Below are 105,683 nucleotides of genomic sequence, written 5' to 3'. Positions count from 1 at the left end.
CTGAGGGTTCGAAGCCCCCGCGTATCAACCCAGGTGCATTCGTCCTCTGTAGCCGCTGCCGCAGGCTGCGATAGGCCCGCAGGGCCTCGGCAATCTAGCTGGCAAATCAGCTTTCGGCCTTTTTCGCCCCAGGCCAGCCCGCCACCAACAGCAGCAACAGCGCGGCAATCAGGTAGGGCAGGCGCGGTTCGAGGGCGTAGATCAGCGAGCCGGCCAACGGGCCGATCACCACGCCAAAGCCCTGGGCCGCGCCAATGGAGCCGGCGGTGGCGCCTTGTTCGGAGGCGTCCACGGCGTTGGCCGCCAGGGCGGAGAAGGAGGGGAAGATCGCGCCCATGCCCGCCGCCGAGACAAAAAAGCCCAGCCACAGCCCCCAGGCATTCTCCACCAGCATGCAGCCGGCAAAACCGCTGGCGGCCAGCAGCGCGCCGGCGCGGATCATCCGCAGCGGCGGCCATTCGAGTTTGCGTACTACCAGTTGCGAGCAGATCAGCGCCACGCCGACCATGGCCAGGGCGATGCCGGCGGCCTGGGCGGCGTCGGCCGTGTTCAGGCCCAGGCGGTCGAGGGCATAGAAACTCACGGTGATCTGCGCGATGGACACGCAGAGCATGGCGACGAAGGCCACCGCCATGGGCCGGCGCAGCCGTGGGTCGCTCAGGCGTACCGAGCGTGGTGCCTGCTTGAGGTGCAGCTCCTGGCGCGGCAGCTTGTACAGCAGCACCAGGAACGCCGCCAGCGGCAGCACGGCCATGGCGTACAGCGGCAGGCTCAGGCTGACGCGGGCGAGCAGCGCGGCCACGGCCGGGCCCAGCACCAGGCCGACGGCGTTGGCGGCACCGAGGGTGGCCATGGCGCGGGCCCGATGCTCGGGCTCGACGTTGTCGGCGATCAGGGCAAAGCCGCCCACCGGAATGGCCGCGTAAAACACCCCGATCAGGCCGCGCCCGAGCATCAGGCCGATAAAGGCCAGCCACATGCCCGGCAGCAGGTGCAGCGAGACATCGATAAACAGGCACAGCGCCCAGTAGGAGAGGGTGAAGCCGGCCGTGCCGAGCAACAGTACCCGACGGCGCCCGAAGCGGTCGCTGGCCTGGCCCCAGGGGCGCGCCAGGAGCATCCAGATCACCCCGGACACGGTCACCGCCGCGCCAGCCTGCCAGGTGGCCAGGCCGAGCACACGGACGATCGGGCCGATCAGCGAGACGAAGGCCATCATCGACATGGTGCAGGCCATGTAGGCGACCATCAGCGGCAAGAGTTTGAACGGGGCGGCGGTCTGCGGCGGTTGGGCCGTTGGGGTGGACATGCAGAATCTTCCATGAAAGTCAGGAGTGCGCGGGACGTTATAGATAAAACGCGCCGCCGCCCAGGGTTATCGGCGCAAGTGAGGGTAGATCAGTAGCCTGGGTGATGGGGCGAATCATCGGCACACCGACCGGACGCTTGTCTGTAGGAGCGAAGCTTGCTCGCGATAGCCGCGCAGCGGCGGTATTCAAATTTCACCGCGTTGTCCTCTCGAACTTATCGCGAGCAAGCTTCGCTCCTACAGAATCGGCCCGGATCCCCGGAGCTCAGTTCAGGCCCAGCTTGCCGCGCAGGGTCGAGAGGTCTTCGGCCAGGGTGTTGACCGGGCCCACCAACGCCTTGCGGTCGTTGTCCTTGACCTTGTCGTAGGTCTCGAAGCCGCCGTCGGCGGTTTTGTACCTGGCGAGGATCTTGTTCACCGTGGCGAAGTTCTTGTCGACCTTGGCGACGAAGGCCGGGTCCTGCTGCTCGATCTGCGGGCGGAACAGGTCGACGATTTTCTTCGCCCCGTCGATGTTGCCCTGGAAGTCGTAGAGGTCGGTGTGGCTGTAGCGGTCTTCTTCGCCGGAAACCTTGGTCGCGGCCACTTCCTCCAGCAGGGCGGCGGCGCCACCGACGACTTTTTCCGGCGGGAAAGTCAGGCCGGCGACGCGGGCCTGCAGGTCCTTGACGTCCTTGTTCAGGCGGTCGGCCAGCGCATCCAGGCCCTGGGTGGAGTTCTGGGCGAACAGCGAGTACTCGATGCGGTGGAAGCCGGTGAAGTCCTCGGCCTCGACGCCTTGTTCGTGGTCGTCGACCCGCGAGTCGATGGCCGCGTCGAGGTCGCTGAACAGCTCGGCGATCGGCTCGATCGACTCGTAGTACACCCGAGTCGGGGCGTAGAGCTTCCTGGCGGTGGCCAGGTCACCTTTCTTTACCGCGTCGGTGAAGGCCTGGGTATGGCTGGCCAGCTCGTCGAGCTGTTCGGTGACGTAGATCTTGTAGTCGGAAATCGGCCCCACCAGCTCCAGCGGCGATGTGGCGGCAACCGCCGACAGCGGAACATGGAGCAAGCCAAGGGTCAGCAACACAGCGAGAGGCGACTTTTTCATGGGGCGTTTCCGTGGGGGTGATGTGGGTGGTGGTCAGGCGCTGGTTTTCGGTTGGATGGCCTCGAGCAGCGTGCGGCCGATGAAGTCGCGGTCGCTAGTGACGCCGGGCAGGGTGAAGAAATAACCGCCGCCGACCGGCTTGAGGTATTCCTCCAGGGGTTCGCCGTTGAGGCGGGTCTGGACTGAGATGAAGCCTTGCTCCAGGTCGGCCTGGTAACAGATGAACAACAGGCCCATGTCCAGCTGGCCGTTCTTGTTCACGCCGTTGGAGTAGTTGAACGGCCGGCGCAGGATCAGGTTGCGCTGGGTCTCGGCGGTGCGCGGGTTGGCCAGGCGGATGTGGGCATCGAGCTTGGTCAGCTGGCCGTGGGGATCCTTGCGGTAGTCCGGTACCTGCTGTTCCTGCTGGCCATCCATGGGCGCGCCCGAGGCCTTGACCCGGCCGATGATGCTTTCTTGTTCCTGCAAGGGCGTGCGGTCCCAGCGCTCGACGAAGTTGCGGATGATGCGCACCGCCTGATAGCTGCCATGGGCGGCCCAGGCCGGTTCGTCGCTGCCGGGCTGGACCCAGACGATCTGCTCCATGGCCTTGCGGTCGTTGGAGTCGGGGTTGGCCGAGCCGTCGCGAAAACCCAGGAAGTTGCGCGCGCTCTGCGCCGGCTCGCCAGGGCGCGCCGGGGCCTGGGGCGGCACGCTGCCTTCCTGCTTCCAGCGCACCAGCAGCAGGTCCGGGAGGTTTTTCACGATGTCGCGCAGGGCGTGGATATTGGTGTCGGCGGTGTTGGAGCAGAACTGCAGGCTCAGGTCGCCGTGGCAGCAGTCGGGCTCCAGCGCATCGTTGGGGAAGCCGACCATGCGTATCAGGCGCTTGGGTTTGGCCGCGGCCAGGCCGAAGCGCTCATCGAACAGCGAAGCGCCCACCGAGACGGTGATGGTCAGGTTGTCCGGGGTCACCACCGGGCCGAGGATGCCCGAGTCCAGCGGCGGCAGTTTGGGGTCGACCTGGGGGACCGGGCCGCCGGTCATGAGGAACTTGATGCGCTGGTCGAGGGTGCGCAGCAGTCGCTCCAGGTCTTCGCGATCGCTGGCCAGCACGTCGAACGACACCAGCATGCCGGCCGCCGGGCGCGGGGTGACGATGCCGCTTTGATGCTGGCCGTGGAAATCGTGGCGGTCCTGGGTCTTGTCGCTGCTCGGTGCTTGTGTGACCTGGGCGGCGGCTTTCCCGGTCTGGGCTGCCATTGCCGGGCAGCTCAGGCTGCCGCCGGCCAGGGCGACACCGGCGGCGCCCATGCCCAGCAGTACACGGCGGCGTTGGGCGGAGAAATCTGGATTGGAAGAGTCTGAATCGTTCATCGGGCGGGCGTCTCTGCTTACAGGCCCCAAAGGCCAAGGGCGGGATCGATTCCATCGAGTGCATCGGCCAGAACCTTGGCCTGGTCGGCGATCCGCTTGCGCTGATCGGCGCCGACACTGTCGTAGGAGGCATAGCCCCCGGCGCTGCGCAAGGCGCCGTACTGGCTGTCGAGGGCGCCGAGGGCGCTGTCGATCTGCGCCAGCAACGGTGCGGCGGGCTTGGCCAGCAAGGGCCGCAGCAGGTCGACGACCTTGCGGGTGGTCTCCAGGTTGGCGGCAAAGCCGTTGAGGTCGCTGTGGCTGTAGCGCTCTTCCTCGCCGCTGCTGGCGCGCACCTCGGCGATGCTGCGTTGGGCGCGCGCGACCAGGCTGACCAGTTGCTCCGGTGGCAGCGACTGGGCCAGCAGTTGTTGCTTGAGCCTGGTGACATCGCTGAGCAGGCGCTGGGCGATCGGCGCCAGGCCGCTCAGGTCGCGTTGCTGGAACAGCGCGTATTCGAGGCGGTGGAAGCCGACGAAGCCAGGGTCCTGCTCGCGTTTTTCGAAATAGTCGGCGCGCGCGTTGATGCTGTTGTCCAGCTCGCCCAGGCGCTGGGCGGCCGGGGCAAGGCGCTGGTAGGCTGCGCGTGCCGGCAGGTACAAGGCCTGGGCCTGGGCCAGGTCGCCGGCCTGGATGGCTTGCTCCAGGGCGCTCACGGCCTTGATCAGGGCTGTGCCCTGGCTGCTCAGGTAGACCCGGAATTCCGACAGCGGTCCGACAAAGGCGACCATCGACGGCCGGGCCTTGGCCTGGGCGTCGGACTCGGCGGTGGGGGTCACATGCAGGGTGCCGCGCGGGTTGCTCAGCAGGCCGCAGGTGATGGCGTAGTCGCCGGGCTGCAACCTGGCGTTGATCACCTGGCTCAGGCCCGGCGCGATGTTTTCCCGTTCTTCGACCACCAGCACGCCGTCGAGGATCTCCCATTCCACGGCGCGGTCCGAGCGGTTGACGATGCGGAAGCTGGCCGGCCCGGCCGGTACGCTCAGGGCGTTCGGCTCGCAGCTGTGGGGGTGGATGGTCACGGTGATTTCGTCCTTGTGCGCCTGGCGCTTGCTGGCGGCCAGCTGCGAGGCGTAATAGAACAGCCCGCCGGCGGCGATCATCACCATCACGGAACCCGCGAGCGCCCAGCGCAGGGCGCTCGGTGCCGGGGGCTGTGGGGAGGCTTGCTGGGTCATGGAAAGGCCTTACTGGCTGGAAACGGAAGACGATGGGCTGGCGGCGGGTGCCGCGCCGGGCAGGAAAAACAGCACCAGGGTCGCCAGCAGGTAGATCAGGTAGGCGCCCAGGGTGCTGACGGTGGGGGCGTCCTGGTAACCGAACATGCCGGCCAGCACCGAGCCCAGCGGGCCGTCCATCGGCAGGCTGGCGCTGAAGTCGAACAGCACGCTCTGCAGGTGGTTCCAGACCCCGGCCTCATGCAGGGCCTGCACCGAGTTGGCGAGGATGCCGGCGGCCACCACCAGGATGAACAGGCCGGTCCAGCGAAAGAACGCGCTGAGGTTCAGGCGCATGCTGCCGGTATAGATCAGCCAGCCGACAATTATTGCCAGTACCAGGCCGAGCAGGGCGCCGATCGGTGCGGCCGGGCCTTGGCTCTGCTGGAACACCGCGAGGAGGAAGAACACCGTCTCCAGGCCTTCGCGGGCCACGGCGAAGAACACCATGGCGATCAGCGCGGTGACCTGGTGCCGGGAGCCGGTCAGCGCCTGGTCCAGCGAGGTGTGCAGGGAATGCTTGATCGAGCGCGCCACCTTGCGCATCCAGAACACCATGGAGCTGAGGATGCCCACGGCCACCAGGCCGACGATGCCTTCGAAGAGTTCCTGCTGCTTTTGCGGAAACTCGGCGCTCATCAGCTCCAGGCCGCCGCCCACCAGCAGGGCCAGGGCCGCGGCGAGAAACACGCCGATCCACACGGCCGGCATCCACTGGCCGCGCCCGGTCTGTTGCAGGTAACTGGCGATGATGCCAACGATGAGCGCGGCTTCGATCCCTTCGCGCAGCATGATCAGAAATGGGACGAGCATTCAGCACCGGCGGGCAGATAGATAGGGAGCTAAGTTGTAACATGATGATACGTATTCGCAAATGACTATGGTTGCCATTTGCTGAACGCGAGCTGAACGGAGCGCGTTTCACGGGGCGCGTGTTTGTGTCTGTAGGAGCGAGCGGGCGGCGATCCGACTTGCCCGCGATAGCCACGCCGCACAATGCCTGACAAACCGCGGTGCCTGCATCGCAGGCAAGCCTCGCTCCTACAAGGGGGCGGCGGTGTTTGTGGGGTCAGGCCAGGTTCTGTTCGGTCAGGCGCTGCACGGCCAGGCGTCGGTAGTGGGAAGGGGTCATGCCCTTGAGTTGCTGGAAGCGGCGGTTGAAGTTGGAGATGTTGTTGAAGCCGGACTCGAAGCACACGTCGGTCACCGGCTTGTCGCCGTCGGCCAGCAGTTCGCAGGATTTGCTGATACGCAGGCGGTTGACGAACTCGACGAAGCAGCGGCCGGTGGCCTGCTTGAACACCCGGGAGAAGTAGGTGGGTTTCATGCCCAGGTAGTCGGCGACTTCCTCCAGCGGCAGTTCGCGGGCGTAGTGGGCGAAGATGTAGTCCACCGCGCGGTTGGTGCGGTCGACGTTGTGCTCGTCCGCCAGTTGCACGTTGGTGGCGCCGGACAGCAATTGGTAGTCGTCACAGGCGGCCAGCAGCTCCAGCAGGATGAAGAAGTGCCCGAGGCGGGTGATGCCGCTGGAGTCGGCGATGCGCTGCATCAGGTCCATGGCCTGGGCGATGGTGCGCTTGCAGCGAAACTCGATGCCGTACTGCGCGCGTTCCAGCAGCGGGGTCAGGCTCTTGAGTTCGGCGAACACCTGATAGCCGCTTTCGAACAGCTCGTCGGTGAAGTTCACCAGCATGTCGCGCTTGGCCACCACTTCGTCCTCGGCCACCTGGCTGATCCAGTTATGGGGCAGGTTGGGGCCGGTGAGGAACAGCGATTCAGGATAGAAGTTGCCGATGTAGTCGCCGATGAACACCTTGCCGGAACTGGCGACGATCAGGTGCAGCTCGTACTCCTTGTGGAAGTGCCAGCGCACCAGGGGGCAGGGAAAGCCGTGCTGGCGATAGATGATCGACAGGCCATTGTGGTCGTCCATCAATTCGTAGGAAGGGTCGGTGACTCTCGCTGATCGGCTCATGGCGCTGCGCTTTTTATCCTTGTTGCGCCAGATCATGCCTCCTTCAAACCCTCAGCACCAGTGCCGGAGCACATCCCTGTAGCCGCTGCCGAAGGCTGCGAACGACCCAAAGGGGCGCTGCTCTTGAGGCCTGCGGCAGCGGTTACAGGAGCGTTTCAGGCCAGGCGGTTTTTCGCCTCGATCCACTGCGCCATGTACTGGGTGCTCTTGTGGTGATGGTGACGCAGCATGCCGCCGGTGAAGTTGTCGCGGCGCAGTTGCGCCAGGTTCGCCCGGCAGTGCTGCAGGCGCTCGATCAGGGCCGGGCCGTGGACCTGTTGCCGATAGCGTGCAAGCAACAGTTGGCGACCCTGTTCCTGGGCCTGGCTCCACAGCGCCTGGTCCTGGTACAGGCGTACCGCCGCCGCGGCGATGGCGCTGGCCGACTCGGCCACCGCTCCCGGCCAGGGTGCGTCGCCGTGCATGGCTTCGGCGCCGACCGGGGTGGTGACGCTCGGCGTGCCACAGAGCATGGCATCCAGCAGCTTGCCCTTGATGCCCGCGCCGAAACGCAGCGGGGCCAGGCAGATCCGCGCGGCGGACATGACTGCCAATGCATCCTCGGCCCAGTTCATCACCTGGAAGCCCTGGGCCGGGTTGTGCAGGGCCGCGGCCTTGGGCGGGGTGTAGGCGCCATAGATATGCAGCTGCGCGCCCGGCAACTGCTGGCGGATCAGCGGCCACACGGCGTTTTTCATCCACAGCACCGCGTCCCAGTTCGGCGCGTGGCGGAAGTTGCCGATGCTCAGGAAGTGCACCCGTTCGGAGAAGGGCACATAACTGTGCGGCATGTGTTCGGGCATCAGCGGGCACCAGTGCAGCAAGGCCGGCGGCAGGCCGAATTGCTTGACCAGCAGCTCGATCTCGAACTCGGAGATCATCAGGCTCAGGTCGCAGCGGTACAGCGCCGCGATCTCGCGCCGGGCCTGGTCGGTGTCGGCCATGCCGGCGAACTCCTGCTCGGCGGCGGGGGCGAACAGGGCGCTGAAGTCATCGTTGTCGTCGCTGGCTTTCAGGCGCTCCTTGAGGCGCTGATGGCGAGCGTGGCGCAGGCTCTGCAGGTCGGAAGTCTCCAGCACGCGCAGGGCGCCGGGGCACTGTTGCTCGACGCGCCAGCCGAACTGCTCCTCCATCATGAACTGGTCGAACAGCACGATATCCGGCGCCAGTTCGGCGATGAAGCGGTCGAAGCTGCTGTTGTTCAGCTCGATCGGGCACTCGCGGATGCCCAGGACGCTCAGGTCTTCCTTGTGCTCGCCGGGGTTGGCCGGGCTGCTGAAGGTGATGTCCCAGCCTTGCCCGAGGAAGACCTGGAGGATCTGCATCAGGTGCCCGCTGGCCGCCGAGGAGCGGGGTTCGGGCCAGACGTAACCAATGACCAGGACTTTGGTGGCGGCGGTCGGACTCATGGAGGGTATTCCTGAAAAACGCGGGGGTGTCTGCGGGGGCGCCATTAAACCACAGCAGGGCGCTGGCGCGGCCGCCCTGACGCCCAGGGCCCAGGCGCTCGTCGGGTCAGCACGGGTTATCGAGGATTCAGCCGAGGAGGGTGCGGACCTTGTCGCGCAACTGGTCGATGGAGAAGGGCTTGCCGATCACCGCCATGCCGGCGGGCACCTCGATGTTTTCCGCGTAGCCGCTGGCGAACAGCACCGGCAGCTCCGGGCGCAAGGTGCGGGCGCGGGCCGCCAGTTCCTTGCCGTCCATGCCGGGCAGGCCGACGTCGGTCATCATCAGGTCGATCCGCAGGGCGCTGTCCTGCAACCGGGTCAGGGCTTCCTCGCTGCCCGCGGCTTCCAGCACCTTGAATTCCAGCTCCTCCAGCACATCGACAATCAGCATGCGCACGATGGTGTCGTCTTCGACGACCAGGATGGTGGAATCGGTGGTGGGCATAGAAAGTCTCTCGAAAAAAGGGAGGGGGCGGCAGCGGTAAAAAATCGCCTCTTGCAGCAATAAATAACGCGCAATGACAAGCCACTGAAGCTGTACAAAAAAATAATTCTGTACAAGCTGTGCCAGAATAACCTGTCTGATCGAGAGCTGGCAGTGCCGGATGGCAATTTGTGCCTAGAGTTGCCAGAAGAATAGATACGCTGCCCGTCTTTGGGGCAAACTCCATGGTTTTTGACACTTCACCAAGGCCTTTCAATGATCTCTTCGTCTTCGGTTGATGAACAGAGCTTTCGCAAGCTGCTAAGTCGCAACATCGCGCTTCCCCTGGGCGTGGGCGTGCTCAGCGCGGTGGTCTTCGTGTCCCTGATCAGCTATCTGCTGTCGGTGACCCAGTGGGTCCAGCACAGCGATCGGGTGATCAACAGCATCAACCAGGCCGCCAAGCTGACGGTCGACCTGGAAACCGGCATGCGCGGCTTCCTGATCACCGGCGACGAGCATTTCCTCGACCCTTATGAAGTGGCCAAGCCGCAGATCTTCAGCGAGTTGCGCGGGCTGCGCGAGCTGGTGGCGGACAATCCGCAGCAGGTCGATCGCTTCAAGCGCCTGGAAGCCTTGCAGGACGAGTGGAATCTCTACGCCAAAGGCATGATCGAGATGCGCCGCCAGGAGGGCGACTATCGCCGCTCGGTGCAGTCCGGCCGGGGCAAGCGCCTGACCGACCAGATGCGCAAGGAATACGACGAAGCGGTGGCGATGGAGCAGCAACTGCGGGTCGATCGCAACGAGAACGTCACCCGCACCACGGTCCGCAGCGTGGCCCTGTACCTGCTGTTCGTGGTGCTGATCAGCGGCCTGCTGGCCTATATCGGGCGTCGCGACCTGCTCAACCTGTCGAAGAACTACGGCGCCAACCTCGCCGCCCAGCAGAAAAGCGCCCGTGCCCTGGAGCAGCAGGCCTGGCTGCGCAGTGGCCAGACCGAACTGGCCGAGCAGTTGCTGGGGCAACTGACGCTGAACCTGTTGGGGCGCAATATCCTGCAGTTCTGTGCGCAGTACCTGGGCAGCGCTGTGGCGGCGATGTATGTGCGTGAGGAGCACGGCGGCCTCAAGCGCGTGGCTGCCTATGGCTTCTCCCGCGAGCAGGAAGAACGCGAACAGTCGATTTTCATCGGTGAAGGCATGGTCGGCCAGGCGGCCCAGCAGGACCGGCTGATCCGTCTGGACGAGGTGCCCGCCGATTACTTCAAGGTCAGCTCCGGCCTCGGTGAAGGCGTGCCGCGCAGTGTGCTGGTGGTGCCGACCAGCGACGACGACCGGGTCAACGGGGTGATCGAACTGGGCTTCCTGCGCGCCCTCAGCGAGCGCGATGTCGAGCTGCTGGAGCTGATCGCCGGCAATATCGGCACCGCCATCGAAGCCGCGCGTTATCGCCAGCGCCTGCAGGAAGTGCTGGCCGAGACCCAGCAACTCAACGAAGAGCTGCAGGTGCAGCAGGAAGAACTGAAGACCGCCAACGAAGAGCTCGAGGAACAGTCGCGGGTGCTCAAGGAATCCCAGGTGCACCTGGAATCCCAGCAGGTGGAGCTGGAGCAGACCAACGAGCAACTGGCCGAGCAGGCCCAGGCGCTGGCGCAGCAGCGCGACGCCATGGACCGCAAGAACGGCGAGCTGAACCAGGCCCAGGTGCAGTTGCAAGAGCGTGCCGAGGAGCTGCAGCGTTCGAGCAAGTACAAGTCGGAATTCCTCGCCAATATGTCCCACGAGCTGCGCACACCGCTGAACAGCTCGCTGATCCTGGCCAAGCTGCTGGCGGAAAACCCCCAGGAAAACCTCAGCGCCGAACAGGTGCAGTTCGCCGAGTCGATCTATTCGGCGGGCAACGATCTGCTCAACCTGATCAACGACATTCTCGATATTTCCAAGGTCGAAGCCGGCAAGCTCGAAGTGCGTCCGGAAAACACCAGCGTCGCGCGCCTGGTGGAGAGCCTGCGCGGGCTGTTCCAGCCGCTGACGGCGGACAAGGGCCTGGAATTCCATGTCGAGTTGCAGCCCGGTGTGCCGCAGAGGCTGTTCACCGACCGCCAGCGGGTCGAGCAGATTCTCAAGAACCTGCTGTCCAACGCGGTGAAGTTCACCGAGAAGGGCCAGGTCAGCCTGAGCGTGTCGCGTGAGCCCGAGGCGGGCATTGCCTTTGCCGTGCGCGATTCGGGCATCGGGATCGCCCCGGAGCAGCAGGAAAGCATTTTCGAAGCCTTCCGCCAGGCCGACGGCACCACCAATCGCCGTTACGGCGGCACGGGCCTGGGCTTGTCGATTTCCCGCGACCTGGCGGCATTGCTCGGCGGTTCGATCACGGTCGCCAGCGAGCCGGGGCAAGGCAGTGTCTTCACCCTGGTGTTGCCGGAGCACTACGTCGAGCGCGTGGCAGAGGAGCAGGGCGAACTCAAGCCGGTCGCTGCGCCGGTGGCCCAGGCGCCGAGCAAACCGGCGCCGGCACCCCTGGTGCCCGAGGTGGAGATTCCGCGTTTCGCCGACGATCGCGACAAGGCGCCGTTCACCACCCGCTGCATCCTGGTGGTGGAGGACGAAGCGAACTTTGCCCACATTCTGTATGACCTGGCCCACGAGCTGGGTTACCAATGCCTGGTGGCCCATGGTGCTGACGAGGGTTACAGCCTGGCCGAACAGTTCGTGCCGGACGCGATCCTGCTGGACATGCGCCTGCCGGACCATTCCGGGCTGACGGTGTTGCAGCGCCTCAAGGCGCACGCCACCACCCGGCATATCCCGGTGCATGTGATTTCCGTGGAAGACCGGGTCGAGGCCGCCATGCACATGGGCGCCATCGGCTACGCGGTCAAGCCCACCACCCGCGAAGAGCTCAAGGACGTGTTCGCCCGCCTGGAAGCCAAGCTCACCCAGAAGGTCAAGCGCGTGCTGCTGGTGGAGGACGACGACCTGCAGCGCGACAGCATCGCCCGGCTGATCGGCGACGACGACATCGAGATCACCGCCGTCGGCCTGGCCCAGGAGGCCCTTGAACTGCTGCGCGACAACCTCTACGACTGCATGGTCATCGACCTGAAACTGCCGGACATGCTCGGCAACGACCTGCTCAAGCGCATGTCCACCGAGGACATCTGCTCCTTCCCGCCGGTGATCGTCTACACCGGGCGCAACCTGACCCGCGACGAAGAGGCGGAGCTGCGCAAGTATTCGCGCTCGATCATCATCAAGGGCGCGCGTTCGCCCGAACGCCTGCTGGACGAAGTGACGCTGTTTTTGCACAAAGTCGAATCCCAGCTGTCCCATGAGCGGCAGAAGATGCTCAAGGCCGCCCGCAGCCGCGACAAGGTGTTCGAGGGGCGCAAGGTGCTGCTGGTGGACGACGATGTGCGCAATATCTTCGCCCTCACCAGCGCCCTGGAGCAGAAGGGCGCGATCGTGGTCATCGGCCGTAATGGCCATGAGGCAATCGCCAAGCTCAATGAAGTCGAGGACATCGACCTGGTGCTGATGGACGTGATGATGCCCGAGATGGATGGTTACGAGGCCACCCTGGAAATTCGCAAGGAGCCACGCTGGCGCAAGCTGCCGATCATCGCGGTGACCGCCAAGGCCATGAAGGACGATCAGGAGCGCTGCCTGCAGGCCGGCGCCAACGATTACCTGGCCAAGCCGATCGACCTCGACCGGCTGTTTTCCCTTATTCGAGTCTGGTTACCCAAGATGGAAAGAATCTAGTGGAGCGCAATACCGAGATCGAACTGCGTCTGTTGATCGAAGCTATCTACCTCAAGTACAGCTACGACTTCCGCGATTACTCCGGCGCTTCGATCAAGCGTCGGATCAACCATGCGCTGCGCCAGTTCGAATGCAAGACCATTTCCGCCTTGCAGGAACGGGTGCTGCACGATCCGGGCGCGTTCATGCAGCTGCTGCAGTTCCTGACAATCCCGGTCAGCGAGATGTTTCGCGACCCGTCACACTTCCTGGCGATTCGCCAGGAAGTGGTGCCGCTGCTCAAGACCTACCCCTCGATCAAGATCTGGATCGCCGGCTGCAGCACGGGCGAGGAGGTCTATTCCATGGCCATCCTGTTGCGCGAGGAAGGGCTGCTGGAGCGCACCATCATCTATGCCACCGACATCAACCCCAGCTCCCTGGAGAAGGCCAAGCAGGGCATCTTTTCCCTGGAGAACATCCGCGCCTACACCCAGAACTACCAGCAGGCCGGCGGTTTGCGCTCCTTTGCCGACTACTACACGGCGGCCTACGACTACGCGATCTTCGACAAGACCCTGCGTGAGAACGTGACTTTCGCCGACCACAGCCTGGCGACCGACAGCGTGTTCTCCGAAACCCAGCTGATTTCCTGTCGCAATGTGCTGATCTATTTCAACAAGAAGTTGCAGGACCGGGCCTTCGGCCTGTTCCACGAGTCGCTCTGCCACCGCGGTTTCCTGGTGCTGGGCAGCAAGGAAACCCTGGACTTCTCGGCCTACGGCGAGCATTTCGAGCCGCTGGTCAAACAAGAACGGGTCTACCGCAAATCATGAACGACGACGCCATCGGGCAATCCGCCTTGCCGCGGATCGAGGCCATAGTGATAGGCGCGTCGGCCGGCGGCGTCGAGGCGCTGCTGAAAATTTTCACGGCGTTTCCCGAGGGTTTCAGCCTGCCGATCGTGGTGGTGCTGCACCTGCCCGAGGAGCATCGCAGCCAGTTGGCCGAGGTGTTCGCCCAGCGCCTGGCGCTGCCGGTGCAAGAGGCCCGCGACAAGCAGAGCATCGACCGCGGCACCCTGTATTTCGCCGTGCCCGGTTATCACTTGTCGGTGGAGCAGGACCGCAGCCTGTCCCTGAGCCAGGAGGAACGCGTGCACCATTCGCGTCCCGCTATCGATTACCTGTTCGACTCCGCCGCCGATGCCTATGGCCCGCGCCTGGCCGCGGTGCTGCTGACCGGGGCCAACCAGGACGGCGCCCATGGCCTGGCCCAGGTCAAGCGGCGCGGCGGCCTGAGCATCGTCCAGGACCCGGCCGAGGCCCAGGTGGCGACCATGCCCGAGGCGGCCATCGCGCTGCAGCGGCCGGATTACATTCTCCCTTTGCACGGCATCAGCCGTCTGCTTGTCGAGCTGGAACGAATCGCATGTTAAGTAATATCCAAGCCAAGCTGCTGATCGTCGACGATCTGCCAGAGAACCTGTTGGCCCTCGAAGCGCTGATCAAGCGCGAGGATCGCCAGGTGTACAAGGCGCTGTCGGCGGACGAGGCATTGTCGCTGTTGCTCGAGCATGAGTTCGCCATGGCCATCCTCGATGTGCAGATGCCCGGCATGAACGGCTTCGAGCTGGCCGAGCTGATGCGCGGCACCGAGAAGACCAAGAACATCCCCATCGTGTTCGTCAGCGCCGCCGGGCGTGAACTCGACTATGCCTTCAAGGGCTATGAAAGCGGCGCGGTGGACTTCCTGCACAAGCCGCTGGATACCCATGCGGTGAAGAGCAAGGTCAATGTGTTCGTCGATCTGTACCGGCAGAGCAAGGCCATGAAGCAGCAGGTCGAAGCCCTGGAACAGAGCCGGCGCGAGCAGGAGGCGCTGCTCAAGCAGTTGCAGGCGACCCAGAACGAACTGGAGCAGGCGGTGCGCATGCGTGACGATTTCATGTCGATCGTCGCCCACGAGGTACGCACGCCGTTGAACGGCCTGATCCTGGAAACCCAGCTGCGCAAGATGCACCTGGCCCGCGACAACGCCGCCGCCTTCACCCTGGACAAGATGCACGCCATGGTCGACCGCGACGAGCGCCAGATCAAAAGCCTGATCCGCCTGATCGAGGACATGCTGGACATCTCGCGGATCCGTACCGGCAAGCTGTCGATCCGCCCGAGCCGGGTCGACCTGGTGCAGCTGGTACGCGGCCTGCTGGAGAATTTCGCGCCCCAGGTCGAGGCCGCCGAATCCTCGATCGCCCTGACTGCCGAAGACTCGCTGCTCGGCCAGTGGGACGAGTTCCGTATCGAACAGGTGATCTCCAACCTGCTGACCAATGCCTTGCGTTATGGCGCCAAGAGCCCGATCGAAGTGCGGGTGTACAGAGCGGACGGGCAGGCGCGGGTCGAAGTGCGCGATCACGGGATCGGCATCAGCGAGGAAAACCAGGCGCGTATCTTCCAGCAGTTCGAGCGCGTCTCTATCAATCATGCGGTGGCCGGGCTCGGGCTCGGGCTGTTCATTTCCGAGCAGATCGTCACCGCCCATGGCGGCACCATTGAAGTCGACAGCAGGATCGGCGAAGGTGCCCTGTTTCGCGTTTGTCTGCCGCTGTAGGAAAACACCGGCACCCACGCAACCTTCTGGATGACCGGATGGTCGTATCAGCAGCTATTGACCGAACAAAGGCTTCTCATGAGTGAAGATGCACAAGACGTCGTACTGATCGTCGAAGATGAACCGGTGATTTTGATGTTGCTCGCCGACTATCTGTCGGGCCTGGGCTACCGGGTGCTGCAGGCGGAAAACGGCGAGCAGGCGTTCGAGATCCTCGCCAGCAAACCGCACCTGGATGTGATGATCACCGACTACCGGCTGCCGGGCGGGATTACCGGGGTGATGATCGCCGAACCCGCGGTGAAGCTGCGTCCGGACCTCAAGGTGATTTTCATCAGCGGTTATCCCACCGAGATTCTCGAGTCCGGCAGCCCGATCGCGAGAAGCGCGCCGATCCTGGCCAAGCCCTTCGACCTCAACAGCCTGCAGGAACAGATCCAGCGCCTGCTGGCGTGATTCTCCGGGCAGGCCGATGGGCTTGCCGCTCCCTTTGGCCGTAGCTTGTAGCCGCAGCCGTCACAGGCCTTGCTGCAAGGCCGGGTCGTCAGGGTTCTGCTGTTCCAGCTGGGCCAGGAGGATCTGCACGTTCTGCAGCTGGCCGCTTTCCTTCCAGTACTTGATCAGCAGCACCCGCGCCTTGCGGTTGGCGGGTTGGCGCTGGACGATTTCCTCAAGCTGTTTCTGCGCCGCCTCCAGCTCTTCTTCGCTGTGCAGGGTGGTGGCCAGGTCGTAGCGGTAGCCGGCGTTGTTCGGCTCCAGCTCCACGGCGCGGGACAGGCCGAGCAGGGCGAACTCGCTCTGGTCGTGGTGCAGCAGCCACATGCCCAGGGCGTGTTGCAGGTAGGCGGAATCCTGTTGCGCCTGCAGTTGTTTGGCCAGCAACTGGCGGGCGGCTTCGCTCTGGCCCTGGCGGTCCAGTACTTCCAGTTGCAGGATCACCGCTTGCAGGTTATCCGGTTGCAGGCTCAAGGCGTGCTCCAGCGTCTGCTGGGCCTGGGCCAGGTTGGCGTTGTGCAGGTACAGGCGCGCCAGCTGGTATTGCGCCTCGACATTCTCCGGCTGGGCCTTGAGCACCTGGGTGTACTCATCGATCACTTGCTGCAGCGGCCCGAAATACAGGCCCTGTTCATCCGGCGACAGGCCGAGCAGGGCGGTGACGGCGGCAAAACGCACGCTTTGCACTTCATCGTCCAGCAGCGGGCCGATCAGCAGGCTGCGCTGGCGCGCCGGGACCAGGCCGAGCACCGCCGCAATGGCGGCCTCGCGGACCTCGGGTTCGGCGTGGTGCAGGCCGGCGTCGGCCAGTTTCAGCGCTTGCGGGCTGGGGTAGTTGTGCAGCTCGGCGAGCAGGCGGATGCGCCGGCTGTCCGACAGGTCGGGACGCCCCAACTGCTGATACAGCACCCGCGCCGCGCCGGGCTGGCCATTGCGCGCCTGTTCCAGGGCCTTGCCATAACCGTGCTTGATCGCATCCGGCACCACTGGCGGCGTGGTGCGCAGGAACAGCCACGCCAGGCCCAGGGCCAGGACGACGAGGAGGCTGATCAGCAGGGTGCGGCGGGGCTTGGTCATGCAGGCATCCATGGCAGGGGCGGCTTTACGAAGGCGCAAGCTTCGGTCAGGTTCCCCTCGGAGTCAAACCCGGTTGAGGGGCGACGGGTACGACTCAGGTTTTCACGGTGGGGGCAGGCTGGAAGAACGGCCCCGGCTTGTCTCATCACTCTGTGTGACGAAGGGATTGGCGCGAAGGATCAAAAGTTCGGGAAAAATTGCCTTCCTGCCGGGAAGGCCGGGACGATAAGCTTTCCCGACCGCCGATTGACTAGGCTAGCCGCAGGTGCCCTTTGCCCAGAACCCACTCATGCAGCCACTGATCAACTACTTCAAGGTCGTGATCCACCCCGGGGGCGCGGTGCTGCGCTTCGCCTTGCGCACCATTGCCGCGGGCCTCTTGACCCTGTACCTGGCCTTCATCTTCGATCTCGACCAGCCCAAGTGGTCGCTGATGGCGGTGATCATCGTCAGCCAGCCCCTGGCCGGCATGGCCCTGGCCCGCAGCTTCGGCCAGGTGATCGGCACCACCCTGGGGGCCGCGGTGGCGGTGCTGATCATGGCGATCTTCCCCCAGGCGCCGCTGCCGTTCCTGGTCACCCTCGGCCTGTGGCTGGCGTTGTGCACCGCCGGCGGCACCTTGCTGCGCTACACCAGTTCCCAGGCGTTCGTGCTCAGTGGCTACACCGCGGTGGTGGTGGCGATGCTGGCGATCCCCGAGCAGGGCAACACCCTGATGCTGGCCATTACCCGGGTTACCGAGACCCTGCTGGCAGTGGCCTGCGTCTGCGTGGTCAGCCTGCTGACGGCGCGCCCGGAGGCGGTCGCCCACGGCTACTTCGCCAAGATCGACCAGGTGCTCAAGCTGCTGGCGACCCACGCCGCGGCGGCGATTCGCACCGACGAAAGCGAGGCCGACTTCCACAAGCGGCAGATGCAACTGCTGGGCGAGATCAGCGCATTGGAGGGTTTGCGCCGCCACCTGTATTTCGACGCGCCGCGCCTGCGCAGCGCCGACGGCCTGGTGCAATTGCTGGGCAACCAGTTGGTGCTGCTGACCTCGCGCCTCACCGTGCTGCGTCACCAGCGCGAATTGCTGCGGGCGCGCTGGGTCGGCGAGTTGCCGGAGGCGATCCAGCAACTGCGCGCCGACGAGCTGGCGTTTCTCGATGAACTGGCGCAGCACGGCCGCGCCTTGCCCGCGGCCTCGCGGCAGCAGTTCGGGCAATTGCAGCAGCGCTTCGATGAACAAGCGCGGCGCGCCGAGCGCGAGGCCGATGCCTTGCCCGCCACACTGCGTTCCCTGGCCTGGGCCCTGCGCTGGGAACAGGCACGGATGCTCAAGCAACTCGAAGACATTCTCGAATTCAGCGATGCCATCCAGGATGGGCGCCAGGCCAGTTGCCTGTACCGCCAGGGCCGGGCCAATCCGCTGCACCTGGACTGGCCCCTGGCGGCGATGAATGCGCTGCGGGCCTTTACCGCGCTGCTGGTCGCCGGGTTGATCTGGATCGAAACCGCCTGGGACGGCGCGCGTTCGAGCATGGTCCTGGTGGGCATTCTCTGTTCGCTGATGGCGACCTTTCCCCGGCCCCTGGCGGCGGCGCAAAGCTACATGCGCGGCCAGGCCCTGGCGCTGGTGATATCGGCGGTCTACGTCTTCGCCCTGGTGCCCTTGATCGGCGATTTCGAGTGGCTGGCGCTGCTGCTGGTGCCGCTGCTGTATACGGTCGCGGTGGGCCTGGCCAGCCCGATGACCGCCGGCATCGGCATGGGCCTGGGGCTGTCGAGCCTGCTGATGATCGGCCCGCAGAACATCGGCGCCTGGCAGAACAGCGCCATCCAGTGGTTCGAGTTCGCCGGGGCCTATGTCAGCGGCGGGGTGCTGTCGTTGCTGGTGTACGCCTTCATCTTTCCCTTCAACCCGGTGCTGCGCATTCGCCGCTTGTTCCGCGACACCCGCGAGCAGGTGTACGCCTTGCAGAAAACCACGGCCAGCGACGAGGAGCAGTTTGTTTTCGAGAGCCGCATGGTCGACCGCCTGACCCAGATGCTCGGGCTGTTGCCCGCCGCCGGCGACCGGGCTTCCGCCGAGCGTTTCGAAACCAGCCTGGCCTGCATGACCCTGGGCGTGGCGATGAACCAGCTCAAGCAGCAGAGCCTGGACAACCCCTGGCTGAGCGGCGCGGCCAACGCCGACCTGCAGCAGTTGCTGCGGCGGATCGGGCGTTATGTGGCCGGGCGCTCGGGGCTGGATGTGGACGAGCTGCTGGCGCGGCTGCGGGAGTTGGGCGATTACCTCGACCAGCTGCACACCGACGACCGGCCCCAGGCCCACGAACAGCTGTGGTCGGTGTTCCGCATGCGTGTCTCGCTGCTGATCGTCGGCGCCTTCCTGGAACGCTACCGCCCCATGCTGCAACCCACGGAAACAGGAGAGCCGGCCCTTGCCCATTGATTTCGAGTTCGGCGGCGTCTACCTGCCGCCCATCGCCCAGGCCCTGTTGCTGGCCTTGCCGATTTTCCTGCTGCTCGACTGGGGGCTACGGCGCCTCGGTGTGTTGCGCTTCGTCTGGCACGAAGCCTTGTTCGAAGGGGCGCTGTATGCCTGCGTCTGCGCCATTGTCATTCTGCTGATGGGAAGCCTATGAATCTGAAAAACACCCTGGCCCGTTCGATCACCCTGGTGGCGGTAGTGCTGGCGCTGGTGCTGGGCTGGTTCGCCTGGGAGCATTACACCCGCGCGCCCTGGACCCGCGATGCGCGGGTGCGGGCCGATGTGGTGACGCTGTCGGCGGATGTCGCCGGGCGCATCGTCAGCCTGCAGGTGCAGGACAACCAGCACGTGGACAAGGGCCAGCTGCTGCTGGAGATCGACCCGGCGCAATATGCCCTGGCCGTGGAGCATGCCAAGCGTTCGGTGGAAGTGGCGGTCGCCACCCTCGGCCAGTCCGAAGCGGCGATTGCCGCCAGCGCCGCGCAGCTCAAGCAGCGGCAAAGCGAAGAGCGCCGGCGCCGGAGCCTGAAGCAGGGCTTCGCGATTTCCGGCGAGGAGTGGGAGAAGTCCAATACCGATGTGGCGGTGGCCCAGGCCGACCTGTTGCGTGACCAGGCTAATCTCGGCCTGGCCCAGGCCAACGTGCACCTGGCCCAGGCGGCGCTGAAACAGGCCGAGCTGGACCTGCGGCGCACCCGGGTCGAAGCCCCAGTCAGCGGCTACGTGACCAACCTGCAGACCCGCCAGGGCGACTACGCCAGTGCCGGCACGGCCTTGCTGGCCCTGGTGGACAGCGACTCCTTTTATGTCAGCGGCTACTTCGAGGAGACCAAGCTGCCGCGGATCGAGGAGGGCAGCGCGGTGCGCATCCAGCTGATGAGCGGCGAGACCTTCGGCGGCAAGGTGCAGAGCATCGCCTTCGCCATTACCGACCGCGAGAACTCCCAGGGCAGCCGCCTGCTGGCCAACATCAACCCCAGCTACACCTGGGTCAAGCTGGCGCAGCGGGTGCCGGTGCGAATCGCCATCGACCCCGATTACCCGGGCAGGGACAAATTGCGCGCCGGCACCACGGCGACGGTGACGGTGACGGTGTTGGAGTAGGCACAGAGTGGGGTGTCTGAACGATCTCTATCGCGGGCAAGCCTCGCTCCTACGGGACCGCATTGATCTGTAGGAGCGAGCGGGCGGCGATCCGACTTGCCCGCGATGCTTTTTACCAGGCAAAAAAAAGCCCCGCGACCGAATGAGAACACGGGGCAAAAATTTGGTTGGTTGCGGCCAACCAAAGGAGCTCGGTTGAAGCCTTACTTGCTGGCGACCGTCTCTGGCTGCCAGCCGCCACCCAGGGCCTTGTAGATGGCGACGATGCCACGGTACAGGTCGACCTCGGCCTGGGCCTGGGAGTCTTCGGCGGCCAGGCGTTCGCGCTGGGCGTCGAGCAGCACCAGGAAGTCGACGGTGCCTTCGCGGTAGCGGATTTCCGCCAGGTCCGCCGCGGCGCGGCTCGACTCGCTCTGGCGAATCAGCGAGATCAGCCGTTGCTGGCGCTTGCCGTAATCGCTGAAAGCGTTTTCCGACTCTTCCAGGGCCAGCAGCACTTGCTGCTCGTAGGTCGCCAGGGCGCCATCGGCGTCGGCGTTGGCGCCACGCAGGCGGGCGCGCACGCTACCCAGGTCGAAGGCGGCCCAGGTAATGCTCGGGCCCAGGGCCCAGGCATTGGCGGCCGAGGAACCGATCTGCGAACCACGGCCGGCGGTGAAGCCGAGGAAGCCGCTGAGGCTGACCCGGGGGAACAGGTCGGCCTTGGCCACGCCGATCCGCGCGGTGGCGGCGGCCAACTGGCGTTCGGCGCTGAGAATGTCCGGACGGCGTTGCAGCAGTTCGCCCGGGTCGCCGATCGGCAAGGCCTTGGCAATCGCTGGCAGCTGCGCGGGCTTGAGGTCGACACTGAGCTTGTCCGGACGCTCGCCCAGCAGGGTGGCGATACGGTTGCGCTGGCGCACCTGTTCGGCCTGCAGTTGCGGCACGCTGGCTTCTACCGCGGCCAGGCGCGCATCGGCGCGGACCACGTCGAGCTGGTCGCCGACGCCGGCGTCGCGCAGGCTTTCGGTGATCTTGCGCGACTCCTGCTGGTTGGTCAGGTTGGCCAGGGCGATCTTCTCCCGCAGCTGGGCGCCGCGCAGTTGGCCGTAGGCATCCACCAGCTCGGCAATCATGGTGACTTGCAGCTGGTAGAGGTCGGCCTCGGCGGCCTGCTGGTCGGCTTCGCTGGCTTCCAGGTTGCGCTGGATGCGGCCGAACAGGTCCAGTTCCCAGGCCATGTCCAGGCCCAGGTCGTAGCGTTCGCTGTTGACCCGGCTGGTGGTCTGGCCGGGGATCTGACCCTTGGCCAGGTCACTGCTGGCGCGGCTGGTGATGGTCGGCATCGCATCGTTGCTGGCGTCGTCGCGAATCGCCCGGGCGGCCCGCAGGCGGGCGAAGGCCACGCGCAACTCACGGTTGCCCTGCAGGGACTGGGTCACCAGCTGGTTGAGCACCGGGTCGTCGAACTGCTGCCACCAGATACCTTCGAAACGCGCGCGGTCGAAATTCTTCTGGCCCGCGGCGCCGTCGGTGGCGGCCGTGATGTTGGCCGCCTCGGTAGTCGGGGTCTGGTAGTCCGGGCCGACGGCACAGGCACTCAGGGCCAGTACCAGCAAGCTCGGCAGGAAGACTTTCAAACTCATTGTTGCGCCTCCAGTTTCAGGGCTCGGGTCGCTTTGCGGGCTTCGCTGCGCTCCACATAGTTGCGGATCAGGACGTAGAACACCGGGGTCAGCAGCAGGCCGAAGAAGGTCACCCCGAGCATCCCGGAGAACACCGCGACACCCATGGCATGACGCATTTCCGCACCCGCGCCGCTGGAGAACACCAGGGGCACCACACCCATGATGAAGGCGAACGAGGTCATCAGGATCGGCCGCAGACGCAGGCGGCAGGCTTCCAGTACCGCGGCCAGCGGGTCGAGGCCTTCTTCCTGTTTGTCCTTGGCGAACTCGACGATCAGGATCGCGTTCTTACATGCCAGGCCCACCAGTACGATCAGGCCGATCTGGGTAAAGATGTTGTTGTCGCCACCGGACAGGATCACCCCGGTGATGGCCGACAGCAGGGTCATGGGCACGATCAGGATCACCGCCAGCGGCAGGCTCCAGCTCTCGTATTGCGCCGCCAGTACCAGGAACGCCAGCAGCACGCAGAGCGGGAAGACGAACAGCGCGGTGTTACCGGCAAGGATCTGCTGGTAGGTCAGCTCGGTCCATTCGTAGGTCATGCCGTTGGGCAGTTCTTCCTTGAGCAGTTTCTCGATCGCCGCTTCCGCCTGGCCGGAGCTGTAGCCCGGTGCGGCCGCGCCGTTGATTTCCGCGGTGACGAAGCCGTTGTAGTGCATCACGCGGTCGGGGCCCGAGGTATCGCTGACCTTGATGAAGGTCGCCAGCGGGATCATCTCGCCCTTGTTGTTGCGTACTTTCAGCTGGCCGATCTGCTCGGCTTCGAGACGGAACTGCTGTTCGGCCTGGACGTTGACCTGGTAGGTACGGCCAAAACGGTTGAAGTCGTTGGCGTACAGCGAGCCCAGGTAGACCTGCAGAGTGTCGAAGATATCGCTGATGGCCACGCCGTGGGTCTTGGCCTTTTCCCGGTCGATAGCCGCATCGACCTGAGGCACGTTGACCTGATAGCTGGTGAACAGCCCGGCCAGTTCCGGCACGCTGCGACTCTTGGTGATGACGTTCTGCACTTCCTTATACAGCTCTTCGTAGCCCATGCCGCTGCGGTCCTCGACCTGCAGGCGGAAGCCGCCAATGGTCCCCAGGCCCTGTACCGGCGGCGGTGGGAAGATCGCCATGTAGGCTTCCTGGATATCGGCGTACTTGCCGTTCAGGGCGCCGGCGATGGCTCCGGCGGACATGCTCGGGTCCTTGCGCTCGTCGAAAGGCTTGAGGGTCACGAACACGATGCCGTTGTTCGGGCTGTTGGTGAAACCGTTGATCGACAGGCCCGGGAAGGCTACCGCGCTTTCCACGCCCGGTTGCTTCAGGGCGATGTCGGACATGCGCTTGATCACGTCCTCGGTGCGGTCCAGGCTCGCGGCGTCCGGCAGTTGGGCGAAGGCCACCAGGTATTGCTTGTCCTGGGCCGGGACGAAGCCCATTGGCGTGTGGGCGAAGCCGAACCAGGTCAGTACCATCAGGCCCGCGTAGAGGAACAGGGCGATGCCGCTGCCACGAATCACCCGGCGCACGGTGCCGACGTAGCCATTACTTGCCCGGTCGAAGAAACGGTTGAAGGGTTTGAACAGCCAGCCACCCAGCAGCTTTTCGAGGAGCCGGGAGAAGCGGTCCTTCGGTGCGTGGTGTTCCTTGAGCAAGACCGCGGCCAGGGCCGGCGACAGGGTCAGGGAGTTGAAGGCCGAGATCACCGTGGAGATCGCGATGGTCAGGGCGAACTGCTTGTAGAACTGCCCGGTCAGGCCGCTGATGAAGGCCGCCGGCACGAACACCGCGCAGAGCACCAGGGCGGTGGCGATGATCGGCCCGGTCACTTCGCGCATGGCACGCTTGGTGGCTTCCACCGGGTTCAGGCCGAGGCCGATATTGCGCTCGACGTTTTCCACCACGACGATGGCATCGTCCACCACGATACCGATGGCCAGCACCAGCCCGAACAGCGACAGGGCGTTGAGCGAGAAGCCAAATAGATGCATCACGGCAAAGGTACCGATCAGCGAGACCGGCACCGCCACCAGCGGGATGATCGAGGCGCGCCAGGTCTGCAGGAACAGGATCACCACCAGCACCACCAGGATCAGCGCTTCGAACAGGGTATGCACCACTGCCTCGATGGAGCCACGCACGAAGATGGTTGGGTCGTAGACGATGCTGAAGTCCATGCCTTGCGGGAAGCTCTGCTTCAGCTCCGTCATCTTGGCCCGCACTTCGTTGGAGATCTGGATGGCGTTGGAGCCAGGGCGCTGGAAGATCGGGATCGCCACCGCCGGCTGGTTGTTCAGCAGCGAACGCAGGGCGTACTGGTTGGAACCCAGCTCGACCCGGGCGATGTCTTTCAGGCGAGTGATCTCGCCGTTGTCGCCGGAGCGAATGATGATGTTCTCGAACTCTTCCTCGGTCACCAGGCGACCCTGGGTGTTGACCGACAGCTGGAAGCTGGTGGCGCTCGGCGCGGGCGGGGCGCCCAGGGTACCGGCGGCGACCTGGCGGTTCTGCTCGCGAATGGCGGTGACCACGTCGGTGGCGGTCAGGTTGCGCGAAGCGGTCTTGTTCGGATCGAGCCAGACCCGCAGCGAGTAGTCGCCCATGCCGAACAGCTGCACGTCGCCGACGCCGCCCAGCCGCGCCAGCTCATCCTTGATGTTGAGGATGGCGTAGTTGGACAGGTAGAGCATGTCGTAGCGTTTGTCCGGCGAGGTCAAGTGCACGACCATGGTCAGGTCGGGCGATGCCTTGTCCACGGTGATACCGATGCGCGTCACCTCTTCAGGCAGCTTGGGCTCGGTCCGGGTCACGCGGTTCTGCACCTGCACCTGGGCGTTGTCCAGGTCGGTACCCAGGGCGAAGGTGATGGTCAGGGTGATCTTGCCGTCGGCGGTGGACTGCGAGGACATGTAGAGCATGTTCTCGACGCCGGTGATGGCCTGCTCCAGGGGCGCGGCCACGGTTTCGCCGATGACTTTCGGGTTGGCGCCCGGGAAGTTGGCGCGCACCACCACGGTCGGCGGTACCACTTCCGGGTATTCGCTGATGGGCAGCTGGAACAGCGAGATGGAGCCGGCGATCAGGATCATCAGCGACAGCACCGCTGCGAAGATCGGCCGTGAAATGAAGAATTGGGAGAAATTCATCTTGAGTCTTTTCCCTTAACCGCGTGGAGTCGCAGCGCTGGCCAGTTTCGCAGCCGCTTCAGGCGCGCCCTTGGCGGGGGCGACTTGAGGCAGGTTGCTGGCTTCCAGGGCTTGTCGTTGTTGCGCCAGGGCGGCGAGGGTTTCCTTGCTGGCCATCGGCACCACTTCAGGGCTGACCGGCGCGCCCGGACGGGCTCGCTGCAGACCCTTGACGATGATGGTGTCGTCCTTGTTCAGGCCGTTGCGCACAATGCGCAGGCCTTCGATCTTCGGCCCCAGCTCGACGGCGCGGTACGCCGGCTTGTTGTCGGCGTCCATCACCAGCACGAACTTCTTGCCCAGGTCGGTACCCACCGCTTCGTCGCTGATCAGCATGGCGGAGTAGGTGCCGCTGCCCACCAGTTTCAGGCGCGCATAGAGGCCCGGGGTGTAGCTGCCGTCGCTGTTGTCGAACACCGCGCGACCGCGGATGGTGCCGGTCTGCGGGTTGACCTGGTTGTCGACGAAGTTCATCTGGCCCAGGTGCGGGTGGCCATCTTCATTGGACAGGCCGAGGTAGACCGGAGTGGTCTGGCCACGTTGGCCCTGGCGGGCGAGCTGGGTGTACTTGAGGTACACACGCTCGTCGGCGTCGAAGTAGGCGTAGACCTTGTCGGTGGAGACCACGCTGGTCAGCGGGGTGACGTCGGCGGTCACCAGGTTGCCGGCGGTGATTTCCGCGCGGCTGACGCGACCGCTGATGGGCGCGCTGACCCGGGTGAAGCTCAGGTTGAGCTTGGCCACGTCCAGTTGCGCCTGGATCGCGTCGACCCCGGCGCGGGCTTCCTGGGCGGCGCTGGTGCGGGTGTCGGCCAGTTCGGCGGAAATCGCGTTGCTGGTCAGCAGGCGCTGGCCGCGCTGGGCTTCATTGGCACTGCGGGTGGCGGTGGCCCGGGCTTGTTGCAACTGGGCTTCCAGGCGGCGCACTTCGGCCTGGAACGGCCGTGGGTCGATCTGGAACAGCAGGTCGCCTTTTTTCACCAGGGCGCCTTCGGTGAAGGCCACCTGATCGATCTGGCCGGAAACCCGTGGGCGGATCTGCACGGTTTCGGGCGCCTCGAGGCGACCGGTGAACTCGTCCCATTCGTTGACCGGTTGCTCCAGCACCTTGGCCACGCTGACTTTGGCGGCGGGCATATTGGCGGCCGTCTCCGGTGCCTTGCCACAGGCGCTCATCACCAGCACAGCCAATAATGCGAGAGGGAAGCGTAAGTGTTTGAGTGACTGTTCCATGGATCATCCGCCAATGTATTTGAGATGGGCGGATGATGCTCGGCAGGGGTTGTATCGCACGAATCGAATGAGCCGAAGGTAACTATCATTCGGAATGATATAAGCGCGATGAAAGCCCTCTAGCATGCACCTTTCGTTAGGGTGCTATCAATTCCTTAAACGGAATTTCATTGTTTCCGGGATTGCAAGGGTGGCAGGCGGAGCGCGGGGAGGGGACTCATCCTGGCGCGAGCCGTCGTGGGCCGACCCACGGCTTTTGCACCCGACTGAAAAGCAGCATTTGCCCCGCTGGAGCGAGCCGGCTCGCGGTACGCCTGGGTTGCGAGGGAGAGGGCTTCGGCAGGTGCGTTACGCCAGGCTTGTCTTTAAATGCAAATTTTGCATATTAAGTTATTCCTAAAATGACTTTTACAACGCTCCTCGGTGTCGTTAGCTTATAGGCTGTGGTTTTTAAGGTTTCTTCTTATATAACCAAATAAATGACAGCCCCGACTTTCGACTTCCTGGAGATTGCCTTGCGTACACTTCTGCAACTGGCCGCCGCCGCGCTGGCCGCGTCCATCAGCCTCGGTGCCTCGGCGCTCACCCTCACCGTCGGCGACCAAAGCTACAACACCCGCGCGGTGATGGATGCCGCCGGCGTGCTCGACAACCTGCCTTATACCCTGGAGTGGAAGCAGTTCACCGCCGGCTCGCCGGTGGCCGAAGCGCTGAACTCCGGCAGCCTCGACCTCGGGTTGCTGGGGGATGCGCCACCGCTGTTCCTCGGTGCCCTGGGGGCGCCGATCAAGGTGATCGCGGTCACCCAGCAGAATCTTTCCGGGGTGGCCATCGTGGTCAACCAGGATTCGCCGATCAAGACCGTCGCCGACATCCGCGGCAAACGCGTGGCGATCTGGAAGGGTTCCTGGAGCCAGCAACTGCTGTTCAGCGCGCTGGACAAGGCCGGCGTGCCCCGTGACGCAGTGGACATCCGCTACCTCAGCGCCCTCGATGCCTTCCATGCGCTGGAAGGCGGCTCGGTGGATGTGATTGCCACCTGGGAACCCTACGTGACGCAACAGGAGCGGCGCGGCGGCCGGGTGATCGCCACGGCGCAAGGGCTGATCCCGGCGCAGAGTTTCGTGGTTGGCAACAACCGTTCCCTGGAAGAAAAACGCGCGGCCATCGGCGACTTCCTGCAACGACTGAAAAAAGCCCGGGCCTGGAGCATCAACGATCCCGCCCATAGCGAGGCCTATGCCGATGCCTGGGCCGAGCGCACCCGCGCCGATCGCGAGATCGCCCGCGCCTGGTTCCGTCGGGCGAAAACCGACGTGGGGCCGATCCGCCCGCAGAACATCGCCGACGCCCAGAAGACCGTGGATTTCTTCAGTGGCATTGGCCTGATCAAGTCCTACCCGGCCGCCAGCCTGTTCGACACTTCCTTTAATGCCGCCTTGCAGAATCCTTCTGTGACGCTTCAGGCCGCGCCGTAACCACCAAGGACCTTCCATGAGCACACGACAACTGAAACTGGGCGCCCTGACCATGGGCGTCGGTGGCCCCGGCCGGCACAACCTGTGGCTGGACCCCGAATTGCCGGCCGACGCCAGCGTCAATATCGACTGGTACATCGACATTGCGCGCCAGGCCGAGGCGGCGTTGTTCGACCTGATCTTCATCGTCGACAGCCAGTTCATCACCCCGGGTTCGCCGCCCCATTACCTGAATCGCCTGGAACCGCTGACGCTGCTCTCGGCCCTGGCGGTGAGCACGCGGCATATCGGCCTGGTGGGCACGCTCACCACTTCCTATAACGAACCGTTCAACGTCGCCCGCCGCCTGGCCTCGCTGGACCTGATCAGCAAAGGCCGCGCTGGCTGGAACGTGGTCACCAGCGGCGACGCCGGCACCGCCGGCAACTACGGGCGTGACGAGCACTACGACTACGACACCCGCTATGGCCGGGCCCGGGAGCATGTGCAGGTGGTGCAGGGCTTGTGGCAGTCCTGGGAGGACGATGCTTTCGTCCGGGATCGTGCCAGCGGGCGTTATTTCGACCCGGCCAAGCTGCATGCGCTGAATCACAAGGGCGAGCATTTTTCCGTGGTCGGGCCGCTCAACCTGCAACGCTCGCCGCAAGGCCAGCCGGTGATCTTCCAGGCGGGTGACTCCGAACAGGGGCGTGAGCTGGGCGCGGCGATTGCCGACGTGGTCTTCACCCATGCCCCGAGCCTGGAGCAGGGCCAGGCGTTCTATCGGGAAATCAAGGAGCGCGCGCTGCGCCAGGGCCGCGATCCCGAGCAGGTGCTGGTGCTGCCGGGGGCCGAGGTGTTCGTTGGCGATAGCGACGAGCAGGCGCGAGAGCTCGAACGCCATTATCACGCGGCCGATCACAGCTTCGAGCAGGCCCTGCTGGAGTTCGGCCGTTCCTTTGGCTGGCACGACTTCAGCCAGTACGAACTGGATGCACCTTTCCCGGCCCAGGCCCTGGAGTTCGCCCGCAGCAGCTTTTTCACGGTGGCCAAGCGCATCACCGAGCGCGCGGTCAGCGAAGGGCTCAGCCTGCGCCAGGCGGTGCAGGCCTCCCGGCAATTGCGCCCTGGTGCCTTTGTCGGCAGCGCCGAAACCGTCGCGGCGAAGATGAGTGAGTGGTTCGAGGCGCGGGCCGTGGACGGTTTCAACATCTATATCGGCCACCCGGGGCAATTTCGCCGGTTCACCGAGGAAGTGGTGCCCTTGCTCCAGGCGCGTGGGGTGTACCGCCGCGAATACCCGGGCAGCACCTTGCGCGAAAACCTCGGGCTGAGGATTCCGCGCAATCTGCGCTGATGCACAGAAACCCCAAATAGCCAGAGAGTTTTTTGCTCTCTAGCAACCACAAAAATCATAATTTCGGCATTTCCCGCCTTCTCCCAGAATGCGTCCTACACCTCCCACGGCTGCCTACGTGGGATCACTCAGTAGGGCGCAGACATGACAACCCATAAAACAACAATCGATACGCTTGTAGTGGGCGCCGGCCAAGCCGGCGTGGCCATGAGCGAACACCTGAGCCGCCTGGGCGTGCCGCACCTGGTGCTGGAACGCAACCGCATCGCCGAAGCCTGGCGCACCGGCCGCTGGGATTCGCTGGTGGCCAACGGCCCGGCCTGGCACGACCGCTTTCCTGGCCTGGAATTCGCAGGCCTGGACCCCGATGCCTTTGCCGGCAAGGACCAGGTGGCCGACTACTTCGAAACCTACGCGCGCAAATTCAACGCACCGATCCGTACCGGCGTCGAAGTCAGGAAGGTGGTGCGTAACGCCGCCCGACCGGGCTTCACCGTGGACACCAGTGAGGGTGTGATCGAAGCCCGGCAAGTGGTGGTGGCCACCGGTCCGTTCCAGTGCCCGGTGATCCCGCCGATCGCCCCGCAAGATCAGCGCGTGCTGCAGATGCATTCGGCCGCTTACCGCAATCCGCAACAGCTGCCCGAAGGCGCGGTGCTGGTGGTGGGCGCAGGCTCCTCGGGGGTGCAGATCGCCGATGAGCTGCAACGCGCCGGCAAGCAGGTCTACCTCTCGGTCGGGGCCCATGACCGTCCGCCGCGGGCCTACCGCAACCGTGATTTCTGCTGGTGGCTGGGGGTGCTCGGCGAGTGGGATGCCGAGACCATGCAGCCGGGCAAGGAGCACGTAACCATCGCCGTCAGCGGCGCCCGTGGCGGGCACACCGTGGACTTCCGTCGGCTGGCCCACCAGGGCATGACCCTGGTCGGCCTGACCAAGGCCTTCGATAACGGGGTGGTCAGCTTCGAGGCCAACCTGGCGGAGAACATTGCCCGCGGCGACGAAAACTACCTGGCGCTGCTCGACGCCGCCGATGCCTACATCGCCCGCAACGGTTTGGACCTGCCGGAGGAGCCCGAAGCCCGGGTGATGCTGCCGGACCCGCCGTGCCTGACCCAGCCGCTCCTCGAACTCGACCTGGCCAAGGCCGGCGTCGGCACCATCATCTGGGCCACAGGTTATTCGGTGGACTACAGCTGGCTGCAGGTCGATGCCTTCAAGGACAACGGCAAGCCCCGCCACCAGCGCGGCGTGTCCAGCGAGCCCGGGGTCTATTTCGTCGGCCTGCCGTGGCTGTCGCGCCGCGGCTCGGCGTTTATCTGGGGGGTGTGGCACGACGCCCGGCACATCGCCGAGCACATCGTCAAACAGCGGCTGTATTTCGATTACCGCGACGCCGCGCAGCGTCAAGCCGACCGCGAATCCTCCATTGAATCCACCAGCCTCATGGGAGCCCGCTGATGCCTACTCATACCCGCATCCGCATGTTCAACACCAAAGACACCTACCCGAACCAGAGCCTGGACAACGACCTGTGCCAGGCCGTGCGCGCCGGCAACACCGTGTATGTGCGCGGCCAGGTCGGCACCGATTTCAATGGCCAACTGGTCGGCCTCGGCGATCCGCGGGCCCAGGCCGAACAGGCCATGCGCAACGTCAAGCAACTGTTGGAGGAGGCCGGCAGCGACCTGAGCCATATCGTCAAGACCACCACCTACCTGATCGACCCGCGTTACCGCGAGCCGGTCTACCAGGAGGTCGGCAAGTGGCTCAAGGGCGTGTTTCCGATCTCCACCGGGCTGGTGGTCAGCGCCCTGGGTCAGCCGCAGTGGCTGATGGAAATCGACGTGATCGCGGTTATCCCCGAATAAGGAGTTCGCCATGACTTTCTCCATCGTTGGCCGCTGCGCCGAAACCGGCCAGCTGGGCATTGCCATCAGCTCGTCGAGCATCGCTGTAGGCGCCCGCTGCCCCTGGCTGCGCAGCGGCGTGGGCGCGGTGTCGAGCCAGAACATCACCTTGCCGGCCCTCGGCCCCCAGGTGCTCGACGGCCTGGGCGAAGGCCTGGCACCCGCGCAGGCCCTGGACCAGGCACTGACCCGCAACGGCTACAGCCAGTACCGCCAGGTGGCGGTGGTGGATGCCCAGGGGCGCACGGCTGTGTTCAGCGGCAATCATGCACTGGGCATTAACAATGCCGTGGCCGGTGAGCAGTGCGTGGCGGCCGGCAACCTGCTGGCCAACAGCACAGTGATCGAGCGCATGGTCGAGGCCTTCGAAAGCAGCGAAGGCTGCCTGGCGGCGCGGCTGCTCAGCGCGCTGCAGGCCGGGCAGGACGCCGGGGGCGAGGCGGGTGCGGTGCATTCGGCGGCGCTGTCGGTGGTCGGCGAGCTGGTCTGGCCGATCGTCGACCTGCGGGTGGACTGGGCCGAGGCCAACCCCATCGGCGAACTGCAGAAACTCTGGAACGCCTACGAGCCGCAACTGCAGGACTACCTGACCCGCGCCCTCAATCCGACCCTGGCGCCGAGCTACGGAGTGCCGGGCGATGAGTGAGCTGCGCAGCCGCACCTTGCTGGCCAGGCTGGTGGGCTTTGCCACGGTCAGCCGCGATTCGAACCTGGCCTTGATCGAGTTCGTCCGCGACTACCTGCAGGGCCTGGGCGTGAGCTGCGAGCTGATCTACAACGCCGAGCGGACCAAGGCCAACCTGCTGGCCAGCATCGGCCCGGCGGTGGAGGGCGGCGTGGTGCTGTCGGGCCACACCGATGTGGTGCCGGTGGATGGCCAGCCGTGGACGGTGGAGCCCTTCAGCCTGACCGAGCACGACGGCAAGCTCTACGGGCGTGGCACCGCCGACATGAAAGGCTACCTGGCCTCGGTGCTGGCCGCGGTGCCGCTGTTTCTCGACAGCCCACTGCGCCGGCCGGTGCACCTGGCGTTCTCCTATGACGAGGAGGTCGGTTGCCTCGGCGTGCGCAGCCTGCTGGAAGTGCTGCCACAGCGCATTCCCCAGCCGGCGCTGTGCCTGATCGGCGAGCCCACCGAGCTCAAACCGGTGCTCGGCCACAAGGGCAAGCTGGCCATGCGTTGCCATGTGCACGGCGCGCCGTGCCATTCGGCCTATGCGCCTTACGGGGTCAACGCCATCGAGCAGGCAGCGCGGCTGATCGGCCGGCTGGGGGAGATCGGCCAGCGCCTGGCGGCCCCCGAACATCACGACGTCCGCTTCGACCCGGCGTTCTCCACCGTGCAGGTCGGGGTGATCCAGGGCGGCACGGCGCTGAATATCGTTCCGGCCGACTGCCGCTTCGACTTCGAGGTGCGTGCCTTGCCGGCCTTCGAGCCCCAGGCGGTGGTGGACGAACTGCAAGGTTATGCCGAACAGGAGCTGTTGCCGGCGATGCAGGCAATCAAGGCCGACACGGCGATCCGCTTCGAAGCGATCTCGGCTTACCCAGGTTTGGCCACCGCACCTGAAAGCGCCGCCGCGCAGTTGGTGGCGCAACTCTGTGGCAGCGCGGCCTTCAGCACCGTGGCCTTTGGCACCGAAGGCGGGCTGTTCCATCAGGCCGGCATTGCGGCGGTGGTCTGCGGCCCCGGCAGCATGGACCAGGGCCACAAGCCGGACGAATTCGTCAGCGTCGAGCAGATGGCGGCCTGTGACCGGCTGATGGACCGCCTGGCCGAATACCTCTGCAACCCTTCATGACAACTCATAAGAACAAGGAATCCGCGGTGAAAGATTTCAACGAGTGGAAAGCCCTGGCGCAACGGCAACGCCTGATCGACAGCGCCTTTATCGAAGGCCAGGCGTGCCAGGCCGAGAGCGGCGCGCGTTTCGATGTGGTCAACCCGGCCACCGAGAAACTCCTGGCCCAGGTGGCCGCCTGCGGTGAGGTCGAGGTCGACCGGGCGGTGCGCAGCGCCCGTCGTGCGTTCGAGCAGGGCCCCTGGGCCAGGATGGCGCCGGGCGAGCGCAAGGCGATCCTGCTGCGCCTGTCGCGGCTGATGCTGGAGCACCGTGACGAACTGGCCTTGCTCGACTCCCTGAGCATGGGCAAGCCGGTGATGGATGCCTGGAACATCGACGTGCCGGGCGCCGCCCAGGTGTTCGCCTGGTACGGCGAAAGCCTCGACAAGCTCTATGACCAGGTGGCGCCGAGCGCCAGCAATGTCCTGGCGACCATCACCCGGGTGCCGCTGGGGGTGATCGGCGCGGTGGTGCCGTGGAACTTCCCGCTGGACATGGCCGCCTGGAAGCTGGCCCCGGCCCTGGCCGCCGGCAACAGCGTGGTGCTCAAGCCGGCCGAGCAGTCGCCGTTCTCGGCCCTGCGCCTGGCGGAGCTGGCCATCGAAGCCGGCATTCCCAAGGGTGTGCTCAACGTGGTGCCGGGCCTGGGCGAGGAGGCCGGTCGTGCCCTGGGCCTGCATATGGACGTGGATGCCCTGGTGTTCACCGGTTCCACCGAGGTGGGCAAGTACTTCATGCAATACGCCGCGCAATCGAACCTCAAACAGGTCTGGCTGGAGTGCGGCGGCAAGAGCCCGAACCTGGTGTTCGCCGATTGCCAGGACCTGGACCTGGCGGCCGAAAAAGCCGCATTCGGCATCTTCTTCAACCAGGGCGAAGTCTGCTCGGCCAACTCGCGCCTGCTGGTACAGCGCTCGATCGCCGACGCGTTCATCGAGCGCCTGGTGGCCAAGGCGCGCCAGTGGCAGCCGGGCAATCCGCTTGACCCGGCGAGCCGGGCAGGGGCCATCGTCGATGCGCGGCAGGCGCAGCGCATCAAGCGGTACATCGAGCAGGCCCAGGCCGAGGGCGCGCAACTGGTGTGCGGCGGTCGGCAACTGAGCTTCGACGGCTCGAGCAACTTCATCGAACCGACCATCTTCACTGGCGTGACCGCCGACATGACCCTGGCCCGCGAAGAAGTGTTCGGCCCGGTTCTGGCGGTCACGCTGTTCGATGACGAAGACCAGGCGGTGGCCCTGGCCAACGAGCACATCTATGGCCTGGCCGCGTCGCTGTGGACCGACGATCTGAACCGCGCGCATCGAGTGTCACGGCGGCTGAATGCCGGGACGGTGTCGGTGAATACCGTCGATGCGCTGGATGTGACGGTGCCCTTTGGCGGCGGCAAGCAGTCGGGTTTTGGCCGCGACCTGTCGCTGCATTCGTTCGACAAGTACACCCAGCTGAAAACCACCTGGATTCAACTGCGGGGCTGAGGGCCACAAGGCCGTCCCGAGAGCAGCACCGATCTTCAAAAAAATAGAACAACAAGACGGAGCAACCGATGAACAGCAATGCAAGCGTGCAAACCGGCGCCATGGCGCCGCCCGCGAGTCGCAACAAACTCGGCCTCACCGCGCTGTTGGCGGTGGCCATCGGCCTGGTGGTTTCACAAGGCGTGATGGTGCTGATGTTGCAAGGCGTCGGTATCGCCGGCCTGGGCTTTATCGTGCCCCTGGGCCTGGCCTACCTGCTGGCCCTGAGCTACGCCTGTTCGTTCTCCGAGCTGGCGCTGATGATCCCCCGTGCCGGTAGCCTGAGTACCTACACCGAGGTCGCCATCGGCCAGTTCCCGGCGATCCTGGCGACCTTTTCCGGCTACGTGGTGGTGGCGATGTTCGCCCTGTCGGCCGAGCTGTTGCTGATGGAGTTCATCATCGACAAGGTCTACCCGCACTCGATGCCGCCGCTGACCGTGGCCCTGGGGGTACTGGCGCTGTTCACTGTGCTCAACCTGTTCAACATCGACATCTTCGCCCGCCTGCAGACGGTGCTGGCGGTGGTGATGACCGTGGTCTTGCTGGTGATGGGCCTGAGCGCGATGAACAGCGACATAGTCGCGCCCAACCCGACGCTGTTCGACAGCGCGCATTGGAATCCCCTGGGCCTGGGAGTGATCGCCCTGACGGCGATGGCGGTCTGGGGTTTTGTCGGCGCCGAGTTCGTCTGCCCGCTGGTGGAAGAAACCCGGCGCCCGGAGCGCAATATCCCCGGCTCGATGATGCTCGGCCTGACCATCATCTTCGTGATCATCAGCCTGTACGCCCTGGGTGCCTTGCTCACCGTGCCCCAGGCGGAACTGGCCAGCAACGGCCTGCCGCATTACCTGTTCGCCACCACGGTGTTCGGCGAGGCGGGCAAGGTGTTCCTGGTGACCGCGGCGATCACCGCCACCTGCAGCACCCTCAACAGTTCGCTGGCGGCGATCCCGCGCATGCTGTTCGGCATGGCCCGCAATGGCCAGGCGTTCGGCGTGTTCAAGCGCCAGGGCAAACGCACCGGCGCGCCCTGGGTGGCGGTGCTGTTCATTGCCGCGGTCACCGGCCTGCCGTTGCTGTTGATGCACGACCATGCCGACGCGATCAACCAGCTGCTGCTCTCGGCGGCCCTGGCCTGGCTGCTGGCCTACATCATCACCCACGTCAACGTCATCGCCCTGCGCCGGCGCTACCCGCAGGTGGCGCGGCCGTTCCGCACGCCGTTCTACCCCTTGCCGCAGCTGTTCGGTATCGCCGGCATGCTGTTTGCGATCTGGAATGTGTCGCCCAGCCCGGAGATGACCTTTTCGATTTTTGCCTATGCCGGCCTGGTGCTGCTGATCGTCTCGATCATCGCCGTGCTGTGGATCAAGGGCGTGATGGGCAAGCCGCTGTTCAAGCCGGAGCCGCTGGCCAGCGTGCTCGGCACCCTCGATAAAAAACCGCAAGGAGACTCGCAATGACCGTTCAAGTGAAACCCGTCCGCAGCACCGGCGACTACCAGGCCGCGGATGCCGCGCACCACATTCATGCGTTCCTCGACCAGAAGGCGCTGAACGCCGAAGGGCCGCGGGTGATAGTGCGCGGTGAGGGCCTGGCGCTCTGGGACAACGACGGCAAGCGCTACCTGGACGGCATGTCGGGCCTGTGGTGCACCAACCTCGGCTACGGCCGCAAGGACCTCGCCGCCGCCGCCAGCCAGCAGCTCGAACAGTTGCCGTACTACAACATGTTCTTCCACACCACCCACCCGGCGGTGGTCGAGCTGTCGGAACTGCTGTTCAGCCTGCTGCCCCAGCACTACAGCCACGCGATCTACACCAACTCCGGCTCCGAGGCCAACGAGGTGCTGATCCGTACCGTGCGCCGCTACTGGCAGATCCTCGGCAAGCCGCAGAAGAAGATCATGATCGGCCGCTGGAACGGCTACCACGGCTCGACCCTCGGCGCCACGGCGCTGGGCGGGATGAAGTTCATGCACGACATGGGCGGGGTGATCCCGGACGTGGCGCACATCGACGAGCCGTACTGGTTCGCCCACGAAGGCGACCTGAGCCCGGCCGAATTCGGCCTGCGCGCGGCGCGGCAGCTGGAAGAGAAGATCCTCGAACTGGGTGCCGACAACGTTGCTGCCTTCGTTGCCGAACCCTTCCAGGGCGCCGGGGGCATGATCTTCCCGCCGGAGAGCTACTGGCCGGAGATCCAGCGCATCTGCCGCCAGTACGACGTGCTGCTGTGCGCCGATGAAGTGATCGGCGGTTTCGGCCGCACCGGCGAGTGGTTCGCCCACCAGCATTTCGGTTTCGAGCCCGACACCCTGTCGATCGCCAAGGGCCTGACCAGCGGCTACATCCCCATGGGCGGGCTGATCCTGTCCAGGCGCATGGCCGAGGTGCTGGTGGAGCAGGGCGGGGTGTTCGCCCACGGCCTGACCTATTCCGGCCACCCGGTGGCGGCGGCGGTGGCCATCGCCAACCTCAAGGCCCTGCGCGACGAAGGCATTGTCAGCCGGGTCAAGCAGGAGACCGGGCCTTACCTGCAGCGCTGCCTGCGCGAAGTCTTCGACAACCACCCGTTGATTGGCGAAGTGCAGGGCGCCGGGTTGGTGGCGGCTTTGCAGTTCGCCGAAGACAAGGCCAGCCGCAAGCGCTTCGCCAATGAGAACGACATGGCCTGGCGTTGCCGCACCATCGGCTTCGAAGAGGGCCTGATCATCCGCTCGACCCTGGGCCGGATGATCATGGCCCCGGCCCTGGTGGCCAGCCACGCCGACATCGATGAACTGGTCGACAAGACCCGTACCGCCGTAGACAGGACCGCCCGCGAATACGGTCGCCTGTAAGCCCAAAAGCGGCCGGCGTGCGCGGGCGCGTCGGCCTATTAGAGGAACCGCTTCATGTCCAGATCCTTGCGTTGCTGTGTTCCCTTTGCCCTGGCCCTGTTGTGCACCGCTGTTGCGGCCGCACCGCAGAGCCTCACCGTCATCTCCTTTGGCGGTGCCACCAAGCAGGCCCAGGACAAGGCCTACTTCCAACCTTTCACCGCCAGCGGCGCAGGACGCGTGGTCGCCGGCGAATACAACGGGGAGCTGTCGAAAATCAAGGCCATGGTCGATGTCGGCCATACCAGTTGGGACGTGGTCGAAGTCGAAAGCCCGGAGCTGCTGCGCGGCTGTGACGAAGGCTTGTTCGAACGCCTCGACCCGGCGCGCTTCGGCGACCCGGCGCAGTTCGTGCCGGGGACCCTGAGCGAATGCGGGGTGGCCACCTATGTCTGGTCGATGGTCATGGCCTACGACCAGGACAAGCTGGCCAAGGCGCCGACCTCCTGGGCGGATTTCTGGAACGTCGCCGACTTCCCCGGTAAGCGCGGCTTGCGCAAGGGCGCCAAGTACACCCTGGAAATCGCCTTGCTCGCCGACGGGGTCAAGCCGGACCAGCTGTACCAGGTGCTGGGCACTCCCGAGGGCGTGACTCGGGCGTTCGCCAAGCTCGACCAGATCAAGGGCAATATCCAGTGGTGGGAGGCGGGCGCGCAGCCGCCGCAATGGCTGATCGCCGGCGATGTGGTGATGAGCGCGGCCTACAACGGCCGGATCGCCTCGGCGCAGAAGGAAGGCATGAAACTGAGCATCGTCTGGCCGCAGAGCCTGTACGACCCGGAGTACTGGGCGGTGGTCAAGGGCACGCCGAACAAGGCGCTGGCCGAAGACTTCATCGCCTTCGCCAGCCAGCCGCAGACCCAGAAGGTGTTCTCCGAAGAGATCCCCTACGGGCCGGTGCACCGTGACGCGCTGGGGCTGCTGCCGACGGCGGTGCAACAGCAGTTGCCTACCGCCGAGGCCAACCTGGCCGGGGCGCGGGCCGTGGACGCGGAGTTCTGGGTGGACCACGGCGAGGAACTGGAGCAGCGCTTCAACGCCTGGGCGGCGCGCTGAAACAGACTGACTGGGAGCGGTTGAATCCGCTCCTGGTAAGTTCGCCCCTCAGGCCAGCCAGGCCTTGAACTGTTCCTTGCAGTAATCGACGAACAATTGCGCAGGCTTGGTCAGCTGCGCTCGTTTCAGCCAGCCGGCCACCAGCGCGGAACCGGTGACATCCTCGGCAATTTCCACACAGACCACTTCCTGGCCGTCGTAGGTGCTGTTGCCATGGGGCCTGGTCACCAGCAAGGCAAAGCCGAACCCCTGGCCGACCATGCCGCGGACCATCTCGATCGACGGCGAGCCGAAGACGATATTCGGCGTCAGCTGCAACTCCTCGAAGATACTCACGAAGTAGGTGCGGCTGGGCTGCACATCCAGCAGGATCATCGGCTCCAGGACCAGGTCGCGCAGTGACACCTGGGCCTGCCCGGCAAAACGGTGCCCGGCCGGCACCAGGGCATAAGGCCGTTGCGGCGCCATCAGCGCCTCGGTCTCGATGGTGCTGTCCAGGTCGTGTTCGTAGAAGATCGCCAGGTCGAAGCGCCCGCCGGTCAAACCCTGCACCAGCTCCTGCTGCTCGCCGTCCTGCAGGCGGATCTCCACTCCGGGAAAGCGCTCGCGAAAACCGGCGATCAGCCGTGGCAGGTAGAGCGGGGCGACCGTCTCGAAGCAACCGATATCGATCTGCCCGCACACCACATCATTGTCGGCCAGGGCGTTCTGCTCGAACTCATGGGCCATGCGCAGCAGTTCCTGGGCCTTGCGGTAGAAACGCGCGCCGCCGGGCGTCAGGGACACGCCCTGGGCGTGATGACGGATCAGCAACTGCACGCCAAAGCTGTCTTCCAGCCCCTTGACCGCCGTGGAAATCGACGGCTGGGCGATATACAGCTTGCGCGACGCCTCGGCGACGCTGCCACATTCGACGGTGGTGACGAAGTACTTCAATTGACGCAAGGAATAGGACGCCACAGTGCACCTCTGGCTGATTGTTTGGCTCCACGATACCCGCTCCGCAGGCCGGCGCTGCAGCAGATTTTGCTGGGTAGTGGGCATATTTTCGCTGGGTACTACCAGTGGTTTTCAGTGTGCCGGTGCCGTTGGCGGCATGGGGTGGCTTGTGCTTTACCCATGACACTGGCAAGCGCCGCCTGAACGTGTAGGACTTTTACTTCAAGGTGGGTAGGAGAACTACGGGTATACTGGTTATATATCCAGTATTTTCGGGCGATTCCTTTGCCAGCGCGATGCAGAACGAAAAATGGGTGCGTGGACAGAAAATCCAGCTCGGTTAATTTGAAGACCTCTCCTTTGGAAAGGGAGAGTTTCTTAAATCAATGGAGCAATAAACATGAACAAACCACAAACCCAATCGCCGCTTCGCCACGGTCGCGTCACGTCCCCAGCCTCCCGCGGCGCAGTCGCCATCGACCTGGGCCTGCTGGGCGGCTGGCAGGTCAATGAAATGGAAGGCGGCAAGAACTTCCCGGCCCTGGCTGCAGGTCCGTTCCCTGCACCGTTCGAGACGGACAACCCAAGCGTCGCGCCGCCGGCCGATGGCTTCATCCTCAGCGGTGGCAAGGCCGATGCCCGGGACTGCGTCAACTTCACCGATGAGGAAATGAGCAAGAAGCTCAACCGCGCCTTCACCTGGCCGATGCTCAACGTCGACCCAGGCCAGATCTTCAAGGTGACCTGGCAGTACACCGCGCCGCATACCACCCGTGGCTATCGCTGGCTGATCACCAAGGACGGCTGGGATCCGAAACAGCGCATCAGCCGCGCCCAACTGGAGGCCAAACCTTTCGCCGAGGACTTCTATCCGCAGGTGCCTTACTACAGCCACGCCGGCGAATTGAAGGCCAAGGTCGATCACGAAGTGAAACTGCCTGCCAATAAAAAGGGCCGTCACGTGATTGTCCTGATGTGGATCGTGGCCAATACCGGCAACGCCTTCTATCAGGCCTTCGACGTCGACTTCAAATAAGTCTGCGGATCGTCCAAACGTTCTGAAGGATTAGAACATGTCAAAGATTGACTTTACCCAACTGAAAACGACGCAGGATGATGCCGCGTCGCGGATGCCGAGCCTGGATGGCAAGAAAATCCTCATGGGCTACTGGCACAACTGGCCGGCCGGCCCCTCGGACGGCTACCAGCGCGGGCAGTTTGCCAATATGAACCTGGAAGATGTGCCCCGGGACTACAACGTGGTGGCCGTGGCGTTCATGAAAGGCAGCGGCATTCCGACGTTCAAGCCGTACAACCTGTCCGATGCCGAGTTTCGTCGCCAGGTAGGCGTGCTGAACAGCCAGGGCAGGGCGGTGCTGATGTCCCTGGGGGGCGCTGACGCTCATATCGCATTGAACCCGGGCCACGAACAGCCACTGGCCAATGAAATCATCCGTCTGGTGGAAACCTACGGCTTTGATGGGCTGGACATCGATCTTGAACAGAGCGCGATTGATTTCGCCAGCAACAAGACCGTCCTGCCTGCCGCGCTGAAGCTGGTCAGGGCCCACTATGCTGCCGAGGGCAAGCATTTCATCATCAGCATGGCACCGGAGTTCCCCTATCTGACCACTGCCGGTCGATACGTCGACTACCTCAAGGCGCTGGAGGGCTACTACGACTTCATCGCGCCGCAGTTCTACAATCAGGGCGGCGATGGCCTCTGGGTTCAGGAGGCCAACAACGGCAAGGGGGCCTGGATTGCCCAGAACAACGATGCCATGAAAGAGGACTTCCTCTATTACCTGACCGAAAGCCTGGTGAGTGGCACCCGCGGTTTCACCAAGATTGCGGCTGACAAATTCGTCATTGGCCTGCCCGCCAACGTCGATGCCGCTGCCACCGGATACGTGATCAACCCGACGACCGTTTCCAATGCGTTCAAACGCCTTTATGCCAAAGGGTTGTCGATCAAGGGCCTGATGACCTGGTCGGTCAACTGGGACAGCGGGGTCAACAAGGACCACGTGCCCTACAACCAGGAATTCAGCCGGCGCTACGGGCCGTTGATCAACGGTGGCAAGCTGTCCCCCTCGACGCAGGAGGAGTCCCACCCGCAGAGCACCCACTAGCGCAGGATCAAGGAGACATCCGGCAGACGTGCCTGATGCTCGACAGTCAAGCCGATCGACTTGATCGCTGAGGGCAAGCAATGAAAATCCGGTGCCGGAAGGCATCGGATTTTTTTTGCAGATGAGGCCTTCAGAGGCTATCCGGATCCCCTGATCCTGGCGGCGGGCGGCAGCGTGGAGGGCCCGAATATCGGGCCATTGCAGCCGCTGCGCAGCAGTGCCGGCGACCTGCTTGCGCAGGCGTTCAACTGATGAAGATGATCTTCGACACCAACTCTGCGCTGTTCTTGGCCTGAAGCTTCTTCATCAACCGGGCGCGGTGGACTTCCACGGTGCGGTGGGAAATGCCCAGCTTGCGCGCCACTTCCTTGCAGGTCAGGCCATTGACGATATGCAGCGAGATCTCCCGTTCGCGCGGGGTCAACTGGATCATCGGCGCCGGTTGGCGGTCCAGGCGCTCGAAATGCCAGACCATCAGCTTGAACGGATCCTCGACAGTCAGGGAAAAACCGTGGGCGCGGGCCCAGAACACCTCGCCGTTGCGATGCTGCATGAAGCGCTCGTCGGAGTAGAAGGCGCCGGGCCCGTTGCGCAGCCAGTGCTCGCTGCGTTCGCCGATGCTCTGGTAGTCGGCCTGGGAGGGGTACAACAGCAGGGTCAGATGGCCTTGCAAGTGTTCGCGTTCGTAGCCGAACAGGCGAACGAAGGCCTGGTTGCAGTCGAGCATCCGGCGATGCCCGGTGATCATCTGTGGTGCGGGGGAAACCTGGAAGGCCAGGCGCTCGAGGTCCTGGAATTGCTGGGCGTATGGGGTCATCAGGCATCCTGCCTCGGGTTTATCGGTGCGTCCCTTTTTTTGGGGGGGGGAGGGTACTACTTACTGCCGTACGTAGTTGCCCCAACTAGCGTGTGATTCGGGTGCTGAATCATTGTATGGAATACCCGCTTCAAGGACAGAAGAAAATCACCATGACCCACGATTCCGTATCCATCGTCGCTGCCGCCCATAGTCCTTTCGGTCGTCTGGACGGCCTGAACCTCGAGGACCTGATCGTCCAGGTTACCCGCGAGGCCCTGGCAGACGCTGAGATCGACGCCGCAGAAATCGATGCGCTGTTTCTCGGGCACTTCAACTCCGGCCTGGTAGCGGATGGTTTCCCCGCCTCGCTGATGCTCCAGGCCGACCCGCAACTGCGCTTCAAGCCGGCCACTCGCTGCGAGAATGCCTGCGCCTCCGGCTCGGCGGCGATCCAGGCCGGGATCAACGCGATCCGCAGCGGCGCCGCCGAACTGGTACTGGTGGTCGGTGCGGAGAAAATGACCGGCAACAGCACCGTCGAAGTCACCCGGGCCCTGGCTGGCGCCGGCTACCAGAACGCCCTCCAGGAGGCCGGCCTGAGCTTCGCCCAGCTTTTTGGCCAGGTGGCGCAGCAGTATGCCGAGCGCTACCACAGCCCATTGTCCTCGATGGCCATGATCGCGGTGAAGAACCACGCCAATGCCATGGCCAACCCCCTGGCGCAGATGCACCGAGTGATGGATTTCGAACACTGCAACAACGTTTCCCAGGGCAACCCGCTGATTGCACCGCCACTGCGCCTGACCGACTGTTCGCTGATCAGTGACGGTGCGGCGGCGATCATCCTGGCCTCGCCGCGGCGCGCCCGTTCGATGCGACGCCAGGTGGCGATCCGCGCCATGACCCAGGTGAACGACTTCCTGCCCTTGTCGCGCCGCGACGTGCTGGCCTTCGAGGGGCCGAAACGGGCGATCCACGGGGCCTTGCGCCAGGCCGGCGTGACCCTTGGCGACCTGAGTTTCGCTGAGGTACACGACTGCTTCACCATCGCCGAACTGCTGATCTACGAAGCCATGGGCCTGGCGCCCAGGGGCGAGGGGCACCGGGCCCTAGACGACGGCACCGTGCGCCAGGGCGGACGCCTGCCGGTGAACCTGTCCGGCGGGCTCAAGGCCAAGGGGCATCCGGTGGGGGCCACCGGGGTCTCGATGCATGCCCTGGGCTTTGCCCAACTGATCGGCAAACCCATCGGCCTGGGTGTGCCCGGTGCCGAGTTCGGCTTGCTGTTCAACATGGGCGGCATGGCGGTGGCCAACTACGCCAGCGTCCTGCAAGCGGTCAAGGCCTGAGGATGAACATCGCCCACTGGCTGCGCGATGCGGCCCAGCGCTGGCCTCGGCGGGCTGCTTTGTCCGAGGGACGCCGCCAGGTCGCCGACTACCAGGCGTTTGCCGCGCAGGCCCGGGCCCGCGCCCTGCAACTGCGCCACGCGTACGGCGTTGCCCCTGGCGACCGGGTGGCGCTGCTGATGAAGAACAGCTGCGGTTATCTCGAACTCTTGTATGCCATCTGGTGGAGCGGGGCGGTGGCGGTTCCGATCAACAACAAGCTGCACGCCCTGGAAGCCGCCTGGATCGCCGGCAATGCCGGGGCCCGGCTGATCTACACCGATGAGGGCCAGAGCTTCGACGCCGCGGCCCTGCCGGCCGGCTGCCGCGAATTGGCCGCGCCCGGGCTGGCCGTGCAAGACCGGGTGCCGGGCGATGAACTGGTGGAGCCGCACCTGCGGGAGGACGCCGACCTGGCCTGGCTGTTCTACACCTCCGGCACCACCGGGCGCCCCAAGGGCGTGATGCTGTCCCATGGCAACCTGATCGCCATGTCCTTGTGCTATCCGCTGGACGTGGATCCGGTGGCCGCTGATGACGCGGTGGTCTATGCCGCGCCGATGTCTCACGGCGCCGGCCTCTACAATTTCATCCATGTGCGATGTGGCGCCCGGCACGTGGTGCCGGCGTCCCAGGGGTTCCAGGCGGCGGAGTTGTTCGAGCTGGCGCAGGAGCTGGGCCAGGTCAGCCTGTTTGCCGCGCCGACCATGGTCAAGCGCATGGTGGAGCAGGCCCGGCAGCAGGGCTATTGCGGCGAAGGGATCAAGACCATCGTCTACGGCGGCGGCCCGATGTACCTGGCGGACCTTGCCCAGGCCCTGGACACCTTCGGCCCGCGCCTGGTGCAGATCTACGGCCAGGGCGAATGCCCGATGACCATCAGCGCCCTGTCCCGGGAGGCCATCGCCGACCGCGGGCATGCCGACTGGCCGGCCATTGCCGCCTCGGTCGGGCGCGCCCACGCCTGCGTCGAGGTGCGCGTGGTGAATGCCGCAGGCCAACCCCTGGCCTCTGGCGAACCTGGGGTGATCGCCGTGCGCGGGGCTGCGGTGATGCAGGGTTACTGGGACAATCCGCAAGCTACCCAGGAGGCCCTGGTGGACGGCTGGCTGCTCACCGGCGACATCGGTTTCCTGAATGAGCGCGGCTACCTGACCCTGACCGATCGCAGCAAGGATGTGATCATCTCCGGCGGCAGCAATATCTACCCGCGGGAAGTCGAGGAAGTGCTGATCCGGCACCCCGAAGTGTTCGAAGTATGCGTGGTGGGGGAGGCCGACCCGCATTGGGGCGAGTCGGTGGTGGCCTTCGTGGTCCTGCGCTCGCCCGGCAGCCTCGATGCGCAAGCGCTCGAGCGCTGGTTCCTGGCGCGCATGGCCTCGTTCAAGAAACCGAAGAAGTACCTGTTTTGCGCCGAGCTGCCGAAAAACAGCTATGGCAAGATTCTCAAGACCCGGTTGCGCCAGTGGTTGCAGGACCCCACGGGGCCCTTGAACGACCTCTGAAGCGCTGCATTTCATGGATAACACGACGACAGGAGTCCCCGACATGGATGTGTCACCTTCAAACTTCCAGCGCCAGCGGCGCCGAGCCTTCATCGGCGCCACTTCCGGCCACTTGATCGAGTGGTACGACTATGGCGTCTACGGCTTCCTGGCCCTGTACATCGGCAAGGCCTTCTTCGTCTCTGACGATCCCACCAGCAGCCTTCTGGCGAGCTTCGCGGCCTTTGCCCTGAGCTTCTTCATCCGGCCCCTGGGCGGCCTGTTCTTCGGCCCCCTGGCCGACAAGATCGGCCGACGCAAGACCCTGATCACGGTGCTGGTGATGATGGCCGGCTCCACCTGCCTGCTGGGCCTGTTGCCGACCTACGCCAGCATCGGCATCGCTGCGCCGGTAATCCTGGTGCTGATCCGCTGTGTGCAGGGTTTCTCCGCCGGGGGCGAGATCGGCACCATCACCAGCTTCATTTCCGAATACGCCGGCCCCGGGCGCCGGGGTTTCGCCACCTGCTGGCTGATGGTCACCGCCGTGCTCGGCCTGCTCCTGGGCGGCGCCGTGGCCAACGGCATGACCTGGGTTCTTGGCGCCGAGCTGATGCAGGAGTGGGGCTGGCGGATCCCGTTCCTGATCGCAGGTCCCCTGGGCTTCATCTCGCTGTATATCCGCTTGAAGCTGGAGGACAGCCCGGAGTTCCTGGCCCTGGTGCAGGCCGGGCAGACCTCCAAGGCACCGCTGCGCGAGGTCTGGCAGTGGAAACGCTCGATCGCCCTGGTGTTCTTCATCATCACCCTGCACAGCTCGATCTTCTACCTGGTGCTGACCTTCGCCTCGACCTACATGTCCAACACCCTCAAGTTCGACAGCGGCACCACCTTGCTCTATGTGTTCGTCGCCAGCCTCTCGGCGGCGGTAGTCATGCCGTTCGGCGGCGCCTTCACCGATCGCTACGGGCGCAAGCCGTTCCTGATGGTGATCGGTACCCTGGCGACCCTGGCCATGTACTGGTTCTTCAAGGCAGCGCCCAACGCCACCCCGGCCACCTTGTTCTGGCCGCTGATGGCCGTGGCGATCCTGTTCGGGCTCTATGCGTCCTCGACCTACGCCCTGATGAGCGAGCTGTTGCCGACCCGCATCCGCTCCACCGGCATCGCCGTGGCCTACAACATCCCGGTGGCGGTGTTCGGTGGCAGCGCGCCGCTGATTTCCACCTGGCTGATCAAGCTCACTGGCGACATCACCGCGCCCTGGTACTTCTATGTGGCGACCGGGGTCGCGTCGCTGCTGGCCTTGGTAGTGCTGCGCAGGGAGGACTTCGTCGCCTGTACCCACGGCGCCCGGCACCAGGGCAGCGGGGCTGCGCAACTCCTGGTCAATCCGCAACCTTGAGCCTGTCTGTCGGCGCCGGCCCTGGCTGGTGCCGATAGGCCACGCGCTGCAGCCTATCGGCAAGGACATCGGTAGTGGTTAATGGTGGGCAGCAGTGCCGGGCGGGTCGAGCAAGCCCATAGCTGCAACGCACGGTGTCAGCCCGGAAACAGTAAAGTCCCGCGAGCGGCCAGTCAGGACTGGCCGCTTTTGCCTATGGCAGAGGATCCGGTTTCTGGATCAAAGGCTGTCCGGGTCGCCGAAGAACATCTGAATCCGCGAGCGCAACCAGCGTTCGCCCGGGTCGTTGTCCTGGGAGCCGCGCCAGGCCATGTGCAGTTCGAAGGTGCGTACCGGCAGGGGCGGGTCTTCGGCGCGCACGCCGCCGGCGGCGGTCAGGGCTTCGGCGGTGTAGTCCGGCACGGTGGCGACTATGTCGGTGCCGGTGAGCAGGGTGCTCAGGCCGTTGAACTGCGGCACCGCGAGCACTACGTGACGCTTGCGTCCGAGTTTTTCCAGCTCTTCATCGATAAACCCACTGAGGTCGCCGGCGAACGACACCAGGGCGTGGGGGCGGGCGCAGAAGTCGTCGAGGCTCAGGGAACCGGGCATGCTGTCAGCCCGCAGCAGCTTGGGCAGGCTGCGGCGCAGCACCTTGCGCTTGGCGTTGGCCGGCAGGTCCTGGGTGTAGCTGACGCCGATGGAAATCTCGCCGGAGGCCAGCAGGGCGGGCATCAGCAGGTAGTTGGCGCGGCGCACCACCAGCACGATCCCCGGCGCTTCGGCGCGCAGGCGTTTGAGCAGCATCGGCAGCAGGGCGAATTCGACGTCGTCGGACAGGCCGATACGGAACACCGCGGTGCTGGTCGCCGGGTCGAATTCGGCGGCGCGGCTGACCGCGGTGGAGATCGAGTCGAGGGCGGGCGAGAGCAGGGCGAAGATTTCCACCGCCCGGGCCGAGGGCTCCATGCTGCGCCCGGTGCGCACGAACAGCGGGTCGTCGAACAGGCTGCGCAGGCGCGACAGCGCCGCACTGATGGCCGGCTGGCCGAGGAAGAGTTTCTCCGCCGCCCGGGTCACACTGCGTTCATGCATTAATGTTTCGAACACGATCAACAGGTTCAGGTCGACACGACGCAGGTCATTACGATTCATCTTGAGTCCTGGCAGAGTCAGCAAACTTGACGAGAGCGACCATATGAGAACAATGGCCGGCATGAATCTTACGGGGAAAGGCTGCTACTCTGCACCGGCTAATTGTTTTTTCCTGTAAGGAAGCCTGCGCTCTGGCACGCTGTTTATCGTTATTGCAGATGCCGCGGAATCAATGACAGGCATGTCGACTATTAATAGCCACTGATGGTCTTGGCCAGAAAGCCCAGATAGAGTTCAGGGCATTAGAGGTTACTTTGACGAGGTTTGCGATGTCCCGCACGATCCGTTTTCACAAGTTTGGTCCGGCCGAGGTGCTTAAGTGCGAAGAGCATGCGGCCGCTCTGCCTGCGCCAGGCGAAGTGCAGGTGCGTGTCGAAGCGATCGGCATCAGTTGGTACGACGTACTCTGGCGCCAGAACCTGGCGTCCTCCCATGCCCGCCTGCCTTCCGGCCTTGGCCATGAGATGGCCGGCGTGGTGACTGCGGTCGGCGAAGGCGTCGACGACCTGGCCGTTGGCGACAAGGTGGCCAGCTTCCCGGCCGAAAGCCCGAACGATTATCCGGTCTACGGCGAGCTGATTGTCCTGCCACGCTCGGCGCTGACCCGCTATCCCGATGTGCTCAGCCCGATCGAAGCGGCGGTGCATTACACGCCGCTGCTGGTGGCCTACTTTGCCTATGTCGACCTGGCGCGGGTCAAGCCCGGGCAGTTCGCCCTGGTCACCGATGCCAGCCACTGCGCCGGCCCGTCCTTTGTCCAGCTGGGCAAGGCGCTCGGGGTACGGGTGATCGCCGCGACCAAGACCGCTGAGGAGCGTGAGTACCTGCTGTCCCTGGGTGCCGAGAAGGTCATCGTCACCGAAGAGCAGGACCTGCTCATGCAGATCAACAAGTACACCGACAACCGTGGCGTCGACGTGGTGTTCGATGGTCTCGGCGGTCCGCAGATGTCGATGCTCGGCGACGTCCTGGCGCCACGCGGCAGCCTGGTGCTGTACGGCCTGCAAGGCGGTAACCAGACGCCGTTCCCGGCCTGCGCGGCGTTCCAGAAGAACATCCAGTTCTTCGTGCACTGCATCGGCAACTTCACCGGCAAGCCCGAACTGGGCATCATCCAGGACCAGGTGGCCTTGCAGCGCGCCTTGCGCGACATCAACCAGCTGACGGCGGATCGTGTGCTGTTGCCGCTGAAGACCCGGGTCTTCCCGTTCAACGAGTTCGTCGAAGCCCACCGCTACATGGACGAGTGTCCTTGTCGCGAACGGGTCGCACTGCAGGTCGAACCGGCCTGATCCTGACGCCAGGGTTCGCCATCGCGCACTCTGGCGTTTCTGTCTTCGCGGTCACTCCTTTCCTTGTTCCTGCCTCGATCCCGAGAGGCCTGCGCGCAGCTGCCGGCAATGGCCTATGTTGCGCCTGCTCATTGTGCAAACCTGCACGGATAGATCCCGTCGCGTTGCGGTCAAACTGCCAGTAAACTGCGCAGCACTCACCGAACCATCCATTTCCCGAGGTTTTGCATGACACTCAGTCCTTTTGCGGGCAAACCGGCACCGACAGAATTGCTGGTCGATCTTCCGCGACTGGTAACGGCCTACTACACCGGCCAGCCCGATGCCGCCATCTCTACCCAGCGGGTCGCCTTCGGCACCTCGGGGCATCGTGGCAGCTCGTTCGATCTGAGTTTCAACGAATGGCACGTCCTGGCCATCAGCCAGGCGATCTGCCTGTATCGCCAGTCCCAGGGCATCGATGGCCCGCTGTTTGTCGGCATCGATACCCATGCGCTGTCCACCCCGGCCGGCGCCAGCGCCCTGGAAGTGCTGGCCGCCAACGGCGTGACCGTGATGATCGCCGCGGGCGATGAGTACACCCCGACGCCGGCGGTGTCCCATGCGATTCTCTGCTACAACCGCGGCCGTACCAGCGGCCTGGCCGACGGCATCGTGATCACCCCGTCGCACAACCCGCCACAAAGCGGCGGCTACAAGTACAACCCCACCAACGGCGGCCCGGCCGACACCCACATCACCAAGTGGATCGAAGCCAAGGCCAACGAGCTGCTGGCCAACAAGCTGGCCGGTGTGAAACGCATCAGCTACGAGCAGGCGCTGAAAGCCGATACCACCCATCGTCATGACTACGTCAACAGCTACGTCGCCGACCTGATCAACGTCATCGACCTGGACGCCATCCGCAACGCCAAGCTGCGCCTGGGCGTCGATCCGCTGGGCGGAGCAGGGGTGCGCTACTGGTCGGCGATTGCCGAGCACTATCGCCTGGACCTGGAAGTGGTCAACAAGGAAGTCGATGCGACTTTCCGTTTCATGTCCGTCGACTGGGATGGCCAGATCCGCATGGACCCGTCGTCCAGCTATGCGATGCAGGGCCTGATCGGCCTGAAGAATCGTTTCGACGTGGCCTTTGGCTGCGACCCGGACCACGACCGCCACGGTATCGTGACCCCGACTGGCGGCCTGCTGGCGCCGAACAATTACCTGGCGGTGTCCATCGACTACCTGTTCCAGAACCGCCCGCACTGGCGTGCCGACGCGGCCGTGGGCAAGACCGTGGTCAGCAGTGGCCTGATCGACCGCGTGGCCGCGCGCCTGGGCCGTCGCCTGTACGAAGTGCCAGTGGGCTTCAAATGGTTCGCTGACGGTCTGTTCGATGGCTCTCTCGGTTTTGGCGGCGAAGAGAGCGCTGGCGCCTCGTTCCTGCGCAAGGACGGCGGCGTCTGGAGCACCGACAAAGACGGCCTGATTCCGGCCTTGCTGGCCGCGGAAATGACCGCCCGTACTGGTCGCGACCCGAGCCAGGCCTACCGCGCCTTGTGCGACGACCTGGGCGAGCCGTTCTCGGTGCGTGTCGATGCCAAGGCCAACCCGCAGCAGAAGGCACTGTTGAGCAAGCTGTCGCCGGAGCAGGTGACCTCGACCCAACTGGCCGGCGAAAGCATCCAGCAGATCCTCAGCCATGCACCGGGCAACGATCAGGCGATCGGCGGCCTCAAGGTCATGACCGAGAACGGCTGGTTCGCGGCGCGTCCATCGGGCACCGAAGACATCTACAAGATCTACGCCGAGAGCTTTATCGGTGACGATCACCTGAAGCAGCTGGTGCAGGAAGCGCAGACTCTGGTGGACGGCGCGATCAGCGGCTGATCCAGTGGCGTTTCGCGGCAGACAAAAAAGGGGCGACCAAGCGGTCGCCCCTTTTTATTGCTGCTGTGTCTTGTAGGAGCGAGGCTTGCCCGCGATGGCTTCCGTTTGGGCGACAACTATCTTCAGCTAGAACGTAAAGGGCTGCTTTGCAGCCCATCGCGAGCAAGCTTCGCTCCTACAGAAGCTGATTCTCAAGCCAGGTCCACCAGGACGATTTCGCTGTCCTCGAGGGCGGTGACCCGCAGCAGGCGTTCATCCTCGACCGCGACACCGTCTCGAGCTTCGGCGCGCAAGCCGTTGACTTCAATCACCCCGGTAGCCGGCACCAGGTAAGCCCGGCGCCCGTTGTCCAGCGAGTACTCGGCGGACTCGCCGGCCTTCAGGTTGGCCGCCACCAGCCGCGCGTCGGCGCGGATCCGCAGGCTCTGGTCATCGCCTTGCTTGCCGCTGGCCAGGGTCACGAAACCCTCGCGCTGGCCTTTGGGGAACGGCTTGGCGCCCCAGGACGGCGCGGAGCCGGCCTCGTTGGGGATGATCCAGATCTGGAAGATCTTGGTTGCGCCGGCTTCCAGGTTGTATTCGCTGTGGGCGATCCCGGTACCTGCGCTCATCACCTGCACGTCGCCAGCCTCGGTGCGGCCCTTGTTGCCCAGGTTGTCCTGGTGGGTGATCGCGCCTTCACGAACGTAGGTGATGATCTCCATGTCCCGGTGCGGGTGCTGCGGGAAACCGGTGCCGGGGGCGATCACGTCGTCGTTCCACACGCGCAGGTTGCCCCAGTTCATGCGTTTGGGGTCGTGGTACTCGGCGAACGAAAAGTGGTGGTGGGCATCCAACCAGCCGTGATGGGCGCCGCCCAGGGATTTGAAGGGTCTGAGTTCAAGCATGATCCTCTCCTGTCAGGGTTCGTCATGGGCGCCTTGGTTGAGCCATAGAACGAGACCGGTGGGTTGATGGTGCTCATCATCCATCAGCCAAACATCGATAAAAAGCGCAAAAAATGCCGCGATCCGATCTAATAAGTAGATATATTTTGTAGCCTTTCTTCTACTTTCAAACATTCAATTCATGACTTAAGTGAATGAGCTGTAAGCATTTCACTAGAAGTCAGCGGCGAATGAGGCGACCATAGGCGCCTTTGTTCCCATGCCGTCCATACCGCCTCATACCTGGAGTCAGCGTGCCGCAACACAGCCCCGATCTTCCTCCCGAACTCTTGCCCCTGGCCGAAATGCCGCTGCTCAAGCGCTTGGCGGCCAGGTTCTTCGGTCACGGCCTCAGTCGCCTGCGCGCCCAGCATCGCGCGTCCTGGTTGCACGGCCAGGCGGACGGCTTTCGCAGCGGGCACACCGCCGGGGTGGAGTACGGTTACCAGGAGGGCAAGGCCGAAGGCCTGGAGCAGGGCCGCCAGGTACTGCTGATTCGCGACAGCCGCTCCACCGAGCATCCGGCCCCCGGGGTAGACGACTATCTGTTCGATGACTGGCGCCTGCCGCTGAGCGCCGAGCTGAAGAAGCGCATCAAGGCCGACGTTGGCCGCCTGCTGCCGGCCCATGCCCAGCCCAGCAGCGCGCAATGGAAGATGATCTTCAGCGAAACCCCGTCGACCTCGGTGATTGCCGGCGCTGGGGCGGGCAAGTCGACCTCCCTGGTCCTGCGCATCCTGCTGCTCAATCATTACCTGGGCTTCGAACTCGACTCGATGACCGTGGTGACCTTCACCCGCGAGTCGCGCAAGGACTTCATCAACAAACTGATGGAGGTGTTCGCGCTCTGGGGCCGGCCCCTTGGCCTCAAGGAGGCGCGGGAACTAGTGCGCACCTTCCACTCGCGCATCCTGCCGATGGTTCGCAGCCTGCCGGGCTTCGAGCGCCTGCAGGCGTTCGAGAACCTCAGCGATCGCCCGGCGGCGGGGGATCTGGAGGTCGACAGCAATCCCTTCGACCTGCGGATCAACGACGCCCAGCGCAAGCACCTGAATGCCTGTTACCACGCCTTGCACCGGCGTGACGGGCGTTTCCGCGAGGCGATCAAGCCGCTGTTGCGTCACGCCCTGCAACTCAAGGAGCTGGAGCGCGATCACCCGGACGTGCAGAAGCGCATGGCCGTGACCGAACTGGCCGCCAAGCGCGACGAAGAGCTGTGCGACACCCTGGAAGACCTGTGGTTTCGCGCCGGGGCCTGGCCGATCAAGGGCATCGAGCCGAACCGGCAGACGGTGGAGATCAACGGTTCGCAGTTCCATTGCCATGGCTATGTCGCCGAGCTGGATGCCTGGGTGGTGCTGGGGTTCGACCCTCGGGAAAACCCGCAGCTGAGTCGTCCCGGGTCGAAGCTTTCGGTGCGTGCCGAATGGGCAGTAAAGCGCACCCTGTTTCAAGCTTTCTGCCGTAAGCCAGTGATTTGGCTGGATAGTTACGAGTCGGCAAAGCGCGTCCTGTCGTCCCTGGCCGGGGATGCCAGCGCTGGGCCGGGCTTCGATTACAAGGTCAAGGGCGAGCTGGCGTCGGCGCCGCTGCTGGACTGTTTTGTCGCCGCGGCCGGGTTTATCGAGAACCTCGGACTGGATGTGTCGGTGGCCGTGGGCCAGATGGTGTTTGCCCGGGACGACCCGGATCGCTTTTTCTTCGAGGCCCTGAGCCTGTTCTGGCGGGCGCTGGACGACCATCTGCTCGACCAGTCGCCGCCGATCATGAGCTACAACCGCATGTTCTCGCTGTTCGGCGAGAACACCCCGGAGAACTTCAAGCTGCTCAGCGATGAGCGGTTGCGGCCGATGTCGCACCTGATGATCGACGAATTCCAGGACGTCTCGCCGCAGATCGTCTCGTGGATTCGCGCCAGCCTGCGCGAGATCCGCAGTCGCGGGCCGGCGATGCATGTCGGCCGTGGGGCGCAGCGCTCGTCGTTGCTCTGCGTGGGGGACGACTGGCAGTCGATCTACGGCTGGCGCGGCAGTTCGCCGAAGTACTTCATGGAGTTCAACAAGGAATTCCCATCGCCGGCCACCAGCCGGGTGATGCTCAGCGAGAACTATCGCAGCCATCAGCACATCATCGACGCGGCGGAACATATCGTCCGCGCGGCACCGGCGATAGCCGGGAAGAAGGCCAAGGCCAGCGGCGAACCCAAGGAAGTGCTGCCGGTGAATGTGCTGGACCGCGACGACCAGGGGCTGGCGGCGCGGCTGGCGGAGCACTATCGCAACGGCGATTCTATCTTGATGTTGTTTCGAAAAAGTAGCGATAAATTATTGATTGAAGAGCATATTTTACCAATAGTTAATGTTGATTCTAGGTTGCCAGTCGAGGAGCGCCGCCTCAAGCAACTGACCTACCACAGCTCCAAGGGCTTGCAGGCGGATGCAGTGTTCCTGCTCGGCGATTGCCAACACTTGACCAGTTCGCCCTACAAGAACCAGGTCTATCGCATGGCCGGGCTGGGCAAGGATGGCGACAGCGAGCCCTACGACAATGCGCAGAAGGACGAGACCCTGCGCCTGGCCTATGTCGGCATCACTCGGGCGGTGAAACATTGCTACTGGTATGTGGACAGCCCGGACACTCAGGCGGCCAATGCGCCCAAGGCGTCGGACCGGATTCCCCAGGGCAAGCCGTTCTTCGCCGACCTGCGGGCATGAAAAAGCCCGCGCAACGGCGGGCTTGAGAACAACCTGGGGCGGGTCAAGAAAAGAGAGCAGCCCTAGGCTTTCAGGGCGAGTGGCGGCATGAAGGCCTCCAGCTCGTCTTCCACCGCCTCGATTATTCGTTCGACATCGGCGGCGTTCATCACGGTGGCGCAGGGGATGCCGGCAATGGCGATCATGGTCTCGCCGCTGGCACGATCGAAGAGCCGGGCGATCATGCTGCCGGGTGCATCCATGCTGGCCTCGAAGCCCATGGGGTGAAAATGCCAGCGCATCAGCTGGCAGGCGTTGGGAAAGGTGACTTTGCTGGCGGAGACACTATTCATGAATTGCCCACCTTGTTCATTGAGCGCTTCCTTGTGCTCGCGGTAGGTACGGAAGGGCCGTCACTGGACCAACCTGTGGAACTTTTAAAAATAGCACCGGGTCATGACATTCAAGGTTTTTTTTCAGGCCGTTTGGCGATTGCCCTGCACTTTTTTGATGCAGGTCATTTCCGCTAGCGGTTTTGGCAAAACGCCAGTATCCAGGGGCCATGCATTGGCCATTGAAGCGCCGGACGAACTTCGGCAAGCTGCGCCTTTCCGTCCCCCTGAGCCCTTATATCTGCCCCTTATGTCTGCCCCTGATGATGGCCCGGCGCAAACCCAGGCCACCGGCGAGACCGTGCTGCGCTATCACCTGTGCTGGAAGCACCGCGACCTCGATGGCGTCATGGCGCTGTATCACCCGGAAATCCAGTACAACGACTTTTTCCAGAACCGCACCCTGGGCCTGGACGAGCTGCGCGAGTACGTGCGCAACAGCATGCCGCGCGCGCCCGACGAAGCGCTGGAGCACAGCGACCGCATCCGCCTGGATGGCAATACCGCGTTCATTCAATACCAGGTGACCCTGCGCGGCGGACAGGGCCTGGTGTCGTTTCGCGCCAGCGAGGCGATCACGGTGCGCGACGGCCTGATCTGGCGTGTCAACGAATACGCCTCGCTGGTGCGCGAGGCGGCGCCGAGCCAGGCCGGTGGCGGCGCGCGGCCGGCGGTCAGCCGCCTGGGCCTGTCGCCGCGCCAACTGAGCTTCATGGCCGAGGATCTGCAACACTACTTCGAGCGCCAGCAGCCGTACCTCGACCCGGAGCTGGATTTGCAGCGAGTGGCGAAGGAGTGCGGCTACAGCCGCAACCAGATCTCCTACCTGCTCAACCAGGTGCTGGGGCAGAGTTTCTACCGCTATGTGAACCAGGCGCGCCTGCAGCATCTGCTGGCGGCGCTGGACAGGGCCGCGCCGCCAGTGCGCATCGACGAGCTGGCGTTCGCCGCCGGCTTCAACTCGCTGTCGGCGTTCTACAGCTGTTTTCGCCAGCACACCGGCCTGTCGCCCAAGGCTTATGCCAAGCAAATTTCTTTGCGTGCACGCGCGCAAGACAGCCCCTGAGCCGAGGCACTAGGATCGCCGCATTCGAAGTTCGGGTGGCGGAGTCCGTATATGCCAGCGTGGCGCAACATCAGTTTGTGGATGGATCAGCTCGACGAGCCGCTGCTGGCCCGGCCGTCGCTGGAGCAGGACCTGGATGTCGACGTGGCGATCATCGGCGCCGGTTATACCGGTCTGTGGACCGCCTATTACCTCAAGCGCCTGGCGCCGACCCTGAACATCGCCATCGTCGAGGCGCAGACCGCCGGCTTCGGCGCTTCCGGGCGCAACGGCGGCTGGCTGATGGGCAACCTGCTGGGGGAGGACCGGCTGCTGGCCGGGCTCAGCGCGCAGCAGCGCCGCGCCTCCTTCGACCTGCTGCACGGCATTCCCGATGAAGTGGCCAGCGTCCTTGAACGTGAAGGCATCGACTGCGATTACCGCAAGGGCGGGGTGCTGTACTGCGCCGCGCGTTACCCCGAGCAGGAAATCACCCAGCGCCGCTACCTGGACAAGCTCTACCGCCAGGGCCTCGACGAGCGCGACTACCGCTGGCTGAGCCCCGAGCAACTGGCCCGGCAGATCCGCGTGGCCAAGGCCTACGGCGGCATCTACGCGCCCCATTGCGCGACTATCCAGCCGGCGAAGCTGGTGCGTGGCCTGGCGCGCGCCGTGGAGCGCCTGGGCGTGCGCATCTACGAAAACAGCCCGGTCAGCCACTGGCAGTCCGGCAGCCTGCAAACCGCCAGGGCCAGCGTGCGTTGCCGCTGGATAGTGCCGGCGGTGGAGGGCTATTCGGTGACCTTGCCGCCCCTGGGCCGTTACCAGCTGCCGGTGCAAAGCCTGCTGGTGGCCACCGAGCCCTTGCCGGCCGCGACCTGGGACGAGATCGGCCTGAGCCAGGGCCAGGCGTTCAGCGAAAGCAGCCGCCAGGTCACCTACGGCCAGCGTACCGCGGATAACCGCCTGGTGTTCGGCGCCCGCGGCGGCTACCAGTTCGCGGGCAAGCTGCGTCACGACTTCGACCTGACCCGCAGTGAAGTCGAGCTGCGGCGCTACCTGTTCAGCGAACTTTTCCCGCAGCTGAAAAATGTGCGAATCACTCACTCCTGGGGCGGCAACCTGGGCATGTCCCGGCACTTCCGGCCGCACATGCTTTGCGACCCTCGGCACGGTATCGCCTTGTCCGGCGGCTACGGCGGCGAAGGCGTGGGCGCCAGCAACCTGGGCGGGCGGACCCTGGCCGATCTGATCCTCGAGCGCGACAGCGAGCTGACCCGCCAGCCCTGGGTGATCCCCGAGGGCGGCCTCGACGCCTTGCGCGCCTGGGAGCCGGAGCCGTGCCGCTGGCTGGGTTACAACGCGATCATTCGCAGCTTCGTCCATGAAGACCAGACCCTGGCCAACCCGGCCACGCCGCCCTGGCGCCGCCGGCTGGCCAGCCGGGTGGCGGGGTTCATGGAAGGCCTGATGCATTGAGGCTGTTTTTTCACAGCGGTTTTCACAGCGGATTTTCCATCGACAGGTAGCGCCATGAGCATCACTCAGTTCAAGAACACCGCCCACGTCACCCTGGAGCAATCGGCCCCGGTGGCCGTACCCCTGGGCAACCCGGTCGCCGTGACTTCGGTGACCTGCGTCGAGCGCAACGACGGCGTCGAAACCGGCATCTGGGAGTGCACGCCCGGGCGCTGGCGGCGGCAGATCGTCGCCCAGGAGTTCTGCCATTTCATCCAGGGGCGTTGCACCTTCACCCCGGACAATGGCGAACCCCTGCTGATAGAAGCCGGCGATGCACTGATGTTGCCGGCCAACAGCACCGGGACCTGGGACATCCAGGAAACCGTGCGCAAGACCTATGTGTTGATTTTCTGATCCTTTGATTGCCTGCCAATAAAAACAACCCACACAGGAATCGCCCCATGATCCGTAGAAACCCGGCTTTATCGCTGTGCGCGCCGTTGCTGCTGGTGGCTTCATTCAGCCAGGCGGCCGAGACCGTGAAGATCTACAACTGGTCGAGCTACATCGCCCCGGACACCCTGAAGAACTTCCAGAAGGAAACCGGCATCGGCTTCAGCTACGACGTCTACGACAGCAACGAGACCCTGGACGGCAAGCTGATGACCGGCCGCTCCGGTTATGACGTGGTGTTTCCCTCCAACCACTTCATGGCCCGGCAGATCGAGGGCGGGGCGCTGAAGAAACTCGACAAGAGCCAGTTGCCGAACTGGAAGAACCTCAATCCGGTGCTGCTCAAGGCCTTGCAGACCAACGACCCGGGCAACGAGCACGGCTTCCCGTACCTGTGGGGCAGCACCGGGATCGGCTACAACGTCGCCAAGGTCAAGGCGGTGCTGGGAGACAATGCGCCGGTGGACTCCTGGGACCTGATCTTCAAGCCCGAATACATGCAGAAGCTGCAGAAGTGCGGGGTGGCGATCCTCGACAACGGCCCCGAGCTGCTGCCGGCGGCGCTGAATTACCTGGGCCTGCCGCACCACAGCAAGAACCCCGAGGACTACAAGAAGGCCGAAGCGCTGCTGCTGAAGATCCGGCCTTACGTCAGCTACTTCCATTCCTCCAAGTACACCGGCGACCTGGCCAACGGCGATATCTGCGTGGCGGTGGGTTTCTCCGGCGACGTCCTGCAAGCGGAAAGCCGGGCCAAGGAAGCCAAGAACGACGTGGAAATCGGCTACGCGATTCCCAAGGAAGGCGCGCCGATCTGGTTCGACATGGTGGCCATGCCCAACGACGCGCCGGACGAAAAGGCCGGGTACGCCTACATGAACTACCTGCTGCGCCCGGAGGTGATGGCCGAGATCACCAACCATGTGCACTACGCCAACGGCAACGAGCAGGCCGACAGCCTGGTCGACCCGGCCATCAAGAGCGACACCAAGGTCTACCCGAGCCCGGACATGATGGGCAAGCTGTTCGCCCTGGAAGCCATGCCGCTGAATATTGACCGGATCCGCACCCGGGTGTGGAACAAGATCCGCACCGGCAGCTGAGGCATTGCCGCCGCTCCCCGCTCTGGCGACCGCCGGCGGGGAGCGCGGCCTTCACTGGTTTATCTTCAGCCGTACCGCCAGCACCATCCCCAGAACCTCACGCCCATGGTCGGTAAGAAAAGCGCCGCCCGCGCCGATCAGGTGCGTCATCCCGGGGCGTTCGTCGCATCGACCTTTCTGTCAATTGTCCGCGGACAATGGCGGGGTGCGAGGCGGGATCATGCGCTTCGTACCCGTCGACTCAAACGCTGAAGCCAAACGCAGCAGCGTCGAATCGTCATAGGCACGACCGGCAAAGGTCAGTCCAACCGGCATGCCTATGTCCGGCATGACGCCCATCGGTACGGTGACGGTGGGCACGCCCAGGTGGCGGATCGCGAGGTTGCCGTTGGCGACCCAGATGCCATTGCTCCAGGCGATGTCCGCTGACTGCGGATCGACGTCGGCATTTGCCGGGCCAACGTCGGCAACTGTCGGGAATAGCACGGCATCGAGCCCAAGCCGATCCATCCAGTCTTCAAGGTCGATCCGACGCGTTTGTTCAAGCCCTCGAAGTCCGCCAGCAAGAGTGGTGATCTGGTCCCAAGGGGTAATGCCACGCTCGGCCATCTGCACGTACTCGCTCATGTCAATGGCAAAGGCACCCTGCTGACAGGGCAGAGTGCCTGGATCGTGTGGAAAAATCTGCTGCCCGTCGACGTCGACCAGACGGTGCAATTTCGGATCGTTGTTGGCCCGTAGAAAGTCATCGAATGCCCAGGCCGAAAGATCCCACAATTCATGGTGCTGGAACTCTTCAGGCACTAGTCCGCGATTGAACACCTTTGACGCGCCAGGGCGATCACCCTCGTAGTTGGAGACTAGAGGAAAGTCGACATCAAGCACTTCGGCACCTGCGGCTTCGAGTGCCTGGCGAGCTTGTTCCCAAAGGCCGATCACCGAAGGATGAGTGTTGATGCGCTGACCGGTTGGCCCACCAATACCCGGCGCCTCGGAGGTGCCGGCTTGCGGATCGGCGTTAATGTACATGCACGGAACGCCGAAGCGCTTTCCAACGAGTGCTCCACTGTTCGCCGCCAGCGACACATAGGAGGCTGGACGCACCGAAGCCACGCTCGGGATCGGTACCCAGGGCTGCATCCGCCAAAGATCGCCGCGTGTGTCGGGGTCTTCGGCCACCACCACGTCGAGCACCTCAAGGAGGTCCCCCATGGTTCTGGCATAGGGTACGACAACGTCCATCGTCGGTACCAATGGCCAGTTGCCTCGCACCGAAATCACCCCGCGCGAAGGGGTGTAGGCACACAAGCCATTGTTCGAGGCCGGGCCGCGGCCACTCGACCAGGTTTCTTCCGCCAGGCCGAAGGCGGCGAAGCTGGCGGCGGTGGCGGTACCCGCGCCGTTGGACGAACCCGAGGCGAAGGGCGCGGTGAGGTAATTGGCGTTGTACGGGCTTTCCGCACGGCCATAGACCCCGCGCTGCATGCCGCCGTTGGCCATCGGCGGCATATTGGTCTTGCCCAGGCAGATCGCCCCGGCGGCGCGCAGCCGTTCGATGGTGAAGGCATCGCGATAGGCGATCAGGTTGGCGAAGGCGGGGCTGCCGGAAGCCGCGGTGAGGCCCTTGACCAGATAGCTGTCCTTGGCGGTGTAGGGAATGCCATCGAGCGGACCCAGGGTTTCGCCCTTGGCCCGGCGGGCGTCGGAGGCCAGGGCCTCCTTGAGCGCGTCGGGGTTGCGCACCACTACCGCGTTAAGGGCGGTGGGGGTGTCGGGGCCATCGTAGGCATCGATCCTGGCGAGATAGGCCTGGACCAGTTCAACGGCCGTTGTCTGGCCGGATTCGAGTGCAGCGCGCAGTTGGGCAATGGAAACTTCGGTGACCTCGATCATGCTGCTGCCGCCGACTGCTGATGGTTGAAAAGGTGATTGTTTCCATCACGCTGGAACTCGGACTTAAGGGCATCACTAAACTCAAAATGGACTTTCATAGTGGTTCTCGTTGCACTGAATTATGCGGCAGGTTCGGGACTTACAACCTGTGAGTTCTATTTAGCAATCAGCAGGGGAGGCGGAATTGATGTAAGGATTCGCACGCCGTTGTCGGCGCCTGACCGAACAGCGACGGTCTGAATCAGACCGTCGCTGAACTAATCCAAACCTCTGATCGGGCGCCCCTGGGGCCCTTTAGCAACTGTGGCTTCGGCAACAGCTATAGAGTCTGTGCCAAGCCTCCATCTTGTCGGACTCAGACACCTGACTTGATTCTTGTCCAGGCCCGGGTTCGTGCACGCTCCGCCTCTCGGGGCAGCGGTTTCACGCTGTAGAGCGTTTTCATGGTCGCTTCGGTCGGGTACAGGTTCGGGTTGTTGCGGATCGCCGGATCAACCAGTTCAGTGGCGTCCTTGTTCGGGTTCGGGTAGCCGACAAAGTCGCTGATTGGCGCGATGACTTTCGGTTCCAGCAAGTAGTTGATGAAGGCGTAGGCGTCTTCCGGGTTTTTCGCTGATTTCGGGATCGAGAGCATGTCAAACCACACGGGTGCGCCTTCCTTGGGCAGACGCATGTCGACCACCACGCCATTCTTGGCGTCCTTGGCACGGTTGTTGGCCTGGAAGAAGCTGCCGGAGTAACCGACTGCGACACAGATATCGCCGTTGGCGATGTCGGCCATGTACTTGGACGAGTGGAAGTAGGTGATAAACGGACGGACCTTCATCAACAGTTCTTCAGCCTTGGTGTAGTCGGCCGGGTTGGTGCTGTTGGGGTCCAGGCCGAGGTGTCGCAGGGCCAGCGGCAGAATCTCCGACGGCGAGTCGAGCAGGGCCACGCCGCACTGCTTGAGCTTGCTGATGTTCTCTTCTTTGAAGATCAGGTCCCAGCTGTCCACCGGTGCGTTATCCCCCAGCGCGGCTTTGACTTTTTCCGGGTTGAAACCTATCAGGACGGTGCCGTACATGTAGGGCACACCGAATTTATTGCCCGGGTCGTTGTCTTCGACCAGCTTCATCAGATTGGGATCGAGGTGTTTCCAGTTTGGCAGCTTGCTGCGGTCCAGTGGCTGGAACACGCCCGCCGAGATCTCTTTAGCGAAGAACATGTCGCCCGGGTTCACCACGTCATAACCGGAGTTGCCGGTGAGCAGCTTGGCTTCCAGGGTTTCGTTGGTGTCGTAGACGTCGTAGACCAGTTTGGTCTGCGTGTTCTGGGCCTTGAAATCTTCCAGAGCCTTGGGGGTTATGTAGTCGAACCAGTTATAGACCCGCAAGGTGCGATCTTCGGCATGGGCGAGAGAGCTGAGCAGGCCGAGCCCGCAAAGGGCTTTACCAAGCAAGCGAAGGGGGCTGTTCTTGATCAATTTTAATCCAACCTTTGTAGGAACTATGTTTAAACGCAAACGTGCGTTAGATAAGTATTTTCTGGATGTCGAAAGTGTGTTCATACACAGCACTCTTCTTTCGGAACTGACAACAAGGGGTCTTGAAGTTCTGTCAGCAAATTGGCAATCCATTCGCGTTGATGGGGTTGCAGCGTTTCTCCTGTCATACCCTGCATATCAGCAAGATTGGGATCGGTAATAGCAGTGGACTGCTCGCTCAATGTCTCAATAACGGCTAGGCCCATGTAAATCTCATGCCGGATAAAACCGGTCTTCATTGCACAAACCCTCGCCGAACTGCCATCAAATCGACCAAAGAAAGTGATGAGCGAGTCAGTAGGGTAGGAGGAAGGTCAGGAGGGGGGAATGCCTCTATCGGGGTAGGTGAGCTCTTTGGCGTCGCCGCATTCCTCAACCATGAGTATGGTCATCTCCAGCTACTGCGCCCTGTGCAGCGATGAGCCGCTCGATGCGGTTTCGCATCGGGCGGATGTACGTCGTATCTTGAGCTTTCTACTGCCTGGAATGCAGTAGTCCGAAATAAGCTCCCGGGGTAATAAAGTCCTGATCGACGTCCTTGGCGACCAGGGCGATTTATTACGAAATAGCCAGGCTGCTCTTGGCGGTGCTTTTCGTCTGAGGGGCGTCAATGAAGAGGTAGAGCTCATTCACCCTCTGGCGCTCTGCAGCATTGGCGGGGAAGAGCAGGGTGATGGTTACGTACACCACGAAGTTCACAGCTAAAGCAACCACTCCAGAGGTCAAACCCTCCAGTTGAGGCAGGGAGGTCGGAAAGTACCACTGTAGAACCCCGGCACACACGAATCCGCTGATCATCGAGCAGACCGCGGCTGCAGCAGTTCCACGTTTCCAGAAGATCCCGAGGAAAATGGTTGGAGCCAGTTGGACTATGCCCTGGTATGAGGTCATTGCAAGAGTGATCAGGTGACTGGATTTAGTGGTTGATACCGCGAAGACTGCTGCAAGGATGGTCAGTATTGCTACGGTCAATTGTCCAATGCGGTGGTTCTCAATCCGACGCTCCTGCAGGACCCCAACGATGTCATTCGCTGTCTGTGCGCCGAGTGCTTGCAGATTGGCGCCGACGTTACCCATGGTTGCTGCTACCACGCAGATGCCGGCCAGCGTCACCACGAGCACCCCACCGACTTCAGCTGCGATGAACCATACGGCGTCCGGAGACTCTTGAACCCCGGGAAGCGTCGAGGCGCTCAAGGCCAGCAGAGTGATCGAGGTGCCGAATATAAGCAGAATGGGTGCGACCTGAACTGCTGACTTCTGGATTGTCCTGGTGCTACGAGAAGCAAAGAGCCTGACGAAGATGTCCGGCCAGCACCATCCACCCAAAGCGCCAGTGACGATCAAGGAGAACAGGTACAGAGGCCCGAGCTCGCTACCAGGGCCTGGAATGGTGAACATGCTGGAACTGGATTGCCCGAATCCATGTCCGTTGGTGGTCAGCCAGACCAGCAGACCAAGCGCGATAAGTGTCCCGATCAGGTAGGCTGCGATTCCTTGGATCATGTCGCTGACGATGACGCCCCGGGCGCCGAAGCGGATGGTCCAGATTTGACGAGCGACAATCAGGCCGATACCGATGAAGACTGCAGTGGTAGCACTTACAGCACCGAACGATAAGTGCGTGAAAACAAGTGTCAGAGATTGCATGCCCAGCACGATCCAGGGGAAGGACGCGATGATGCCTATCGCCGCGGCGACCACCCGCACGGTCTTTGAGTTGTAGCGCAGGCCGAGAAGGTCGGCTTGCGTGCGTAGGTCAAACGCTTTGCCCCACATGTGTACTGGCTTGGCCAGGAGGAACATGAGCACTACCGCGAGAAGCGAGTAGGGGACGTAGTAGAATCCGATGATTCCCGAGGACGCCGCGAAACCCGCGAAAGAGATGAAAATTGTCCCCGGAAGCCAGGTGTTCACGAACGCCATGGTTGAGTAGAAGCTACCGAAGGAACGTCCACCCGTTGCGTATTCGCTGAAACTGCCCGATCCATCAGCTTTGTGGCTCTTTTCCAGAGCATAAATAATGATCAGGAAGAAAATTAATACCCCGCCGTAGCCAATGAGCATCTGCATTTTATTCACCCTCTTGTTTTGAGCATGCCGCGATCAGCGGAAGAGACAGTGTCACGAACAAGCTTGATCCCAGGAAGTAGGTAAGGGCTTGCGTTGGTGATCCGTTTCCGAAGTGCCAATGCAACGGCGCTGCTAGCATCAGAAGAAAGTCCGCTAACACGATGAGTTTTATCAAGAGTGGTTGTGATGTGTTTGAATCACGCTCGGCAATAAGTTGCGACATGGCAAGACCTTAGGTTTATTATTTGAATGGACTGAAATGTGTCGATTACATATTTTGCGAGTGTTAGCTACGGCGTGCTGTTTCGGCAGGACATTGCAGTAGCTTCCTTATCTCCATGAGATGTTCGCGCTGGTAGCTCTGTGTCTCCTGGCCGAAAAGTCCCTTCATGTCATTGAGGTTGGGGTCGGAAATACCGGTTTTGATGCCGCTCAAGGTCTCGATAACTGCAAGCCCCATGTAGGGAACAGTGTTCTGTTCATAGCCACCCTCGTGGCACATCACCAACTTTCCTTTGCATGAAATATCCGCGGCCTCCATCACTCTTCGTGTCAAGTCTCGGAAGCTATCGCTATGGAGCAACATTCGACCCAAGGGGTCGTAAGCTCCGGCATCGAAGCCGCAGGAGACGATGATCAGCTGTGGGTCGAACTCCCTGAGCGCCGGCACGATGAGTGTGTCCATCGCTCCCAGATAAGCTCCGTGACCGGAACCTGGAAGCATGGGGATATTCAGGTTGTAGCCAGCTCCTGCGCCAAGTCCGCGCTCCTCGGCACACCCACTGTCACTGGGGTAATTTCCCTTTTGGTGAATGGAGATGGTCAGTACCTTGGACGATTCCCAGAAGATGTCTTGCGCGCCATTACCGTGGTGGACATCCCAATCCACGATGGCGACGCGTTCCAGGCCATGCTTTTCGATTGCATGTTTAGCGGCAAGAGATCCGTTTGCGAAAAGGCAGAAGCCCATCGCTGCATCGGCAACAGCATGGTGCCCTGGTGGTCGAACCAGGGCGTAGGCGTTTTTCACATCCCCACGCATCACTGCATCTACGGCCTCAATGACGCCGCCTGCGGACAGTGCCGCTATGTCATAGCTACCTGCACCAAAGGGCGTGTTAGCGCTGAAGGCTCCACCTCCGGCCTTTGACATTGCCTCAAGTTCATCCAGGTAGGCAGCCGAATGAACCATTTCGAGTTCATCTCGTCGTAACGCTCGGGGGCGAATGTGAAACAAATCGTCTGTTATGCCACTGACATCCAAAAGATTTTTGAAGCGTCGTTTCGTCTCCGCTTCTTCGAATGGAGTACCAGGCTGGATCGTCAACCCTGGTTTGTAGATTCCGGCATGGCACCCCGTCGAATGCCACATGAATAGCTCATGCCAAACGAACCCAGTCCCCATTTTCTACCTCGTCATCAAATCTGTTATTAGAGTTGCAATTGATTTGCCTCATCAGCTTATGCCCTGGGGGTAGGGGAGACCATGCCGCTATAGGGGTAGTGATTGGGGGACGCATGCGGCCTGGCAGCCGATTAGTAGGGAGGACGCCCTGCCAAAGGGTGGTAGCGCAACACAATGTGTCACCCAGCGGTTCGCACGCTGCTGGGGTGTGTTTCCCCTATACAGGCTTTGCTTGGGTTTTTTAGAGGCAATGCGCCTCACGAACTTGAATTCGATGAGGCGCTTGAGTGATCAGAAGAGGTAGGTGGCGTAGACTTGAAAGGCAGAGAAATCCTTATCTCCAAACACTTCTTTGGCCGCCGTCTTCGGCTTTACCTGATTGTACGAGAGAGTGATGTAGGCGTTCTTTGTAAGGGTGAGGTCAGCGAAAATAGCGGCTTCATCTGCAAACTCTTTGCTGCTTACAGCAGTGCCGTAATAATTTCTTTTGTCCAGGTCGAAGTCGTAATACGCGGCGCCCAGGGTCACCTCGGGCGTTATAGGGAATGCTGCCTTCCACATGCCAACCACTTCGTTGCTGTTGTTTAGCAAGTAGTTGCCAGTGATGTCACCGATTACCCAAGCGCCGCGCTCCATGTAGCCTTTGGCCAGAGGGTCCCAGCTTTCTCGCTTTCCGTCGGTAGCGTCGTCGTCTCCAGAAAATGCCGCATAGCGGTAGGTGATCTGTGGTGTCGCGGGCAAAGCAGAGAATGTGTATGCAGCCTGGGCATACCAAGCGTTCCCTTTGAACTTGACGCCTTCACCGCTTCCACGTTGGACTGCATATTCAGCGTCGAGAGTCAGATCATCAATGCCTGGCAACTTCATTGACATAAGTCTGAAGTCGTAGACGTTCATTCCGTTCTTCGGAGCTGTGCGCTGGAAATTTGAGTCGGTATCGCTCACATGGATGTACGCCGCACCCAGCTTGCCGTAGGTGGAGTTGTAATCCATGTTGATGCCAGACAGCTTTTGATGACCCATGTGCTTATCGGTCGTAACGGTAAATGCTTCTGCTGAGAAAGCTGATTTGCCCGCATAACGAAGGATGATGGTGTCTTCAAACGCTCGACGCGGATCTCCCCAGTATGTTCCTTCGTCGAGCATCCCTAGATGCCCATCCGCGATGATGAAACCGTTGCCTATCACGTAGCTTTGACGGCCTGCGCTTATACTCAGATCTTTGTATTGGGCGCCTAAATAAAGATCTTCCCAGCTGGTCCTGCCATCTCCCCCACGCGTGTATCCGCCGGCATCGCCGTCGCCACTGGTGTGGGTTGTGATGAATGATAGGCCCGAGAAAAATTTCACGGAATCATTCAGGTCGTATTTAAGTTCAAGTTTTGGTTTTATGAATGTTTCGAACCAGTCTGCACGATCTCCGTGATTCTCTCCGCTACGGTAATCAATCTGGCCAAGACCAAAGTTAACTCCTTTTGTCGAGAGTGCCGCTCCGCCTACCAACACGCTGGTGCTGCCACTCAGGTCGCCGTAAGTAAAGTTGTATTCGGCTTTCGCTATTGGAAGTTGTGTTACTGCTATAGCGGTAAGTGTGACGCCACTAATGTTTTTGAAAAAATTTGGCCACAGCCTGTTGCTGTTCCCCATAACACTCTCCGAACTTTTTTTGGATGGGTAGCAATACCCTTTTTATGAGAAGTGCGAAGCGACCGTTGACGCTATTTTTTAAGCCCTAGCATCTGCGAATAGCAGTTTCGTCATTGGCGGTCGCACTAAATTACCTTACTGGAGAGATCTGGCATGAGACATACCCCTATTGGGGCAATTTGCTGGAAAAGCATCAGCTTGCGTCGGGCATTCGGGAAACCTTCAACGACAGCATTCAAGTAAGTTGATTGAAGACGGCTATTTCGATAACCATGGCATCTACATAGTAAAAATCTACAACGCCCTTATGCACAGGATCAGCCTGCTCGTGTTGAGCACCTCGCAGAGAGTGCCGTGGTTTGATCATCTGGGTGGTCTGTGCAACTTCCAAAGCGTGTATCTGGGAAACTTCGACCACATGGCGGTACCGCCCTTCAAGGTAGCGCGGTTGGTGAGGCCAGAGGAGAGTATTGACTTGGGTGGCTGGCGGGGCCGCTTGCTGGACGTACGAACGCCAGCACCTGCGGGCGTTCTCGCGTGCTTTCAGAACAAACGACGTAGTAGTTGTGCAGTAGTGCTGGCACGGAGATTGGTAAAGGGCAGACCCATCGTCCTTCGTCCAGGTCCCGGGCAGAGACCATTTCATCGCTCAGTCCGTAACTCGCTTACGGCGTCACCGATTTCGCTCATGGCGATTGCTGCACGCTTTTGCAACTGACGGCCACTTGGGGTGAGGACTAACTGCCGCCGATGTTTAGAGAAGAGCTCTACCCCCCAGACCGGACTGCAGGGCTTTGAGTTGTTGACTCACAGTGACACGTAGCTCTATCGGCACCAGAATCGGATCGTCAGCGCCCGCTCCATTGAGCAACATGTTTGGAGTTTCCCTCGTAAGGGGAAGGAAGTACCGTCGCGGCAAATCGGCTGCACAGTTGCAGTTCAGTATTGACTCCCAGCTTGGCATAAATATTTCTACGATGGACCTTGACGGTCTGTGCACTGATCTCCAGCAGGCGAGCAATTTCTTTGGTGCACTTGCCTTGTAACATCCATCGAGTGATTTCCCGCTCCCGCACGGTCAGCAGCTCCTCACCGAATCTGGCCAGACGTGTTTCGATGGAATGTGGCATAAGATGCGCGTCTTGCTTTACCGATCGCTGCTTCCAGAAGTTTTTCAGCAAACACTCGATCAGCGGATATACGCTGCTCAACGTTGCCAGTTCGTCTTCATGGGCAACACCGCCACGTCGGCCAATCGATAGCACCAGGGATTGGCGGGGCGCCACGGGCAACAAGATATCTATCTCGTCATGGAGGTGTAGATCCTCATAGTAGGTTCGGTAGTACGCAGAGTTTTTCAGCGAGCAAGTACTTGCATTGATTTGAATCACGCTACCCGTGCCGTCATATCGAAGCTTATCCAGCAGCGGGTCGTCTTTGTATGCCGATGCGAAGTAAATTTCGAAATACTGATAATGCCGATGTGCTGGGATGTCATGAGAAATGATTATCGGCAAATCGCTGCCATGGTCATACGCCTTGAGGATGAAAGTATCGTGTTCGATAAATTGTTTCATCGCATCGGAAAGCAATCCCGGAAGGCCATTCTCCAATTGTCTGTCAAACAGACTTGCAAGGACCATGTTCCAGTTCACAACTTCCTGGAGCGACAATATCTGATTGAGTGCCATGTTCAATACCGCTTGTTCGAGAACGATTGCAGGGAGAAATTAAGCAAAAAACGCGCCAGAGGAGCTGTGCACGAACCTTTGTGGACTGGACCGCCAGAGTTGCACCATCAGGCAGGGGCCCTTGCTCACCCTGGGCCCCGCGAATCTGCCTAAATCACTTCAGGGCGTGTTGAAGACAGTGGGAATGGCTGTCCCGAATGTTACTCCACGTATCGCAACTCTTTCTAAACAGTTGGAGAGTGTCCCGATTTTCCACACCCGGTCAGACTATCGTGAGCGGTCAGTAGAGGGGCTCTTCCGTTGCCGACTGGTAATGGGTTAACGACCTACCCCGATAGTTGTATGTACAGCCACCGGTCTACTTTCTATTTTTCTCTCAGTCCTGCCCCCAATGCCTGATCGTACTAGGTGTGGGGCGATTTAAAACATAATTACAAGGGCGCTATGGTTTCGCATGTAAGTAACTGCTCTTGTCTTTCCTGAAGATGGTAATTACAAAATTAGTTCGCTACTCATTCACACGTCATGGTGCCGTTAATTCCGATGTAAGAACGACCTCGGTCGGTCGAAAGTGTTCTTATGGCTATTCAAGCTAGCGCTTGGGAAATTTCCTACAAGTTGCCGGGATAAATCCTTCGCTTCCAATGAAATGGAATTGCCAGAATTTTCCCCTCAAGTCATTGGCAGAGTAACTGGCGAGATGTGCTCCCCTAGCGTCCTGGTTTTAGCAGAACAATCGTTTCAGCGTGGCGCGTTAGTTACGGCTCTCCAGCATCTGGGTGTCGACGATATTTTGCAGGCGGATGACAGCGAGCGGGCCCTGACGCAAGTATACCGGGCGGGAGGCGTTGACATTGTGCTTTGTGACCTGAGCGATACGACTGTCAACTGTCTGGACTTTCTGACTCAGGTCGCAGAGAACGGCATGGCTCATGCGGTTGTACTGTGCAGCGAGCTGAAGCCGGAATTGCGCCGTGCAGTCGAACAGATGACCTGTCTTTCGGGGTTGCAGATGCTCGGCGTCATGAGCAAGCCCACGCAGCTGTATAGGTTGCAGGAAATCCTCAGTCGCTATTCTCGCCGGCGGCCGGCACCGGACGTCGAGTCGGCGCCTCACTCCAGGCTCCCGAGCGAGGAGGACGTGCGGCGAGGCCTGGCCCAGGGAGAGTTCAGGGCCTGGTTCCAACCCAAGTTCGATTTGAAAACTTCCGCGGTGGCCGGGGCAGAGGCGCTGGTGCGTTGGCAGCACCCGGTCAGAGGCCTGTTGTTGCCCAGGGACTTTCTGGCGGCCGTGCTGGCCTATGACCTGATCGACGAAATGCTCAAGCAGCTGCTGGAGCAAGGGATGAGTTTGCTGAATGCCTTGCGCCGATCCGGTCTGGGCCTGGAGTTGGCGTTCAACCTTCACGCCTCGCAATTGGCCCGCAATGACCTGATCGAGCACATTGAGCAGCTGTTGAAGCGCCACGGTTTCCCAGGATGGACGTTGTTGTTCGAAGTGGCTGAAAACGGCTTGCTGGATGTTCCTCGCACGACACGGGAAAACCTCCAACGCTTGCGCATGATGGGGTGCGGCCTGTCGATCGATGATTTCGGCATGGGCTTTTCATCGTTGACGTTGCTCTGCCAACTGCCGTTCAACCAGCTCAAGCTCGACGGCCAGCTTGTCCGCTCCATCGAGGATCCGCGGACCCATGCGATGGTCACCAGCACCGTGGCACTGGCCCGCGCGCTGAACATGAGCCTGGTGATCGAAGGCGTCGGCAGCCAGGTTATCCGCGACGGACTGGTGGCGATGGGGTGTTCATTTGGCCAGGGCTTTTACCTGGCGCGTCCGATGGAAGCCCAGCGGTTCCTGCGGTGGTTGCAGGAGTCTGATTCACCCACTTGAAAGCGTCAGTCTCGGTTCCTCAAACAGCTCGATATAACTGCCTGATTACTGAGTGATCCGGGCAACATAAACCGGTGATTTGTTCCATACTTTTTAGATGCATGGCCCATTCCGTCACTGGTATTTTCCTGTGCGTATTGCAGTGAGGTTCAAATGCATAAAGCGTTGATTGTAGACGATCATCCCTTCATTCGGGCGGCGGTGAAAGTGTTGCTTGAGCGTGAGCAATTCGAAGTCGTTGCCGAGGCTGACAATGGTGCCGATGCCGTGCAAATGGCTCGCAAGTATCAGCCGGAACTGATTCTGCTGGACATCGCCATGCCCAGCCTCGACGGACTGGAAGTTATCAACCGGATAAGTGCGCTGAAACTGTCGAGCAAGATCCTGGTGTTGACCTCTCAGTCCGCAGCGTTCTATGCCATGCGCTGTATGAAGGCGGGCGCTGCCGGTTATATCTCGAAAACCGATGAATTGAGCGAGCTGAGCAAAGCGATCAAGGCTCTGATGGCCGGCTATACCTTTTTCCCCAACCTTGCAGGAAACTCTGTACGTCGCAGCGACATAGACTCCACCGAGCTGGAGATGATTCGCGGCCTGTCCGATCGAGAACTGGTCATCTTGCAGCAACTTGCCAGGGGCCTGAGCAACAAAGAAATCGGTGATGCCATGTTGTTGAGCAACAAGACCGTCAGCACTTATAAAACCCGCCTCATTGAAAAGCTCAATGTGAAGTCGGTGGTGTATCTGGCTGACTTTGCCAAGCGCAATAACCTGATCTAGATGAAAACTCTTCTGCGTTGCTTTGGACTGGCCGTCTGTCTGCTCGGTCAGTTGGGGAGTGTTTCGCCGGTACAGGCTGCGGTGCAAACCCTGAACCTCTTCGGTCGTTCGAATGGCGAACTGCCTTCGGTCGTTCTGGATGAGGCGGACTGGCGCTGGTTGCGCGATAAAGGATCACTGCGTCTGGGTGTATCGCTGCCGGACAGCGTGCCCTTCGGCATGATCACTGGAGGCCAGGACTACGAGGGCATCACGGCCGATTATGCCGCGCTGCTGGCCGGCATGTTGCACATCAAGATCGAAGTGCTTCGTTATGATTCCCGGGCCGAGGCGATGCGGGCGCTGAGGGACGGTGAGCTGGATCTGGTGGGTAACGTCAACAGTTTCGATGGGACAGATCCAGAGCTGGTGCTCACCAGTGCCTATGTGCAGGCCCCGTCGGTGCTGGTGACGCGCAGCGGCGCCGGCCAGGTGCTGGCGCCAGACCTGGCTGGCAACCGCCTTGCCATCGTTGATCAGGTTCAGCCGACGGACGCGGTCATCGCGAACTACCCCAAGGCTGCGCTACAGCTGCACTCATCGGCCCAGAGCGCGATCGGCGCCGTGGCATTCAATCAGGCAGATGCGTATCTGGGCGATGCCGTCAGTACCCATTATCTGGTCGGCAAATACTTCCTCAATGACGTCTACCTGACGACGTTGTCGAGTGTGTTCAGCACGCATTTCTCGTTCGCCCTGAATCAGCGCAACGGTCAGCTCCTGCAGATCATCAATGCAGCGCTGGAGGTGATCCCGATCAGCGATCGCATGACGATCCTGCATCGGTGGGGGGCAGGGGACCTCAACGTTGCCGGCCTTGATTCGCTCCAGTTCACCGCAGCCGAACAACGCTGGATGCAAAAGCACCCTCGGCTGACCGTGGCCGTCAACGACAGTCTCCCGCCGGTCTCCTTTTTTGATGGGCAGGGCGAATTCCGGGGCATCGGCGCCGAGGTGCTGGCCAAGGTCAGCCAGCGCACCGGTCTGAAATTCGATGTCCTGCGCAGCAGCTCGATGGAGAAACTGGTCGAGCAGGTCCGAGCCGGCAATGCGGATCTGATCGCGGCCTTCACCCCCAGCACGGTCCGTGAAGGCGAACTGCGGTTCACCCGGCCTTATCTGATCAGCCCGTTTGTCCTGATCACGCAGAACGAGGCGGGCAGCGCGCAATCCCTTGAGGGCATGGTTGGCAAGCGACTGGCGATGCGGCGCGGCAATGCGTTGCAGGAGTACATTCGTGAGACATTCCCAGGTATCCAATTGGTCGAGACAGCGACGTCGGCCGAGGCCTTGGCGTTGGTGGACAAAGGTGAGGCGGACGGTGCCCTCAATTCGCTGATCAACGGGCGCTACATGATTCTGCGTCAGTACCGCGACCGTCTGCGGGTGGCCGGTGTGGTCGGTCCGCTGTTGGCCCAGACGGGTTTCGCCACCGATCGTGGGGCGCTGGAACTGTATTCGATTCTGGACAAGGCCCTGCAAAGCATTCCTCCGGAGGAGCTGGATGAACTGACGAGCCGATGGCGCCACGACGTGGTGATCGATAACGACAGCTGGCTGCACCATCGCTCGGCGGTCATCCAGGGGTTCGTCATTTTCGCGCTGTTGCTGATTCTGGCGCTGTTCTGGATCGTTCATCTGCGCAAACTGGTGTCTATCCGTGAAAAGGCCGAACTGGCGCTCAACGATCAGATGGAATTCATGAGGGCCTTGATCGATGGAACGCCCCATCCGATTTATGTGCGCGACCGTGAAGGTCGACTGATCAGTTGCAACTCGGCCTACCTGGACGCGCTGGGCCTGCCGCGCGAAGCCGTGATGGGCAAGCGACTGATCGACAGCCCGGTGGTTGGGCATTCCGATGCTCAGACGTTCCAGGCCGAATACGTCAAGGTCATGGAGAGCGGCACGCGATGGATTCAGGATCGCACCTACACTCACAGCGATGGTGTGGTGCACACGGTGTATCACTGGATGCTGCCGTATCACACCAGTGAAGGCGTGGTGATGGGCATCATTGCCGGCTGGATCAACATCAGCGACCGCCAGCGTCTGATGGATCAACTGCAGAGCGCCAAGAAAAGCGCCGACGACGCCAACCGGGCGAAAACCACCTTTCTGGCGACCATGAGCCATGAAATCCGCACGCCGATGAATGCCGTGATCGGCATGCTCGAACTGGCAATGAAGAAGGCCGACCAAGGCGTGATGGACCGGTTCGCCATCGAAGTGGCCTCAGGCGCGGCCCGGGGGTTGCTGGATCTGATCGGCGACATTCTCGACATTGCCCGTATCGAATCCGGCCGCCTGTCCCTGACCCCGGAACGGGCCAGCCTGCGTGAGCTGGTCGAGTCGGTGGTGCGCATGTTCGAAGGGGGGGCGCGGCAGAAGGGGGTGCGGCTGTTGCTGGATTTCGACCTCAAGGCCTGTCGCGATGTCCTGATCGATCCCCTGCGTTTCAAACAGATTCTGTCCAACCTTCTGAGCAACGCGATCAAGTTCACCGACGAAGGCGAAGTGCGTTTGAGCGTTCAAACTGTACTCGGCGTGTGCGGCGAGCGTCTGGCGATTCATGTCCAGGTGAAGGATACCGGCATCGGCATTTCGGCCGAAGATCAGGCGCTGTTGTTCAACCCGTTCGGCCAGGCCCGCAATAATCATCAGTCGGCGCGGGGTGGTTCGGGGTTGGGGCTGGTCATCAGCCGTACCTTGTGTGAAATGATGGACGGGCACTTGCACCTGACCAGCGTGCCGGGCAAGGGCACACAGATCGATATCCGCCTCGATCTTCTGATCCTGCAACCTGTGCCCGCGGCCGAGTCGCCCGCAGCCGTGCTCACGGATCAGGCGAGTGTGTTGAACATTTTGGTGATCGACGATTACCCGGCTAACCGATTGCTGCTCTCTCAGCAATTGTCTTACCTCGGTCACAGCGTCAGCGACGCCGAGGACGGCGCCCATGGCCTGCGCGCCTGGCGCAACGGCCATTTCGATGTGGTGATCACTGACTGCAACATGCCGGTCATGAACGGTTATGAATTGACACGGGCCATCCGTGACGAAGAAAAGTCCTCGGGGGCCGAGCCTTGCTTGATCCTCGGTCTGACCGCCAATGCTCAGCCAGAGGAAAAAGACCGCTGTCTGGCAGAGGGGATGGACGACTGCCTCTTCAAACCGATCAGCCTGGGTGACCTGAGTGCCCGGCTTGCCTCGGTGCAGTCCGGGGCGGAGCCATCTACGGATAGCGCCCCGAGCCCTGTTGTCGAGGGCGACATCAATCTGAGCAGCCTGCAGCAACTGACCTATGGCGATCACAACGCGATCAGGAAATTGCTGGGGGATCTGGCCAGCAGTAATGAAGAGGATATGTTGCGGCTCATCAAGCTGTTCGGCGAGCATGACTTGTCGGGGCTTTCCAGTCTGGCCCATCGGGTCAAGGGCGGGGCGCGGCTCATCAAGGCAGGCAGCCTGATCCAGTGTTGCGAGCAGTTGGAAGCCGTCTGCATGGGGGCTGACGCTGCCGCTCTGACAGAAGCGGTGGATGCGTTGCAACAAGCGATGGAGCAATTGGCGTATACGCTGGAGCAACGTATCGGTGAACCGGCACTCTAGACTTTTTTACCAACCAGGCCGTTATCGATGCCGGATAGGGGAGAGTTGGCATGTTTGCGGGGGCACCTGATAGTGAGTCATGTGCTACACACGGCTGAAAATGATGTTGTTTTCCTTGGCGATCAATTGCGCTCGCTCCACTTTCAATTTCAGGGCGTTCGCCGCAGCCCGCAGGGAGTGTTCGGATTCAGCCAGTTCCCGCAGGGCGGGTGCGAGTTTCGCGCGTTCGGCCCGCTGCGCTTTTTGATGTCCCGTGACAGGCCCGTCGGAAAAGAGAGCTCTGTGGCCTGACGGGATATTCTGGATAGTTTTTCCGGCGGCAAGAAACGCCTCTTTGGATTTTTCCAGGTCAGAAATAATGGCTGCGCGTGGGTCGGGCATGGGGTCGCCAATCACTGCATATCTCCTATCGCTTGTTAAGTTGTTTCAATAACTGTTCGATCTGTAGCGTCAGATTTTGTCGGGTAGCGATACCCCTTGCGCAATCTTCGCCTTGCCAGGATTTACTGTGCACGATCAATAGTTGAAGATTTTCTTCGTGTCGCCTGAGCAGGATTCGTAGTTGTCTTCGATCTTTAGTCATGTCCGAGCCGGTCTGGATAAATTGGCCGATGTCCTGAGTCAATTGATGCGCAAACGTTAATGAAGGCCGCAACGCACTGTCTGTAGGAAATTTCGCAAAGATCCATCGCTCCTGCGGTGATAAGCGGCAGCAACAGCGCCCCTGATTTCCGCTCGGAAATTTCCTACATTCACAAGGAAGTTTCCTAGAGATACCTGCTGATCAAGCCCGGACAATTGGCTCATTCCTTTCAGAGTGAGCTGCTTCCATGTCCATGCTCCCGCTACGCATTCTGGTTCTTGGCGACATGGCCGCCCATTCTTTGAGGGTGGCCAACGTGCTACGGCAATCCGGCTGCCAGGAAGTCTTCGTGGCCGCGGATGACGGGCAGGCACTCGCGAGTCTCGAACAGATCGGCCCGGTGGATGTAACGCTTTGCGTCATGCGCAAGGAGGGCGGGGGCATCCAGGACCTTTTGCAGACCCTGGGCCGATCCGGCTTGGCAGGGTCGATCATCATCAGCAGTGCGCTGTCAGCTGATGCGCGCAGTGTGCTGGCGCAACTGATTTCGCTTTTGGGCATGGCGTTGCTGGGCGATGTCAGCAAGCCTTTGCAACCCGGGGCATTACAGCTATTGCTGGCCAAACACTTGAACGAGCCCATCAACGAATCGGGTGTGCTGCCTGTCGTACCGGCCACTGAAGAAGAGGTTCGTCGGGCGCTCGCCGGCCATCAGTTGCACACCTACTTTCAGCCCAAGTTCAATCTGCAGACGGGGGATGTATGCAGTATCGAAGCGCTGGCGCGATGGCACCATCCCTTTAAAGGTGTCTTGCCGCCCTCGGTGTTCATGCCGGTTATCGAGCGTTGTGGATTGATGGATGAGTTGCTGTTCCTTCAACTGGAACACGGGCTGAGACTCCAGCGCCAGGCACTCAATCAAGGGTTTGCTCTGAATGTCGCGTTCAATCTGCATGCGGGGCAACTGGTCAACCCGGACCTCACGGGCCGGATCCAGGCCATATTGGCGGCTCATGATCTACCCGGTTCCGGGCTTACCTTCGAGCTGACCGAAACGGGGTTGCTCGAAGCACCGGCGATCAGCCTGGAAAGCCTGGTGCGCCTGCGAATGATGGGCTGCAGTCTGTCTATCGATGATTTCGGCGCGGGTTTTTCATCGCTGCAGCGGCTGTGTCAGTTGCCGTTCAACGAAATCAAACTCGATGGCGAGTTCGTGCGTGGTCTCAAGCACGAGCCACGCCGTCGCGCAGTCATCAGCAGCACTCTGGCACTCGGCGAAGCGCTGGGCATGTCGGTGGTGGTCGAAGGGATTGAAACCGAAGAACAACGCACAGTGCTGTTGGAACTTGGCTGTACGCAAGGGCAGGGTTACTTGTGCGCGCGACCGATGTCGGCGGCAAGTTTATTGAACTGGCTGGACCTTCAACGAGGGATGACGGCCAGTTATTGAGCGGACCTCTCAAGTGCGCGACTTATTGGTTGTCAGTCATGCATGAACTTATTTAAAAATCGCATAACGCCAAAAACATTTATTACATGTTCTTTGGCGTTTTTTGTTTGGGCGTGTTGATGCACCTCACTGAAGTTAGTTAGGAAATTTCCTACAAACGGCAGGAAATTTCCTAACTTAATCCGCGGAGGCCGTCGAGAAAATACGCTCACTTGATTCCATTGTGATGCCTTTTCGCTACGTGAAGCGAAGTTCGAGTCTTGTCGATTACTGACGGGATTCGATGCTTGCCAGCAAGGTCCTGGATCCGCAATCGAATTGAAGGCGAAAGTCATCACGCCATGGATGACGCGTGTTTCGGAGGTTGGCTCTCGCCAAATTAACAAATGAACAAAATTTACTCTGTGGTTTGGAACGCTTCGATAGGTTGCTGGGCGGTGGTTTCTGAGTTGGTTTCGGCCAAAGGAAAGAGATCGGGGGCCAGTTGCGCTCTTGGCGTGGGCATTTCGTCGGGGGATTCAGCCTGTTGGTCTTCCCTCGGGGGCGGATTTTTGCTGAAAAGTTTAGTGGCGGCGTTAGTCTTAGTGCTGCCGTTAACGGGACATGCCTCATACTCACCTCCAAGTGGCGGAGCAGGCTGCACCGGCGGTACCGTTAACTTTACGGGTGTAGACGGTTCCACCCAAACTCGAATTTTTGGGGATGGGAGTGGAAATACTTCGATACTTTTAGGCTGTGACAACAAAGCAACTGGCTTCTCCGGCGCAACCTTGGTCGGCGCAGGTTTGGTCGCGAATGGAAATTACGCCACCGCGGTTGGCTATCTGAGTGTGGCAGGAATACAGGCTACCGCTCTGGGCACGCAAGTCACCGCAGCCGACTACAGCATCGCCATTGGCGCCTTGAGTAAATCTTCCGCAGCTGGAGCTATTGCAATCGGCGGGTACCCTGCTGCGGGTGTTGCGAACGCTGTGGGCGCGCAAGCGGCTGCGACGAATGCAATTGCAGTCGGCAGCGCATCATCTGTCGTTGCGGGTGCTACTTCAGGCATAGCCATTGGCCGTGGCGCCATTGTCAATGGTGCTTTCGGTATTGCGCAGGGTGACGGGACTACCAGTGGCGCAACCGGCCAGAACGTCGCGATCGGTTCGTCCGGCACCATTGCTAATTCCAGCACGGCTGCCGGCGGTGCAGTGGCCATCGGACGCGGACAGAAAGCCACGGGCAACGGCGCGGTTGCGATCGGTGATCCGAACGTATCGAACGGTACCGGCGCGGTGACGATGGGGGCGGACAATACGGCGGCAGGCAATCTGGCCGGTACGATCGCGGCCAATGGCGCGGTTGCCATCGGCAATGCCAATAGCGCGATCGGTCAAGGTTCGGTGGCACTGGGTAATGCCAGCAATGCGGCTGCAGCAGGCGCCGTGGCGCTGGGCGATACCGCAGTGGCTAACAATACCAACGATGTGGCGATAGGTTCGAAGTCAACTACAGCTGCTCCGCATACCGGCACGACTGCGCAATTCGGTGGTACTGCAGCGGGCGTGCAAGCAGCTGCTTCGACCAATGGTGTGGTGTCGGTAGGTGCTGCAGGTACTGAGCGCCAGATCCAGAACGTTGCGGCAGGCGTGATTTCTGCCACCAGCACCGACGCAATTAACGGCTCTCAGCTGAATTCGGTCGTCACCGGCGTCAACAACCTGGGCACAACAACAGCCAGCACGTTGGGCGGCGGCGCGACCTACAGTTCGGCGACTGGCAATATCACCGGCTTCAGCCAGCCGATCAATAGTGTCAGCGCTACCGGTGCAGTGACTGGGCCTACAGGGCAGACGACAGTTGCGGCTGCCTTGACAGCGCTCAACACCAATGTGAATAACACGGCCAATATCGCCGTCAAATACGATGCCGCCGGCGGCACCAAGATCACTTTGGGGGCGACTGGCGGCGCCGGTGCAGGTGCTCCGGTAACGATCACCAACCTGGCACCGGCGACGTTGAATGCCACTAGTACGGATGCGGTGAACGGGTCGCAGCTGTTTGCCACCAACACTACCGTTAATAACATCAACAACGGTGCAGGTATCAAATACTTCCACACCAACTCGACCTTGGCCGACAGCACCGCCACCGGTACCGACAGCGTCGCAGTGGGACCTACCGCCAACGCCACTGCTACTAACGCTGTAGCCCTGGGCAATGGCGCTACGGCAGGATCGGCTAACTCTGTGGCCCTGGGCAGCGGCGCTTCCGCCACTGGCACGACGTTGGGCAATGCAGCTTACGGCGTCGGTGGCGCCGCGACAGGTGGTGAAGTGAACATCGCCAATGGCGCTGATGGCCGGCGCATTACTGGCCTTGCCGCCGGCTCCAGCGCAACGGATGCGGTGAACGTCAGCCAACTGAACAAAGCAGGCCAAGACACGGCGACCACCTTGGGCGGTGGTGCAGCGCTTGATACGACCACCGGCGTATGGACAGCACCCAGCTACTCCACCAACAGCATCAGCACAACCGGTGCCAACACCGGCCCATTGGTCAGCAACGACGTTGGCGCAGCACTGAGCAACCTCAACACCAGCGTGACCAACACCGCAGCGGTTGCGGTGAAATACGACGATGCTTCCACCAAAACCCAGGTGACCTTCAACCCTGCGGGTACGGCGGTGAAGTTGACCAATGTCGCGGTCGGTGTGTTGAACGCCACCAGCACCGATGTGGTGAATGGCAGCCAGTTGTTTGCGACCAGCCAGAACACGGCAACGGCCCTGGGTGGCGGCGCGGCGGTCAACGCGACAACCGGTGCGTGGACGGCACCGAGTTATTCGACCAACAGCATCAGCGTGACTGGCAGCAACACCGGCCCGCTGGTCAGCAGCGACGTTGGCGCGGCACTGAGCAACCTCAACACCAGCGTGACCAACACCGCGGCCGTGGCGGTGAAATACGACGATGCCACGACTAAAGATCAGGTGACCTTCAACCCGGCGGGTGCGGCGGTGAAGTTGATCAATGTCGCGGCCGGAACCTTGAACGCCACCAGCACCGACGCGGTGAACGGTTCGCAGTTGTTCGCGACCAACCAGACCGTCGATAACATTGTGAATAACGGCACCGGGATCAAGTACTTCCACAGCAACTCGGTGCTCGCCGACAGCAGTGCAACCGGCTTGGACAGCGTGGCCATTGGCCCGGCAGCGAGTTCGACCATTGCCAACGGCGTGGCGCTGGGTTCCAACTCGTCCGCCACGGGCGCGACGTTGGCCAATGCGGCTTATGGTGTCGGCGGGGCGGCGACCGGGGGCGAGGTCAACATTGGCAATGGTGCTGATGGCCGTCGCATTACCGGTCTGGCGGCGGGCAGTTCGGCGACGGATGCCGTCAATGTCAGCCAACTGAACAAAGCAGGTCAGGACACCGCGACCGCTCTGGGCGGCGGGGCCGCACTTGATACGACCACCGGCGTATGGACAGCACCCAGCTACTCCACCAACAGCATCAGCGCGAATGGTTCCAATATCGGCCCATTGGTGAGCGGTGACGTCGGCACGGCACTGACCAATCTCAATACCAGCGTGACCAATACCGCTGCTGTGGCGGTGAAATACGACGATGCCGCGACTAAAGATCAGGTGACCTTCAACCCGGCGGGAACCGCGGTGAAGTTGACCAATGTCGCTGCCGGTGCCTTGAACGCTACCAGCACCGACGCGGTGAATGGCTCGCAGCTGTTCGCAACCAACCAGACCGTCGACAACCTCGTCAACAACGGCGCCGGCATCAAATATTTCCACAGCAACTCGATCCTTGCCGACAGCAACGCGACCGGTCAGGACAGCGTGGCCATCGGCCCGCTCGCGAGCTCGACGGTGGCCAACGGTGTGGCGCTGGGCTCCAACTCGTCCGCCACCGGCACGACGTTGGCCAATGCAGCTTACGGTGTGGGTGGTGCAGCAACCGGTGGCGAAGTGAACATCGCCAACGGCGCCGATGGACGGCGTATCACCGGTCTGGCGGCGGGCAGCTCGGCGACGGATGCCGTCAATGTCAGCCAATTGAACAAAGCAGGTCAGGACACCGCGACCGCCCTGGGTGGCGGGGCCGCACTTGATACGACCACTGGCGTATGGACAGCCCCCAGCTACTCCACCAACAGCATCAGCACAACCGGTGCCAACACCGGCCCATTGGTCAGCAGCGACGTTGGTGCGGCACTGAGCAATCTCAACACCAGCGTGACCAATACCGCAGCGGTGGCGGTGAAATACGATGATGCCGCGACTAAAGATCAGGTGACCTTCAACCCGGCGGGCACAGCGGTGAAGTTGACCAACGTTGCGGCCGGTGCCTTGAACGCCACCAGCACCGATGCAGTGAACGGCTCACAGCTATTCGCAACCAACCAAACCGTCGACAACATCGTCAACAACGGCACCGGGATCAAGTACTTCCACAGCAATTCGGTGCTCGCCGACAGCAGTGCAACGGGTCAGGACAGCGTGGCCATCGGCCCGCTCGCGAGCGCGACGGTGGCCAACGGTGTGGCGCTGGGCTCCAACTCGTCGGCCACGGGCACGACACTGGCCAACGCGGCTTACGGTGTGGGTGGTGCAGCAACCGGTGGCGAAGTGAACATCGCCAATGGCGCTGATGGCCGGCGCATTACTGGCCTTGCCGCCGGTTTCAGCGCAACGGATGCCGTCAACGTGAGCCAACTGAATAAAACCGGTCAGGACACGGCGACCGCCCTGGGCGGCGGCGCGACGCTTGATGCGACCACCGGGACATGGACGGCGCCCAGCTATTCCATCAACAACATCAGCGCAATCGGCAGCAACACTGGGCCTTTGGTCAGCAATAACGTTGGCGCAGCGTTGACCAATCTGAATACCAGCGTGACCAACACCGCTGCCGTGGCGGTGAAATACGACGATGCGTCCACCAAAACACAGGTGACCTTCAACCCGGCGGGAACCGCGGTGAAGTTGACCAATGTTGCGGCCGGTGCCTTGAACGCTACCAGCACCGACGCGGTGAATGGCTCGCAGCTGTTCGCAACCAACCAGACCGTCGACAACCTCGTCAACAACGGCGCGGGCATCAAGTATTTCCACAGCAACTCGATCCTTGCCGATAGCAGCGCAACCGGTCAGGACAGCGTGGCGATGGGTCCGACGGCCGTTTCCGGAGGTGCCAACAGCGTTGCGTTGGGCAATGGCGCCACCGCCAGCTTCGACAACAGCGTTGCCTTGGGCTCCGGCTCTTCTGCCGCGGGCGCGACGTTGGCCAATGCGGCTTATGGTATCGGCGGGGCGGCGACTGGGGGTGAAGTGAATATCGCCAACGGCGCCGATGGACGGCGTATTACCGGTTTGGCGGCGGGCAGTTCGGCGACCGATGCGGTTAACGTCAGTCAACTGAATAAGGTGGGGCAGGACACGGCAACGGCCCTGGGCGGCGGTGCGGCGCTTGATGCGAACACCGGAGCATGGACGGCGCCCAGTTACTCCACCAACAGCATCAACGCGGTCGGTACCAACACCGGTCCGCTGGTCAGCACAAACGTTGGCGCGGCACTGAGCAACCTCAACACCAGCGTGACCAACACCGCCGCTGTGGCAGTGAAATACGACGATGCCGCGACTAAAAATCAGGTGACCTTCAACCCGGCAGGGGCCGCGGTGAAGTTGACCAACATCGCTGTCGGTGCCTTGAACGCTACCAGCACCGATGCAGTTAACGGTTCGCAGCTGTTCGCAACCAACCAGACCGTCGACAACCTCGTCAATAACGGCACCGGCATCAAGTACTTCCACAGCAACTCGGTACTGGCCGACTCGCAAGCCACAGGTCTGGACAGCGTTGCCATCGGGCCACAGTCCATTGCCGCAGGCGCCCATTCGCTCGCCGTCGGTTCGGGTGCCAACGTGGTGGCTGATGGCGGTCTCGCGCTGGGGCATCTGAGCCAGGCTCAGGTGGCGGGTGGTATCGCACTGGGTGAAGGTTCGGTTGCCGACCGTGTCCTGGCACCGACGACGGGTTCGATTGCCGCCGGCGGCGGGACGGTCATCTATGACACCTCGGACGCCACCTTGCTTGGCTCGGTTTCGGTGGGCAAGGCCGGCAGCTACCGGCAGATCACCAACGTGGCGGATGCCACCCAGGATCACGACGCCGTGACCCTGCGTCAACTGACCGGAGCGATGGGCTCCCTGAGTTCGACCGGCACGCAGTATTTCCACGCCAACTCGACGAATACAACGGACTCGCTTGCCAGCGGTACGGAGTCGATCGCTGTCGGCCCGGGCACCGTGGTCAACGGTGACAACGGCATCGGTATCGGCAATCAGGCCAGTGTCGGCCAGGCCGCCGCCGGTGGCATTGCCATCGGTCGCAATACCCAGGTGTTGCTGGCGTCCGGCATCGCCCTGGGCAGCGCGGCCCAGGCAGCGGCGGAACAGTCGGTTGCGTTGGGCGCCGGGGCCAATGCCAGCCACGCCATGAGCGTGGCACTGGGTTCGAGCTCGGTGACTACCGTCGGCGCCGAGACGAATTACAGCGCCTATCGATTGGCAGCACCCCAAACGTCAGTGGGTGAAATCGGCATCGGCACGGCACTGGGCAGTCGCAAACTCACCGGGCTGGCGGCTGGCTCGCAAGACAACGACGCGGTCAACGTGGCTCAACTGAAGCTGGTCGGCGATCAAGTGGATCAAAACACCACGGACATCACCCACCTGGGCGGTCGGATCGGCGGGCTTGAAACCCTGATCGGCGCGGGAGGCGGCATCAAGTATCTGCATGTCAACTCGACCAAGGCCGACTCCGCTGCCACCGGTACCGACGCAATGGCGTTGGGTGCCCAGGCCCAGGCGTCGGGCAATGGCTCGGTGGCGATGGGCAGCGGCGCAACGGCTGCCGCCGACGGCAGTGTTGCCGTGGGCAGTGGCTCGAGCGATGACGGACGCGGTGCAGAAACCTACAGCGGCAAGTATTCGGGGGCGAATAACGCAACCTCGGGCACGGTGTCGGTGGGCAACGCCACCACCGGTGAAACCCGAACGGTCAGCAACGTTGCCGACGGCAAGAACGCCAATGATGCGGTCAATGTGCGCCAACTCGACGGTGCGGTGGTTGAAGCCAAGCAATACACGGACACCTCGATTGCCAATCTGGAGGCGAATGCGGGTCAGCAGGATGGTCGCATTACCGCCGTCGCAGACGATGTCTCCAACATCAAGAACGGCACCGACGGCATGTTCCAGGTGAACAACCGCAGCGCGGCGGCCAAACCGAAAGCCACGGGTGTCGACTCGATCGCCGGAGGTGCAGGGGCTGTAGCGTCGGGCAACAACAGCGCGGCGGTCGGCACAAGGTCTCAGGCCACCGGGGAAAACTCGGTTGCTCTGGGTAACGGGGCCAAGGCTTCGGCCAGGAATGCTACGGCACTGGGTGCCAACTCGGTGGCTGATCGTGAGAACAGTGTCTCGGTGGGCAGTGCTGGCAACGAGCGGCAGATCACCAACCTCGCGGCGGGTACCCACGGCACGGATGCGGTGAACCTCGACCAGTTGACCCGAAGCGTGGCGGACATCACCAGCAGTGCCAATGCCTACACCGACCAGCGCTATATGGAGCTGAAAAACGACCTCAAGCAGCAAGACGAAATTCTCAGTGCGGGGATTGCCGGTGCGATGGCCATGGCCAGTCTGCCGCAGTCGTATTCGCCAGGTTCCAGCATGACGACGGCGGCTGCGAGCACCTATCGCGGTCAAGCGTCGCTTGCCTTCGGTGTGTCGCATATGTCCAGCAATGGCCGGTGGGTGACCAAATTGCAGGGCAGCACCGACACCCAGCGCAAAGTGGGGCTGGCGGTGGGTATCGGTTATCAGTGGTGACCCGTTGATGGGTCTTGTGCAGGTCTCAATCCAATTTTTTCAGGCAGAAAACCATGAACATGAAATCCATTTCCGTCGCTCTCCTGATCACGCTGGTGGCGCTGGCCGGTTACGACATATTTCTGAAAGACAGACCGACGGATAACCCGCGTATCTGGCTGCGCATCCCTGCGTTACCCGTGATTCAGGATGCGATTTTCCAGCTGTCGCCCAGGTTCGACGAGCCGCGTAAAACACTGATGATGGAACAGCTTTGCGCGTTGGCGCGAGGCGAAGTGAAACAGGAACAGGTCAACGCCTCTCTCAAGCAGCAGGGGATCGACGCGCAGACTTTGCCTTCACAGGGCAGTCCGTACTCGTTGTTGGTCAATGGTGATCAGCCTGGGCAAGCTTCGGCCTGTGCGGCGTATCTGGCGACGACGGTACTGTCGACTGTCAATGTGGCCGAGTTCATGCGCCCCGTCACCGTACCCGCCGCCAACGGCCAGCCAGAGAAATCGTCGTTGCAGATTGATAACGCTTTGCTGACGTCGGCGCTGTCGGTCAAGTTGGCCGTGGCGCGTGCCAACGCCGATGTATTCGCCTTGATCGCCGTCGAGTTACAGCGCAGTCCAGGTCTGACGATACCGCAATACCGTGAACAGGCCGGGCAGTTGTTTACCCGTCTGGCCCCGACTTACCTGAAGCGCATCAAGGAACAACTGCCACCCGCGAACACGCAGTACAAGCTGCTGCAAATGGACGACAACCGCTTCCTCTTCAGCAGTTCCGTCGGCAGCGTATTCGAGTTCGGCCGCAACGGTCTGGTCCTGAGCCAGGGCGGTATCGTCTGGTATGGCAAGGGCCGGTTGATGGGGCAGGAATACCCGCTGCAGGTGGAGTGTTTTTCGGCGGCCGTCAAAGGGTTGCTGACATCGCCTGCACCGCAACTGACCACCTCGATCCAGTGAAGCCATGCCGCTGAATATCGACCGGATCCGCACCGGTCGCTGAGGCATTGCCGCCGCTCCCCGCTCTGGCGACCGCCGGCGGGGAGCGCGGCCTTCAGGGTTTTAGCTTCAGCCGCGCCGCCAGCACCACGCCCAGCAGCGCGGCAGCCAGCACCAGCGCCGCCGGGGCGGACCAACCGGCGTAGGCGACGGCGGCACTCAGGGCGATGGGCGCGAGCACCTGGCCCAGGTAGTTGCCTTGCATCACCAGGCCCAGGCACAGCGGGATCAGCGCGGGCTGCGGCGAAGTCAGCGAGGTGCTGGCGAGGATAGTGGCAGGGAGCATGCCGGCCACCGCGCAAAAGAAGAAGCACAGAGGGATCACCAGGTCGGTCGGAGTGACCGAGAGGAAGATGCCCATCCCGGAAAGCCCCATGACGATACTGGTGCCGCCGAGCAGGACTTGCGGGCGGACGCCGCGCGACAGCAGCAGGCCGGCGCCGATGTTGCCGATGATATTGACCGCCACCACCGCGGCGCTGACCAGCCCGGCGCTGGTGATCGACAGCCCGACACGCTGCATGAGGAACACCGGCAGGAAGGCCATCACCGCAAAGAACTGCAGGTTGTAGGCGGTGAACATCAGCGCCATCAACAGCGGCTGGCGGGCCCGCAGCACGCTGCTCAGGGAGTGGCGCAAGCCGGATTGCGTTTGCTGGCGCAGCGTCAGCGGATCCCTGGGGGTGGTCAGCGGCAACAGCAGGGCCGCCAGCAGGGTCAGGGCCGCGCCCGCGATCCAGCTCTGTTGCCAGCCCCCCAGCAATGGGCCGATAAGCATCGAGGTGCCGATACCGAACGCCATGAAGGTGCTCCAGATGCCGAACACCAGATTGCGTTTGTGCGCCGGGACCAGGCGATTGAGCACCGCCGGCGCCGCGACCACCACCATGACGAAGCCCAAGCCTTCGACAAAGCGTGTGGCCAGCAGCCCGTGGAAGTCATGCAGGCTGGCACCCAATGCACTGGCGGCGCACATGATCAGCAGGCCCAGCGCCAGCAGATAACGATCGCCCCAGCGCTGGACGAGGATGCCAGCGGCGATGCCACCGAACACCCCGACCAAGGGGAAGGCCGACATGATCCAGCTCAGGGACTCCAGGGAGCGACCGAATTCTTGCTGCAACTCGGGCAGGGCGATGGTGGCCTTGCCGATATGCAGCGCCGCGGCAATCCCGGCGAACAGCACATTGAACACGGCGGGCCAATACCCGGTATCGGCAACGGCGTAGCTGAGGCTGTCTGGCTTGGTTGAGGTCATGGGCTTCTCCGAAAGCAGGCGCGCGAGGATGGCCGGGGGGCGGCGCGCCAATGGGTCGGAGCCGACTGTAAAAGTTAAAGTTGACTTCAAGTCAATCGACAAAAACGGGATGTTGCGTTCTACCCATGAAGTCATTCGGCGGCCGATCCCGCTGGGCGCAATGCCCAGACGGGACGGCGCCGGAAACGGACAGCTGATAGTGCCGGCGCCCGGGCGGGCGCCGCGGGTAAGGCGTCAGGTCTCAGGTGAACTGGGTGTTTTCCGGCAGCAGGGCGCCGCCATCGACGATCAGGGTCTGCCCGGTGATATAGCCGGCCTGTTCGGACGCGAGAAACAGCATGGCGTGGGCGATGTCCTGCGGGCTGCCCAGGCGCTTGAGCGGGATGCCGGCGGCCAGGGCCGGGGAGTCGCCGAGGTTGGCCATGGCTTGGGTGGCGATCAGGCCGGGTTCGACGCCATTGACGGTGACTCGGTGTTCGGCCAGCTCCAGGGCCGCCGCGCGGATGAAGCCGTTGACCCCGGCCTTTGACGCGGCGTAGTGGGACAGCCCGGGAATCGCCGTGCGCGGCCCGGTCACCGAGGAGGTGATGACGATGCGCGGATGCTCGGCCTGACACAACGCCGGCAGCGCCGCCTGGGTCAGCCAGAAACAGCTCTTGAGGTTCACCGCCAGGGTCGACTCGAGGATTTCGTCCCTCAGGTCACGGAGGTTTTCCATCGGAAACACCGCGGCGTTGTGGATCAACAGGTCCAGCCCGCCAAAGGCCCTGAGGGTGGCGGCTACCGCCTGGTTGGCCGCGGCCCGGGTGCTCAGGTCCACTGTCAGCAGTTCGGCGCTGCCGCCGGCTTCGCGGATCAGGCGCAGGGTTTCGGCGCCCGAGGCCTCGCTGCGAGTGGCGAGCAGCACCTTGGCGCCCTGGGCGGCGAAGATTTGCGCGATGGCGCGGCCAATGCCCTGGCCGGAGCCGGTGACCAGGGCGATACGGCCGGTGAGGTCGAGGATCATGAATTTTCTCCTTGAGTGACGGTGCCCAGGCATTCGTCCAGCAGGCGGTTGTGCAGGTCGACGTCGTCGGTGGTGGCGGCTGGGCACATTAGCGCCATGTTGTGGAACGGGGTCAGCAACACCCCGCGGTTGAGCAGGTAGAGATGCAGGTAGGCCTCGATCAGGCCATGACGGGCGTGGTGGGCTTCGCCGCCGTTGCGCGGCGCGTGGTCCATGAACAGGTATTCGACCCGGGCGCCGATCCGCGTCACGTGCCAGGGCAGGCGATGCTTGGCGATCAGCGCCTGGACCCCGGCCCGCAGGCGTTCGGCCAGGGCGATCATGTGGGCGTAGTTGGCCGCGCTCATGACCTCGCTGAAGGTGGCGCGCATGGCTGCCATCTGCAGGGCGTTGCCGGCCAGGGTACCGCCGAAGCCGAAGTGGTTGATTGCCTGGCCGGGCTGGAAGTGCGGTAGCACCTGCCAGATGCGCTCGGCCATGGCCTGACTGGCGCCCCAGACCGCGGTGGGGATGCCGCCGGCGATGCATTTGCCGAGCACGAAAAAGTCCGGCTGCAGGCCGTGTTCGCCGCTGTAGCCGGCCGGGCCGCAGGAAATGGTGTGGGTTTCGTCGATGATCAGCGGCACATCGAAACGCCGGGTCAGCTCGCGCAAACCATCGTGGAAGCCGGGGGCGGGCGGGACCATGCCGACGTTGGTCATGAAGGGTTCGGTCAGCACCGCGGCCACGTCGCCATGGGCCAGGGCCGCCTCCAGCGCCGGCAGGTCGTTGAACTCCACCAGCCGGGTGGTGGCGTCGTGCCGCAGGCCATTGGCGTGCACGCCTTCGCGAGGAATCATCTGGCCGTCGGCGTCGAACTCGACCTGGGACTCGTCGACGCTGCCGTGGTAGTTGCAGTTGAACACCAGCACTTTTTCCCGACCGGTGATCATCCGGCACAGGCGCAGCACAAAGCGGTTGGCGTCGGTGGCGGAGGTGGTGACCTGCCAGAACGGCAGGCCGAAGCGCCGCACCAGCTCCTGGCCGACCCACAGGCTGTCGGCTGTCGGCAGCATCAGGGTCGAGCCGTGCCGGGCCTGATGGGCGATGGCCTCGGCCACGGCGGGCTGGCCATGGCCGAACATGGCGCCGGTGTCGCCCAGGGCGAAGTCGACGTAGCGGTTGCCGTCGCAGTCGGTCAGCGTCGCGCCCTGGGCGTCGGCCACCAGGATCGGGTACAGCCCCGGCCATTGCTGCATCCAGTGCAGCGGCGCGCCGTACAGCCAGTGCTTGAGGTTTTCCCGATAAAAGCCGGCGGAGCGCGGGTGGCGTTCGGCGAACAGTTGCAGCTCGGATTGGTAACAACGGGCGACGCGGTCGAGGTTGAGGCCGAGGGTCATGATCGGAGTCCTGTGGGATTTAGAGGAGGGGCTAGAGCGAAGGCGGTGTCTGGGTAGCCGCTGCCGAGCAATAGCGAGGCTGCGATCGGCAACGCAGTTGCCGCGAAACCTGAGCTTGCGGTGTGTCAGGCGGAACGTGCCGCCCGGATCGCGACCGCTGCGTCGGAGTGCCGCCCAGATCGGACGCAGCCTCGCTGTCGCTCGGCAGCGGCTACAGGTCTGCATCAGATGTACGCGGTGCGGTTCAGCACATGGGCGAGGGCGCCTACCGGGAAGTTGCTGGGGGTGGCGAAGTCCGTGCCCTGGTAGCCGAAGATCTTGCCGTCGGTCCTGCCCGCTTGCAGGTCGATCAACACCAGGCCCAGGGTCGGCACGATCTTTTCGCGCCAGACGAACAGGTACAGCTGTTCGGCAATCTTGTAGTAATGGCAGCGGTCGGTGTCCGCCAGGCCCTGCTCGACGCCCTTGAGGCACTGCCAGCTGTAGAAATTGCGGTTCAGGTAGAGGTGCTCGTAGGCCTCGGTGGCGCTGTAGATGTACTGGTTGCGCAGGCCGACCAGTTCCTCGGTCAGCGCGTGTTGCGGGCTGCTGGCGCTGTGCGGCGCGTCGATGCTGCCGTGGATGAACTGGGCCTGGACGCTGGTCAGCTCGCGGCCGGACAGGGCGCGGCTGAACAGGTCGACCCGGGTCTCGGCCTGGCTCGGCATCTGCCCGATCACCGCGGTGAAGATGTTCCGGCCCAGGTCGAGGATCAGGCTCACCGAGTGGACCTGGCCGTTCTCCGATTTGAGAAAGTCCACCAGGTAAATGCCGGAACGTATTGAAGTGGCTCGATAAACAGCCTCACCGCGGGCGTCGCTTTCAGCGTCCTGCCAATGCAGCGACTGCGAGCCGAACAGGTGTTCGATGCGCCAGCCGTTGGCGAAATGCAGGGTCAGGCTGCGGCCGTTGAGGTCATCCAGGCTGGGCAGGATATGGTTGTCGGCGGCAAAGCCTTCGGCCAGGGCACCAACGGTAATCCATTCGGGTTGCAGGTTCATGAGGGCGGTTCTTGTCGATGAAGGAGAACCTCATGTTCATCATGCAAGCCCTTGTTGCCCATCAACCGAATGGTTGAGGCGCGGCGGTTTTTTTACAGGAACAGCGCGCTCACCAACTCGGTGCGGTTGTTCACCCCGACCTTGCGGAACAGGTTGATCAGGTGGGTCTTGACCGTCGGCAGGCCCAGCGCCAGCTGCTGGGCGATGGTCTTGTTGCAGGCGCCGTCGCGCAGCAGCCAGGCGATCTGCCGTTCCCGGGGCGTGAGGGCCTCCAGGCGTTCGTCGTGGCGCGAATAGGGCGCCTGGGCGGCGATTTCCAGCAGGCCTTGCAGCGCCTGCAAGGTGTTCAGTTCGTCGGGCCGGAACGGGCCCAGGCTGGCATCGCGCAGCAGAGACAGGCCGGCGATCGGGCTGCCGCTGGCATTGCACGCAAGGATCTCCACCACATCCCGTACCCCGTGGCGTTGCAGGAAACCCTGGTAGACCTCGGTTTCATGCCGCCCCTGCTGGGCCATGCCCATGTGCAGCGACAGCACCGGGCGGCCCGCCGCCACGCAGTTGCGCGGGCGTAGCGGGTCGTAGTGGCGGTAGCGTTGCAGGTAGGCCTCATGCATCTGCTGGCTCATGTGGTACAGCGAGAAATGTTCGGCCTGCAGCTGGGCGTCGATGCGATAGAAGGCGCACAGGGTCGCCGGCACCACCCGGGTAAAGGCGCCGATGCAGCGCTGGCCGAGTTCATGGGCGTTGGGCAGGGGGCTGTTGAGGCTATGGGTACTGATCATCGAAGGGCTCCTGGCGAATACTGACGGCTTTGCGTCAATGGGCAGAAGAAGCGGGCAAGTAGCGATGCAGTATGGACATTGTCGGGATTGCCGGAGAGCAAAAAACCGCTGCCGGTTCACGCGCCCGGGAGGCGAGGAACACGGCAGCGGTTATCACGGCCTCAGCGGCGGGCCTGGGTGAAGCCCAGCTCCAGGGCGGAAACTATGGCGTCGATCTGCGGCGGCTGGATCACCAGCGGCGGCGACAGAATGATCTTGGTCCCCACCGGACGCACCATCACCCCGTTGTCGCGGGCAATCTGCGCCACCTGGTTGGCATAACCGCCCATGGGGTCGATCGGCTCGCGGCTGCTCTTGTCGGCCACCAGGTCGAGGGCAATCATCAGGCCCTTGCCGCGCACTTCGCCGACGCTGTCGAAGCGCTCGGCGAACGGCAGCAGCTTATTGAGCATGTAGTCGCCCATCTTCGCGGCGTTGGCCGGCAGGTCTTCCTTGACCACGATGTCGAGGCTGGCCAGAGCCGCCGCGCACGCCACCGGGTGCCCGGAGTAGGTGTAGCCGTGCATGATCGCGCCGGTGAAGTTGCCGTTCTTGCTGAATGCCGACTCGATCCGCTCGTTGACCACCGTGGCGCCCAGCGGGATGTAGCCGGAGGTGATGCCCTTGGCCAGGCACATGATGTCGGGTTTCACGCCCCACAGGCGGCTGCCGAACATCGAGCCGCTGCGGCCGAAACCGGTCACCACTTCGTCGGCGATCAGCAGCACGCCGTACTTGTCGCAGACCTCGCGGATCAGCGGCCAGTAGTTGGCCGGCGGTACGATCACGCCGCCGGCGCCCTGGATCGGCTCGGCGATAAAGGCCGCCACGGTGTCGGGACTCTGGAACTGGATTTCCCGCTCGAGCAGGTCGGCGCAGATCTTGCCGAGTTCTTCCGGGTCCTGGCTGTAGGGGTTGCGGTACAGCCACGGGGTGTCGACGTGGAAGCAGCCGGGCAGCAGGGGCTCGTAGTTGCGCCGGAACACCGTGTTGCCGTTGACCGAAGCGCCGCCGAAATGGGTGCCGTGGTAGCCCTGGCGCAGCGAGATGAACTTGGTGCGGTCGGCCTGGCCTTCGAGCTTCCAGTACTGGCGGGCCAGTTTCAGCGCGGTCTCGATGGCGTCCGAGCCGCCGGAGCTGAAGGCCACGCGGCGCATGCCCTCGGGTTCCAGCAGGTTCATCACCACCCGCGACAGCTCTTCGGCGCGCGGATGGCTGACGCCGTCGAACAGCTGGAAGTATTCCAGTTCGTCCAGCTGGGCGGTGATCGCCGCCTTCACTTCCTTGCGGTTGTGGCCGACGTTGACGTTCCACAACCCGGCGACGCCATCCACCAGTTGGTGGCCCTGGTCGTCGTACACATAGCAGCCATCGCCACGGACAATACGAATCGGCTCGCGTTGTTGCATTTCGTTGGGGTGCAGCATGGGATGCCAGAAGCGGCTTGGTTCGCTCACGTTGAGTCTCCTGAAAACGCACGGACAGCGTGGGACATAGTAGTGCGCCCTTTGCCGGTTGCCTGCTTGCCTCTGTGTGCCAGGTTCTTGATCGCCACTGCCAGGAGGATGACGCCGTCCCTGTAGGAGCGAGGCTTGCCCGCGATGACGGCGGTCTGGACGACTATGCATCACAGACGAAATGCGGCGCCTGGCTTTGGGGCTGCTGCGCAGCCCTTCGCGGGCAAGCCTCGCTCCTAGGGGCCGTGGGGTTGGCAGCCAGTGGCAAGTTTCGCGGCAGCCAGAATCAAGACGCTGGCCGGCATTGGTCTCAGAGTTCGATCCATGAGGCCAACTAGCGAGGATTGCCCATGAGTATTGCCATCGACCCACGTGTCGCTGCCTTTATCGACAGCCAGCACGGCCTGTTGATCGACGGGCGCAGCCAGCCGGCCTTGTCCGGCGCGCAGATGCCGGTGTTCAACCCGGCCACTGGCGAAGAACTGACCCGCGTCGCCGCCGGCGCCGATGCCGATATCGACCTGGCCGTGGCCGCCGCACGGCGGGCCTTCGAGGGGCCCTGGGCGGCGCAGCGCCCGGCGGATCGCGAGCGCCTGCTGTTGAAGCTGGCCGATCTGCTGGAAGCCCACGGCGAAGAGCTGGCGCAGCTGGAGACCCTCAACAACGGCCAGTCGATCCACCTGGCCCGGGCCCTGGAAGTCGGCGCCGCCGCCGAGTTCACCCGTTACATGGCGGGCTGGGCGACCAAGATCGAAGGCAAGAGCCTGGACCTGTCCATCGCCGCCGTCCCGGGCGCCCGGTACCGCGCCTACACGGTGCCGGAGCCGGTGGGCGTGGTCGGCGCCATAGTGCCGTGGAATTTCCCCTTGCTGATGGCCATCTGGAAGATAGTGCCGGCCCTGGCCTGCGGCTGCACCGTGGTGCTCAAGCCGGCCGACGAAACCCCGCTGACCGCCTTGCGCCTGGGTCAACTGTGCCTGGACGCCGGGATCGCCCCGGGGGTGGTCAACGTGGTCACCGGCAGCGGCGCCCAGGCCGGCGCGGCCCTGGCCGCCCACAAGGGCATCGACAAGCTGGCGTTCACCGGCTCGACCCAGATCGGCAAGGTCATCGGCCATGCGGCGGTGGACAACATGACCCGGTTTTCCCTGGAGCTGGGCGGCAAGTCGCCGGTGATCGTGCTCGATGACTGCGACCCTCAGGCCGCGGCCGCCGGCGCCGCCGGGGCGATCTTCTTCAATCAAGGCCAGGTTTGCACCGCCGGTTCGCGCCTGTATATCCAGCGGGCAATCTTCGACCAGGTGCTGGAACGCTTGTCGGCCATCGCTGGCTCCCTGAGCATCGGCCCCGGGCTGGACGAACAGGCGCAGGTCAACCCGCTGATTTCCGCCAAGCAGCAGAAGCGCGTGCTGGACATGATCGGCCAGGGCGTGGCCGATGGCGCCCGGGTGCTGTGCGGCGGGGTCGCCTATGGCGAGCAGGGCTTCTACGTGCGCCCGACGGTATTGGCCGACGTGCACGCGGGCATGCAGGTGGTGCGCGAGGAAATCTTCGGCCCGGTGGTGGTGGCCACGCCTTTCGACGATATCGATGAGGTGGTGGCGTTGGCCAACGACAATCAGTACGGGCTGGGGGCGAGCATCTGGTCCAACGACCTGGCCAAGGTCATGGACCTGATCCCGCGGATCAAGGCCGGCACGGTCTGGGTCAACACCCACAACATGCTCGACCCTTCGATGCCGTTTGGCGGCTACAAGCAATCGGGCATCGGTCGTGAGATGGGCCACGCGGCGATCGAGGCCTATACCGAGAACAAGTCGGTGTGTATCGCGTTCTGATCCCGTAGTCGCTGCCGCAGGCGGGCCGCGTTCGGAGCGTGGCGTACTTTAAGGTCCTGCGGACCTTATCGCAGCCTCCGGCAGCGGCTACAGTCGGACGCAACCGGCCAGGCTGCGCAGACAGCCAGGTAAAACACGCCCGCCCGGCGTGCCCTTGAAATGCCTAAAACAACAACATCACCCATGCTTTCGAGGTCCAGCACCATGTCTTTCAACGACAGACTCACCCGCCACCTGAACCAGGGCGTGGTCGGCTTTCCCACGGCCCTGGCCAGCGCCGTCGGCCTGATCATGGCCAGCCCGGTGATCCTCACCGCCACCACCGGCTTCGGCATCGGTGGCGGGGCGTTCGCCGCGGCCATGCTGATCGCGATGCTGATGATGCTCGCGCAATCGACGACCTTCGCCGAAGCGGCCTGCATGATTCCCACCACCGGTTCGGTGTACGACTACCTGGCCTGCGGCCTGGGACGCTTCTTCGCGATCACCGGGACCATTTCCGCCTACCTGATCGTGCATGTGTTCGCCGGCACGGCGGAAACCATCCTCAGCGGCGTCATGGCCCTGGTGAACTTCGAGTCCCTCAACACCCTGCTGGAACAGAGCGGCAGCGCCTGGCTGGTGGGTGTCGGGCTGGTGATCTTCTTCGGCCTGCTGAACGCCGTGGGCATCACCGCGTTCAGCCGCGCCGAGGTGATCCTGACCTTCGGCATGTGGACCACCCTGATCATCTTCGGCGTGGTCGGGGTGTTCAAGGCGCCGGCGGTGGAACTGAGCGGCTGGTTCGGCGAGTCGATGGTCGGCACCGATCTGACCACCATTCTTTCGCTGGTGGGCATGGCCATGTTCATGTTCGTCGGTTGCGAGTTCGTCACGCCGCTGACGCCGGAGGTGCGCAAGGCGGCGAAAACCATTCCCCGGGCCATGGCCCTGGGCCTGGTAGGGGTGGCCACCTGCATGTTCATCTACGGTGCGGCGATGAAGCGCCAGGTGGCGAACACTGCGCTGAGCGAAGACGGCAGCGTGCACCTGCTGGACACGCCCATGGCCATTCCGCAGTTCGCCGAGCAGGTGATGGGGCCGTACGGACGGATCTGGCTGGGCGTCGGCCTGCTGTTCGCCGGGGCGGCGACCATCAACACGCTGATGGCCGGGTTGCCGCGCATCCTCTACGGCATGGCGCTGGACGGCGCGCTGCCCAAGGCCTTCACCTACCTGCACCCGCGCTTCAAGACGCCGCTGCTGTGCATCGCCGTGGCGGTGCTGATTCCCTGCCTGCACGCCTGGTGGCTGGGCGGCAGCACCGACAACATCATGCACCTGGTGCTGGCCGCGGTCTGTGCCTGGAGCACCGCCTACCTGCTGGTGACCCTGTCGGTGGTGGTGCTGCGCATCCGCCGCCCGGATTTGCCAAGGGCCTACAAGTCGCCCTGGTTCCCGCTGCCGCAGATCGTCTCCTCCATCGGCATCCTCCTGGGCATGTGGTTCATCACGCCGCCGGGGATGAACCCGCGGGACATCTACGTGCCCTTTGGCAGCATGCTCGGCTTGACGGCGATCTATGCGCTGGTCTGGACGGTCTTCGTGCAGAAGGTCAACCCGTTCCGCCCGGTGCCGGTGGAAGAGGTGCTGGAGAACGCCTTCAACCTGGAATCCCCAGTTGAAACCCAAGCGCAAGCCCTGCCTGGAGCCAAGCCCGATGAACAGTACAAGCTGGCGGCAAAACCTCTCTGAGTTCTGGCGGCGGCCACCCTCGGGTTATCGCCCGGGGGTGACCCTGAACCAGTTGCGCCGCGACCTGTCGGGGCTCGACTGTGCCGCGCAGGCACCCGGGCTGACGCGCTTCACCTGGGCCGAGGAGGGCCTTGATTTCGAGGTCCAGGAGCTGCCACAGGCGCAGTTCCTGATGCACCTGGTGGTCTGCGAGTTTCGCCTGCGCGTCCCCGGCTCGCCGGGGCCACAGGTGCGGATCGATATCCGCCATACCGGCGCGATCCGCCGCCAAGGCGTCGCTGCTGACCTGAAACAGGGCGCGAAGCAAGAATGGGCAGGGCTGTTGCAGCAGCTGCACAGCGACCCGCAGCTGCTGGCGGCGCTGTTGCCGCTGGACTTCAAGCGCCTGCAATTGCAGCGCGACGAGCAGGGCTGGCTGGTGCGCCTGGAGCATTTCGGCGCCAGCGAGGTGGTCAACCGGCTGCCCGGCTTCCGCCGTTATATCCGCCTGAGCGCCGAGCAGCGTAAAGCCTTGCTGGCGGCTTTCAAGCGCCTGCATTCACTGTTGAGCGATCACTGAAGTATTCCCACCCGTGCTGGCATAGCCCGTGCTTAGGCTATAACAAACTATCCATTGCGCCGGGCTTCCTTGCCCGGCAAATAGATAACATGTTAATGATATCGCCATAACAACAAAGGCGGTCTCAACCGGCTTCTGGAGGTGCACAGTGCTTGCTTCGCATAGTTTCGGTTCCTGGGTCGGCGCATTGCAGGGGGTTTGTGGTCGGTTCGACGCTCGCCAGGCGCTGAATTCGGCGTTGTTCATCGGTGAAGTCGGCTTGCGCGACTACGCCGGCCTCGAGGTGGCGCAGATCCGCACCAATGCCGGACTGATCTCGCGCAAAAGCACCAGCGTCGATCATGAAGACGACCGGCACTGTTTCCTGATCATGCAACGCAGCGGCCATGCCCAGATCAGCCAGGGCGGCGAGTGCATCGAGCTGGCACCCGGGGAAATGGCTTTGCTGGACTCGGCCGGGGCCTGCGAAATCGTCCCCCACGGGCTGATCGAACACGCCTCCCTGCATCTGTCCCGGGACGAGGTGTATCGCCATCTGCCGGCGCAGCAGCGCAAGTTCGGCAAGCTCTCGCAGAATTGCGCCAGTGGCCGCTTGATGCGCCTGCTGGTGGAGCAGATCTGTGGCGACGAACTGCAAGGTTGCGCCGCCCAGCAGGAAGGCCAGGCGTTGCAGGAAGCGTTGATCGCCTTGCTCGGCCCGACCCTGCGCCAGACTCCCGGCGCGAGCCTCGACGGCTACGACAGCCAGCATGGTGGTTGTCTGCGCAGCCAGGCCCGGCAGTTGATCAACCAATCCCTCACCGAGCCCAGCCTGACCCCGGTGTCACTGGCCAGCCAGATGAATATCTCGGTGCGCCAGCTGTACCGGCTGTTCGAAGAGCAGGGCGACAGCGTCTGTCGTTTCATCCAGCGCGCGCGCCTCGACCGCAGCGCGGCGGACCTGAGCAACCCGCGCCTGCGCCACGAGTCGATCACTGACATTGCCTTCAAGTGGGGATTCACCGATTCGGCGCACTTCAGCCGCACCTTCAAGAAGCATTTCGAACAGTCGCCGCGGGATTACCGGGCCCGTTCGCTGAATGCCTGAGGGGCGCTCAAGGGTTTTCCAGGTCGTGTCCCAGGGACTGGATAAACAGCGAGAACAGTTCCGGCTGTGAGGAGATGTCCAGCTTGGCGTAGAGATGGCGCCGGTGCACCTTGATGGTGTCCGGCGAGATCTTCAGCCGCTCGGCCATGGCCTTGGAGGAAAAACCGCGGAGGATCAGCCGGGCGATTTCCACTTCCCGGTCCGACAGCACGCCACAGCCGAAATGGCTCAGGGCGTCGCGGATCTGGCTGGCCATTTCTTCCGCGACGGGCGCTGGCGGGCGCTGGTGGCTCTGCTGCCAATGCTGCTGCATCAGCGGCAGGACCCAGGCCGAGAAGGTGGTGAGCTGGCCGATTTCCTCGGCGCTGAACGGCCGCTGCATGCCCAGCGACAGGGACAGGGTGCCGGCCTCCGGGACCTGCAGGATGAACTGCAGTTCGTCCTCCAGCACATTGTCGTGGAAGTAGCTGGAGAAATACTCGGTCTGCCGGAAATGGTCCGGCGCCACTTCTTCCAGGCGGTACAGGCCGCTGGGGTAACCCTCGCGGCAGGCCTGGAAAAACGGGTCCAGCAGGTACAGGCCGTTGAGGTAGGTGAGCATCGACGCCGGCTTGTCCGAAGGCTCGGCATCGTATTCCTCGAGGGCGATGGGCTGGCCGTTGTGGGGATAGAAGATCGCCAGGGCGTTATCGAACGGCAAGGCCTGGTGCAGCAACAGCACCAGTTGCTTCCAGAAGCGCTCGCCGCCGATCTGCGAGAGGGTGCGCCCGAGTCCGGCATGCATGCCGATTTCCCTGAACAGAGTGATCAAATAAGTGGCTCCGCGTCGATGCCGTTGTGGTCTGGCGTGCTGCTTTTCGCCAGGTGGAAGCACGGTTTCGGCGATTTGCCCGGCCACGTCAAGGGGGAGTACTCCAATAGGGGAATTGGCCCTGTGCCCCCGGCTGCCTAAAGTGGCCTCCATCAAGTGCGACCCAGAGCGCATCCGCCTGACGTTCTTCGTTTCTGCCTCAAACCAAAAATAATCACGAGGATAACGACATGAGCTCTCCCTGCGCGCCGGAAGGCGCCCTGAAACCCACGCTGAGCGTGTTCGATGTAGTGGCCATTACCGTGTCGGGCGTGACCCCGGCCAGTTCGGTCTTCGTCATCGCGCCGTTCGCCATTCACCAGGCCGGCAGCGGGGTGTTCCTGGCCTTTGTCATGGCGGGGCTGCTGGCCTTGATGTTCGCCTTCTGCTACGCCGAACTGGGCCGCGCCCACAACAGCGCCGGCGGCGAGTATGTGTACGCCAAGCGGGTGTTCGGCGGCATGGCCGGGTACGCGACCTTTCTCACGGTGCTGGTGATGCTGCTGTTCATTCCGCCGGTGCTGGCCACTGGCGCTGCTACTTACCTGAACAATGCCCTGGGCACGCGCTTCGATTCGCAGACCGTGGCCCTGGTGATAGTGATCTGCAGTTATGCGCTGGGCATCCTTAATATCAAGCTCAACGCCTGGATCACCGGCACCTGCCTGCTGCTGGAGATCGCCGCCTTGCTGGTGATCGTCTTCCTGGGCTTCGGCAATGCCTCGCAGCCGGCGAGCATCCTGCTGCAGCCGCAGATCGTCGAAAACGGCGTGCTGCAGCTGGCGCCTTGGGCTCTGGTGATCGGCGCGGTGGGCATCGGCCTGTTTTCCTACAACGGTTACGGCCCGGCGGTGCTGCTGGCCGAAGACATGAAATGCAAGGGGCAGGGCGTGCACAAGGCGGTGCTCTGGTCGCTGGCCCTTGTGGTGATCATCGAGCTGGTGCCGCTGACCGCACTGCTGATCGGCGCGCCGTCCCTCAGCGCGATGCTCGCCAGCCCCGATCCCATCGGCTACCTGCTCACCAGCCACGGCAACGAAACCCTGTCGCGGGTGGTCAGCGCCGGGATCTTCCTGTCGGTGTTCAACGCCATTGTCGCCATCGTGATCCAGATCGGCCGGGTGGTGTTCTCCAGCGGTCGCGATGCCTTGTGGACGCCGGGCATCAACCGCCTGTTCACGCGGATTCATCCGCGCTGGGATTCGCCGTGGCTGGCCACGCTGTTCCTGGCCGTTCCCTCGGCGGTGCTCAGCTTCAGCTCGAACCTGGCCGACCTGACCTCGTTCAGCGTGCTGCTGATCATGCTGGTGTACCTGATCGTCGCCCTCAGCGCGCTGATGAGCCGGGTGCTGCTGCACAATCGCGAGCATCCGTACCGCATGCCGCTGTGGCCGTTGCCGGCGCTGCTGGCGGTGATCGGCGCCGGTTATCTGTTGTTCAATCTGTTCCTGGACGCTTCGCTCAGGGACATCATGGTGATCGTCGGCCTGCTGGCGCTGTCGGTGATCCTGTATGGCACCAACGGCCGGTTCAGCCCGGCGTTCCAGAAACTCTAAGGAGAAGTCATGCGCGCACGTCAATTGGGGATCAGCCTGGGCCTGGGTACTCCCGGCCCCTTCAATGCCATCACCGATGTTCCGGGGGTACGGGTAGGCCACAGCACCCTCAGGACGACGGTCGACGGCAAGCAGGTGCGTACCGGGGTGACCCTGATCCAGCCCCGTGAGGGATTTGCCCGACTGCAACCCTGTTTCGCCGGCTGCCATGTGCTCAACGGCAACGGCGATGCCACCGGGCTGGAGTGGATCCGCGAGGCGGGCCTGCTGACCACGCCGCTGGCCATCACCAACACCCACAGCGTCGGCGTGGTGCGCGACGCGCTGATCGCCGAGGAACACAGGAGCCTGGCGGACCCCTCGGAGTACTGGTGCATGCCGGTGGTGATGGAGACCTACGACGGTCTGCTCAACGATATCTGGGGCCAGCATGTCGGCCCGCAGCAGGTGCGCGAAGCCCTGGACAATGCCGAGTCCGGGCCGGTGCGTGAGGGCGCGGTGGGCGGTGGCACCGGAATGATCTGCCATGAGTTCAAGGGCGGGATCGGTACGGCCTCGCGCCAGGTGCCGGGGGAGCAGGGTGGCTACACGGTCGGCGCGCTGGTCCAGGCCAACCATGGCAAGCGTGAGGAGTTGCGGGTCGACGGCTATCCGGTGGGACGGCAATTGACCGGCCTCCCGTCGCCCTTCGCCCAGCGCGGTACGCCGGGCATGGGCTCGATCGTGGTGATCCTGGCCACCGACGCGCCCTTGCTGCCGCACCAGTGCCAGCGCCTGGCGCAGCGCGCGTCGATCGGCATCGCCCGCACCGGCGGCGGCACCGAGGATTCCAGTGGCGATATCTTCCTGGCCTTCGCCACCGGCAACCGCGACCTGCCGCCTTCCGCCTACGGGCGCCAGGGCGTGCCTTTCAGCACGCCCCTGGCGATGCTCAACAACGATTACATCTCGGCCCTGTTCAGCGCCGCCGCCGAAGCGGTGGAGGAGGCCATCGTCAACGCCTTGCTCGCCGGCGAACCTATGACCGCGGACAGTGGCGCGAGCGTTCCGGCACTGACCGGGGAAACCTTGTTAGAAGCCATGAAACTAACTGGATGGAACAAACCGTGATCAACTAAAAACTGCGACGCAGTCTGCAAATCTATCTGTACTGTTATTTAATATTTAAATTCGAGATTGTCGGACAATTACCAACGGGTATTGAGGCTTAAAGAATATTTCGACTCACCAGTCATTGTTTTCGGGAGTTTGCTGGAACAGCGAAAATCAGGCGTCAAAAAGTAGTGGACGCCTGATTTCAAATTGTGTCAGGTTGCTTACGCCCGGATAGGGCGAGTGATAGGACGATCTCGCCAGGGATTGTCGCTATCGGACAAAAACTGTTCCATTGATTACAAGGAAGTGTGTTTATGTCGAAAGTTAAATCGAAAGCTATTGTGACCGCCGAACAAGAACTCGTGCCCTTGGCCGCGGCAAGTTCGGCTTACAACCAGATCAATAGCTTCAGCCATCAGTATGACCGGGGTGGCAATCTGACGGTCAATGGCAAACCCTCCTACACAGTCGATCAAGCAGCTACCCAGATACTGCGCGACGGTGCCTCCTATAAGGACCTCAACGGCAGCGGCAAGATCGAACTGACCTATACCTTCCTCACCTCGGCCTCCTCGAGCACCATGTACAAGCATGGCATCTCCGGGTTCAGCCAGTTCAGCACCCAGCAGAAAGCCCAGGCCGTGCTCTCCATGCAATCCTGGGCTGATGTGGCCAACGTCACCTTCACCGAAAAGGCTTCCGGTGGTGACGGTCACATGACCTTCGGCAACTACAGCGGCGGTCAGGACGGCGCGGCGGCCTTCGCCTACCTGCCGGGTACCGGCGCTGGCTACGACGGTACGTCCTGGTACCTGATCAACAGCAGCTACACCCAGAACAAGAACCCCGATCTGAACAACTACGGCCGGCAGACGCTGACCCACGAGATCGGTCACTCTCTGGGCCTGGCCCACCCTGGCGACTACAACGCTGGGAACGGCAACCCGACCTATAACGACGCGACCTATGGACAGGACACGCGCGGTTACAGCGTCATGAGCTACTGGAGCGAAAGCAATACCAGCCAGAACTTCAGCAAGGCCGGCGTCGAAGCCTATTCGTCCGGCCCGCTGATGGACGATATCGCGGCGATCCAGAAGCTCTACGGGGCCAACACCACCACCCGTACCGGTGACACCACCTACGGCTTCAACTCCAACACCGGTCGCGATTTCCTCAGCGCGACCTCGTCGGCGGACAAGCTGGTGTTCTCGGTATGGGACGCGGGCGGCAAGGACACCCTGGACTTCTCCGGTTTTACCCAAAACCAGAAGATCAACCTCAATGAGACCTCGTTCTCCGACGTTGGCGGCCTGGTGGGCAACGTGTCCATCGCCAAGGGCGTCACCGTCGAGAACGCCATCGGCGGTTCCGGCAGCGATCTGCTGATCGGCAACCAGGTGGCCAACGAGCTCAAGGGCGGTGCCGGCAACGACATCCTCTACGGCGGCGGTGGGGCGGACAAACTCTGGGGTGGCTCGGGTGCCGATACCTTCGTCTTCGGTGCCAGCTCGGACTCCGCTCCGGGCGCGGCCGACCAGATACTGGATTTTGTCAGCGGCCTGGACAAGATCGATCTGACCGGCATCACCAAGGGCGCGGGGCTGCACTTCGTGAGCGCGTTCACCGGTAACGCCGGCGACGCGATCCTCAGCACCTCGGCTGGCAACAGCACCTTGTCGGTGGACTTCTCCGGGCACGGCGTGGCGGACTTCCTGGTCAGCACCGTCGGCCAGGCGGCCTACACCGACATCGTCGCCTGAGTGGTTGCTGTAAGGTAAAAGGAGGAGGGTGGCGCTCAGGCGTCGCCCTCTGACCTTGCATTGACTGGCGAACTGCCTGAGGCTGTGCCCCGGAGTGACCCCCCTATGATTCGAACTGCCTTGATCGCTAAGGCCGGCGCGTACCTGATCGCGACGCTGATGATGTTTTATGGAGAGACAAGCATGGCAAGCAGCCTGAGATTGGCAGACCCCGCGGAACTGGCCGGACACTGGCAGCTGTCGCAGCCGGCGCAACCTGCCAAGCACTGTGCCCTGGACCTCGAGCTGAACGGCACCCTGGGTGCTGGCGCCGAGTGTTTTTCCGCCTGGCTGGGCGATTCGGCCATCGGCTGGTTTCCCGAGCCGGACGGTATTGCCGTGACCGGCAAAGAAGGCTCGAAGATCATCTTTCTAAGTCGCCAGAAAGAAGGCTTATATCAAGGCACTTTGAAATCAGGTGCAACGATTATATTGCAGCGTACACCCTGAATAATCGCGGCTGTATGCATCTTTAAATGTATCTGTATGGATAAGCGTATAAGGCAATGCCATATACGCGATGTCCTTCGTTCGATTAAAGACAACTAAATAACTAGAACTCCGTTTCGTCTGGCGGTAGAGTCCTTTCGCCTGTCCGCCACAATAATCCAATAATGTCCCGACTCAAGTACGGGCGGTTTATTTGTCCTGCGCCCCTGGCACGGGATATACAGCTCAGGAAAGACCAATGAAGATGGCGAAGACCACTGCACCGCTGTTCAAGGCACTGGGCGATTACAAAGGCATTCTGATCAGCGTCGGGTGTTTCACCGCCCTGATCAACGTGCTGATGCTGGTCCCCTCGATCTACATGCTCCAGGTCTACGACCGGGTACTTTCCTCGCAGAACGAAACCACCCTGGCGATGCTGTCGCTGATGGTGGTCGGGTTCTTCGCGTTCATCGGCCTGCTGGAGGTGGTGCGCAGCTTCATCGTCATCCGCATCGGCAGCCAGCTGGAGCGGCGTTTCAACCTGCGGGTCTACCAGGCGGCATTCGAGCGCAACCTGTTTCGCGGCGAAGGGCATGCCGGGCAGTCCCTGGGCGACCTGACCCATATCCGCCAGTTCGTCACCGGGCCGGCGCTGTTCGCCTTCTTCGACGCGCCCTGGTTCCCCATCTACCTGTTCGTGATCTTTCTGTTCAATACCTGGCTGGGGGTGTTCGCCACCGCGGGCGCGGTCTTGCTGATCGCCCTGGCGTACCTCAACGAGGCGATGACCAAGAAGCCTTTGGGCGAAGCCAGCGGCTATTCGCAGAAGTCCACGCAACTGGCCACCAGCCATCTGCACAACGCCGAGACCATCCAGGCCATGGGCATGCTCGGCGCGCTGCGCAAGCGCTGGTTCGAGGTGCACTCGCGCTTTCTCGGCCTGCAGAACCAGGCCAGCGACACCGGCGCGGTCATCAGTTCGCTGAGCAAGACCCTGCGCCTGTGCCTGCAATCGCTGGTGCTGGGCCTGGGCGCCTTGCTGGTGATCAAGGGCGACATGACCGCCGGCATGATGATCGCCGGCTCGATCCTGATGGGCCGGGTACTGAGCCCGATCGACCAGTTGATCGCCGTGTGGAAGCAATGGAGCTCCGCCAAGCTGGCCTACCAGCGCCTGGACTCGCTGCTGCAGGCCTTCCCGCCGAGCGACACGGCCATGTCGTTGCCCGCGCCCAAGGGCCAGGTGAGCTTCGAGCAGGTCA

At 62.7% G+C, this 105,683-nt stretch carries 76 protein-coding genes and 2 pseudogenes; 46 read left to right on the top strand and 32 right to left on the bottom strand.

Annotated elements, in window-relative coordinates:
- Positions 1-106 precede the first annotated feature (106 nt).
- From J4D52_RS12745 to J4D52_RS12710, 8 genes are all read right to left on the bottom strand, one after another.
- Complete coding sequence (locus J4D52_RS12745; RefSeq protein WP_102676705.1) at positions 107-1,309, bottom strand: MFS transporter; 1,203 nt, start codon at positions 1,307-1,309, stop codon at positions 107-109.
- A gap of 265 nt (positions 1,310-1,574) precedes the next feature.
- A complete protein-coding gene (gene efeO, locus J4D52_RS12740; RefSeq protein WP_102676706.1) occupies positions 1,575-2,399 on the bottom strand; it encodes an iron uptake system protein EfeO in 825 nt (274 codons plus the stop codon).
- Between the two features lie 33 nt (positions 2,400-2,432).
- Complete coding sequence (gene efeB, locus J4D52_RS12735) at positions 2,433-3,755, bottom strand: iron uptake transporter deferrochelatase/peroxidase subunit (protein ID WP_102676707.1); 1,323 nt, start codon at positions 3,753-3,755, stop codon at positions 2,433-2,435.
- 17 nt (positions 3,756-3,772) lie between these two features.
- Complete coding sequence (gene efeO / locus J4D52_RS12730; protein ID WP_102676708.1) at positions 3,773-4,972, bottom strand: iron uptake system protein EfeO; 1,200 nt, start codon at positions 4,970-4,972, stop codon at positions 3,773-3,775.
- 9 nt (positions 4,973-4,981) lie between these two features.
- Positions 4,982-5,824 (bottom strand): iron uptake transporter permease EfeU, encoded by an 843-nt coding sequence (gene efeU, locus J4D52_RS12725; RefSeq protein ID WP_102676709.1) that lies wholly within the window; start codon positions 5,822-5,824, stop codon positions 4,982-4,984.
- Positions 5,825-6,080: 256 nt separating this feature from the next.
- Entirely contained in the window at positions 6,081-6,986 is a 906-nt protein-coding gene (locus J4D52_RS12720; RefSeq protein ID WP_009049268.1) for an AraC family transcriptional regulator, read from the bottom strand.
- Between the two features lie 155 nt (positions 6,987-7,141).
- Positions 7,142-8,434 carry a glycosyltransferase gene (locus J4D52_RS12715; RefSeq protein ID WP_102676710.1) on the bottom strand — a complete coding sequence of 431 codons (1,293 nt, stop codon included), beginning with the start codon at positions 8,432-8,434 and terminating at the stop codon, positions 7,142-7,144.
- Between the two features lie 127 nt (positions 8,435-8,561).
- Positions 8,562-8,921 carry a response regulator gene (locus J4D52_RS12710; protein WP_025808687.1) on the bottom strand — a complete coding sequence of 120 codons (360 nt, stop codon included), beginning with the start codon at positions 8,919-8,921 and terminating at the stop codon, positions 8,562-8,564.
- Between the two features lie 255 nt (positions 8,922-9,176).
- Here J4D52_RS12710 and J4D52_RS12705 point away from each other — a divergent pair, with 255 nt between their 5' ends.
- From J4D52_RS12705 to J4D52_RS12685, 5 genes are all read left to right on the top strand, one after another.
- A complete protein-coding gene (locus J4D52_RS12705) occupies positions 9,177-12,668 on the top strand; it encodes a response regulator (protein WP_102676711.1) in 3,492 nt (1,163 codons plus the stop codon).
- Entirely contained in the window at positions 12,668-13,483 is an 816-nt protein-coding gene (locus J4D52_RS12700) for a protein-glutamate O-methyltransferase CheR (protein WP_025808689.1), read from the top strand. The genes J4D52_RS12705 and J4D52_RS12700 overlap by 1 nt, the downstream gene beginning before the upstream one ends.
- Positions 13,480-14,085, top strand: coding sequence for a chemotaxis protein CheB (locus J4D52_RS12695; protein WP_025808690.1), 606 nt, complete (start codon positions 13,480-13,482; stop codon positions 14,083-14,085). The genes J4D52_RS12700 and J4D52_RS12695 overlap by 4 nt, the downstream gene beginning before the upstream one ends.
- Positions 14,079-15,260 (top strand): hybrid sensor histidine kinase/response regulator, encoded by a 1,182-nt coding sequence (locus tag J4D52_RS12690; protein ID WP_025808691.1) that lies wholly within the window; start codon positions 14,079-14,081, stop codon positions 15,258-15,260. Before J4D52_RS12695 ends, J4D52_RS12690 begins: the two co-directional genes overlap by 7 nt.
- Before the next feature lie 78 nt (positions 15,261-15,338).
- Positions 15,339-15,716 (top strand): response regulator, encoded by a 378-nt coding sequence (locus J4D52_RS12685; RefSeq protein WP_009049261.1) that lies wholly within the window; start codon positions 15,339-15,341, stop codon positions 15,714-15,716.
- 60 nt (positions 15,717-15,776) lie between these two features.
- Here the strand turns inward: J4D52_RS12685 and J4D52_RS12680 are convergent, their stop codons facing one another.
- A complete protein-coding gene (locus tag J4D52_RS12680) occupies positions 15,777-16,832 on the bottom strand; it encodes a tetratricopeptide repeat protein (protein ID WP_102676712.1) in 1,056 nt (351 codons plus the stop codon).
- 289 nt (positions 16,833-17,121) lie between these two features.
- Between J4D52_RS12680 and J4D52_RS12675 the strand changes: the two genes are divergently transcribed.
- Genes J4D52_RS12675 through J4D52_RS12665 form a run of 3 tightly spaced genes read left to right on the top strand, consistent with a single transcriptional unit; the run spans position 17,122 to position 20,412 of the window.
- The gene (locus J4D52_RS12675; protein ID WP_102676713.1) at positions 17,122-19,269 is read left to right on the top strand and encodes an FUSC family protein; all 2,148 of its coding nucleotides are present in this window, start codon (positions 17,122-17,124) and stop codon (positions 19,267-19,269) included.
- Positions 19,259-19,462, top strand: a complete 204-nt coding sequence (locus tag J4D52_RS12670) for a DUF1656 domain-containing protein (protein WP_025808694.1) — start codon at positions 19,259-19,261, stop codon at positions 19,460-19,462. Before J4D52_RS12675 ends, J4D52_RS12670 begins: the two co-directional genes overlap by 11 nt.
- Positions 19,459-20,412, top strand: coding sequence for an HlyD family secretion protein (locus J4D52_RS12665; protein WP_102676714.1), 954 nt, complete (start codon positions 19,459-19,461; stop codon positions 20,410-20,412). The genes J4D52_RS12670 and J4D52_RS12665 overlap by 4 nt, the downstream gene beginning before the upstream one ends.
- Before the next feature lie 203 nt (positions 20,413-20,615).
- Here J4D52_RS12665 and J4D52_RS12660 read toward each other — a convergent pair whose 3' ends face one another.
- Genes J4D52_RS12660 through mexE form a run of 3 tightly spaced genes read right to left on the bottom strand, consistent with a single transcriptional unit; the run spans position 20,616 to position 26,485 of the window.
- Positions 20,616-22,037 (bottom strand): efflux transporter outer membrane subunit, encoded by a 1,422-nt coding sequence (locus J4D52_RS12660; RefSeq protein WP_063431185.1) that lies wholly within the window; start codon positions 22,035-22,037, stop codon positions 20,616-20,618.
- Positions 22,034-25,213, bottom strand: coding sequence for an efflux RND transporter permease subunit (locus tag J4D52_RS12655; RefSeq protein WP_025808697.1), 3,180 nt, complete (start codon positions 25,211-25,213; stop codon positions 22,034-22,036). The genes J4D52_RS12660 and J4D52_RS12655 overlap by 4 nt, the downstream gene beginning before the upstream one ends.
- A gap of 15 nt (positions 25,214-25,228) precedes the next feature.
- The gene (mexE, locus tag J4D52_RS12650; protein WP_025808698.1) at positions 25,229-26,485 is read right to left on the bottom strand and encodes a multidrug efflux RND transporter periplasmic adaptor subunit MexE; all 1,257 of its coding nucleotides are present in this window, start codon (positions 26,483-26,485) and stop codon (positions 25,229-25,231) included.
- 515 nt (positions 26,486-27,000) lie between these two features.
- Here mexE and J4D52_RS12645 point away from each other — a divergent pair.
- The 10 genes from J4D52_RS12645 (at position 27,001) to J4D52_RS12600 (ending at position 38,510) form a co-directional block, all read left to right on the top strand.
- The gene (locus J4D52_RS12645; protein WP_102676715.1) at positions 27,001-27,963 is read left to right on the top strand and encodes an ABC transporter substrate-binding protein; all 963 of its coding nucleotides are present in this window, start codon (positions 27,001-27,003) and stop codon (positions 27,961-27,963) included.
- A gap of 16 nt (positions 27,964-27,979) precedes the next feature.
- A complete protein-coding gene (locus J4D52_RS12640) occupies positions 27,980-29,299 on the top strand; it encodes an LLM class flavin-dependent oxidoreductase (protein WP_025808700.1) in 1,320 nt (439 codons plus the stop codon).
- A 144-nt stretch (positions 29,300-29,443) separates the two neighbouring features.
- Entirely contained in the window at positions 29,444-30,760 is a 1,317-nt protein-coding gene (locus tag J4D52_RS12635) for an NAD(P)/FAD-dependent oxidoreductase (protein WP_063431177.1), read from the top strand.
- Positions 30,760-31,170 carry a RidA family protein gene (locus J4D52_RS12630; protein ID WP_007924833.1) on the top strand — a complete coding sequence of 137 codons (411 nt, stop codon included), beginning with the start codon at positions 30,760-30,762 and terminating at the stop codon, positions 31,168-31,170. The genes J4D52_RS12635 and J4D52_RS12630 overlap by 1 nt, the downstream gene beginning before the upstream one ends.
- A gap of 10 nt (positions 31,171-31,180) precedes the next feature.
- The gene (locus J4D52_RS12625; protein WP_102676716.1) at positions 31,181-31,855 is read left to right on the top strand and encodes a DUF1028 domain-containing protein; all 675 of its coding nucleotides are present in this window, start codon (positions 31,181-31,183) and stop codon (positions 31,853-31,855) included.
- Positions 31,848-33,011: an acetylornithine deacetylase gene (gene argE / locus J4D52_RS12620; RefSeq protein WP_102676717.1), complete on the top strand. Its 1,164-nt coding sequence runs from the start codon at positions 31,848-31,850 to the stop codon at positions 33,009-33,011. The genes J4D52_RS12625 and argE overlap by 8 nt, the downstream gene beginning before the upstream one ends.
- Positions 33,012-33,037: 26 nt before the next feature.
- On the top strand, positions 33,038-34,531 hold the full coding sequence (locus J4D52_RS12615; protein ID WP_102676718.1) for an aldehyde dehydrogenase: 1,494 nt from the start codon (positions 33,038-33,040) through the stop codon (positions 34,529-34,531).
- Between the two features lie 68 nt (positions 34,532-34,599).
- Complete coding sequence (locus tag J4D52_RS12610) at positions 34,600-36,036, top strand: APC family permease (protein WP_102676719.1); 1,437 nt, start codon at positions 34,600-34,602, stop codon at positions 36,034-36,036.
- Entirely contained in the window at positions 36,033-37,415 is a 1,383-nt protein-coding gene (locus J4D52_RS12605; protein WP_102676720.1) for an aspartate aminotransferase family protein, read from the top strand. Before J4D52_RS12610 ends, J4D52_RS12605 begins: the two co-directional genes overlap by 4 nt.
- Positions 37,416-37,469: 54 nt before the next feature.
- Positions 37,470-38,510, top strand: a complete 1,041-nt coding sequence (locus J4D52_RS12600; RefSeq protein WP_063431164.1) for an ABC transporter substrate-binding protein — start codon at positions 37,470-37,472, stop codon at positions 38,508-38,510.
- Between the two features lie 48 nt (positions 38,511-38,558).
- Here the strand turns inward: J4D52_RS12600 and J4D52_RS12595 are convergent, their stop codons facing one another.
- On the bottom strand, positions 38,559-39,470 hold the full coding sequence (locus J4D52_RS12595) for a LysR substrate-binding domain-containing protein (protein ID WP_025808708.1): 912 nt from the start codon (positions 39,468-39,470) through the stop codon (positions 38,559-38,561).
- A 379-nt stretch (positions 39,471-39,849) separates the two neighbouring features.
- On the opposite strand from J4D52_RS12595, the gene J4D52_RS12590 reads away from it, so the two are divergent.
- Both J4D52_RS12590 and J4D52_RS12585 read left to right on the top strand, forming a co-directional pair.
- Positions 39,850-40,485, top strand: a complete 636-nt coding sequence (locus tag J4D52_RS12590; protein WP_063431162.1) for a lytic polysaccharide monooxygenase auxiliary activity family 9 protein — start codon at positions 39,850-39,852, stop codon at positions 40,483-40,485.
- 37 nt (positions 40,486-40,522) lie between these two features.
- Positions 40,523-41,533, top strand: a pseudogene (locus tag J4D52_RS12585) (chitinase); the annotation flags it as partial.
- A gap of 292 nt (positions 41,534-41,825) precedes the next feature.
- On the opposite strand, the gene J4D52_RS12580 reads toward J4D52_RS12585, so the two are convergent.
- A complete protein-coding gene (locus tag J4D52_RS12580; RefSeq protein ID WP_102676722.1) occupies positions 41,826-42,398 on the bottom strand; it encodes a LuxR C-terminal-related transcriptional regulator in 573 nt (190 codons plus the stop codon).
- Positions 42,399-42,550: 152 nt separating this feature from the next.
- Here J4D52_RS12580 and J4D52_RS12575 point away from each other — a divergent pair, with 152 nt between their 5' ends.
- From J4D52_RS12575 to J4D52_RS12565, 3 genes are read left to right on the top strand one after another with little or no spacing between them, the layout of a single operon-like run.
- Positions 42,551-43,729, top strand: a complete 1,179-nt coding sequence (locus tag J4D52_RS12575) for an acetyl-CoA acetyltransferase (protein WP_025808712.1) — start codon at positions 42,551-42,553, stop codon at positions 43,727-43,729.
- Between the two features lie 2 nt (positions 43,730-43,731).
- Positions 43,732-45,273 carry a class I adenylate-forming enzyme family protein gene (locus J4D52_RS12570; RefSeq protein WP_102676723.1) on the top strand — a complete coding sequence of 514 codons (1,542 nt, stop codon included), beginning with the start codon at positions 43,732-43,734 and terminating at the stop codon, positions 45,271-45,273.
- A gap of 43 nt (positions 45,274-45,316) precedes the next feature.
- Positions 45,317-46,657: an MFS transporter gene (locus J4D52_RS12565; RefSeq protein WP_102676724.1), complete on the top strand. Its 1,341-nt coding sequence runs from the start codon at positions 45,317-45,319 to the stop codon at positions 46,655-46,657.
- A gap of 219 nt (positions 46,658-46,876) precedes the next feature.
- Here J4D52_RS12565 and J4D52_RS12560 read toward each other — a convergent pair whose 3' ends face one another.
- Complete coding sequence (locus tag J4D52_RS12560; RefSeq protein ID WP_102676725.1) at positions 46,877-47,791, bottom strand: LysR family transcriptional regulator; 915 nt, start codon at positions 47,789-47,791, stop codon at positions 46,877-46,879.
- 269 nt (positions 47,792-48,060) lie between these two features.
- Between J4D52_RS12560 and J4D52_RS12555 the strand changes: the two genes are divergently transcribed.
- Positions 48,061-49,083, top strand: coding sequence for a zinc-dependent alcohol dehydrogenase family protein (locus J4D52_RS12555; RefSeq protein ID WP_009049241.1), 1,023 nt, complete (start codon positions 48,061-48,063; stop codon positions 49,081-49,083).
- Positions 49,084-49,311: 228 nt separating this feature from the next.
- Positions 49,312-50,955 (top strand): phosphoglucomutase (alpha-D-glucose-1,6-bisphosphate-dependent), encoded by a 1,644-nt coding sequence (gene pgm, locus J4D52_RS12550; RefSeq protein WP_025808717.1) that lies wholly within the window; start codon positions 49,312-49,314, stop codon positions 50,953-50,955.
- A 191-nt stretch (positions 50,956-51,146) separates the two neighbouring features.
- On the opposite strand, the gene J4D52_RS12545 is transcribed toward pgm, so the two are convergent.
- The gene (locus J4D52_RS12545; RefSeq protein WP_025808718.1) at positions 51,147-51,842 is read right to left on the bottom strand and encodes a pirin family protein; all 696 of its coding nucleotides are present in this window, start codon (positions 51,840-51,842) and stop codon (positions 51,147-51,149) included.
- Positions 51,843-52,135: 293 nt separating this feature from the next.
- Here J4D52_RS12545 and J4D52_RS12540 point away from each other — a divergent pair, with 293 nt between their 5' ends.
- On the top strand, positions 52,136-54,595 hold the full coding sequence (locus J4D52_RS12540; RefSeq protein WP_102676726.1) for a UvrD-helicase domain-containing protein: 2,460 nt from the start codon (positions 52,136-52,138) through the stop codon (positions 54,593-54,595).
- 62 nt (positions 54,596-54,657) lie between these two features.
- Here J4D52_RS12540 and J4D52_RS12535 read toward each other — a convergent pair whose 3' ends face one another.
- Positions 54,658-54,927, bottom strand: a complete 270-nt coding sequence (locus J4D52_RS12535) for a DUF1652 domain-containing protein (RefSeq protein WP_025808720.1) — start codon at positions 54,925-54,927, stop codon at positions 54,658-54,660.
- Between the two features lie 289 nt (positions 54,928-55,216).
- On the opposite strand from J4D52_RS12535, the gene J4D52_RS12530 reads away from it, so the two are divergent.
- The 4 genes from J4D52_RS12530 to J4D52_RS12515 are packed head-to-tail and all read left to right on the top strand — an operon-like array spanning position 55,217 to position 59,028.
- Positions 55,217-56,032, top strand: coding sequence for a nuclear transport factor 2 family protein (locus J4D52_RS12530; protein ID WP_102676727.1), 816 nt, complete (start codon positions 55,217-55,219; stop codon positions 56,030-56,032).
- 51 nt (positions 56,033-56,083) lie between these two features.
- Positions 56,084-57,490 carry an FAD-binding oxidoreductase gene (locus J4D52_RS12525; RefSeq protein WP_025808722.1) on the top strand — a complete coding sequence of 469 codons (1,407 nt, stop codon included), beginning with the start codon at positions 56,084-56,086 and terminating at the stop codon, positions 57,488-57,490.
- 54 nt (positions 57,491-57,544) lie between these two features.
- Positions 57,545-57,886: a cupin domain-containing protein gene (locus tag J4D52_RS12520; protein ID WP_025808723.1), complete on the top strand. Its 342-nt coding sequence runs from the start codon at positions 57,545-57,547 to the stop codon at positions 57,884-57,886.
- A gap of 47 nt (positions 57,887-57,933) precedes the next feature.
- A complete protein-coding gene (locus tag J4D52_RS12515) occupies positions 57,934-59,028 on the top strand; it encodes a polyamine ABC transporter substrate-binding protein (RefSeq protein ID WP_025808724.1) in 1,095 nt (364 codons plus the stop codon).
- A gap of 180 nt (positions 59,029-59,208) precedes the next feature.
- Here J4D52_RS12515 and J4D52_RS12510 read toward each other — a convergent pair whose 3' ends face one another.
- The 7 genes from J4D52_RS12510 to J4D52_RS12480 form a co-directional block, all read right to left on the bottom strand.
- On the bottom strand, positions 59,209-60,921 hold the full coding sequence (locus tag J4D52_RS12510; protein WP_025808725.1) for an amidase: 1,713 nt from the start codon (positions 60,919-60,921) through the stop codon (positions 59,209-59,211).
- Positions 60,922-61,276: 355 nt separating this feature from the next.
- Positions 61,277-62,383 (bottom strand): extracellular solute-binding protein, encoded by a 1,107-nt coding sequence (locus J4D52_RS12505; protein WP_053279616.1) that lies wholly within the window; start codon positions 62,381-62,383, stop codon positions 61,277-61,279.
- A gap of 83 nt (positions 62,384-62,466) precedes the next feature.
- Positions 62,467-62,685 carry a hypothetical protein gene (locus J4D52_RS12500; protein WP_155274289.1) on the bottom strand — a complete coding sequence of 73 codons (219 nt, stop codon included), beginning with the start codon at positions 62,683-62,685 and terminating at the stop codon, positions 62,467-62,469.
- A gap of 319 nt (positions 62,686-63,004) precedes the next feature.
- On the bottom strand, positions 63,005-64,519 hold the full coding sequence (locus J4D52_RS12495) for a sodium:solute symporter (protein ID WP_051519232.1): 1,515 nt from the start codon (positions 64,517-64,519) through the stop codon (positions 63,005-63,007).
- Positions 64,520-64,805: 286 nt separating this feature from the next.
- Complete coding sequence (locus J4D52_RS12490; protein WP_207272128.1) at positions 64,806-65,891, bottom strand: class II histone deacetylase; 1,086 nt, start codon at positions 65,889-65,891, stop codon at positions 64,806-64,808.
- A gap of 324 nt (positions 65,892-66,215) precedes the next feature.
- On the bottom strand, positions 66,216-67,571 hold the full coding sequence (locus J4D52_RS12485; protein ID WP_025808729.1) for an alginate export family protein: 1,356 nt from the start codon (positions 67,569-67,571) through the stop codon (positions 66,216-66,218).
- Positions 67,572-68,419: 848 nt separating this feature from the next.
- Positions 68,420-69,262, bottom strand: coding sequence for a helix-turn-helix transcriptional regulator (locus J4D52_RS12480; RefSeq protein ID WP_025808730.1), 843 nt, complete (start codon positions 69,260-69,262; stop codon positions 68,420-68,422).
- A 649-nt stretch (positions 69,263-69,911) separates the two neighbouring features.
- Between J4D52_RS12480 and J4D52_RS12475 the strand changes: the two genes are divergently transcribed.
- The 3 genes from J4D52_RS12475 (at position 69,912) to J4D52_RS12465 (ending at position 75,584) form a co-directional block, all read left to right on the top strand.
- Complete coding sequence (locus J4D52_RS12475) at positions 69,912-71,153, top strand: EAL domain-containing protein (protein WP_226304299.1); 1,242 nt, start codon at positions 69,912-69,914, stop codon at positions 71,151-71,153.
- 153 nt (positions 71,154-71,306) lie between these two features.
- A complete protein-coding gene (locus J4D52_RS12470; protein ID WP_102676728.1) occupies positions 71,307-71,933 on the top strand; it encodes a response regulator transcription factor in 627 nt (208 codons plus the stop codon).
- Positions 71,934-75,584: a transporter substrate-binding domain-containing protein gene (locus J4D52_RS12465; protein WP_102676729.1), complete on the top strand. Its 3,651-nt coding sequence runs from the start codon at positions 71,934-71,936 to the stop codon at positions 75,582-75,584.
- Between the two features lie 84 nt (positions 75,585-75,668).
- On the opposite strand, the gene J4D52_RS12460 is transcribed toward J4D52_RS12465, so the two are convergent.
- Positions 75,669-75,980, bottom strand: coding sequence for a hypothetical protein (locus J4D52_RS12460; RefSeq protein ID WP_102676730.1), 312 nt, complete (start codon positions 75,978-75,980; stop codon positions 75,669-75,671).
- 434 nt (positions 75,981-76,414) lie between these two features.
- Between J4D52_RS12460 and J4D52_RS12455 the strand changes: the two genes are divergently transcribed.
- The 4 genes and pseudogenes from J4D52_RS12455 to J4D52_RS12445 all read left to right on the top strand — a co-directional run bounded on the left by J4D52_RS12455 (position 76,415) and on the right by J4D52_RS12445 (position 86,468).
- The gene (locus tag J4D52_RS12455) at positions 76,415-77,617 is read left to right on the top strand and encodes an EAL domain-containing protein (protein WP_102676731.1); all 1,203 of its coding nucleotides are present in this window, start codon (positions 76,415-76,417) and stop codon (positions 77,615-77,617) included.
- A 386-nt stretch (positions 77,618-78,003) separates the two neighbouring features.
- Positions 78,004-78,111: pseudogene (locus tag J4D52_RS30760) on the top strand (ESPR domain-containing protein); the annotation flags it as partial.
- A gap of 57 nt (positions 78,112-78,168) precedes the next feature.
- Entirely contained in the window at positions 78,169-85,518 is a 7,350-nt protein-coding gene (locus J4D52_RS12450) for a YadA-like family protein (RefSeq protein WP_305887514.1), read from the top strand.
- 53 nt (positions 85,519-85,571) lie between these two features.
- Positions 85,572-86,468: a hypothetical protein gene (locus tag J4D52_RS12445; RefSeq protein WP_102676733.1), complete on the top strand. Its 897-nt coding sequence runs from the start codon at positions 85,572-85,574 to the stop codon at positions 86,466-86,468.
- 94 nt (positions 86,469-86,562) lie between these two features.
- Here J4D52_RS12445 and J4D52_RS12440 read toward each other — a convergent pair whose 3' ends face one another.
- The 6 genes from J4D52_RS12440 to J4D52_RS12415 form a co-directional block, all read right to left on the bottom strand.
- Positions 86,563-87,765, bottom strand: a complete 1,203-nt coding sequence (locus J4D52_RS12440) for a CynX/NimT family MFS transporter (RefSeq protein ID WP_102676734.1) — start codon at positions 87,763-87,765, stop codon at positions 86,563-86,565.
- A gap of 241 nt (positions 87,766-88,006) precedes the next feature.
- Complete coding sequence (locus J4D52_RS12435; RefSeq protein ID WP_102676735.1) at positions 88,007-88,771, bottom strand: SDR family oxidoreductase; 765 nt, start codon at positions 88,769-88,771, stop codon at positions 88,007-88,009.
- A complete protein-coding gene (locus tag J4D52_RS12430) occupies positions 88,768-90,150 on the bottom strand; it encodes an aspartate aminotransferase family protein (protein ID WP_102676736.1) in 1,383 nt (460 codons plus the stop codon). Before J4D52_RS12430 ends, J4D52_RS12435 begins: the two co-directional genes overlap by 4 nt.
- A gap of 224 nt (positions 90,151-90,374) precedes the next feature.
- The gene (locus tag J4D52_RS12425; RefSeq protein ID WP_102676737.1) at positions 90,375-91,190 is read right to left on the bottom strand and encodes a molybdenum cofactor biosynthesis F family protein; all 816 of its coding nucleotides are present in this window, start codon (positions 91,188-91,190) and stop codon (positions 90,375-90,377) included.
- 92 nt (positions 91,191-91,282) lie between these two features.
- Positions 91,283-91,972 (bottom strand): LuxR C-terminal-related transcriptional regulator, encoded by a 690-nt coding sequence (locus J4D52_RS12420; RefSeq protein WP_102676738.1) that lies wholly within the window; start codon positions 91,970-91,972, stop codon positions 91,283-91,285.
- A 161-nt stretch (positions 91,973-92,133) separates the two neighbouring features.
- Positions 92,134-93,468 (bottom strand): aspartate aminotransferase family protein, encoded by a 1,335-nt coding sequence (locus tag J4D52_RS12415; protein WP_063431125.1) that lies wholly within the window; start codon positions 93,466-93,468, stop codon positions 92,134-92,136.
- 350 nt (positions 93,469-93,818) lie between these two features.
- Between J4D52_RS12415 and J4D52_RS12410 the strand changes: the two genes are divergently transcribed.
- The 4 genes from J4D52_RS12410 to feaR all read left to right on the top strand — a co-directional run bounded on the left by J4D52_RS12410 (position 93,819) and on the right by feaR (position 98,686).
- Positions 93,819-95,306: an aldehyde dehydrogenase gene (locus J4D52_RS12410; protein WP_102676739.1), complete on the top strand. Its 1,488-nt coding sequence runs from the start codon at positions 93,819-93,821 to the stop codon at positions 95,304-95,306.
- A 204-nt stretch (positions 95,307-95,510) separates the two neighbouring features.
- A complete protein-coding gene (locus J4D52_RS12405) occupies positions 95,511-97,040 on the top strand; it encodes an APC family permease (protein WP_102676740.1) in 1,530 nt (509 codons plus the stop codon).
- Entirely contained in the window at positions 97,006-97,599 is a 594-nt protein-coding gene (locus tag J4D52_RS12400; RefSeq protein WP_219736261.1) for a DUF3156 family protein, read from the top strand. The genes J4D52_RS12405 and J4D52_RS12400 overlap by 35 nt, the downstream gene beginning before the upstream one ends.
- 148 nt (positions 97,600-97,747) lie before the next feature.
- Positions 97,748-98,686: a transcriptional regulator FeaR gene (feaR, locus tag J4D52_RS12395; RefSeq protein ID WP_102676742.1), complete on the top strand. Its 939-nt coding sequence runs from the start codon at positions 97,748-97,750 to the stop codon at positions 98,684-98,686.
- Between the two features lie 7 nt (positions 98,687-98,693).
- Here the strand turns inward: feaR and J4D52_RS12390 are convergent, their stop codons facing one another.
- Positions 98,694-99,497, bottom strand: a complete 804-nt coding sequence (locus tag J4D52_RS12390) for a helix-turn-helix transcriptional regulator (protein ID WP_102676743.1) — start codon at positions 99,495-99,497, stop codon at positions 98,694-98,696.
- Positions 99,498-99,727: 230 nt separating this feature from the next.
- Here J4D52_RS12390 and J4D52_RS12385 point away from each other — a divergent pair, with 230 nt between their 5' ends.
- The 5 genes from J4D52_RS12385 to J4D52_RS12365 all read left to right on the top strand — a co-directional run.
- Positions 99,728-101,092 carry an APC family permease gene (locus tag J4D52_RS12385; RefSeq protein WP_102676744.1) on the top strand — a complete coding sequence of 455 codons (1,365 nt, stop codon included), beginning with the start codon at positions 99,728-99,730 and terminating at the stop codon, positions 101,090-101,092.
- A 9-nt stretch (positions 101,093-101,101) separates the two neighbouring features.
- Positions 101,102-102,202, top strand: a complete 1,101-nt coding sequence (locus J4D52_RS12380; protein ID WP_053279322.1) for a P1 family peptidase — start codon at positions 101,102-101,104, stop codon at positions 102,200-102,202.
- Between the two features lie 299 nt (positions 102,203-102,501).
- Complete coding sequence (locus tag J4D52_RS12375) at positions 102,502-103,950, top strand: serralysin family metalloprotease (RefSeq protein WP_025808750.1); 1,449 nt, start codon at positions 102,502-102,504, stop codon at positions 103,948-103,950.
- Positions 103,951-104,055: 105 nt separating this feature from the next.
- Complete coding sequence (locus J4D52_RS12370; protein ID WP_025808751.1) at positions 104,056-104,439, top strand: AprI/Inh family metalloprotease inhibitor; 384 nt, start codon at positions 104,056-104,058, stop codon at positions 104,437-104,439.
- A gap of 238 nt (positions 104,440-104,677) precedes the next feature.
- On the top strand, positions 104,678-105,683 hold a 1,006-nt coding region (locus tag J4D52_RS12365; RefSeq protein WP_258537756.1), incomplete at its 3' end, for a type I secretion system permease/ATPase.

It is taken from the genome of Pseudomonas sp. GW460-12-10-14-TSB1 (assembly GCF_017349775.1).
GTDB lineage: Bacteria > Pseudomonadota > Gammaproteobacteria > Pseudomonadales > Pseudomonadaceae > Aquipseudomonas > Aquipseudomonas piscium.
The sequence above is the reverse complement of the archived record's forward strand: the minus strand, read 5'-3'. Positions and strand labels throughout refer to the sequence as shown.

Coding starts and splice junctions, on each gene's coding strand:
- J4D52_RS12745 (WP_102676705.1), bottom strand. CDS start 1,309: ATGTCCACCCCAACGGCCCAACCGCCGCAGACCGCCGCCCCGTTCAAA.
- efeO (WP_102676706.1), bottom strand. CDS start 2,399: ATGAAAAAGTCGCCTCTCGCTGTGTTGCTGACCCTTGGCTTGCTCCAT.
- efeB (WP_102676707.1), bottom strand. CDS start 3,755: ATGAACGATTCAGACTCTTCCAATCCAGATTTCTCCGCCCAACGCCGC.
- efeO (WP_102676708.1), bottom strand. CDS start 4,972: ATGACCCAGCAAGCCTCCCCACAGCCCCCGGCACCGAGCGCCCTGCGC.
- efeU (WP_102676709.1), bottom strand. CDS start 5,824: ATGCTCGTCCCATTTCTGATCATGCTGCGCGAAGGGATCGAAGCCGCG.
- J4D52_RS12720 (WP_009049268.1), bottom strand. CDS start 6,986: ATGAGCCGATCAGCGAGAGTCACCGACCCTTCCTACGAATTGATGGAC.
- J4D52_RS12715 (WP_102676710.1), bottom strand. CDS start 8,434: ATGAGTCCGACCGCCGCCACCAAAGTCCTGGTCATTGGTTACGTCTGG.
- J4D52_RS12710 (WP_025808687.1), bottom strand. CDS start 8,921: ATGCCCACCACCGATTCCACCATCCTGGTCGTCGAAGACGACACCATC.
- J4D52_RS12705 (WP_102676711.1), top strand. CDS start 9,177: ATGATCTCTTCGTCTTCGGTTGATGAACAGAGCTTTCGCAAGCTGCTA.
- J4D52_RS12695 (WP_025808690.1), top strand. CDS start 13,480: ATGAACGACGACGCCATCGGGCAATCCGCCTTGCCGCGGATCGAGGCC.
- J4D52_RS12690 (WP_025808691.1), top strand. CDS start 14,079: ATGTTAAGTAATATCCAAGCCAAGCTGCTGATCGTCGACGATCTGCCA.
- J4D52_RS12685 (WP_009049261.1), top strand. CDS start 15,339: ATGAGTGAAGATGCACAAGACGTCGTACTGATCGTCGAAGATGAACCG.
- J4D52_RS12680 (WP_102676712.1), bottom strand. CDS start 16,832: ATGACCAAGCCCCGCCGCACCCTGCTGATCAGCCTCCTCGTCGTCCTG.
- J4D52_RS12675 (WP_102676713.1), top strand. CDS start 17,122: ATGCAGCCACTGATCAACTACTTCAAGGTCGTGATCCACCCCGGGGGC.
- J4D52_RS12665 (WP_102676714.1), top strand. CDS start 19,459: ATGAATCTGAAAAACACCCTGGCCCGTTCGATCACCCTGGTGGCGGTA.
- J4D52_RS12660 (WP_063431185.1), bottom strand. CDS start 22,037: ATGAGTTTGAAAGTCTTCCTGCCGAGCTTGCTGGTACTGGCCCTGAGT.
- J4D52_RS12655 (WP_025808697.1), bottom strand. CDS start 25,213: ATGAATTTCTCCCAATTCTTCATTTCACGGCCGATCTTCGCAGCGGTG.
- mexE (WP_025808698.1), bottom strand. CDS start 26,485: ATGGAACAGTCACTCAAACACTTACGCTTCCCTCTCGCATTATTGGCT.
- J4D52_RS12640 (WP_025808700.1), top strand. CDS start 27,980: ATGAGCACACGACAACTGAAACTGGGCGCCCTGACCATGGGCGTCGGT.
- J4D52_RS12635 (WP_063431177.1), top strand. CDS start 29,444: ATGACAACCCATAAAACAACAATCGATACGCTTGTAGTGGGCGCCGGC.
- J4D52_RS12630 (WP_007924833.1), top strand. CDS start 30,760: ATGCCTACTCATACCCGCATCCGCATGTTCAACACCAAAGACACCTAC.
- J4D52_RS12625 (WP_102676716.1), top strand. CDS start 31,181: ATGACTTTCTCCATCGTTGGCCGCTGCGCCGAAACCGGCCAGCTGGGC.
- argE (WP_102676717.1), top strand. CDS start 31,848: ATGAGTGAGCTGCGCAGCCGCACCTTGCTGGCCAGGCTGGTGGGCTTT.
- J4D52_RS12610 (WP_102676719.1), top strand. CDS start 34,600: ATGAACAGCAATGCAAGCGTGCAAACCGGCGCCATGGCGCCGCCCGCG.
- J4D52_RS12605 (WP_102676720.1), top strand. CDS start 36,033: ATGACCGTTCAAGTGAAACCCGTCCGCAGCACCGGCGACTACCAGGCC.
- J4D52_RS12600 (WP_063431164.1), top strand. CDS start 37,470: ATGTCCAGATCCTTGCGTTGCTGTGTTCCCTTTGCCCTGGCCCTGTTG.
- J4D52_RS12590 (WP_063431162.1), top strand. CDS start 39,850: ATGAACAAACCACAAACCCAATCGCCGCTTCGCCACGGTCGCGTCACG.
- J4D52_RS12580 (WP_102676722.1), bottom strand. CDS start 42,398: ATGACCCCATACGCCCAGCAATTCCAGGACCTCGAGCGCCTGGCCTTC.
- J4D52_RS12575 (WP_025808712.1), top strand. CDS start 42,551: ATGACCCACGATTCCGTATCCATCGTCGCTGCCGCCCATAGTCCTTTC.
- J4D52_RS12570 (WP_102676723.1), top strand. CDS start 43,732: ATGAACATCGCCCACTGGCTGCGCGATGCGGCCCAGCGCTGGCCTCGG.
- J4D52_RS12565 (WP_102676724.1), top strand. CDS start 45,317: ATGGATGTGTCACCTTCAAACTTCCAGCGCCAGCGGCGCCGAGCCTTC.
- J4D52_RS12560 (WP_102676725.1), bottom strand. CDS start 47,791: ATGAATCGTAATGACCTGCGTCGTGTCGACCTGAACCTGTTGATCGTG.
- J4D52_RS12555 (WP_009049241.1), top strand. CDS start 48,061: ATGTCCCGCACGATCCGTTTTCACAAGTTTGGTCCGGCCGAGGTGCTT.
- pgm (WP_025808717.1), top strand. CDS start 49,312: ATGACACTCAGTCCTTTTGCGGGCAAACCGGCACCGACAGAATTGCTG.
- J4D52_RS12545 (WP_025808718.1), bottom strand. CDS start 51,842: ATGCTTGAACTCAGACCCTTCAAATCCCTGGGCGGCGCCCATCACGGC.
- J4D52_RS12535 (WP_025808720.1), bottom strand. CDS start 54,927: ATGAATAGTGTCTCCGCCAGCAAAGTCACCTTTCCCAACGCCTGCCAG.
- J4D52_RS12530 (WP_102676727.1), top strand. CDS start 55,217: ATGTCTGCCCCTGATGATGGCCCGGCGCAAACCCAGGCCACCGGCGAG.
- J4D52_RS12525 (WP_025808722.1), top strand. CDS start 56,084: ATGCCAGCGTGGCGCAACATCAGTTTGTGGATGGATCAGCTCGACGAG.
- J4D52_RS12520 (WP_025808723.1), top strand. CDS start 57,545: ATGAGCATCACTCAGTTCAAGAACACCGCCCACGTCACCCTGGAGCAA.
- J4D52_RS12515 (WP_025808724.1), top strand. CDS start 57,934: ATGATCCGTAGAAACCCGGCTTTATCGCTGTGCGCGCCGTTGCTGCTG.
- J4D52_RS12510 (WP_025808725.1), bottom strand. CDS start 60,921: ATGATCGAGGTCACCGAAGTTTCCATTGCCCAACTGCGCGCTGCACTC.
- J4D52_RS12500 (WP_155274289.1), bottom strand. CDS start 62,685: ATGAAGACCGGTTTTATCCGGCATGAGATTTACATGGGCCTAGCCGTT.
- J4D52_RS12495 (WP_051519232.1), bottom strand. CDS start 64,519: ATGCAGATGCTCATTGGCTACGGCGGGGTATTAATTTTCTTCCTGATC.
- J4D52_RS12490 (WP_207272128.1), bottom strand. CDS start 65,891: ATGTGGCATTCGACGGGGTGCCATGCCGGAATCTACAAACCAGGGTTG.
- J4D52_RS12485 (WP_025808729.1), bottom strand. CDS start 67,571: ATGGGGAACAGCAACAGGCTGTGGCCAAATTTTTTCAAAAACATTAGT.
- J4D52_RS12480 (WP_025808730.1), bottom strand. CDS start 69,262: ATGGCACTCAATCAGATATTGTCGCTCCAGGAAGTTGTGAACTGGAAC.
- J4D52_RS12475 (WP_226304299.1), top strand. CDS start 69,912: ATGGAATTGCCAGAATTTTCCCCTCAAGTCATTGGCAGAGTAACTGGC.
- J4D52_RS12470 (WP_102676728.1), top strand. CDS start 71,307: ATGCATAAAGCGTTGATTGTAGACGATCATCCCTTCATTCGGGCGGCG.
- J4D52_RS12465 (WP_102676729.1), top strand. CDS start 71,934: ATGAAAACTCTTCTGCGTTGCTTTGGACTGGCCGTCTGTCTGCTCGGT.
- J4D52_RS12455 (WP_102676731.1), top strand. CDS start 76,415: ATGTCCATGCTCCCGCTACGCATTCTGGTTCTTGGCGACATGGCCGCC.
- J4D52_RS12445 (WP_102676733.1), top strand. CDS start 85,572: ATGAACATGAAATCCATTTCCGTCGCTCTCCTGATCACGCTGGTGGCG.
- J4D52_RS12440 (WP_102676734.1), bottom strand. CDS start 87,765: ATGACCTCAACCAAGCCAGACAGCCTCAGCTACGCCGTTGCCGATACC.
- J4D52_RS12435 (WP_102676735.1), bottom strand. CDS start 88,771: ATGATCCTCGACCTCACCGGCCGTATCGCCCTGGTCACCGGCTCCGGC.
- J4D52_RS12430 (WP_102676736.1), bottom strand. CDS start 90,150: ATGACCCTCGGCCTCAACCTCGACCGCGTCGCCCGTTGTTACCAATCC.
- J4D52_RS12425 (WP_102676737.1), bottom strand. CDS start 91,190: ATGAACCTGCAACCCGAATGGATTACCGTTGGTGCCCTGGCCGAAGGC.
- J4D52_RS12420 (WP_102676738.1), bottom strand. CDS start 91,972: ATGATCAGTACCCATAGCCTCAACAGCCCCCTGCCCAACGCCCATGAA.
- J4D52_RS12410 (WP_102676739.1), top strand. CDS start 93,819: ATGAGTATTGCCATCGACCCACGTGTCGCTGCCTTTATCGACAGCCAG.
- J4D52_RS12405 (WP_102676740.1), top strand. CDS start 95,511: ATGTCTTTCAACGACAGACTCACCCGCCACCTGAACCAGGGCGTGGTC.
- J4D52_RS12400 (WP_219736261.1), top strand. CDS start 97,006: ATGAACAGTACAAGCTGGCGGCAAAACCTCTCTGAGTTCTGGCGGCGG.
- J4D52_RS12385 (WP_102676744.1), top strand. CDS start 99,728: ATGAGCTCTCCCTGCGCGCCGGAAGGCGCCCTGAAACCCACGCTGAGC.
- J4D52_RS12380 (WP_053279322.1), top strand. CDS start 101,102: ATGCGCGCACGTCAATTGGGGATCAGCCTGGGCCTGGGTACTCCCGGC.
- J4D52_RS12375 (WP_025808750.1), top strand. CDS start 102,502: ATGTCGAAAGTTAAATCGAAAGCTATTGTGACCGCCGAACAAGAACTC.
- J4D52_RS12370 (WP_025808751.1), top strand. CDS start 104,056: ATGATTCGAACTGCCTTGATCGCTAAGGCCGGCGCGTACCTGATCGCG.